Here is a 102,529-nt window from a genome sequence, read left to right as displayed (position 1 = left end):
CCCACAGTAGATCTGTGTACGCCGAGCATTGTGGGAGCGAGCTTGCTCGCGATGGGGCCAGGACAGGCACTGCAGAAACTCAGCTGTCCTGCAAAAACATCTCCCGGCTCAACCCATGCCGCTGCATCTTTTCATTGAAGGTCCGGCGCGGCAGTTGCAGTTCTTCGAGCACCGCTTTCACATCGCCCTTGTGCCGGGTCAGTGCGGCACGCAGGCATTGCGCTTCGAACGCTTCCTGCTGCGCCGCCAGTGACTGGCCGGGCTCGATGCCCAATGGCTCCGGCTCACCCAACCCCAATACCTGACGCTCGGCGACGTTCGCCAGTTCGCGCACATTGCCCGGCCAGTCGTGGCTCAGCAGGTGACTCAACTGTGCGCCGCTCAACGGTGGAAATTTACGTCCCAGCCGTTCGGCGGCGTTTTGGGCAAAGGATTCGAACAGCAAGGGTATGTCTTCCCGGCGTTCGCGCAAGGGTGGCAGGCGTAGTTCTGCGACGTTCAAACGATAGGCCAGGTCTTCGCGAAAACGTCCGGCCCGCGCTTCGTCGAGCAGGTCCGGTTTGGTCGCGGCGATGATGCGCAGATCCACGCGGATGCTCTGGTTCGAACCCAGTCGTTCAAGCTTTTGCTCTTGCAACACCCGCAGCAATTTCACTTGTTGGGCCAGGGGCATGCTTTCGATYTCRTCGAGAAACAGCGTGCCGCCGTCGGCGTACTCCAGTTTGCCAATGCGCTTGCCGGACGCTCCGGTGAACGCGCCGCTCTCGTGGCCGAACAGCTCGGCCTCGAACAATTGCTCGGGGATGGCCGCGCAGTTGAGTGCGACAAAGGGCTTGTCGGCCCGCGGTCCGAAGTCGTGCAGGCAGCGGGCGACCAGTTCCTTGCCGCTGCCGGTTTCACCGCGGATCAATACGTTGACCGGCAGCGCCGCCAGATCGAGAACCTGCCGACGCAGGTTTTGCAGGCCACGGGACACGCCGAGCAACGTGGCATCCAGCTTGGCACGGTTGTCCGCCTGTTCGTGCAGCGCGCGGTTTTCCAGCACCAGCCGGCGCTTGTCGAGGGCGCGGCGCAGGCTGCCGAGCAGGGTTTCCGGGCTGAAGGGCTTTTCGAGGAAATCGTAGGCACCGTCGCGCATGGCCTCGACGGCCATCGGCACATCGCCGTGGCCGGTCAACAGGATCACCGGCAAATCGGCATCCCGGCGTTGCACCTCGGCCAGCAGTTCCAGGCCGGTCATGCCGGGCATGCGCACATCGCTGAGAATCACCCCGGCAAAATGCCTGGGCAATTGCGCCAGGCATTCATCGGCGCGGCTGAACAGCTGCACCTCGAAACCCGACAGGCTCAACCATTGCTCGACGGCACTGCGGATGCTGCTTTCGTCGTCGACCACGATCACTGAGTTCAGCATGCTTCATGCACCTCCAGGTCGATGGGCAAGGTCAGGGTAAACACGGCACCTTTGTCATGATTGCCGGCACTCAGGCGCCCGCCGGATTCGTGAACGATGGCAAACGATACGGCCAAACCGATCCCCAGGCCTTCGCCCACCGGTTTGGTGGTGAAGAACGGATCGAAGACCTTGGACAGGTTCTCTTCGGCGATACCGCCACCATTGTCGATCACGCTCAGGCGCCACAATTGCTCGTCGGCTTCGAGGCGGATTTCCAGGCGTTTGCAGGGTTTGTCCTGCATCGCATCGAGGGCGTTGCGCAGCAGATTGATCAGCACCTGCTCCAGGCGAATCGCATCGCCACGCACCCAGGCCGGGCGGGTCAGGTGCAGCACAGTGCTGACCTGTTCGTCGCGCAGCCGGGTGTCGAGCAGTTGCAGCGACTGGTCCACCACCGCCGCCAGGTCCAGGCGTTCGCGCAAACCGCTGGGGCTTTTGCGGGCGAAGGTTTTCAGGTGGCCGGTGAGGGCGGCCATGCGCGTGAGCATTTCATCCACCGGTTTGAGCGCCTTGTAGGCGTCGTCGACGCGGCCGTGGTCGAGTAGCAGGCGCAAGGTTGCCAACTGCATGCGCTGGGCGGTGAGTGGCTGGTTGATTTCATGGGCGAGGGCGGCGGACATCTGCCCCAGCGCCGCGAGTTTGGCCGATTGCACCAGGCCTTCCTGGGCGGTGCGCAGGTCGCGGGTGCGTTCTTCTACCAGTCGTTCGAGTTCTTCGCGACTGCGCTGGCGCATTTTCGCCAGGCGCCAGCGCTGGTTGAGAAACAGCAACAGGAACACCAGGGTCAGCCACAACCCGGCCGCGGCAAGCGCGGCGTTGCGGCTGTCTTCGAAGGCGACCTGCGGGCGACGCAGCAGGTGCAGGGTCCAGCCCTCGGTGCTCAGCGGCAGGGATTCCCACAAGTAATCGGCCTTGCCGTCCGGGCCATCGACCCGAGTCAGGTCACTGTTATCGTCGAAGCGCCGCAACGACTCAAACGTCAGTGGGGTCAGGGGCTGCTTGTCGTATTGGCGGGTGGTCTTGAGTTCGGCATGATCGCTGTCGCTCAGCGGCTTGAGCAGGCGATAGCGCCAGCCTGGCTGATTGGCGATGAAAATGATCCCGCGTGCGTCGCTGACCAGCAGCGTGTCGCTGCCCTGACGCCACTCCCGCTCCAGTTCGGGAAACTCCAGTTTCACCACCATGGCGCCGAGGAACTGGCCGCCATCATCGCTGACCGCGCTGGAGAGGAAGTAACCGGGAATCCCGCTGGTCACGCCCACGGCATAAAAGCGTCCGGTGCCTTGGGTGCGGGTCTGGTTGAAATAAGGGCGGAAACCGTAGTTGTGACCGACATAGCTGCTGGGCAAACGCCAGTTGCTCGCCGCGATGGCGAGGCCGCTGCGGTCGAGCAATTCCAGGGTCGAGGATTCGGCGGCGCCATTGATCTTTTCCAGTTTGCGGTTCAACGCATCCTGCTGCTCTGGGCTCACCGCCCCCTTGAGCGCCGAGCGCAGTTCCGGGTCCAGCGCCAGCACGGCGGGCAGGGCGCGGTAACGTTCGATCAGGGTATGCAGGGACGTGGCGTACAGCGCCAATTGCTGATTGGCACGGGCCGCGTCTTCGACCATTGACTGGCGCACGGCGTGGCGCATGGCCAGCGTGGCGACGATGGCGGCGCCGGCGATGATCAATAGGGTGTAGAGCGCCAGGCGCAGGGATCTGGAGGTCGGGAGCATGCAATGAACAACAGGCGAAAATGGGGGAAAGCACCATAGCATGTGAACGGTGATCCACACTCACCGAAACGCCTGCGCCAATGTTTCCCCCTTGGCTCAAATCACCAGCGTGTTCTTTCGCCGCTGCACGGGTGGCGGATCAAACAAGTCGTTCTCATCGAACGCAATGGTGTACCAGGTGCGATAGCGTTGTTCCCGGCGCAACGGTTTTTGTTCCGGCGGATTGCCCTGCAACATTTTTTTCGCCAGCACGGTGTGTGTCGGCCGGCCGGCGGCGTCGTAGAACTGCTGGTCGTGGTAACCCGATTCGCGGATCGAAGCGTCATTGATGTAGCGGTAGGCGCTGGCGAAGTAGGGGCGATAGATCCGCACGGTTTCGCCTTTGTTGTTGTACTCGACCCGTTCGCTGACCCGCCAGCGTCGGGCCGCCTGTTCTTCCCTGGGCCGGCCGTTTTCGTCGGGTTCCAGTTCGCCTTTGTCGTTCACTACCCAGGCCAGGCCCGGTTCGACCTCTTGCTTGGTTTGCAGGGAGCGTCCGAAGCCGTCCCAGCAGGCGATGACCGCGCGGATTTGCAGCTCCGGGTCGCCGGGGTAGCGGTCGGCCTGCAGGGTGACGACATGCACCGGTTCGCGATGAGCGTCGTCGAGGTATTGCTGGAGTTGCCGCTCGTTCGCCGAAGGATTCTGCAAGCCTTCGAGGTGCACGCGAGCCCGGCTGCAAAGGTGGCAGTCGGGCAATACAAAACCTTCGGCCTGGGCCCAGGTCAACCAGGGCGCGGGCGCTGCCGGTGGCACTTTACCCATCCAGCTGAAGGGCGCAGAGAACGTGGCCGTGGCGTAATTGCCGATGGCTTTGTTCTTGTCGGCGATAGCGCCGGCCGGGGTGCGGTCTTCCGGTGGCTGGTAACCGCTGAGCGGATCGAAACCGACCTCGACGCCCAGTTCCGTGCCATGGAAGCTGGTCACCAGCACTTCGCCGAAGGCGTTGTAGCGGGCTTCCCAGGTGTTTTGATTGGGGTCGATGATGCCTGCGGGCAGGAACGATCGGTAGTCGATATCGAGGATGCTTGTAGTGCAGCCATCCGGCAGGGTGACGGCGGTGCTCAGGCACCAGTACTCGTCATACGCTACGCAAGTGATGCCATGGCTCTTGGTTTGCTGGAATTGTTCGACGTTAAAGAACCCTGCCAAACCGTGGTAAGTAGGGAAGCTTTTGCGTACGGACCACAGGTAGTTCCTGGCATCGGTCGGGTCTTCGGGTTCACCCTGCACAGCGTCTGGCAAGAACAGATCCATGATGTGGTAACCGACTTCTGGCGATTCGAGTTTCTCCTTGAGGTTGAACGGCATGTCGCCATTTTCGTCCTTGAGCTTGTCGTAGGCGCTCAGGGCGGTGGCGTCCAGTTCGGCGGTTTCCAGGTAGTCGGGCAGGGCGGTGAAGATCAGGTTATCCGGCTCCAGTAATTTGCCTGTGGCCGGATCCTGATAGCGTTGCAGCGACAAACCGGTCAGCACCGCCTTGGCTGCCCAGGCTCCTTCGTCATCGGCCCGGTCAAGGAAGTTTTCGTGGTTGATGTCGACTGGTTTGAGTTCATCCTTTTCCAGGACCAGCGCATTGGCGCGCTGACGATAGGGCAGGCCCAGACGCCAGCCGTCAGGGGCTTCCAAATACCGATACTCGGCTTTGGCCTCGGTCAGATACCAACATTGTTGTGCTGCGTCGTGGGCGTCCAGCCACCATTTGTTTTCGTAGTCTTCATCGCTCTCATCGCCGGGCTGATCGACGCGCAAGGGTGGGCTGTCCTTGTCTGTTTTGCGCCGGGCGTAGTGCACGACAAAACCGTGGGTCAGGCTGCCGAATTTGTCCCACGCCAGATTGAGGGTGTGCTGCACCAAGGGATCGTCAGCCAGCTGCGGTTCGTATTGGTAGGCAATGCTTTCCAGTGCCAGTGACTGCAACACGGCATAGGGGTGATTCTTGCCTTTGGGGCRCAATTGGCGAATGAGAAAGCGGTTCTCCTGCACGGTATAGGGCACGGCCGTTTCGGGATCRTCGTCGGCGGCAAACACCTCCGCGCGCAACACTGAACCGCTGAGGGTGCGGGCCATCTCACGGGCGAGGTCTTCATCAGGACTGATCACGCGTCCCGCTGCGTCGCTGAGGTGATACTCGTGCAGCAGCGTCGTGCGCAGCGGCTCTGCGTTCGTGTCACCGTCGTAGTAACCGTCGTCGCGCATGTCGATGGCGCGGCCGGTATGGAACCAGGTTTTACTCAGAATCGGCGCAGTGAAACCCGGGTTGGAACGCTCCACGGCCGAAGCCTCGGTATCGGTTTGCAACAGCAGGCCGAAACCCCGGAACTCACGTTCGAAACTGTCGTAAAAACCCCGGCGATAGCTGAAGCCCTGGGTCAGTCGATTGCCGGTGATTTCATCGAGCTGGGTCTGCTGGCTCACCAGGTGCATGGCGAACGGCAGATGAGACACCGGGGCTTTGCCGGCGGCGATCAGCTCGGCTTTTTCGTCCAGCCATTCCTGGGCCGAGCTGCGGTAACTCACTCCCGTCACGGCCCCCATGTTGTTGTGGCTGGCATTCACCAGATACGGCTTGGCGCTGACAAAATCGTAGCGCCAGTGTCGGGGTTCCATGTGTGGCACGGTCAGGATCAGGCTGGAACATCCCAGCCCCTGCAGGTCGGCGATGCTCACCTGGCAGAAGCGGTCGTAACGCACGCCTTGCGGCCATGGCATTTTCACATAGTCCTCTTCGAAGCCTTCGCCGCCATGATTCATGTAGATCCGGAAACCGTCCGACTCCAGGTAGATCAGGTCAACCGCGCCCGAGCCGTCCAGGTCCGCCAGCCGCACGCGCGACGAATCGAACTCGGCATATTTGAAATTCAGCTCGCAAAGGACGAAACCTTTGCCGAATTTTCCATGGCCCAGATTCGGCCAGCATTTGACTTCGTTGTGGCGGATGCGGATCAAATGTTGTGTCGCGCTGCCCAGTGGATCGCTGAAAGCCACCAGTTCGGTCTGGGTACTGCTCAACAGGGGAAGCGAGTCGTCGTCATGAGGGACGTTGTTCCCATGGCTGAACCCGACTGCACGACGGCTTGAATACAGCCGCACGCTACGCGGGCCGATCAAGGCCAGATCGGTCAGACCGTCACCCACCAGATCCGCCAACTGCGCCATGGGATGAAAAAACTCCGTGGGGAACGCAGCATAGGCCACGAAGTTCGACCAGGTTCGGTCGGGATTGAGGGTGAAGAACCCGGACAGGCCGGGGCGGGCGATTACCCAGTCGAGCTTGCCGTCGCCGGTCAGGTCGCTGAGGGACTGGCGAATCGGTTTGCTGCTGTCGGCAACGGGAATGCCGGGCAAGCGCTCCCAGTCGCCATAACTTACGTCGTTGCCACCACTGTCGGCGCGCCACGGTTCGCGGTAATACCAGGCCTTGTCGCTGCTGAACAGTACGCCGGGCATGCCCTCGCCATACAAGTCCACCAGTTGATAACGCTGACCGTCATTGAGCCCCGGCATCTCGGGGAACTCGCTATAACCCTCGCGCGTGGGATCAAGTTCAAACGGGTTGTAGAAAAACTCCATGGGCGGGCGACTTTCCATCTGGCCCTGATTGTCATATGCCTGGATGTGCGCGGCAGTCAGATGGTTGTAACCCAGCGGACTCTCGCGGTGCTCAAGCAGCAGGCGCTGGACCAGCACCGGGTCTTTACCCAGTTCTTCGGTGAATTGATGGAACATCAGGACCTGACGGCACAGGCGCCGGGAACCCAATTCAAACCCGTAGGCGTAATTCCAGAAAGGATCCTTGCGCGGTGCCCCCCACTCGCCGCGCTCTATGCCGGGGAGGTCGTAAATCGGTACTTGCGTCAGGTCGGCACTGCGTTCGCCGTAATCGAATAGCAGGTGGAAATGCCAGGCCACGTCTTTCCAGCCATCGACTTTCCATGCATACAGGTTGGCGTTGGCCTGGGCATTTCCGTACAAGACCCGACGCAGGTAACGCTGGCTGCGGTAGTCGCGGAACTGCGGAGCAGCCGGCTCCTCGACTTCCGCCTGGTACAGGTACACCACATGTTCACCGCGCAGGTTCAGGCTTTCATCGATCAGCCACACACCAACATGGGTTTTGTCTTGTGGATCGGCCCGGCGTGATGCCTCGGTTTTTCCGTAGCAATGCAGGCTGCCATCGGCGCCGTGGATCAGCCAGAAGCCGGCCGGGTTGTCAGCATCGTCATCTTTGGTCCAGTGTTCGATCAGATCGAAAGCGCCTTCGACCCGGGGCCAGTAGCGCACGACATGGTGCATGCCAATCTGAACGCCGTTGTACCCGGACACCGTTTTGGAGATCAGTTTGCCGTCGTCACTTTTCTCGGGCATCCACACGTCGCCGCCRGGGCCGACCACCTGATCGTTGCCGTCGTACTTCGGCACGCCCTTGGTAGTGCGCAGCGTGATCGCGTTGGTGGTCAGCCGCCAGCCGATGCCGAATGGACTGTTGCCGACATCGCTGCTGTAACCCAGACCCAGGGTCGGAACCAGATCGCGGTTGGGTGCCTTGCTGATCGGCAGCGGCAACTCCAGCGACGCGGCACCGCTGGTACCCACCGCGCCCCAGCCCTTGCCGATGCTCTGGATGGCGCCGCCGCCTTTGGGGAGGGCGGGGGCGTTGATGTCGAGGGTGCCCTGCTGTTCAGTCGCCATGGAAGTGTCCGCCGTGACAGAGAATGCATCGAGTGCCTTCAAGCTATCAGCGAGGCTGGCGGCTGTAACCTGTCAGATCTGACAGGTCAACCCGGTATTTTTAGAACAAACGGTTCGCTTGTCTCGGTCTTTGATTACTTTTTTTCATGCGTAAAAAAACCGGTCTGCCGTTGCCGACAGACCGGTTCTTACTGTGCGATGTCAGTGCTTACTGCACTTCCACCGCCAGGCTTTCACTGATCTTTTGCTGCCAGATGGCAGGACCTGTGATGTGTACCGATTCGCCCTTGCTGTCGACCGCAACGGTCACAGGCATGTCTTTCACGTCGAACTCGTAGATCGCTTCCATGCCCAGTTCGGCGAAAGCGACAACGCGGGACTTCTTGATCGCTTGCGCCACCAGGTAAGCCGCGCCGCCGACTGCCATCAGATAAACGGCCTTGTGGTCCTTGATCGCTTCGATCGCAGTAGGGCCGCGCTCGGACTTGCCGATCATGCCCAGCAAACCGGTCTGCTCGAGGATCTGACGGGTGAACTTGTCCATCCGCGTCGCGGTGGTAGGACCGGCCGGGCCAACCACTTCGTCACCGACCGGATCGACCGGGCCGACGTAGTAGATGAAGCGACCCTTGAGGTCCACCGGCAGGGTTTCACCCTTGTTCAGCATCTCGACCATGCGCTTGTGCGCAGCGTCGCGACCGGTGAGCATCTTGCCGTTGAGCAGGACGGTTTCGCCCGGCTTCCAGCTCTGCACTTCTTCCGGGGTCAGGGTATCGAGATTGACACGACGGGCCGACGGGCCGGCTTCCCAGACGATTTCCGGGTAGGCGTCCAAAGGTGGCGCTTCCTGGGCAACCGGGCCGGAACCGTCGAGCACAAAGTGCGTGTGACGGGTGGCGGCGCAGTTCGGGATCATGCACACCGGCAGCGAAGCGGCGTGGGTCGGGTAGTCCATGATCTTCACGTCGAGCACGGTGGTCAGGCCGCCGAGGCCCTGGGCACCGATGCCCAGCTGGTTGACCTTCTCGAACAGCTCCAGGCGCATTTCTTCAATGCGGTTCTGCGGGCCACGGGCTTTCAGCTCGTGAATGTCGATGGATTCCATCAACACTTCCTTGGCCATGACCGCGGCTTTCTCGGCGGTGCCGCCGATGCCGATGCCGAGCATGCCCGGTGGGCACCAGCCGGCGCCCATTTCCGGGACGGTTTTCAGCACCCAGTCGACGATCGAGTCGGACGGGTTGAGCATGGCCATCTTCGACTTGTTCTCGGAACCGCCGCCCTTGGCCGCCACGTCCACTTCCACGGTGTTACCCGGAACGATGGAGTAGTGGATGACGGCCGGGGTGTTGTCCTTGGTGTTCTTGCGAGCGCCCGCCGGGTCGGCGAGGATCGAAGCACGCAGGACGTTTTCCGGCAAGTTGTAGGCGCGACGTACGCCCTCGTTGATCATGTCGTCCAGGCTCATGGTGGCGCCATCCCAGCGCACGTCCATGCCGACACGCACGAACACGGTAACGATACCTAGATTTTTTACTTAAGAACAACAACAAAAGATCGCAGCCTGCGGCAGCTCCTACAGGGGAATCGGGTCAACCTGAAAATTGGATGGTCATTTATCGGTCACACCACTAAAGTGACATTCGGTCTGTAGAGTAGGACGCTCTGTCAGTCTCCTTTCATTCGGTGAATCAACGATTGACCCATAACGCCATCCAGCGCCTGTTGCTCAAACGTTTCGCCCTCGCGGCCGGCACCTATGCCCTGGCATTGCTGTTGCTGTGGCTGGCGTTTTTTACCGGTCACTACGATGCGCCGCTTTCCAGTGTCATCATCGGCAGCACGCTGGTGGTGATCAGCCAGGCCTCCCTGTTCGCGGTGTTTTACAGCGGCTACAACCTGCGTTTCGCCGACCCCAGCCTGACCGAGGCGCAAGTGTTGCTGGGGCTGGGGTGGCAAACCTGGCTGATCGCTCATCTGGACGAAGCCCGGGGTGCGTTTCTGGTGTTTTACGTGCTGATCCTGCTGTTCGGCCTGTTCCATCTGTCACGCCGGTCTTTAGTACGGTGCGCGCTGCTGGTGTTTATCAGTTTCAGTGCGATCACGCTGTGGGAGGGCTACCACTTCCAGCTGCCTGACCCGGCCATGGCGGTGCTCCAGGTCTGTGTGCTGTTCATCGTGCTGGTGTGGCTGGTGCTGTATGCCCGCTATGTCCAGGCCTCGCGACAACGCATGCGCCAGCGGCGTTTTGCCTTGCAGGCGCATCAGGACACGTTGCGCGGGATGATGCGCCAGCTCGAAGACCTGGTGGCCACCGACGAGCTCACGGGTCTGTTCAATCGTCGGCATTTCCTGCACCTGGCTTCGCGCGAATTGAACGCCATGGACGCGGGTGTCGTGCATGGCCTGGCGCTGATCGACCTTGACCATTTCAAGCGCATCAACGACCTGCACGGCCATGCCGCCGGCGATCAGGTGCTGCAAGCCTTTGCCGGCGTTGCCTCCGCGTGTCTGCGCGACGGTGATGTTCTGGCCCGCTACGGCGGCGAAGAGTTCGTGGTACTGCTGCCCGATTGCGATGCCGACAGTTTGACTTCGTGCTGCGAACGGCTGCGCATCGCGTTCACCGATGTCGAGCTGATCGGTCTGAATGTGCGCAACCTCAGCCTGTCCGCCGGCATGACCCTGCTGGAGCGGGGCGACGATCTCGATGACGCCTTGCAACAAGCCGATCAGGCGCTCTATCGCGCCAAGCGTGACGGCCGCAACCGATGCGCGGCGGCGTGGGAGAACGTCGATGCCTGAGCTGCGGGTCGGCGAGCGCAATTGGTCGGTGGCGGCGGGCAGCAATCTGCTCGACGCGCTGAACCAGAACGGCGTGCCAGTGCCTTACAGTTGCCGCGCCGGCAGTTGTCATGCGTGCCTGGTGCAGTGTGTACGGGGCCTGCCGAGCGACAGCCGCCCCGATGCCCTGAGTGCACAACAGCGTGAACAGGGTTGGCGCCTGGCATGCCAGTGCCAGGTGGTCGAGGACTTGCAGGTGCACGCCTTCGACCCGCAACTCGATGGCCATCCGGCAGAGGTCGCGGCGGTAGATTGGCTGAGCGCCACGGTGCTGCGATTGCGGGTAATCCCCCAGCGACCGTTGCGCTATGGCGCTGGCCAGCACCTGGTGTTGTGGGCGGGTAGCGTGGCGCGGCCATATTCCCTCGCCAGCCTGCCGCAAGAAGACCGCTTTCTGGAGTTCCATCTCGATTGTCGCAAGCCCGGGGAATTCAGCGATGCCGCCAGGCAATTGCGCATCGGCGATCCGATCCGCCTCGGTGAGCTGCGCGGCGGTGCCTTGCATTACGATCCGGACTGGCACGCCCGGCCGTTGTGGTTGATGGCGGCCGGTACCGGGTTGGGGCCATTGTTTGGTGTATTGCGCGAAGCGCTGCGGCAGGATCACCAAGGCGCCATCCGCGTCATTCACCTGGCCCATGATGCCGATGAGCACTACCTGGCCAGCCCCCTGCAAGCCATGGCCGCCAGTCGTCCGAACCTGAGTGTCGAACTGTGGACCCCGGCCGAGTTGCCGGCGGCTTTGGCGCAACTGCGGCTTGTTTCGCGGCAAACCCTGGCCTTACTCTGCGGAGCCCCCGACAGTGTCGACGCCTTTGCCCGGCGCCTGTATCTGGCGGGATTGCCGCGCAATCAACTGCTGGCCGATGTGTTCCTGCCCCGTGGTTGAGCGCTGACTTTTCAGACGCGAGACCTGCCATGACCGATGCCATCCAAGTTGAACGCGAACGCGGCCTGTTGACCCTGCGCCTGAATCGCCCGGACAAGAAAAATGCCCTGACCCGCGCCATGTACAGCCACTTGGCCGATGCGCTGAAACAGGCCGACAGCGACCCCGGGATCAATGCCGTGCTGATCACCGGCTCTGCCGAATGCTTTACGGCCGGCAACGACATCGCCGATTTCATTCAGCAACCACCGAGCGGCCTCGACAGCCCGGTATTCCATTTCATGCTCAACTTGCTCGAATGCCGCAAACCGGTGATCGCCGCCGTGGCGGGGGCGGCGGTGRGGATCGGCACGACGATGCTGCTGCATTGCGATCTCGTCTATATTAGCCGTGATGCGCGATTGCGCATGCCCTTCGTCAATCTCGGGCTCTGCCCGGAGTTCGGTTCCAGCCTGCTCTTGCCTCGATTGCTCGGGCATGCAAAAGCGGCGGAATTGTTGCTTCTCGGCGAAGGTTTCAGCGGTGAACAAGCCGCCGAGTGGGGTATTGCGACCGAGGCGTTGGGCAGTGGCAAAGCGGCGCTGGCCAAGGCGTGGGAGATGGCGCTGCGTTACGAGTCGCTGCCACCGGAGGCGGTGCGCATCAGCAAGCAATTGATGAAGGCCCCGGACCGGAAGCTGCTGCGCAAAGTGATCGAAGAAGAGGGCGCGTTGTTCACCCAACGACTGCGCTCGCCGGAGGCGATTGCGGCGTTGTCGGGTTTTATCAACAGGTAGACAAAAGGCAACGGCTCAGTAGGTTGCGCGTTGCCTTCCGAAAATATCAGTACTCTTCAGGCGCCGTTTAAAAGCCGGGTAACGATGACCGCTCTGCCATAAAAGCCATCATGGTCATTTCCTACCGCCAGTATTTTTCCGTCGGATTGCATACTCATTCCGTGAGCGAGGGGGCGGTAGCCGCGAATGTCGGGAATAATCCAGCCTTTGCCTTTCCCAAAGGTTGTGTCGCGGCGACCATTAGCCAGGTACCGCGCGGTGACAAAATTCAAAGTTCGAGCGCCATCGATGTATCTTCCCGAGGCAATAATTTTTCCATCTTTGAACCCCATGCCCAAAAACATGACAGTATCAGAACTGTCAAACTTCTCCTCTACATGAGCGCCTTGATTAAACGTCCTGTCGATCTGGCCCCCGGATGTATAAGCCGCCAGCAAGCCACGACGGTCGGAGAAACCAAAACCCGCGGCGACAGTCCGCCCATCAGGCAGTACTGCAAGGGAAGTAAATTGAAAACTTGGCCCTTCCAAAACCTTGTATCCGGCTTCCGCAAAGGTTTTGTCAAAACCTCCATCAGTATTGATGCGAGCCAGTAGGGCGCCAGAGCCGGCCCATCCGCATACTGTGATTTTTCCATCCTGCACGACGATGTCATTAAACGAGCTGCGCACATTGAGTACTTCAGACAGGGACACGTAACCTGTTCCGTTAAACGACAGCTCTGGCTTACCGTCGTTATCAAAACACATCACCCGTGCGATAAGCCCTGTTGCTGGTTCAAACGCTGCGGAAATAACATAAATCTTGCCGTCTGCCACATGGACGCTGCGGCTTGACGAGGTGTTACCGAACTGCATGACTTCTGAGCTCAACGACTGATCAGAATCGATTTCAGAAGATGGGTTGATAAGCAAGATGCCGTCGTTACCGAAGCTATCGTCCAACTCCCCTTTATCGGTCAAGCGAACCAGGTAACTCGCCTGCGTCGACGCGCCGTCTCCCGCAACGTGGCGACCTACCGTTACAAGAATTTTGCCTTCTGCGCCACTGCCCAGATAGACGATTTGAAAGGGCGTTGTGCCTAAGCCGTCGCTGCCAGGGCGTGGGAGCCTGACGTGTTTGGTGCCAGCTAGGCCGAAACCATGATCAAGCGTGCCATCGCTCAAAACCCGAGTAAGGGAAAAATGCTCAGCTAGCACTGTGTCCTGTGACCAGCTGCTTCCCGCAATATAGATTTTGCCGTTGGGTGCTTCAGAAACAAGCTGGCCGTTAGTGATCATGAAATCGGCGTATTTCAGCACCAGTATTCCGTCTTTTAATGGCCCAAAATTCGGGTCGAGTTCACCGGGGTCGAGCTGCGATGCAGTCATTTTTCTCATCCTTTAATAAATAGATTATTTAACTTCAGCGAGTTTAATAAACGACGACAGCATTCAATTGCGGCTATCGATCATCCATATTCGCCAAGCTCAATCGTATTTAGCGAGACGTGCAGAATGCTGCCTACTGTCACATCTGATAGGTGAGGGCTTAGTAAAAGTTTAATTGCCTGTTTTCATTACAAAAAAAGCCCCGCCATTCACATGGCGGGGCTTTTGTTTTTCAGCAAGCGCTCACTCAGACCATCGGATCGCCAACGTGCAGGATCTTCATGCCGTTGGTGCCGCCGGTGGTGTGGTAGCTGTCGCCCTTGGTCAGGATGACCCAGTCGCCTTTCTGTACTACGCCGCGCTTGACCAGTTCGTCGATCGCCTTCTGGCTGACTTCGTTCGGCGCCAGCGAAGCCGGGTCGAACGGGATGGTGTAGACGCCACGGAACATCGCCGCGCGAGCCTGGGCTTCGCGGTGTGGGGTGAACGCGTAGATCGGCACCGAGGAACGGATGCGCGACATGATCAGCGGGGTGTAGCCACTTTCGGTCAGGGCGATGATCGCTTTCACGCCCGGGAAGTGGTTGGCGGTGTACATGGTCGCCAGTGCGATGCTTTCGTCGCAGCGTTCGAACTCTTTGCCGATGCGGTGGCTGGAGGTCTTGCTGGTCGGGTGCTTTTCGGCACCGATGCAGATGCGCGCCATGGCCTGAACGGCTTCCAGCGGGTACAGGCCAGCGGCGCTTTCGGCCGAGAGCATCACGGCGTCGGTGTAGTCGAGCACGGCGTTGGCTACGTCGGAAACTTCAGCGCGGGTCGGCATCGGGTTCTGGATCATCGACTCCATCATCTGGGTCGCGACGATCACCGCCTTGTTGTGGCGGCGTGCGTGCAGAATGATCTTCTTCTGGATGCCCACCAGCTCGGCGTCGCCGATTTCCACGCCCAGGTCACCACGGGCAACCATCACCGCGTCGGATGCCTTGATCAGGCCGTCGAGGGTTTCGTCGTCGGCCACGGCTTCGGCACGTTCGATCTTCGCCACCAGCCAGGCGGTGCCGCCGGCTTCGTCGCGCAGTTGACGGGCATATTCCATGTCGGCGGCGTCACGCGGGAAGGATACCGCGAGGTAGTCGACTTCCATTTCCGCAGCGAGCTTGATGTCAGCCTTGTCTTTTTCAGTCAGGGCCGGAGCGGTCAGGCCGCCACCGCGACGGTTGATGCCTTTGTGGTCGGACAGCGGGCCGCCGATGGTCACTGTGCAGTGCAGTTCGGTGGCCGTGGCAGTATCGACGCGCATCACCACGCGGCCGTCGTCGAGCAGCAGCTCGTCGCCCACGCCGCAGTCCTTGACCAGGTCCGGGTAGTCGATGCCGACCACTTGCTGGTTGCCTTCGGTCAGAGGATGGCTGGTGGAGAAGGTGAATTGATCACCGATCTTCAGCTCGATCTTCTTGTTGGCGAACTTGGCGATACGGATTTTCGGGCCTTGCAGGTCACCCAGCAGGGCGACGAAGCGGCCGTGCTTGGCGGCGAGGTCACGCACCAGCTTCGCGCGAGCCTTGTGCTCGTCGGGGGTGCCGTGGGAGAAGTTCAGGCGGGCGACGTCCAGGCCAGCCAGAATCAGCTGTTCGAGAACTTCCGGCGAGTTACTGGCCGGGCCAAGGGTAGCGACGATTTTGGTACGACGGACGGACATGCAATGACTCCTGAGTTCAAGCGCTGAGTGAGGCTACTACGCTCCGATGTTGTAGTCATTGTTCGTTTGCACTACTTATTTCTTTCTTTATTGAACCCTGCAACTTTGCGTCCGGTAGCCTGAAGATTTCCGACGATGGGCCGATACAGGGCACAAGACAGGAGATCCCCCATGCGATTCGTGCTCATTGCCGCCCTAGCCCTCAGCGTCACGGGCTGCACCCGTTGGTCGATGAACCATCATTTGAACAATGCCTACAGCGCCTATGACCGGGGCAATTGCGAGCAGGTGATGCTCGAGCTGTCCAAGGTCGAACGCGACAGCCGCGCGCGGCCTTACGTGTGGCCGGAAGTGTCAATGATGCGCGGTCAGTGCCTGGAGCGGCAGAAGATGTATATCGATGCGGTTCAGACCTATCAGTTCATCATGGCGTCTTATCCACAGAGCGAGTACGCCTACCGCGCCCATGCCCGCATTGAAACCCTGCAGAGCCTGGGCCACTATCCGACGCGCAGTGCGGCGGCGGTGCGTCCGACGCAGTTCTGATCACACTTGTCATCTATAGCTGGCCGGCCGGCGGTGGTGAGCTATAGTCGAATAAACCGGTTTAGAGCCTGGTTTCTAAATCGACGTAACACCTGTGATCGGCAGGAGTAAGCGGCAGCAGTTCATGGACTGTCGCACCGGGATCGGGGAGAGCGCGCCCATTGCCTGGCTTTTATTTGATAAGGGCAGGCAGGCCCGTTCCGAAGCATTAGTGCGGCCCTGCTTAAGGGTCTTGCTGGGCGAATTGCGCATGTTCACTGACCGCCGGATCGAGCGGCATCAACTGCCGTATTTTTTGAGAGTGTTCAACAGCGTCACCGACAAACCGATTGGCTTTCTGGGCAACGTCTCCGAAGACGGGCTGATGCTCATCAGCCAATTGCCGATGATGATCGGCGCGGACTTCGAATTGCGCCTGAAAATCCCCGCCAGCGACGGCATCTTGCAGATCATCGATGTGCAGGCGTGTTGTCTGTGGTGCCACGAAGACGCCACCCCCCACCATTACGACGCCGGGTTCAGCCTGCAACGGGCACCGCCGGAGTATGGGCAGTTGGTGGAGGCGTTGAAGCAGTATTTCAGTTTTCTGCCGTTGCCTGCCTCTGCATGAACGCACGGCTTTTTCTGTAGGAGCACAGCTTGTTGGCGATAGCGGTTTCGCACCTGCCATCGCCGACAAGACGTGCTCCTACAGGTCGGTGTTGCCAGCAATCTAGTGCCCGCAGGGACACTACCTCGGGCTGATCGTTTGTTAGTTATCCAGCGACTTCTCAGCCAGCAAATGAGCGCAAGTGATCAATTGCACCTACTAACAACCGTTCATCTGGACTGTCAGAATTTACAGTAGTCATGTAGAGGGCTTTCGATTTACTAATGATCGGAGTCTGTTGAAACTTCTAAAGCGGGAGATCGAAATGATAGAAGAGCAACCAAACAACGTTAAACCCTTGGCCAACGTCAATCCTCCAGACATCCTCAGTCCGGTTGTAGACTCATTTTATCGTTCACCCGTAAGAGCCAGCTTTAGGGGGACGGGTGGGCAGACCTCACCAGTTTTTTTTGAAAGCAACTTTTTCCCGAGTGGGGGGAGGGAAGAGGGACGGTTAGTAGGCAACAGTTTTACATACGACCAACCACTTAATCCGGGGCCCCATAAGTATGACTGCCGACTGTCCGGTGCCGCTGGACATGATTCCGACTATACGTTCATTGATTGGTTTTATGTACTGACCCCCCCTGAGTAAATGTTCTGATCTTCTCCTTCAGCAAGTATTTCAAACGCATTTACCGTTCGTCTGACTTGTCACAAGTGACAGGTGTAATGTTCCCATGGTTTCGCGTAAAAAAACCGCAAGCAATCGCTCTTCCGCTTTCAGGAGTATTTAGAGCGCACACCCTGGCCTGCTGGAGATTCATGATGAGCAAGGACTACTTTAACCCACCCCTCAAGCAACTTTTCGAGTTGGCACCAGGCACCCTCGACCACTCTATCCAGGTCAACTACGAGAGCTTTATCAACGAGGGCGGCACGGTTTTCGAGATGTTGAAAATGGGACGTCAGGGTGTGGTTGATGCGTTCGGACTGCACAGCCGGCAAGCACAAGTGCTGTTGGACAAAGCCATGAGTCTGGCGGTGTACACCGCTCGCGAATTTCGCGAGCAACGCCTGGTAAGGCCGGGACCTGCCAATCCACTGCATCGAACCGGTATCCGGGCGTTGGTGAAAACCCCCACCTTCGATGACTTGTTCGACCCTGACTGGGAAAATGCCAGCCCCTCACATAGCCCGGATTCGAGCATTTCCCCGGCGGCGTATTTTCTGCGGTTGGTGTTGCTGGCCCGGGATCTCGAGGCTCGCGCCAAGGGCGGTGCAGGGCTGATCACTTTCGAAACCCGGCGCCCGGATCTCATTCAGCTCGTCATTGATACAACCAGCATGTTTCAGATCAAACCAACGGTCACCTTGGTCAATGAAGTGCTGGAAAGCATCATCAGAACGTATCTGGCGACTGTATTGCAGCAAGATCAAGTCGTCGATGACACCTTGCTGGAAACACGTTTTCCGCATCGCTCGATGCCTTTCGAGTGGTATGCAGAACAATACAAGCTGGTATTGGCAGAAAACGAACTATCGTTGGGTGAAGTGGTGCGGTCCATCGATCTGAGCGCTCCCTACTTCAAACAGCCAGGCGCTCGCGGTGATCTTTCGGATATTGCACTTCATCAGTCTTGCAATATCGGGCCGCAAGGGCAGCGATTGTTGACCGAGAGTTTTGTTGCGCCCACCCAGGCGCAAAAATTCTACAAAGACAACTTTGGTACCTCTGAAGCGAACTTGCTGGATTCGGTGCACTTCTGCGCCCAGACCTCGATTGATGCGAACACATTGACCTCGTTGTTATCCATTGAAGAATACGCGCCGACACGCTCCGCGAATGTGGACACAGTGATAGTGCCGCGGGCGTCACCCAAGACCTTTGGTTCGGTCTTCATCAACTATGGTGACGCTGAAGCAATGGATCTGTCCGCTCCGGTCAGGGGAGGGACGCGAAAGTTTATCAATCACAGCCTCAACCGCTTTGACCGGATAAACCGCATGTTGCGTCTGAGCCGCTGGCTGAATCTGCCCCCAGACCAGTGTGATCGGCTGGTCATGGCCGCGTTCAATGCTGAGTCTCGGGGTGAAATCCTTGGTTCCGAAACCCGAAAGCGTGAGTTGGCAGCCAAGCCGTTCAGGATTAGCAACAATACTCTTCGAGCCATCGGCCTCTTCCAGGAGTTTCGTCTGCGGTTCGGGTGTACCGCAGAGCAATTTGGCGCACTGATTGATGAAATTTCCCCTTATGGGCGCGGTGAGGAACTTTCACAGTTCGACCGGATTTTCAACGTTCTGGCGTTGTTCGACACACCTTTGAAACTGGACGACGGCTTTTTCGCCATCGAACCGCAAACTCGCGCTGACAAGCGCACCGTCGATCAGATTTGCAGCAGCCTGGGCATCAACCAGGAGACCTGGCGCTATCTCGCACGCTTCGTAGCCAAGAGCTACAACCTGAGGGACGAACTGCAACGCAGCCTGCCCATACTTTCTTCCTTTTATCGCCTGGTATTGCTGGCGTCTTTTTTGCGCATCAGTTCAATAGAGCTGGCGGCATTGCTGGAAACCTTAAGTGAGAGGGGGGCAAGTGAGGTGCTCGAACGAGTACTCGGCGAGGCTCGTCTGGTGGTAACCGGCACCAGCGGTATCGGTGATGTACTGAGTGTGATGCATGCGGTGCAATCGTGCGTGCAATGGGCACAGGAAAATAACGTGAGCGTGCCTTGGCTGGTGCAGCATGTGGCCCCTGTCATTGCCCCCCCCATGGCAACCGAAGCGGACATTGTTTTGCTGCAAGAGATTCACACCCGATTGCAGCCGGTGCGGCTTACCGAGGAGGCGCTTCAAGCGGCGGGCGTGCCACAAAGTAACGACATGGATGCGCAAGGTTGGCTGTCGCTGCTTGATCAGTTGGTAGATCGCGATGGCCTGGTGTGGAACCTTCCCAACGACGAGAACGATTACGATCGGGCCGTTGCGGAGATTCAGGCGGCGGTGATGTTGGCAGATGTTCCGCAAGCCGATGTCGATCGGGTGCGCACGGTCATTCTGGCGCTGGTGCTGCAGGCCAGGGATGCCCAATGCGCAGTGGTCCAGGAAAGTTTGTCGGTGTATTTGAGCCTGTCGCAGGACCTGATACTGCCACTGCTCAAATGGGTCAACACGGGCGGCGTCTACCTGTTGCTGATGGAGACCACTCGGGCCCTGGGCGCGGTCACTTCAGGCGCCGAGAAGGTCAATGTCGGTGATGATGTGCTGAACCTGCTGGCGCACCTGATACGGCGAGCCGAAGTCGTTRCAAAACTTTCGTTGAGCTCGGCGATGCTGGTGGCTTTGACCGCTCGACAGAACTGGATGTGGTTCGGTCTGAGGAATCCAGACGAACTTACCCTTAACACGTTGTATCAACTGACGCTTTTTCAGCGAGCTGTTACACACGCCGGGCAGCCTGCCGAAAAACTCTTGCATTACATGGAACTGGTCAATGGGCTTCCGGCCGTCCTGACGCCGGAGGATATGCGGCTGATTCGTGATTCAGCGGCAACCCAGCTGGCTGATGTCCTGAAGTGGGGTGTCAGAGAGGTGCTCGAGTGCATTCTCTATCTGGTCCCATCGATGCCGATCGTCCGTGATCTGACAACCCTGGACACGCTGCTGCGCATTCGTGAGCTTGCGACCCGCAGTGGGCTGGATGCAAAGGCCATTATTCGATTGGGGGCACTCACGCCCGAAAGCGACAAGCATGCCTGGCGCAACGCAGCAGAACACGTGCTGGAATGTTTGTCCGAGTCAGCGGTTCAAGGGCAATCTCAGGAAGTCGGTGAGATGGGACAAAGCGTGACGTACGAAATCAGGTGCATCAACGACACCCTGATTGCCAATGTGGCCAATCAAGTCGCGTTGATCGAACTCACGTTGCGTGATCTCACCAACCAGGTTTTGCGCAACATTACGGTGTCCTGGAGTTGTGATCGTCCGGGGTTGCTGGAGGAAACGTCCACTACCGATCATGAAGGCCGTGCGGTGATTCGCTTCAAACCGGAAAAGGGGCCGTGGATGGGGGCGGTGCAAGTCAAAGGCACCTACGGCCTGGCTCAAGTGGTTTATGCACCGAAAATCATTGTCGATTGTGACGAACTCTCCCTGGGCTTTTCTCTGGATAGCACACCGGATCCCGAGCTCGACGATACCTTTTTGGCTGGCGGCAGTGCTTTCTTTTCGGTGTATGTCGGTCTTGCAGACCGTTACAACAATCCTGGTGTTGGACGAGCGGTAGCGTTTGCCGGGCGGGGTGTCGTCGCGGATCCTCTGTTAGCGATCACTGACGAAGCAGGTATCGCCAGAACCAGGGTCAGAAGCATTGAACCTGTGAGTGAAGCGAGCCTGGTCGCCAGTTATAGCACCAAGGATTCGTTGGTCATCAACAACATCACCTTTGTCGACAACCCTGCTATCAAACTTCTTGAGGTGGTGTCGATGGCTGTTGTCGGGGAGCCGCTGGTGCTTCGTTGTCATGTGGTGGGGCTAGGCAAGCAACCGTCGCCGGGTGTGGAGGTCGAGTTGTATTCCGATGCCGGACAAGAGCCGATCGGCACGGTTACCACTACGCAAGACGGTATCGCGGAATTTACCGTGCAGGGTATTGAAGCAGGAAAACACACTTACATCGCCAAGGTAACAATGGACGAGCAGCGACTTGAAGTCGACGTGGTCAGCGCAGCGGTGATCCACGGAGAGTCAGCAGAGTATCTCTATCCGGTGGCGGGTGCGGGTACTCCGACCTTGTTGTGGGTAACGGTCAGGGAGGAGGCACATAACCAGGCCAGGCTGATTGCCAACTGTCCGATCTGGTGGAGTGTCACAGGCCCGAATGGCACACCATCAACACCGGTCAACTTTCCAACCGACGCCTCGGGGCGTTCGACCTATCCCTTCGAGGCCGATGCGGCAGGCGACTATGTGGTGACCGCCATTCGCAAGGCTACTGAGGACAAGCGCACCTTCACTCTTCAAGTGGTGCCGGCCATTGACTGGACGTTCACGTTGACCGACACGACGACGCGAACTGTTGTCAGTCACGCGACCGCCAAAGAGCCGCTGGCGTTTATCAGAGGTCGAACCTACAGGCTCGATATCGAGTTGCCGGGCTCGGTCGATCTGAAAGACGCCCGTGCGATGCTGGCCTGGAGCAGTGAGTTCTCGGCGAAAGGGCTGGGAATGATGTTCGACCCGCCAACCGGTGCCTACGTGGTAATCGGCGAAGACAAAATCCTCAGCTGGAACATCGACTGCAGGGATCTTCGTAACGGTAGCTTTGATCTGACTTTTTATTGTAATCGGCTCAATCAGCGACTGGTGTTGCCTGGTCGCCTGGATGCACCACCACCGGTTCTGGTGTATCCCGTCAATGGCGATAAGGTGGAGGTTCAACCGCTGCTCAACGGTAGGGGCAGCCCATCGGCCCAGATTTATGTATTCGAAGGTCGGGAGGGGTCGCTGCTGGCCAGGACCAGCGTGGGCAATGATGGTAAGTGGTCCGTGAGGACTACCGAGCCGCTGTCGACAGGGCCGCATGTGTTTTCGGTCAAGCAGCGACACATCGACACAACTGAGGCGTGGGCACCGGATGTGCGCGTGAATGTTGATGGCCGCTTTGTTGAAAAGGTAAAAATTATCAGTCCGCTCTCGAAAAGCACCGTCAAGGTCGGGACCTGGATCGAGGGGGTGGGCATGCCAGGTGTTGAGGTGCGCATTGTCAAAGCGGGATCGGAAATCACTATTTATGCCCAGGGAATGGTCGGTGCAGAGGGTCGCTGGCGAGTTCAGTTCAAATCAAACTTCGGACCAGGCACTTACTCGTGTGGCACAGCATTTTATGTTGAAGGCGAAAGAGTGTCCGATTGGGTGCTGCCGGCCTATGAGTTGACGTTTATTGCCAGAGGCTAAAAGTGTTAACGGGTGCTAAAAAAGGAACAGTTGTCATCAGGTGATGCCGGCGGTATCGCCGCTTTGAAGTTTTCTTTTTGAATATTCAGCTGTGTCTCTATTGCTGGCACTGCCGGGCGCATGCTGCATTCTAGGAGCGTAAAAAGTGAATAACTCCATCATTGGCACATTGGAAGAAAGTCGCTGCATGGCCTTGGCAGATTTTTATCTTGGGCAAGTTGCACCGAATCAGGATGTCACTAAACCGCTCAATCTGACATCCCTCGATGACTTGTATCACTACTTGTTAWTGGACAGTCAGGTWGGCCAGGAACTSGAAACKTCKCGGCTGGCTGAAGCCATTGCKTGCCTYCAACAATACATAGGCGCTGTGTACAGCGGTCTGGAACCCGGCCACACAGAAGAGTTTAGTAACGACGAATTGGTAGCGTGGCATCAACGCTATTGCAATATCAGTGACTGGGCCGGTTATCAGATGCTTCTCGATTATCCGGAAAACTGGATAAACCCGACATTGCGTCTGCGCAAATCCGATTCGTTCAAGGAGTTGGAGAACAACCTCGGGCAAGCCAGTCTCAGCGATGCAGCCGTGCAGATGGCCCTGTTCGAGCATTTGAAGGGTTTCGAAGAAGTGTGCAATCTCGATCTGATATCGGCGTATATCGACAGTATCGACAGTGCGGGAATTGCGAAGGGACAAAACTTCAAAAATGCCGATTACTACTTTATTGGCCGGCAAAGGGTGCAGCCATTTGGCTATTTCTGGCGCAAGGCCCATGTCGAATTAAACACCGCAAGCAAATTCCTCGACCCCGCAGCCTGGACCGAGTGGAAGCCCATCGGCATTCCCGCCTCGGCAACCGTGTTGGCGATGCGGCCGGTATTTTTTGCCGGGCGCTTCATGGTGGTTCAGGTCGAGGGCGAGAAAGCGCCGGACCGCAAGGATAAGGACAACGAAGGCAACGAGGTTATCGTGCAAGGTACGTGGCAGGTTGAGGTCAAACTCTCTTACCTTGCCGTGAACGGAGTATGGTCGACACCCGTGAGTCTTGGGAAAAAGGAATTTGCCAAGGCGTCCGAGGCATCTTCTCGTTTGGTAGCCGTGACCTATACCGGTACCAGAAAAGACGTAGATGATCTTTTGGCCGTGTGTTTTACCACAACAGACTTGTCTTCCGGGCAGATGGCCGCCGCCGAGGATGAGAAAGAGCACGGATGGATCTTTGCGGCAAGAAATGCATTGTTTGAACCAAAAGTTCCAAATATTGCAAGCCTGAAAGTATTGGCCAATCAGCGTTTCTCCAATCAGTCTGGTTTGCAACATAAACTGTTGCTCAGCGAAGCGGCAGTACTGACGCAGGCGCTTGTGCCAGCTCCAAGTGTTGCAGCCGTTGGAGATACCCGAAATGGGATACTGAGCAAATTTATCTCAACGAATATCAACTTCAGCAGCCGACAAACCATGGTTGATGGCGTATTGGCAACAACTAACGTATTGCAGGTGCAAGGTGTTTGTGATCTCACCCGGCCAGAGTTCGATTTGAAAGACATTGTCATTGTCGTGAAAGATGATGTGGGATCGTTTGTTACGTATTTCGAAATCTCCAGGGTTGGCACCAAAGGCATTAAGTTGACCTGTTTCCGTCATTCATTAACTGGATTTGATTTTTCTTTATGTCTTGATGATTTGAATGGCAAACCCGTCGTGATAGAGACTTTCAAAGCAGCTGAGTTTAGTATGGCTGGCTTATTATTGGTATCTGTTCGCAAGAATGTCATGCTGACACCTCAACAACTGGCAACGTTGTCGCTACTTCAGCCCAGTCACATCAGAGGTGGTGCCGGATTTTCAGTCTTGATTGGTGGTGTCTACAAATCGTTAACCAATAGCCAAAACAAGCTTTCGGTGTTTAAAAAGCCCGAGATCGTTGAGATGGCTTTGAAAGTTATGGATGGCGCAACGGTTGTTCCGGGCCATTGGGAAGAAACCAGCGAGTTGAAGGGCTGGTTTCAAACGCCCTGGATTGAATATCGCTGGACGGGCAACGCTGTTGGCAAAAAGCTGAGTGTTGTATGGGGCGAGAGTGCTGACGGTCGTTATGGCCGTGACCGCTATGACATCGAGATCAAACAAGTACCCAATGCCAGCAATGTACCGCTGATCAGCAAGCAGGTCACAGGTGCTCAATTTCTTGATGTTCGGCCATTGGGTATCACCGCTCTGCCATGGATACGGCTCAACTCGCTGTTCGGACCGGAGCTGGTGGCCAAGGCAGCGATTTCTATCGACGAAGTATTGTCCCGGGCGACCCAAGACACCCTCGAGCCTTCACCAACGGGTGTCAATGCGCCAAAAATACCCATCGATTTCAACAGCGCCCACGGCACCTTTTACTGGGAGCTGTTCTTCCATCTGCCGTTCCTCGTCGCCCATCGTCTATGCGAGGAGCGCAACTACCATGAGTCGCAGCGATGGTATCAATACATATTCAACCCGCATATCCGGACGCCACGCCCGGGAGAAACGGACCCCAGCGAGCGCTATTGGCTGTGCCGCCCGTTGCTGGAGCAAGGCGATATCGGCTTTGAAGCCAAGGGGCTGGTGGACCCTGACGCCATTGCCTTTTCGAAGCGGATTCACTATCGCAAAGCTATTTTCATGGGTTATGTGCGCTGCATCATTGCCCATGCCGATGCGCTTTATCGGCGGTTGACCCGCGACAGCCTGGTGGCGGCGAAACTGCAATACGTGCGCGCCTTGTCGCTGATGGGCCCGGCACCCACAGCAAAAGCCATGAGCCACTGGAAGCCACAGTCGGCATTCGACATTCTCAAGCCCAACGCCGAAAAAACCGGTGTCTCGTCACTGGAGTCATTCGCACGATCACTTGAGGTCGACGTCGCGAATCTGCCGGCGCGAGTGGAGGGAACGCCAGATTTCGAGATGTTGGGACTGGAGGATGTCCTTCGCCCCTTCACCAACGATCAACTGCTGGAGACCTGGAAGTACATCGATGAGTGCCTGTGGAACATGCGGCATAACCTGACCATCGATGGCAAACCGATGATGCTGGCGCTGTATGCCCCACCGACCAATCCACTGGATTTGCTGCGGGCCCAGGCGGGTGGTTCTTCGGGGGCAATGCGCAATGCGGGGGGGTGGAAGAACATTCCGCATTATCGTTTCCGTACCTTGCTATCCACAGCGCAAAACGCGGTGCAAACCCTTATCGGGTTTGGTCGGGAGGTGCGTCAGTTGATGGAACTGCGTGATCGTGGACAGCTTGAGGAACTGCAGCAGAGCCATGTCATTGCATTGGGGGCGCATGCCAAAACCATTCAGGAGGAAACCATCAAGCAATTGGAGGCCTCACTGGAAGGATTGGAGCAGAGCCAGGCCATGATTCAAGAGCGGGCTGATCACTATAAGCAGCTCAATGGTCACTGGTTGCTCGCGCCGGAAATTGCAGGGGATGTCGCCGCACTGACCGGCAAGATATTGGGGGCAGCAGCCATTATTCCTCATGCTGTCGGGAGTGTTATCAATGCAGCTATCAAGGAGCAAGCGCTCGCTGGACCAGTAGGTCCGTTTCCCGCGGGATTGGTAGGTATAGAGGGAGGTGAGCGTGGGGAACCCCTCAAAGCAGTAGGCACGGGACTGACGATCGGTGGYGCATTACTGTATGCGGCGGGTGAAGCTTCGCAACGCGCTGCTTTTTACCATCGCCGAGGCGAGGAGTGGAGCTTTGCCGAAGCCCAGGCCAACAGCGAATTGCTGGTCCTCAAGGAACAGCTCACCGCCCAACAGCACACCCTCAATGCCGCCAGAGCCAGCCTGGCGCAAACACAAAAAGCCAATGAACAGGCCCAGGACATTTACTCGTTCTACAAAACCCGGGCCACCAACGTTGAACTCTACCGCTGGTTGCTCAGCCAGATGGCCACGCTGTACTTCCAGGCCTATGACGCCGTGGTGGGGTTGTGTTTGAGCGCCGAAGCCAGTTGGCAGTACGAGATGGGCGACTTCGACACGCAGGTCATTCGACCCAATGCGTGGATGGATCACCGCCATGGCCTGAGCGCAGGCGAATCGATGCTGCTTGACCTGCTGCGTCTGGAGCGCATGTTCCTTGAACGTAACGAGCGTCGGCTGGAACTGACCAAGACGATTTCCCTGCGTCAGCTGTTCGAAAAAGGGACTCCGACAAAAAACTGGGCGTCGGTAATAACCGATATCAAGAAAGGCAAACTCGATTTCGAGTTTTCCCAGCGGTTGTTCGACAGTGACTACCCCGGCCATTACTGCCGACAGATAACCACCGTCGCACTGTCTCTTCCGGTGGTGCTCGGCCCTTACCAGGATGTTCGCGCAATCCTGACGCAGACCGGCAGTACCACGGTGTACAAAGCCGATGTTGACTCGCTTGAATACTTGTATGGCGACAAGGGCCAAATACCTCCCGCTGGTATTTTGCTCAATTTGCGTAGCAACCAGCAGGTGGGCATCAGCCACGGCCTGGATGATTCCGGTGTTTTCCAGTTGATATTTGGTGATGAACGCTACCTTCCGTTTGAAGGCACTGGCGCGGTTTCGCGTTGGCGTCTTGAGTTGCCACGATCCACAACGTCGGAACAGGAAAAGCTGATCGACAGCCTGACGGACATCATTGTGCAAGTGCGTTATCTCGCCAAAGTCGGTGGTACGGCTTACACCGAGGCGGTTCTGGATAAATTGGATGATTGATGGTGGAGCGCCCCTGAAAATTATTGGGGGCGCATGTTGGCAGGAACCCGAGTCGCGTTAGGTGGACTTGGGGAAGATTGATCAATCGAGGTGAATGCATCATGAGCGACGACGAAATCAGAGGCCGAAATTTTATCTTGCACGGACGATTTTCCTCGGGTTGGAATACCCCGTGGAAACATAATGGGACGGGCGCAGCCAGGACATTTGCCGATCCTGATTATGGTAACTATTTGATGATGAACGGCAGGGCGATCGTTGCTCAGGTATTCGACACCGCCGTGTTTACCGACGCGCAGATGGAGGGGGCGACGTATCGAATAGCCTTTCAGTATGAAAACCTTGGGGAAGGTGGAAACTCCAAAACCCTTATAAAAACCGGCACTGGCAAGCAAATCCCTATTGATCTAAGTGGAAAACCTCCCAGCAAGCCGCTGGCCGACTGGAACCCCTTTGAGTCTTTTGCGATCAACGACGTAGTGGCAGCGGATAAAACTATCGATGTGGAGTTGCATGGATCCGACTTGGGGGGATCGCAAGGGCTGCGTATAACTGATGTCGACGTGCAGTTGCATCTCGTGCCTCTCCAGCTGGAACGCATTCAGCTCGACGACAAGGTGTATGAGGGACAAACCTTGGTAGCTGTGTAACGTAAAGCAGGGGAGGACCGAGCCATTGTTTGTCAGTGCAAAGCCTCAGCAAAACAGTGGATACGCTTTCATATCGTGCCTGCTTTTTTCCAGCTCAAGTATCGCGTGACCAATGTTGGCCCTAACCTGTCTGGTCGCGCATCCACTACCGAAACTCCATGAGCACTCAACCGCTCATGGAGTTCGGCTCTCGCATTCAACCAGTCCACCGTCCCGCAATAGCTCAACGCTTCGGACCAGGTTTGTACCGGCGCCTCTCGCAGACTGTCGAGTACCCCTTCTTTCAGGCTTGCCACCAGAACCCGATGTTGCTTGTTCAGCCGGTTAACGGCCGTGATGAGTTCTTCATCATCTTCATCCCGCAGATTAGTCATTAGCACCACCAACGCTCGACGCTTTTGCCGGGCCAGTAATTGGCTTGTAGCGGCTTGATAATCGGCGCTGCGTTGTGTGCTGTTCAGGTTGTAGACCCTGTTGAGCAAGACGTTTAGTTGGTTGATGCCTTTCACCGGAGCGAGATAACAGGGCTGATCGCTGGCGAAGGTACTCAGCCCCACCGCATCGCCCTGACGCAATGCCACGTAGCTCAGCAACAGACAGGCATTGAGCGCGTGATCGAAATGCGCCAGTTCGCCGTCCTGGCTGCGCATGCGTCTACCGCAATCGAGCATGAAGATAATCTGCTGGTCGCGCTCATCCTGATACTCACGGGCAATCGGCATGCGCTGACGGGCAGTGGCTTTCCAGTCGATCTGGCGCAGGCTGTCGCCCTCGCGAAATTCGCGCAATTGATGGAATTCCAGGCCCAGACCCCGTCGTTGTTTCTGACGTACGCCGAGCTGGCTGAGCCAGTTGTCCACCGCCAGCAGTTGGCCACCGTAGAGGCGGGCGAAGTCGGGGTAGACGCGGGTGTGGTCGGTCACGCTGAGCAGACGTTTGCCGGACCACAGGTCCAATGGGCTTGGCAGGTTGATTTCGCAGCGTTCGAAGCTGAAGTGACCGCGCTTGAGCGGGCGCAGGCGATAGCCAACCTCGCTGTGCTGGCCGGGCTGAAGTTCGACCGACAGGGGAAGGTTTTCGAAGCTCAGGCCGTTGGGCACATGGTCGAAGATCTGAATGTTCAGGGGGTGGGGGAAGTCATGCACGACTTCCAGTCGCACTTCACTCCAGCGACCGAGCGCCAGGCTGCCGGGCATTTGTCGTCGTACACGGGGGGAGGGCAGGCGTTGGAGGCGGATGGCGTCGAGTATTGCCAGTGCCAGCAGCGCCAGCAGCAATCCCCAGTTGATCGACAACAGGCTTGAAGGAACGGCGACGTCCAGCGCCCGCAATGCACCGAGCACGATGCCGATGACCAGCAGCAGTGCCAGCCAGATCAACAGCAGGCGCGAGGGTTTCATGGTGTAACACCGTGCAGCCAGATCAAAAGATCGCAGCCTTCGGCAGCGCCTACAGGTGCACACCTTCGACGTAGGMGCTGCCGAAGGCTGCGATCTTTTATCCGGACCACGACGTTCAAACCCGTGGCGCCGGTACTTGGTCGAGCAGTTGCCGCAGCACGTGATCTACATCCAGCCCTTCGATATCCAGCTCCGGCGCGATGCGTACGCGATGGCGCAGCACCGCCAGCGCGCAGCCCTTTATGTCATCCGGAATCACGAACTCGCCACCGCGCAACAAGGCGCGCGCCCTAGCACATCGCACCAGTGCAATGGACGCCCGAGGCCCGGCGCCGAGGATCAGGCCGGGCCAGTTGCGGGTGGAGCGGGCCAGGCGCACGGCGTAATCGAGCACCTGATCGTCCAGCGGCAGGTCGCTGGCGATGCGTTGCAGGGCCAGTACATCCTTGGCCTGCAACAACGTGCGCATCGGTTGGACATCGAGCATGTCGGCCCGGGTCGAGCGGCTGACCTGACGGACCATGTTCAACTCTTGTCCGGCGTCGGGGTAATCCATGCGCACCTTGAGCATGAAGCGATCCAGTTCGGCCTCCGGCAACGGGTAAGTGCCTTCCTGTTCGATAGGGTTTTGCGTGGCAAGCACCATGAACGGTTGCGCGATGGGCAGAGCACGACCTTCGAGGGTGACTTGCCGCTCCTGCATGGCTTCGAGCAGCGCTGCCTGGGTTTTCGCCGGGGCGCGGTTGATCTCGTCGGCCAGTAGCAGGTTGGTGAACAACGGGCCCTTGCGCAGTTTGAATTGCTCGGTCTGCAAGTCATACACGGCATGCCCGGTGACGTCGCTGGGCATCAGGTCCGGGGTGAACTGGATGCGCGCAAACTCACCGCCGAAGCAGCGGGCGAGGGCGCGCACCAACAGGGTCTTGCCCAAGCCCGGTACGCCTTCGAGCAGCACATGGCCGCCGGCGATCAGCGCCGTCAGGACGTCGTCGATCACGCTGTCCTGGCCGATCAAGGCTTTTTGCAACTCATGGCGTACGGCCTGGGCCAGGTGGCTGGCACGCTGACGTTGTTGAGTGGCATGACTCGCTGCGTCGGGCTCGATCGGTTGACTCATAGGGCGTTCCTCAAGGATTGCAGATGGGCGACCTGACGGCTGAATTCAACGCTGGTAAGTCGTTGCTTCGGTCGCGGGCTCATGGCCTGGCTGATAGCGCGTGTGGGTTGGCCGGTCAGGCGCGCGAGCACTAGCCATTGTTCGGCAACGGCGAGTTGTTCAAAGCCGGGATGGCGACGCCGCATGCGCCGCAGGATGTCTTGCTGCAAGGCTTGCAGCAGGCCGGCCTGACCGTTGCGACGCAACAGGAAGTCGGCACTGGCGCGCAGGTGCTCCTGCAGTTGCCGGCGTGCTTTCGGCGCCGGTTCCAGCAATGGCCCCTGACGCACACCGAAGTGCCAGAAACCCAGACCGATCAAAGCGAACAACGCGACCAGCGCCTGGGGAAAATAACGCAGCAGCAAGGTCGGCAGGCTGTCGTGATCGGTATTGAAGATCAGCGTCACGCGGGTGTCGGCGGTCAGGTACCAGAGCAGCCAGGCATTGTCGTACTGGTCGATGGCCGGGGTTTTCCACAAGTCGGCATCGGTGACCACGATGATCGAGCCGAGACCGTAACCGAGCTGCATCATGTGTGTGGCCCCGGCGCTGTTGGCCCAGGCCTGGGCGAGGTTTTTCGGGTCTTCGAGATGGAACGCGGTATCGAAACCTGCATAGGCCGGGGCGTCTTCGTTTTCCAGATAGAGCTTGGTCAGTTCCGGGTACGGATCTGCGCCGACATTGGGTGGCGCTGCCTTGAGGTCCTTACTCAGGGACTGGTGCAGTTGCACCCGATCGAGCAGCAGATCATTGCTATGACCGCGTTTTTCATCCCACAGCGCTTCGGCGACGAACAGAAGCCGCCCGCCGGCCCGGGTCCAGTTCAGCACCTGGTCGATCTGTCGTGGGGTCATGTTGTAGCGCTCTGCGAGCAACAGCAGGCTGTGTTGATGCGGGTCGAGGCTGGGCAGGATGTCGAGGCCATTGGCGTGGTCGACGCTCAGGCCTTGCTTGCGCAGGAACAGCTCCGCCGCCAGATATGGGTTGGCCCTGGCTTCGGGGGCGGGACCGTGGTCGATGTCGGTCTGGTAGGGGGTTGCCTTGAGGTACAGATAAACACTCAGCGCTGCCAGCAACACGGCGATCAACACCCCGGTTATCGACCCCCAGCGCCGATTCAACGGACAACCTGCGAGCCGAACAGAACGCGCCAGCCGTTACACAGTTCCTGCTGCACCTGAGCGGGCGGCAGGCGATGACCGTAGGCCATGTTTTGCCAGTGCCCGGTCAGGTTTTTGCTATAGGCCAGCAAGGCCGGTTGCTGTAATAGTTCGATACGCTGAAGCACTTGGCCTTCAGTGTCGGCGGACTTGAGCGCGATGTTGAAGTCGTGCAACAGACGGCTGAGCAGGGCACGATAAAGCAAACCAAGCGCTTCACGTGGATGAGTCTGCCAAAGACTTTCGGCGTGGGCGGCGATGTCGGCGGGCAGGGATTCGGGCTTGAGGTCCATGCCGAATGCCTGCTGCGGTAATAGCCCCGTGGCTTTGTTGACGGGGATCGGTCGGAGGCTGACGAACGCCTGCAACCAGTCGCGATAGCGCCAGATCAACAGGCCGACGGCACCCATGACGATGCCCCACAGCACGATTTCAATCAGGGTCGCCAATGCCCCGAAGCGTTGCCCCTCGAACAGCTTCAACAGCGCCTTCAACCATTGCAGTGTCTTGCCATCGTCCGCGGCTTCAGCACTCGGTTGCTCTTCGCCAAAGCGGTAGCGCGTCACCGTTTCCCGGTTCTTGAAGGGCGGCTGCTCGAGGATCGACTTGATGCTGTCCCTGGAGGCCTGGCTGGTCAGGGGCTGGTCCAGTAGGCGCGGGCTGTCGGGTGAGATGGCCGGATCGGCGGCCCATAGGCTGTGGGTGGTCGACATCTGCAAAATCACGGCGATCAACAGGACAGCGCCTGCACTGACGAGGCGTTGGCGCATTCGGCGGAACACCAGTTCGATATCCCAGGCCTCCAGCACGGTGCGCCGGTTCAGGTACAGACTGAAACCGCAGGCGACATAGATCGGTTCCCAGACCACCAGCACCAGTGCATAAAAGGCGTTGGTCAGGTGTTCCAGCCAGAGCCAGTCGTGGGTGGCTGCCGAGATCAGCGACTGCCAGCTCCAGTCGAGCGCGACCTGCTGTGGCAGGAGCAGATAGAACAGCACCATCAAGCCGATCCACAACGCGCCTTCCAGGTGCGCGCCGATGATCGTCAGCCAGCGTGCGGTGCCGGCGTCCCGCTGCAACAGCACCTGTAGACGCTGCTGCCGTTGCTGGCCGTTGAGCCCTTCGAGTTGCACCACCGGCATCACGAAACTGCGGGGYAAACTCAGGCGTCGCCAGGTCAGGCTGGCCAGCAATTGCGGTTTGAGCAGGCGTGGCCATTGGCGCAGGGCCTGCTTGAGCGTGGGCGTTTCACCGAACATGGCTTGGGACAGGATGTATAAGGGCAGGCGTTCGAACGCCGGCTTCAGCCACCAGAAAATGAACACGGCGAGAGAGGGCGAATCCCAGAATCCCCAACTGAGCAGCACGAAAATGGGCAAGGTGACCATGGCCCAACTGGTCATCAACAGGCGTCGGTGGCGCTGGCTCTGGAGCACGCCGAGGTCCAAGGCTTCCCAGGTCGAGCGCGGGCGAATCACCACAGTGGCGTCACTCAGGCGCATGGCGGCGACGTCCGGCAAACACGAGATAAACCACTACCAGCAACCAGAGCGCCGCGCCAACCAGGTACTTGGTCTGGTGTGAAGGGGCGCTCATTGACGACCAATAGGCTTCGATAAACGCTGCGATCAACAGAAACAGCATGACTCCGCAGACCAGCAGCACACTCTTGCGCGCCGCCAATCGCAAGGCCTCGGCGCGTGGCAGGCGCCCCGGGGCGACCAACGCCCAGCCCAGCTTCAGGCCGGCGGCACCGGCCAGGGCAATGGCGCTGAGTTCGAATGCTCCATGGCCGATCACGAATGACCAGAAGGTTTGCCCGTAGCCGACATAGGTCAGGTGCCCGGCCACCGCACCGATCATCAGGCCGTTGAAAATCAGGAAAAACACGCTGCCCAGGCCGAACAGCAAACCGCTGGTGAAGGTCTGAAAGGCAATGCCGATGTTGTGCATGATGTAGTAGCCGAACATCGCCCAGTCCTCACTGGCGGCTCGTTCCGCCGTGCGCCCGAGGTGACCGGCAACGGGGTCGTACATGCTTTGCATCTCGCTGACCTGCTCGGCGGGGATCAGGTTGTAGACCAGGTCCGGGTACAGGTACACCAGCAGCGCGAAACCGGCCAGGCTGGTAAAGAACATCAGGTTGGCGGCGAGGACGAAACGCCACTGTTCGCGCACCAGTCGCGGAAAGTCGGCCAGGATGAATGCCAGCACGTTGGCGCCCAAACGGCTGCGATGACGGTAAAGCTGTTGGTGTCCGCGCAGCACTTGTTGCTGCAGGGAGTCGATCAGGAAACTGCTGTAGCCACGCTCCCGGGCCAGTGCCAAGTGGTGGCAGAGGCGTCGGTAGTCCTTCGGGAAGCTGCCGGCGTCGGTGGCTTTCCTGTCGTGCTCCAATTGCTCGAGCAGGTGAGTGAACTGTTCCCATTCGGCCTTGTGCCGGCTTTCAAAAAGGCTTTGCTTCATGTCGGCCCCAAAAAGCCGCGGGCGATACCGTTGAGTTCGGTCACCGCCTGCGGGGGCTGGACTTGCAATGGTTGGGCGAGGATCGCGGCCAGTTCATTGACCCGCGCTTCGGAGAGTTCGCCCTGGCGCTCGGCAAACCCGATGATGGCCCTTTGCTCGGTGAGTGTCAGGACAAAGGCCGGGCGGCGGGGTTGGGCTTCGGGGAGTTCGGGGCGGGCGTGCGTTTGTTCGCGGTAGATCACCAGGGTCCCGGCGGCGATATCGCCGAGACGCTTGAAGTGGGGATGTTGCAGGCAACTGATGGCCCCGAGGAAGTAACCGAAGGGCAGCAGGTCGACAACGCGCAACAGGTTTCGCAGCAGCGACGCGGACCAGCCAACCGGGGTGCCATCGTCGTGCACCACCTGCAGCCCCATCCATTGCTTGCCCGGCGAGCGGCCGTGGTTCAGTACCTCGAACAGCACCATGTACCACCAGCTCACCACGAACAGCAGGATCGACCCGATCCCGGCACCCAGTTTGCCCAGCATCGCCAGTGCAATGAACAGCAAGCCCAGGACCAGGCCGCGCAAACCAAGATCGATGGAGAAGGCCAGCGCACGGACCATCAACCCGGCCGGGCGCAGTGGCAGGTCGACGCCCTCCGGCGTTTCGACCTGGTACCGCGTATCCAGCGGCGGTGACAGCGGCACATTCCCTGGCAGTGCTGTGGTCTCGAACATGGGCAACCTGATGATGTGGCCTGGATCGGGATTCTGTGTCTATCCGATGCTAGCAGCCTATGCGGGGGGAAACGACATAACTATGTATTGCATGCTGAGTCGCGCAAGGTGCTTGAATGACAAGACTACTGGCCGGGGAAGGAGGTGAACGCCTAGACTTTGCCGATCTTCAGTTCAGGAATCGCCCGTGACCTCCATCTTCTGGTACGACTACGAAACCACTGGCATCAATCCCCGTTGCGACCGTCCGTTGCAAATGGCCGGCCTGCGCACCGACTTCGATCTCAATGAAATCGACGCGCCGGTCAATCTTTACTGTCAGCCCAGTGACGACATCCTGCCGCATCCGGCCGCCTGCACCATCACCGGAATCACCCCCGGGCAACTGCAGGCGCAAGGCTTGAGCGAAGCCGATTTCATGACCCGGGTGCATGCGCAGCTGGCCGCGCCCGGCACCTGTGGCGCGGGGTATAACACCTTGCGTTTCGACGACGAGATGACCCGCTACAGCCTGTACCGAAACTTTTTCGACCCCTATGCGCGGGAGTGGCAGGGCGGCAACAGCCGCTGGGACCTGATCGATGTGGTGCGCGCCGCTTATGCCTTGCGCCCCGATGGCATGGTCTGGCCGACCGATGACGAGGGGCGGGTCACGCTCAAGCTTGAACGCCTGACCGCTGCCAACGGCATCGACCATGGCAATGCCCACGAAGCGCTGTCGGACGTTCGCGCGACGATCGCCCTGGCGCGCCTGATACGGGAAAAACAGCCAAAGTTGTACGACTGGCTGTTTCAACTGCGCAGCAAGCAAAAAGTCATGGACCAGATACGCCTGCTGCAACCGCTGGTGCATGTTTCCGGGCGATTTTCGGCCGCGCGCAGCTATGTGGGTGTGGTGTTGCCACTGGCCTGGCACCCGCGCAACAAGAACGCCCTGATTGTCTGTGACCTGCACCTCGATCCCCAGGGCCTGCTCGATCTGGATGCCGAAAGCTTGCGTCAGCGCTTGTATACCCGCCGTGACGAGCTGGCCGAAGGTGAGTTGCCGGTGCCGTTGAAGCTGATTCACATCAACAAGTGCCCGGTGGTGGCACCGTTGTCGGTACTTCGCCAGGAAGATCAGCAGCGTCTGGGGCTGGATATGGCGCTGTATCAGCAGCGGGTGTTGCAGCTCAATGACGCCCGGAAAGTTTGGCTGGATAAAGTCCTGGCGATCTATGCTCGCGAAGATTTTTCCCAGAGCCAGGATCCGGAGCAACAGTTATATGATGGATTTATCGGTGATCGGGATCGGCGATTGTGTGAGCAAGTCAGAACCGTTGACCCGATGCAATTGGCACAAGAGCAGTGGCCTTTCGATGACGAACGTTTGCCTGAATTGCTGTTTCGATATCGCGCACGTAACTTTTCCGACACGTTGAATTCCGAGGAGCAAGAACGCTGGCGAATATTCTGTCAGAAACGTTTGTCAGAACCCGAGTGGGGGGCGCCAAATACCCTTGAAAGTTTTGTAGAAGCCGCGGCCCAATTGAGCGTTAGTGCCACTCCGTTTCAGCAGGGGGTGCTCAGTGAGTGGCAGGATTATGTCCAGGGATTGCGTCAGCGTTTGCGTCTTTGAAATCGAACATGCCAGGGCTTAAAACACCGGGCATAAAAAACGCCAGCATTTGCTGGCGTTATTTTTTGTCACGGATCCGTCTGCGACAAGCGCTGAAGCTTAGCCCAGCAGGGTAGCCCAGCCTTCCACCACGTCACCGCCCCACTTGGCTTTCCACTCTTTCAGAGTCTTGTGGTTGCCACCTTTGGTTTCGATGACTTCACCGTTGTGCGGGTTTTTGTATTGTTTAACTTTGCGAGCACGCTTGGTGCCGGTAGTTTTCACTGCACCGCCGCGTGGTGCCTTGGTTTTGGATTCTGGATCCAACAGCGCGATGATGTCGCGCAGGGATTTCGAGTATTCACCCATCAGGGTGCGCAGTTTGCCTTCGARTTCCAGCTCGGTTTGCAGTTTGTCGTCTTGGGACAGGTTCTTCAAACGGGCTTGCAGCTCTTTGATAGCTTCTTCGGTGGCGCGATATTCGTTGATCAAGGACATGTGGACTACCTTATGTTGTGCGCTGGATGGCAGGTGACAGTGCGGCAATAATAGTCACGGTGTTTCATCAAGTAAACATTTAAGCCAACTTTATTTAATTTAATTGCTGTGTCTTTGGCGCACATCTGTAATGCGTTTATTAGTGTGGTCCAGGTCTGCCGGATATACATAATTTAACAAATGACCCGCACCGCTAGAGCATCCGGGCGAACCGGCATCTGCGCTATCCATCCTGCCACACCGACCTTCCGGCGGGGCGAAACGTCAACAATACTGCAGTTTTGCTGCGCAATCGCTAGAATGGCGGCCTTTGCGAAGTTCTGGAGTTTCCCCCTCATGCGCACTTTTCGTCTGGTGATTTCTTGCCCGGACCGTGTTGGCATCGTTGCCAAAGTCAGTAACTTTCTGGCATCACACAACGGCTGGATCACTGAAGCGAGCCATCACTCGGACAATCTCAGTGGCTGGTTCTTCATGCGTCACGAAATCCGTGCCGACTCCCTGCCATTTGGTATCGAAGCGTTTCGTGAAGCCTTTGCCCCGATCGCCGAAGAGTTCTCGATGGACTGGCGCATCACCGATACCGAGCAAAAGAAACGCGTGGTCCTGATGGCCAGCCGCGAGTCGCACTGCCTGGCCGATTTGCTGCACCGCTGGCACAGCGATGAACTGGACTGCGAAATTTCCTGCGTGATTTCCAACCATGATGACTTGCGCAGCATGGTGGAGTGGCACGGTATCCCGTACTACCACGTCCCGGTCAATCCGCAGGACAAGCAGCCGGCCTTCGCCGAGGTTTCGCGCCTGGTCAAACAGCACGATGCCGAAGTGGTGGTGCTTGCCCGTTACATGCAAATCCTGCCGCCGGAGTTGTGCGGCGAATACGCGCACAAGGTCATCAACATTCACCACAGCTTCCTGCCGTCGTTCGTCGGTGCCAAACCGTATCACCAGGCCTCCCTGCGTGGCGTGAAGCTGATCGGCGCGACCTGCCACTATGTGACCGAAGAGCTGGATGCCGGCCCGATCATCGAGCAGGACGTGGTGCGCGTCAGCCACAGCGACAGCATCGAAGACATGGTGCGTTTCGGCCGCGATGTCGAGAAGATGGTGCTGGCCCGTGGCCTGCGTTATCACCTGGAAGACCGGGTGCTGGTGCACGGCAACAAAACCGTCGTCTTCTGACAGGCCTGCGGCACAGTTGAAATTCGAAGGGTCTGGGCGTTCAATCGCTTCAGGCCCTTCGCCGTTTCTGCACCGAGGACATGACCATGGCCGATCCACTGGACAAAGCCACATCCAAGGCTCCCGCCACGCTGGGCGAGGGTTGCCTGAGCCGCTACGACCCGGATGACATGGGGCCTGAAACGGGTACGGAGTTTCCTGATGCCGCGCAGTTGTGGGAGCAGTTGCAGCAAGAGCCCGAGGACAAATCTAAGCCTGCCTGAGTTTCATCAATTTCATCAGCAGCGGCCGGCCCAGCATCAGCAAAAACACCGGCCCACCGACCAGCAAATAGAAGTAGTACGTCACCGCCCGCCAAATCAGAATCGCGGCCGCCGCCGTGGACTTCCCGACCATGGGGGCCAGCAACGCCGCCGATGTCAACTCCGCCGCCCCGGCTCCGCCCGGCAGAAGGCTGAATTGCCCGGCGCTGAGTGCCAGCATCTGGATCAGAAAAGTCCAGGCCCACTGCAAATCCGCGCCGAGCCCGCGCAACGCCAGGTACAGCACGCTGTAGCGCAGGAGCCAATGCACGCAGGTCAGGGCGAATACCTTGATCAAGGTCTGCACGGGCAATTTCAGCGTGTCGGTAAACGCCGCCAAAAACTGCAGGAGCTTGCGCGCCCAGCGCATTCGCGTGGCCGCTTTGACATTGACTCGGGCGAGCCATCGGCCGCTCAGGCGAATCAATAAACGGTGATACCGGGCCACCATGACGCAACTGATCAGACCGCCGAACAGCGAAACGGCGCTGACCATCAGCATCCATTCCATGCGCTGGCTCAGGTGTTGGAACAGGGCGTAAATCAGAATCCCGCTCAGGGCACAAAGGAAAAACAACAAGTCGCTCAACTGGTCCATGGCAAACACCGCAGTGCCCTTGGCCGGACGTACGCCGTAACGTGCCAGCAAAGCCATGATCGTCAGAGGCCCGCCGCTGCCGCCGGGTGTGGCGCAATAGGCAAATTCGGCGGCAATCACCACACCGAGGCTCCTGAGCCGGCTGACCTTGTCGCATTGATCCCCCAGCAACAGGCGTAGACGCAGGGTGTTCACGCCCCAGCACAGCAGGATCATGCCGAACATGATCAGCAACCACGGTAGCGGAAAACCGGTCAGCCGGGACCAGGTTTCGCTGCCGCCCAACAGTAATGGAATGAGCACTGCCGCGAGCAGGCCAACGAGCAACAGCAGTCCGCGACTCATGCGATGCACCCCAGTTGGTCGTTCTGCAGCGCCAGCCACTGGGCCTTGGTCATCGGAACACGTCCGTTGTCGAGCAGGCGCTCGAGGGTTTGTAGCCAATATCGGCGCGAGAGCTCATGGCGCATGTCCACCGGGTGCAGGCCCAGGCGAATCACCGGGGCCTGCTGCCAGCGTTGTTCACGGCAGTCGCTGACGAGCTTCGATAGGCCCCGGCGCCAGGCACTGCGCGCACTCCAGACCAGCCCTGGCGCCTCGAATGCGGTGAAATCCGGCAGCCGGTACAAGTGCTGCGAGTCGCTGGTGTAACTCAACGGCAATTGGCGCAATGCCTGGCGAGTGCCTTGGCTCATCAGCCAGGCAGGGGCGACGAACCCCTCCAGCGGCCAGTCATGGCGGTGGAACATCTCGATGCCCGAACGCAGGCGGGCGAGGGCGGCTTCCTGCGACAAACGGTAAAACTCGCCTTCGTAGGTGTACACCCGACGCATGAACCAGTCTCGGGGATTGCTGGCCATCGGCCCGTCGTCGCAGTGGAAGTAGCCATGCAGCGCCAGTTCGTCGCCGCGGGCGAGCCTGGTACTGAGCTGGCGGCGAAATTGCGGATGGGCGTCCAGGTTGTTGTGTTTGTGGAAGTCCGGGACCACCAGCCAGGTGATCGGCACGCCACCCAAGGCGTCGACAGCTTTGACGAACGGCTGATAATCGGCCCAGGTTGGCGGTGCCACGTCGTGCAGTACCAGCAGTAAAGCGGGACTGTTCATGGACTCAACCATTGGCTGTCAGCGGCCATTGGCTGCCAAGCACGGCGTGGTAGTGGCGCAACAAGCTGTTGACCACCGTATCCCAGGCGTAATGCCGTTCGACATGCAATCGCGCCTGTTTGCCCAGCGTTGTGTTGCCCGACCCGAGCAGTTCTCGAACGGCGGTGGCCATCGCGGCGGGATTGTTCGGCGCGCAGAGCCGGCCGCAGTCCTCGGTGACGATTTCCTTGAAGGCCCCGGCCGCCACGGCCACCACCGGAATACCGCTGGCCATGGCCTCCAGAATTACCAGACCGAAGGTTTCCTGATCGCCGGCGTGCAACAGTGCATCGGCACTGGCCATCAGGCGGGCAACTTGTACGGCCGGGCAGAACTCGTCGATCACCGTCACGTTGGACGGCACGGCCGTGGGCATCGACGAGCCAACCAGCAGCAGGTGATAGCGTCGGCCCAGGCGTTTCATGCAGTCGAGCAGCACCGGCAGGTTTTTTTCCTTGGCGCCGCGCCCGGCGAAGATCAGCAACCGGGTGTTTTCGTCCAGGCCCAACTCGGCCCGCAGCCCGGGGTCTCTGGCATCGGGATTGAAGGTTTGCAGGTCGACGCCGAGCGGTTGCACAAACACATTCTTGACTCCAAGCCCGGTGAGCTTGTCGGCCATGACCTGACTGGGCGCCAGTACGCGGTCAAAGTTGCCGTAGAGCTTGCTGACATAGGCCTCGACGTTGTTGGTCACCCAATGGCCCATGCGGTTGCTGACCAGCAGGGGCAGGTCCGAGTGATAAAAGCCGATGACCGGCACATCGAGTTGGCGCCGCGCATCCAGCGCCGCCCAGGCCGTGAGATAAGGATCGCCGACTTCGATCAGGTCAGGCTGCAAATCCTGCAAGACATTGCGCCAGGGCGCGAGGCGCAGAGGGAAGCGATAGCCCTTGCCGAAGGGCAGGGCAGGGGCCGGAACGGTGTAAATACCATCCTGTTCGCTAAAAGAAGATCCGGGAATCAACAAACTGTGGCGAATGCCCGGTTTGATGCCCAAACGACGGTGCTTCGCATCCAGATAAGTGCGTACGCCACCGCTGGCAGGGGCGTAGAACATGGTGATGTCAGCGATATGCACGATGAACGATCCTCCAGTCCCGGTACTCCCTTGGTTGACCTATATGAAGGATAGATGTTCGGTTGGGGTTGTGCGGGTGGGGGCAGTGAGGGTTGAGACGAGGCGTTCGCTGCGGTGCGGCGATCCGACAAGCCAGCTCCTACAGGCTTCACGCTAAACCCTGTAGGAGCTGGCTTGCCAGCGAAGAGGCCAGTCCAGACGTTAGATACGGAAACTGCCTACCAACTGCTTCAACCGCGCCGCCTGCTGCTCAAGGTCCGAGCACGCGCGCAATGTAGATTGCAGGTTTTCCACGCCTTCCTGATTCAGCGTGTTGATCTCGGTGATGTCGACGTTGATCGACTCCACCACGGCGGTCTGTTCCTCGGTCGCGGTAGCCACCGACTGGTTCATGCCGTCGATTTCACCGATACGCAGCGTCACGCTGTTCAGGCGTTCGCCCGCGAGGTTGGCGATTTCCACGCTGTCCTGGCTGTGGCGCTGACTGTCRCTCATGGTGCTGACCGATTCCCGGGCGCCGACCTGCAGCTCCTCGATCATGGTTTGCACCTGTTGTGCCGATTCCTGCGTGCGATGTGCCAGGTTGCGCACTTCGTCCGCCACCACGGCAAAACCACGACCGGCTTCACCGGCACGGGCGGCTTCAATCGCGGCGTTGAGCGCCAGCAAGTTGGTCTGTTGGGAAATGCTGGTGATCACTTCGAGAATCTGCCCGATGTTCACCGTTTTGCTGTTCAGCGATTCGATGTTGGAGCTCGATGCGCTGAGCATGCTCGACAGTTGATTCATCGCCACGATGCTGCGGTCCACCACGTGTTGACCATCTTCGGCCAGGCTGCGGGCATCGCTGGCCTGGCTCGACGCCTGGGCGGCGTTGCGGGCAATTTCCTGGGCGGCGGCGCCGAGCTGGTTGATGGCGGCTGCGACGCTGCTGGTGCGCGAGGCTTGCTGGTCGGAGTTGAACATCGACGAGTTGGAAGCCGCGACCACGCGCAACGCCACTTCGTTGACTTGCCCGGTGGCCGAGGACACTTCGCGGATCGAGCCGTGAATGCGTTCGACGAAGCGGTTGAACGCAGTGCCGAGGGTGCCGAATTCGTCATTGTTCTGGATGGTCAGGCGCTTGGTCAGGTCGCCTTCGCCGTCGGCGATATCAGCCATGGCGCGGGTCATGAGGTGCAATGGCTGAATCAGAATGCGGATCAACATGCCCAGCAGGGCGATGATGATGGCCACGGCAATGACGGTCGCAACGACCGCCGAGGTGCGGAACTTGCTGAGCATCGAGTAGGCTTTTTCCTTGTCGACCGAAACACCGATGTACCAGTTGACCGATGACAAGCCTTTGATCGGGGTGAAGGTCACGATGCGGGTTTTGCCATCGACCTGGATTTCGCTCATTGCGCTGCTGATGGCCGGCGTGTCTTGCGGGTAGACATCCTTGAGCATCTTCATCGCCAGCGCTTTGTCGGGATGTACCAGGATCTTGCCGTCGGAACTGACCAGGAAGGCATACCCCATGCCGTCGAAGTCCAGCGTGCCAAGGCTGTCGGCGATCACCTGCAAACTCAGGTCGCCACCGACCACGCCGATGTTCTGGCCGTCCTTGATGACGCTGTCGACAATGGAAATCACCAGCTGGCCGGAAGCCAGATCTATATAAGGCTCGGTTAATGCCGAACCGCTGCTGCCTTGCGCGCTCTTGTACCAAGGGCGTGCACGCGGGTCATAGCCATCGGGCATCTTGCTGTCGGGGCGAATGATGAAAGAGCCATCCTTGTTGCCGAGGTAGGCGCCCATGAAGGTCGAGGTCACGGCTTTTTGTACCAGCAGCCTGGAAACGTTGTCCGCATCGGGGTTGAGCGCGACAGTTTGTGACAGGTTTTCAATCAGCAGGCTGCGCCCGTTCAACCAGGTCTGGATATTGTTGGCGGTCACTCCGCCCATTTCCTGCAGATAGTTGTTGAGGTTTTCGCGGATGGCGTTGCGCTGCAAATAGTCGTTGTACAGCGTGAACGAGGCGAAGGCGGCAATCACAATGAGGGCGGCGGCAAGCAGGATTTTATGGCTGAAACGCAGATTTTTGTTCATGGCTTGGGGTTCCGCTAAGGTCTTAATGTCCAGCGCGTGCTTTTATGAAGGGGCGCACAACGGGCAAGGTTGAAAGCAAGTGAATTTTCCGACTCTCCTTAGGGAAATTTCTGACCAGATCGTGTCTGACTGCTTTGTCAGTTATCTCTATCGGCCGTGTAGGACCAAAGATTAATCATGGGTGACCAAATGCCTGACTCTCTACAACTCGTTATCGGCGCCGATCTCAAAGGGCAGTCGATTGCCCAGGCCATGCGCCTGGCGAACCGCCACGGTTTGATCGCGGGCGCGACCGGCACTGGCAAAACCGTCACTTTGCAACGATTGGCCGAAGCCTTCAGCGATGCCGGCGTGGCGGTGTTCGCTGCTGACATCAAGGGTGACCTGTGCGGCCTCGGCGCCGCCGGCAATCCCCAGGGCAAGATCGCCGAGCGGATTGCCGGGATGCCCTGGCTCAACCACAAGCCTCAGGCTTATCCGGTGACGTTGTGGGACGTACACGGTCAGTCCGGTCATCCTTTGCGCACAACCTTGAGTGAAATGGGGCCGCTACTGCTAGGCAGCCTGCTGGAACTGACCGACAGTCAGCAGTCGGCGCTGTACGCCGCGTTCAAGGTGGCGGACCGCGAAGGCCTGTTGTTGCTCGATCTCAAGGATCTGAAGGCGCTGCTCAATCACCTGCGGGACAACCCCCAGTTGCTGGGTGACGATGCGGCATTGATGACCACCGGCTCCAGTCAAGCATTGCTGCGGCGTCTGGCGACCCTGGAGCAACAGGGCGCCGAAGCCCTGTTCGGCGAGCCGGCGCTGCAACTCGAAGACATCCTCCAGCCCACTGCGGACGGTCGTGGGCGCATTCATTTGCTGGATGCCAGCCGTCTGGTGCATGAAGCGCCGAAAGTCTACGCGACGTTCCTGCTGTGGCTGCTGGCCGAGCTGTTCGAGCAGTTGCCGGAGCGTGGCGATGCCGACAAACCGTTGCTGGCGCTGTTTTTCGACGAGGCTCACTTGTTGTTCAACGGTACGCCCCAGGCGTTGCGCGATCGTCTGGAGCAGGTGGTGCGGCTGATTCGTTCGAAAGGCGTGGGCGTGTATTTCGTCACCCAGTCGCCGGGTGACCTGCCGGATGATGTGCTGGCGCAGTTGGGCTTGCGCATCCAGCACGGTCTGCGTGCGTTCACCGCCAAGGAGCAGAAGTCCCTGCGTGCGGTGGCCGAAGGTTTCCGGCCGAATCCGGCGTTCGATACGTTGTCGGTGCTGACCGAGCTCGGGATCGGCGAGGCGCTGGTCGGYACCTTGCAGGAAAAAGGCACGCCGGAGATGGTCCAGCGGGTGCTGGTAGCGCCGCCGCAATCGCGGATCGGGCCTTTGACCGACGCCGAGCGCACGGCGCTGATTGCCGGTTCGCCGTTGCAGGGGCGTTATGACAAGCCGATTGACCGTGAATCGGCCTATGAGGTGCTGATGGGGCGCAAGGGGTTGGCACCTGAACCCGAAGCGGAGCAGGGCAAACAGGATCCGAGCTTCACCGAGCAGGCCGGAGAGTTTCTTGGAACCGCAGCGGGTCAGGCCTTGAAATCAGCGATGCGACAGGCGGCGAATCAGCTTGGGCGACAGTTGGTGCGCGGCTTGATGGGCTCGTTGCTGGGCAGCAAAAAACGCCGCTGAAAGCAAAAGATCGCAGCCTTCGGCAGCTCCTACATTTAAATTTGCGAGCAACCCGTAGGAGCTGCCGAAGGCTCGGGCCGCGTTCGGACGATCCTTTGATCCTTCTTCTAGCCCTTTACTTTGGCGTGCGCTGCCAACCGCTCCAGTGCCGCCCGCAAATTCGGGTCGCTGATGCCATCGGCCGTGGCCTGGATGGTCGCTGCCGCGTCGTTGGACAAATCCATGGTATGCCCGGCCGCACCTTGCTGAACGGTCGGCGGTTGAACTTTGAACAGGATCCGGGTCAGATTGGCAAACTCGTCGAACAGTTGCAGTTGCCGTTGCAGGCGCTTCTGCTGGTAGCGCAGGCGGGTTGCCCAATGACCGTCGGTGACAATCAGCAACAAACTGCCTTCGCGCCAGGAGGCCACGTGGCAATGCTCGCGAGCGGCGGGTTGCAATTGGCTTTCGAGTAAACGCTGCAGATGACCCAGGCGTTGAGCGTGGCCGAGAATGGCTTTCAGCGGCTTGGCTTCGCGTAGTAGAACGGCAGGTACTTTGGCCGTAAGTGGGCGAAACGCCATGATCAGACACCTGAAGTAACAGAGGCGCCATGGTAGCAGAAAGCACCGGATGCACCCGCCCATTGCTTTTGTGGGTGCTTTGCCCATTAAATCAACAACTAACTTCTGCCTTGAACGGCTTGAAGTTGAGCAAAACGCCCTTATTTTAAGTGAGCCCCGTCAAAGCGCTGTGCCAGCATCGTGGAATATCGCCACTTTCCTCTCCATCGTTTCCGGGTAGAATGCTCGTTCGCATGCGGCCATGAGGGCTGCACGGGCGACTCACGGGGCCGCCCTCCATCCCTTTAGTGTGGAAGATCCTGCCGATATGTTTGCGCCTTTGTTAAAGAAACTTTTTGGAAGCAAGAATGAGCGTGAAGTCAAACGCATGCTCAAGACGGTGCAACTCGTCAATGCCTTCGAAGAGCGAATGGTGGCCCTTTCGGACGATCAATTGCGTGCCAAGACCAGCGAGTTCAAGGCCCGCCTCGCCAAAGGGGAAACCCTCGACCAACTGCTGCCAGAAGCCTTTGCGGTCGCCCGCGAAGCCGGCAAGCGTGTCATGGGCATGCGCCACTTCGATGTCCAGCTGATCGGCGGCATGACCTTGCATGAAGGCATGATCGCGGAAATGCGTACCGGTGAAGGCAAGACCCTGGTGGCAACACTGGGCGTTTACCTCAACGCGCTGTCCGGCAACGGCGTGCACGTTGTGACGGTGAACGACTACCTGGCCCGCCGTGACGCCAACTGGATGCGCCCGCTGTATGAATTCCTCGGCCTGACGGTCGGCGTGGTCACGCCGTTCCAGCCGCCGGAAGAGAAGCGTGCTGCCTACGCCGCCGACATCACCTACGGCACCAACAACGAATTCGGTTTCGATTACCTGCGCGACAACATGGCGTTCAGCATGGAAGAAAAATTCCAGCGCGAACTCAATTTTGCCGTGATCGACGAAGTCGACTCCATCCTCATCGACGAAGCCCGTACGCCGCTGATCATCTCCGGTCAGGCCGAGGACAGCTCCAAGCTGTACATCGAGGTCAACAAGCTGATCCCGACGCTTGAGTTGCACATCGAAGAAGTGGAAGGCGAAGTCACCAAGGCCGGCCACTACACCGTTGACGAGAAGACCCGCCAGGTCGAACTCAACGAAGCCGGTCACCAGTTCGTCGAAGAAACGCTGACCCGCATCGGCCTGCTGGCTGAAGGCGAGAGCCTGTACTCGGCGCATAACCTGAGCCTGCTGACTCACGTTTACGCCGGCCTGCGCGCGCACAAGCTGTTCCATCGCAACGTCGAATACATCGTGCAGGACGGTCAGGTCGTACTGGTCGACGAGCACACCGGCCGTACCATGCCGGGCCGCCGCTTGTCCGAAGGCCTGCACCAGGCCATCGAAGCCAAGGAAAACCTGAACATCCAGGCCGAAAGCCAGACGCTGGCGTCGACCACCTTCCAGAACTACTTCCGTCTGTACAACAAGCTGTCCGGCATGACCGGTACGGCCGACACCGAAGCATTCGAGTTCCACCAGATCTATGGCCTGCAGGTCATGGTGATTCCACCGAACAAGCCGCTGGCCCGTAAAGACTACAACGACCTGGTGTTCCTGACCGCCGACGAGAAATACGCGGCAATCGTGGCCGACATCAAGGAAAGCATGGCCGCGGGCCGTCCGGTTCTGGTCGGTACCGCCACCATCGAAACCTCCGAGCACATGTCCAGCCTGCTCGTGAAGGAAGGCATCGAACACAAGGTCCTGAACGCCAAGTTCCACGAAAAGGAAGCCGAGATCATTGCCCAGGCCGGTCGCCCGGGCGCACTGACCATCGCCACCAACATGGCCGGTCGTGGTACCGACATCCTCTTGGGCGGTAACTGGGAAGTGGAAGTGGCTTCCCTGGAAAACCCGACCCCTGAGCAGATTGCCCAGATCAAGGCCGACTGGCAGAAGCGTCACCAGCAAGTGCTCGAATCGGGCGGTTTGCAGGTGATTGCGTCCGAGCGTCACGAATCGCGCCGTATCGATAACCAGCTGCGTGGTCGTGCCGGTCGCCAGGGCGACGCCGGTTCCAGCCGCTTCTACCTGTCGCTGGAAGACAGCCTGATGCGCATCTTCGCCTCTGACCGGGTGAAGAACTTCATGAAGGCCCTGGGCATGCAGCCTGGCGAAGCGATCGAGCACCGCATGGTGACCAACGCCATCGAAAAGGCTCAGCGCAAGGTTGAAGGTCGTAACTTCGACATTCGTAAACAACTGCTCGAGTTCGACGACGTCAACAACGAACAGCGTAAAGTGATCTATCACATGCGTAACACGTTGCTGGCTGCCGACAACATCGGTGAGACCATCGCTGACTTCCGTCAGGACGTGCTCGACGCCACCGTCAGCGCACACATTCCTCCGCAATCGCTGCCTGAGCAGTGGGACGTGGCGGGCCTGGAAGCGGCGCTGCAGAGCGATTTCGGTGTGACGCTGCCGATCCAGCAATGGCTCGACGAAGACGATCACCTATACGAAGAAACCCTGCGCGAGAAGCTGATGCAGGAACTCATCGCGGCGTACAACGAGAAAGAAGACCAGGCGGGCGCCGAAGCGCTGCGCACCTTCGAGAAGCAAATCGTTCTGCGCGTACTGGACGACCTGTGGAAAGACCACCTGTCGACCATGGATCACCTGCGTCACGGCATCCACTTGCGTGGTTATGCCCAGAAGAACCCGAAGCAGGAATACAAGCGCGAGTCGTTCACCCTGTTCTCCGAGTTGCTGGATTCGATCAAGCGCGATTCGATCCGTGTGTTGTCCCACGTTCAGGTTCGTCGCGAAGATCCGATCGAGGAAGAGCAGCGCCTGCGCCAGGAAGCCGAGGCATTGGCCGCTCGCATGCAGTTCCTGCATGAAGAGGCTCCAGGCCTTGAGCAACCGGAAGTGTTGGGCGAAGAGGTCGATGTTGCCCTCGCTGCCGCGCCGGTTCGCAACGAGCAGAAGCTGGGTCGCAACGAGCTGTGCTACTGCGGTTCGGGCAAGAAGTTCAAGCATTGCCACGGGCAGATCCAGTAAAACCCGTTTCAATCGCTGAAATACCCGCGCCGCGACCGGCTTCTGCCGTCGCGGCGTTTTACCATTTCGAACCACCGTTTTTCCTGAAACGGTGCTGACATCATTTATAAAGGAGCGCATTCATGGCTGTTGGTCTTGGTCCTTTGCCAACGTTGCACCCGGTTGCCGGTTTTGAACTCGGTATCGCCTCGGCCGGCATCAAGCGCCCGGGGCGCAAGGATGTTGTGGTCATGCGCTGTGTTGAAGGTTCCACCGTGGCCGGTGTGTTCACCTTGAACGCCTTTTGCGCCGCGCCGGTGATCCTGGCCAAACAACGCGTACAAGGCCCTGTGCGCTACCTGCTGACCAACACCGGCAATGCCAATGCCGGCACCGGCGAACCTGGTCTGGCCGCCGCCGAACGCACCTGCGCCAGGTTGGCGGAACTGACCGGTGTCGATGCCAGCCAGGTGCTGCCGTACTCCACCGGTGTGATCGGCGAGCCGTTGCCGGTCGAGAAAATCGAAGGTGCGCTGCAAGCTGCCCTCGATGATCTGTCGATCCACAACTGGGAAGCTGCCGCCACCGGCATCATGACCACCGACACCCTGCCCAAAGGTGCCAGCCGTCAGTTCCAGCATGACGGTGTGACCATCACCGTTACCGGCATCAGTAAAGGCGCCGGCATGATTCGCCCGAACATGGCGACCATGCTCGGCTACATCGCCACTGACGCCAAGGTTTCCCGCGATGTGTTGCAAAACCTGATGCTCGATGGCGCCAACAAGTCGTTCAACCGCATCACCATCGATGGTGATACCTCGACCAACGACTGCTGCATGCTGATTGCCACCGGTCAGGCCGCGCTGCCGGAAATCACCCGCGCCGAAGGCGAGTTGTTCATCAAGTTGAAGCAGGCGGTGTTCGAAGTGTGCATGGACGTGGCCCAGGCCATCGTTCGCGATGGTGAAGGCGCGACCAAGTTCGTGACCGTTGAAGTCAATGGCGGCGGCAATCACCAGGAGTGCCTGGACGTTGGCTACACCGTGGCCCACTCGCCACTGATCAAGACTGCATTGTTTGCGTCCGACCCGAACTGGGGCCGTATCCTGGCCGCTGTCGGCCGTGCCGGTGTGCCAAACCTGGACGTGAGCAAGATCGATGTATTCCTTGGCGACGTGTGCATTGCCAGCCGTGGCGCGCGCGCGGCGACCTACACCGAAGCCCAGGGCGCGGCGGTGATGCAGCAGGAAGAAATCACTATCCGCATCGAGCTGGGTCGCGGCGATTGCAGCGAAACCATCTGGACCACCGACCTGTCCCACGAATACKTGAAGATCAACGCCGAGTACCGCACGTAATAGCGCATGTCCTGTAGGAGCCAGCTTGCYRGCGAAGGCGTCATTTGCCGCGATGGATTTATCGAGGCTGATCCCGCCTTCGCTGGCAAGCTGGCTCCTACAGAGTTGTGATCTTTCTTGCTTGAGGATGCTTGAACATGAGCCTGCACCTGATCATCGGCGACAAACTGCTTTCTTCCTGGTCCCTGCGAGGCGCCTTGGCCCTCGACCTGACCGGCGCTACCTACACCGAAGAACTGATCAAGCTGAACCAGCCGGACACCCGCGAGCGTCTGCTCAAGCATTCGCCGACTGGCAAGGTCCCGCTGCTGAAAACCGAACACGGCACCATCGCCGACTCCCTGGCGATTGCCGAATACCTGGCAGAACAGTTCCCGTCCGCAGGCCTCTGGCCGAAAGACGTTGCCGCCCGCGCCCAGGCGCGCTCGGCGTGTGCGCAGATGCACAGCGGGTTCTTCGCCATGCGCGGCAATATGCCGTTTGACCTGAGTCATGACGCCCCTTTGTCGCCGGTTCCGGCTGACGTTCAGGTCGACATCGAACGCATGTCGGCGCTGTGGGCCGAATGCCGTGCCGCCGCGACCGAAACCGGGCCGTACCTGTTTGGTCATATCAGTCTGGCTGACGTGTTCTTTGCACCGATCGCCGTGCGCCTGCGCACCTATCAGGTGAAGCTGTCTGCCATTGACGAGGCCTACGTCGAAACTCTCTACCAATGGCCGGCGTTCAAGGCGTGGCAGAAGACCGGACTGGAGGAGCTGCAAAAGTGAAACGAGTCCATGTCGCCGCCGCCGTCATCCGCGATGGCAGTGGCCAAATCCTCATCGCCCGTCGTGCCGACTCACAGCACCAGGGCGGCCTGTGGGAGTTTCCAGGCGGCAAGGTCGAGGCCGACGAGTCGGTCGAAACCGCACTGGCCCGCGAACTCCATGAAGAGCTGGGCATCGTGATCGGCGCGGCGCGCCCGCTGATCAAGGTCCGCCACGATTACCCGGACAAGCAGGTGTTGCTGGATGTCTGGGAAGTCTCGGCGTTCACCGGCGAGCCCCACGGCGCCGAAGGCCAGCCACTGGCCTGGGTGGCGCCGCGTGATCTGTCGAGCTACGAGTTTCCGGCGGCCAATCAGCCGATCGTCGCGGCTGCCCGATTGCCATCGCAGTACCTGATTACCCCGGAAGATCTGGAAACCCCGGCGCTGCTGCGTGGTATTCAGAAGGCCATTGCCGGCGGCATCAAGCTGATCCAGTTGCGCGCACCGAACGGTTACGATCCGAAATATCGCGACCTGGCTGTCGATGCGGTGGGCCTGTGTGCCGGCAAGGCTCAGTTGATGATCAAAGGGCCGTTCGAATGGCTGGGCGACTTCCCGTCCGCGGGTTGGCACATTACCTCGGCGCAGCTGCGCAAATACGCAGCGGCTGGCCGACCGCTACCGGCGTCGCGCTGGCTGGCGGCCTCGTGCCATAACGCTGAAGAGCTGGCGCTGGCCGAACAGATGGGGGTGGACTTTGTGACCCTGTCGCCGGTTCAACCTACCCTGACTCATCCTGGCGCCGAACCGTTGGGTTGGGAGCAGGCATCGAGCCTGATCGACGGATTCAGCAAGCCGGTGTTCCTGCTCGGAGGTGTTGGCCCGGCTGAGGTCGAGAAAGCCTGGGCTGCGGGTGCGCAGGGGGTGGCGGGGATTCGGGCGTTTTGGCCTGAGAGTTGATTCTCTAGCGAACCTACTGGCCTCATCGCGAGCAAGCTCGCTCCCACAGTGGATTTGTGGCGCTCACAAAACTTGTGGGAGCGAGCTTGCTCGCGATGAGGACCTTGCAGGCGCCGGCTAAACCTCAGGCTTCGCCGCCGGCTGCCAAAGAATCTCGGCAATTCCCTGACGCTTGGCAATCAGCCGCGCCGCCACAAACAACAGATCCGACAACCGATTGATGTACGCCAGGCCAACCCCGGCCAATGGCTCAATCGCATTCAATTGCTGACACCGCCGCTCGGCACTGCGGGCAAGGCTGCGGCAGACATGAGCCTGGGCAATCAGCGCCGAACCGCCGGGCAAGATGAAATTTTCCAGCGGTCCCAACTCTTCATTCCACACATCGATCGCGGCTTCCAGGCGTTCGATTTCCGCTGCATTCAACGCCTGATACACCGGCATCGCCAGTTCGCCACCGAGGTCGAACAATCGGTGCTGGCAAGGCGCCAAAACATCGATCACTTCCTGAAAGCCTGCAAAGGTGTGCGTTTGCGCCGCCAATCCGGCCAGCAATACGCCCACCTGACTGTTCAGCGTATCGACTTCGCCAATGGCCTCGATCCGCGGGTGATCCTTGGGTACGCGACGGCCATCGCCCAGCCCGGTCTCGCCTTTGTCGCCAGTGCGGGTGTAAATCTTCGACAAACGAAAGCCCATGGTTACCTCGATAGCAGATTGAGTTGTTGCGAGACAGGTGGTGTGCTCGCCAGGGGCAGGCGCAAGGTGAAGCACGTGCCTTGGCCCAGGGTCGATTGCACTTCCATCTGCCCCTTGTGGTTGTTGGTGATGATGAAGTACGACACCGACAGCCCAAGTCCGGTGCCCTGGCCGATCTCCTTGGTGGTGAAGAACGGTTCGAAGGTCCGTTTGCGCACGCTTTCGCTCATGCCGATGCCATTGTCCTCGACCTGAATTTCCGCCCACGGCGGATTCAGCCTGGTGCGCAGAATGATCCGTCCCGGCTCGCTGCCGTCTTCACGCTGGTGAATGGCTTGCGCGGCGTTTTTCAACAGGTTGAGCAGCACTTGCTCCAGTTCGTTGGCGGTGCCGGGGACCGGGCCCAGCGCCGGATCGAACTGGCGAATGATGGCYTGGCCCTTGAAATCGAAGCCGATCGCCAGGTCGAAGTCGTTACTGGCGATCTCCACCGCTTGGTCGATCAGGGCGGGCAGATCGCACGGAGCCATCTGGCGGGTGCTGCGACGGCTGAAGCTGAGCATGTGGGTGACGATTTTGGCGGCCCGGGCACCGGCCTGCTGGATGCCGTCGAGCAACTGCGGCACTTCGCGGTTTTGCAGATACTGATTGACCGTCGTCAGTTCGATGCCGGCCTGTTCGGCCACTTCAAGGTTCTTCGGCAGATCGGGGGACAGGCGTCGGCGAATGTTTTGCACGTTGTGCAGGATTGCACCCAGCGGGTTGTTGATTTCGTGGGCCATGCCGGCGGCAAGGCCACCAACAGAAAGCATTTTCTCCGACTGTACCATCATCTCTTCCAGGGACAGGCGCTGGGTGATGTCGTCGATCCGGATCACTACGCCACGCCCGGCGCCGCCCATCAATGGATAAAAGGTCAGGGCATAGTGGCGGGGCTCGTCATCCTTGAGCCAGGTGACACGTTCGATTTTGGCCACCGTATGCTGCTCGACCGTTTGCTTGAGTTGTGGCAAGAACGGCTTGAGCGGTTCGAAGGCGAGGAAGATGGGCTGGTTCAGGGCTTCGTCGAGGCGCGTACCGGAAAGTGCGCTGGCTTCCTGGTTCCACTGCGTCACGTAAAGCTGTTCATCGAGGGCGATCAGTGCCGACGGCATGGAGTCGATGATGCTGTTGAGGTAGTTCTGGAAGCCGGTGAGCTTTTTCTCGATCTTGCTGCGCACCTGGACTTCAAGCTCCAGTTTGCGGTTGGTGTGCCGGGTTTCTTCCGCCAGACCCTGGGCCTGGTCGTAGGCTGCCTGGGAGTCGTCCCGGGCCCGCTTGAGTTGCTGCTCCCGGGCCTCGATTCGCGAAAGCATGGTGTTGAACGCCTCGGCGAGGCTGCCGATTTCATCGTRGTTTCCTCGCGAAGCACGCAGTGCGTAGTTTTCTTCACGGGTTACCTGCCGGGACAACTCTTCGAGTTGGTGGATCGGCCGGGTAATCAGGCGCTTGATCTGGCGGGCAATGATCAGCCACAGCAGCACGCTGAAGATCAGAATGCCCAGGCTGGCCGTCAGGGTCCCGGTGTAGAACGCCACGGGCAGTTCGCTCGTGGCCACCAACAGCAGGTGCCCTGGTGCAGTGCCGGGGCGGGGCAGGGTGATGACTTGATTGGTGCGAAACTCGGTGGCCTGCCAGTCTTCGATATGCCGGAAACGCTTCGGCAGTTCCAGGTTGTCGCCATGCTGCAATTGCGCCAATTGCTCGCCCTTTGCGTCATACAGGACTGCCGCGCGCAACGGCGAATAGCTGTTGAGTTCGTTTAGCAGGCGCTCGGCGCTTTGTGGTGACTCCAGGGCTTCGGAGGCCAGGCTCGGGTTGGATATCAGCCGGCCGATGGTCTGCAGGGCCTGGGGTGCCATGCTTTCCTGGGAGATGTAGTACGCGGCGCTGATAAAGGTCAGGTTGGCAACCAGCAGGACGGTGACCATCAGTACCAGCAGGGCGGCTAGCAGTTTCTGGCCGACGGGCAGGTTTTCAAGGCGCTGGCGCAATGGCATCGGATTCATCGCTGAAAAGGAACAAGTGGCCAGCGTAGCCGCTGCTCAGTCACTGGGCAATCCAAGGCTTTGCAGGCGAGCGATCAACCTTGACTCAAGCTGATTGAGGTGAGGCAGGTTCAATTGATGACGCCCGGCCACTTTGCAGGCGTAGCCCAACAGGTAGCTGATTTCTGTGCGGYGCTGGTTTGTGACGTCCTGATGCATCGAGGAGTAGTTGTCTGCGGTGGCGTGAATCACCCGTTCGACTTCCTGCTGCAGGTTTTCGGCCGCTGCCGGCTGACCACAACGCTCAAGCAACTCCACCAGTTCGCCGCACAGAGTAGCGACTTCGCAGTGATGTTGCTGCAAACCGCCGTTGCGGCAATCGTGCAGCACCGTCAGCGGATTGATCGCACAGTTAAGGGCGAGTTTGCGCCATAACCTGGTCAGGATTTCGGTGCTCCACTCGTGGGGGATGCCGGCAGCGCTCAGGTCATCGAGCCAGATCGGCGCCACCGGATGGCTCGCATCCCCCAGCCAGGTGAAGCCATGCCCGGCAAACACCACGCGCCAATCGCCATCGCGGAAGGCGCCTTCGGTGCTCGATGCATAGATGCAGCGTGCCTGAGGCACCTGTGCCGCCACCGCGTCCTGACTGCCCAGGCCATTTTGCAGCAGGATCAGTTCGGCACCTGGGGCCAGACGTGGCGCCAGTCGGGCCACCGCGCTTTCGGTATCGTAGGCCTTGCACGCCACCAGCAGGCGGTTGATCGGTTGGGTGCTGTCGGCTGTCTCGGCGGGCACGGCATAGTGTTGCGCCTCGCCGTGTTCCACCAGTGTCAATCCACCGACCGCCTCATAGGCCTGCAGCCTCGCGGTGTCCCGCAGGATCAGCCTCACCGGCACTCCAGTCCGTGCCAGACGTGTCGCCCATAAAGTGCCGAGGCTGCCGGCGCCCAGAACATGCCAGGTGGTAGACATCAGCTTTTTGCTCTGTTTAAGGCGTGCATCGGCAGCTCACAGTGAATGATGGGAAAGACCCGTTATAATCAGCGCGGATTTTAACCGCAAGCCAGGCGTGCTCCATCAGTGCGCCTTTAAATTTGGAGAGATTACATGCCGTCGTTCGACGTGGTATCCGAACTGGACAAACACGAAGTCACCAACGCGGTCGAGAACGCCGTCAAGGAACTCGATCGTCGTTATGACCTGAAAGGCAAAGGCAGCTTCGAGTTCAAGGAAAAAGACCTGACCGTCAACCTGACCGCGGAAGCGGATTTCCAGCTCGAAGCGATGATTGAGATCCTCAAGCTGGCGCTGGTCAAGCGCAAAATCGACGTGCAGTGCCTTGAAGTCAAGGACGCGTTCGCGTCGGGCAAGCTGATGAAACAGGAAGCCGTCCTCAAGGAAGGTATCGACAAGGAACTGGCGAAGAAAATCGTCGCTCACGTCAAAGATGCCAAGCTCAAGGTCCAGGCTGCCATTCAGGGCGAGCAGGTTCGTATTACCGGCAAGAAGCGTGACGACCTGCAAGAAGCCATTGCGGTGCTACGGGCCAAGGAATTCGGTATGCCACTGCAGTTCAACAACTTCCGCGACTGACCCTTGAAAGCGGGAACCTCTTGGCGTTTGCGACGTCGGAGGCCCAAGCAACGGCAGAAACGATTGAGCCCGTCGCGGCTCGATCTTTCTGCCGCTTTTTTTACGCATGCCGGGTAGCCGGAAACAGGAGAGAGTAGATGGACTTAAATGCCGAGKTAGACAATCTGGTCAAGGTATCCCAAACCTGGATCCCGATGATCATGGAATACGGCAGCCGTGTACTGCTGGCGGTCATCACCCTGGCCATCGGCTGGTGGCTGATCAACAAGGTCACGAAAAAGCTCGGCGGCCTGATTGCATTGCGTAATGCCGACCTGGCGCTGCAAGGCTTTATCAGCAGCTTGGCAAACATCATCCTCAAGATCCTGCTGATCGTCAGCGTGGCCTCGATGATCGGCGTGGAAACCACTTCGTTTGTCGCGGCGATTGGTGCGGCAGGCCTGGCCATTGGCTTGGCCTTGCAGGGCAGCTTGGCGAACTTCGCCGGCGGCGTGCTGATTCTGTTGTTCCGCCCGTTTCGTATCGGTGACTGGATCGAGGCTCAGGGTGTCGCCGGTACTGTCGACAGCATCCAGATTTTCCATACCGTACTGCGCACCGGTGACAACAAAACTATCATCGTGCCCAACGGTAATCTGTCGAACGGCATTATCACCAACACCAATCGTCAGCCGACCCGCAAAGTGGTGTTTGATGTAGGCGTCGATTACGAAGCGGACTTGCAGAAAGCCCGAGAAGTGTTGCTGGAACTGGCCAAGGATCCGCGTGTATTGATTGACCCGGCACCTCAGGCAGTCATTTCGACATTGGGTGACAGTTCTATCACTGTCTCCCTGCGTGTCTGGGTGAAGACGGCGGATTATTGGGATGTGATGTTCATGTTCAACGAACTGTCCCGTGATCGTCTGAGAGAGGCCGGCATCGATATTCCATTTCCACAGCGGGTTATTCGCGTGGTTCAGGAGTCGGCGGTGCAGTAAGAGGTGTGCGGTTAGTGCCTGACTTCTTGGTCAGGCATGTACTGCAGAGTCTGTTTGGTTAAATGTTGTACAGCAAACAACGAAAAAGGCCCATCGAAGATGGGCCTTTTTTTGATTACCGCGAACTAACTTTCTGCGATTACAGAATGTTGAGCGGGTAGTCGGTGATCAGGCGGAACTCAGAGATATCGCCTTCGCCTTCGTCAGCATTGGCGGTGTGCCATGCTTGACGGATGCGGAACGACAGATCTTTGGCTGGGCCGGATTGAACGACGTACTTGGCTTCCACGTTGGTTTCGTGGTGTTTGCCGTCTGCACCGTACAGACCGGTGTAGGTGCTGTTCGATGGAGTGTTGGTACCATCGATGTTCCAACCATTCACGTAACGGACCATGAAGCTCAGGCCAGGTACGCCGTACTCGGCCATTTTCAGGTCGTAACGGGCTTGTACCGACTTCTCGCCAGGGGCGTTGAAGTCAGAGTACTGAATGGAGTTGGCGAGGAAGATCGAGTCGCCACCACGGTTGTTGTCACCCACACCGATGTAGTCGAACGGGGTATCGCCGTTGACCTTCTGGAACGCCAGGGTCAGGGTGTGTGCTTTCAGGAACGAGTAAGCAGCGGCCAGGGAGTAGGCGGTGTTGCTGATGTCGCCTGCTTTAGCGTTACCGGTATCCTTGGTGTTGTAGATGTTACCGTCGAAGTTGATCGAGTTATCGCCGCCCAGTGCGAGGGTGTAGTTCGCGTTGGCGTAGTACTGGTTCCAGACGTCKTCGAGCTTGGCACCGTAGAGCGATACGCTCAGGTCCGGGGTAATGCCGTACTTGCCACCGAAGTAGTCGATGGAGTTGGCTGTCACGCCAGCGTAAGTAGCGAACAGTTCGCCGTCACGAGCGTTGCGGTCCTGGCTGGTTGCCGAGTAGAAGTGACCGGCTTCGAGGTCGAGGTCTTTAACTTCGCTGCTCTGCAGCTGGATACCGCTGGCAGTCTGGTGAAGGATACGGGAACCGCCTACAGCGAACACCGGAGAGGTGCTTGGCTGCATGTCGCCGATTTTCAGCTCGGTCTTGGAGATGCGGAACTTGGCGGCAGCGCCGGCTTTGCCCTGGCTGTTGTTGACTTCGCCATCAGAGTCCACGGACATGTTGCCGGAACCTGCATATTTGTCGGAACCGTCCAGCTTAATGGCCAGTTGGCCCCAAGCTTCAACGCCAACACCGATCAGACCTTGGGTGTAGCCCGAGCTGTACATGCCCTGAATGCCCTGGGTCCAGTCTTTGTCATCGACTGCGCCGTTTTTCTTGTTACGGTTGTAGTAGTAGTTGCGAACCAGCAAGTCGAGTTTGCTGTCTTCAACGAAACCTTTGGCTTCGGCCTGGTCGCTTACGAAAGGTGCGGCTACTGCCAACTGAGTACTGGCTGCTGCTGCAACTGCCAGTGCGATCATGCTCCACTTCATCACGCGCATCGTGATTTGCTCCTTTGGTTTTAGAAGAGTACTGCCGTCCCACCTGATTTATTATCTGGGCGGCTCTTTCTTTTTGTGTCGGCGCAAACTTATATCACGCCGACAATGTTGGCGATACTTGCGTATCTAACCTTTCGCCTTCTTTACGACCCTGTCGCAAACAGCGTGGTAGATGTCGCAAATTTTCCGCTCCGACGCAACAGGGCTGACAGCTTTTATGCTGTTTTCTGAGTCTTGGCGCCGGTAAAAAGAGTCCTGGTGAAACGTTTGAATCTCCATCGGGCTACCTTGCCACTGTTTTTTTTGCCTGAGGGCCTCCGCTTCCAGCGGGTGTCACATCAGGCGATGTTGGGTATGAATGCAACAAGCGTGCACAAATTCGAATTTTGTTGCAGCTTTTTTCAAAATGATTGTCTGGCGCTGTAAAAACCTCATGAAACCGGGGGGGCAAGCGCGTTTAGTTTGGGCTTGACGCCTTGCCTGGCATCATGTTGCACCCTTCTGGTCGACTGCCTTACAAACAAAAATGTTACCGGTTCACCCCGCCAGTGAGTAGAAGGCGGATGTCGAAGCACTCAGCGTAGACCCACTGTGCGGTTTTGGTGCAAAAAATTTTTTAACCTTGTAATGAATTCATTCCTGTTGACCGCTTGTCTGGCGCGAACTCTTCGTTGCTAATCAGTCATTTCGGCGTTTTTTGCCGGCTGATCGGTTCTGTAGTGGTGCGCAGCAGCGAAAAATGTCTCATTCGGGGGCGGGGTGTCAGCTTTTCGCAGGCGCTCGTGACCTCTGTGCCAGGTTCGTCGTGAAGCATGCGCCGTTCGCAGGTATGCTGCCGTCCGGTCGTTTGGCGCGCCGTCCCGTCAGGATGGGCGCTAAKCTGAAAAATGATGGCCCGGCGGGAGTACGCGCAGTGTTCGCTTTAGATCCACGACTTCAACAAGACACGTTACCGATTGGGGACTTTCCACTCTGCCGGTTGCTGCTGTCCAATGATTCGAACTATCCCTGGTTCATCCTGGTGCCTCGTCGTGAGGCTATCAGTGAGATATTTCAGTTGGATGTCGCAGACCAGCAGCAGCTTTGGCAGGAGACGACGGCGCTGTCGCAAGCGCTCAAGGACTCGTTCAATGCGGACAAATTGAATGTTGCGGCGCTGGGTAATGTCGTCAGTCAGTTGCACATGCATGTGATTGTGCGCAAGCGCGAAGATGCCGCCTGGCCAGCGCCGGTTTGGGGTAAACATCCGGCAAAATCCTACAGTTCGGAGCAAATCGCCGCCATTCGCGAACGTTTGCGCCTGATATTGACCGATGATTTTACGTTTCTGGAGGGCTGAACCATGATCCTGGAAGAACGCGTTACCGATCTCGAAAGCCGTCTGGCCTTTCAGGATGACACCATCCAGGCATTGAATGATGTACTGGTCGCGCAGCAGCGGGTGGTCGAGCGTCTGCAACTGCAAATGGCTGCGCTGCTCAAGCGGCAGGAGGAAATGGTCGGCCAGTTCGAGTCGTTCGAGGAGGAAGCGCCGCCGCCGCACTATTAAGCAACACGCAGGCATAAAAAAACCGCGGACAGCTCGGCTGTGCGCGGTTTTTTTCGCCTTGAATCAGCGACGTGGCAGTGCGGCGATCACATCTTCGGCTTGCAGGCCCTTGTCACGATTCATGACAGAGAACTCCACGCGCTGGCCTTCTACGAGGACGCGGTGACCTTCACCRCGAATGGCCCGAAAGTGGACGAAGATATCGTCGCCGGAGTCGCGGGAAATGAAACCGAAGCCTTYGGACGTGTTGAACCATTTGACGGTGCCGGTATCGCGGTTGCTCATGTCGTAGCTTGGCGAGGCGGCGGCCGGTGACGATTTGTAGAAGCTGATACCCAGATGCAGGGCAACAGCGATCAGGGCTGCGACCAGGCTGAACAAGACGGCAGGTTGACCGGCGATGACAGGCATCGGTGCGATCAGCGTCAGGGTTTGCAGGACCACACTCAGAACCAGCAGGGCGCTGACCAGGTTTTGCAGTTGGTGGCGTGGACCTTTGTTCCAGTAAGGGATGACAGGTGCAAGCGTGAGGTTGAGCAGGCCGAAAAAGGCCAGGTACAGCGCGTCAGGTTGTTGCAGGTAAGGTAAGGCTTCGGATTGCAGGCTAGGGATGAAGGACAGCAGCAAGGCCGCTGCGCCTATCAACAGATGGACGATTTTCAACATTTTAATTAACTCACGTTAAGACAGCTCACAAGGAAGAGCTGATGGCGCACGGTTCGCTTCAAGATAATAAAGAGGCGTTGGACACGTGCCCGGTATCAGCCTATGCGCCATACCCGGAAAAATAGGCACTGGCGACACGCTGTCTATTTAACAGCAAAGCCGCAGGCTACTCAAATCAGGGCGTCCGGCGGCTCGTTTGAGGCAATTTGCCGTGGGTTGGTCGAAGTTCAAAGGCTGTGATGCGACGGCAGGCTTGCTAGAGAGGTTGGGCGCCTGTTGGATGAAGCTCGTCACCTTTAGGGAGGGGGGTAATCGGTCGATGCAGCCGATTGGCTAAATCTTTCAGTGGGTGTTTCTTAGTGTTCGCGCTCTTCTTTCCTACATCATTCAATCCTGTGTTTCTGAAGGGGGCGTCACTTCACTGCGTGGGAAATTGTCCGGAGTAGGGCGTTTTCCAGGATCTGCCAAGAGTTGTTGGCTTGTCCTACGTCGAAGGTCGGGAAGTCGTCTGGCTATACCTCTGCACCTGCGTTTTTATATGTCGACAGACAGTTGTTCTTAACGAAACCAGGATGGCAAAGGAGTGTCAGCGTTATGGTTTATGAACGGCAAGAAGAGGGGCGATACGGTTCGCACAGGGATGTAAGGGTCGATCCGTTTGTTCGCGAGTTCGATATGGGGTTGGCCCAGCCCTTGTCCCGCTCCGTACGATTGAATGGCTTCGCAACCTGTTTACGGCTTGAACAGGTTTATTGGGATATTTTGGGGGCGATGGCCCGGGCCAATGGTTGCTCGGTCAGTAGTCTGTTATCTCATGTGGATCGCGAAGTTCACTTGCGTCACGGCGGGGTAAGGAACTTCAGTGGATTGGTGCGGGTTGTCTGCGTCGTGCACAGCCTCAAGGAAGGGAGGGGCGTCGTCACGCCCTAGCCTGGGCGACGAAAGCTGCAGAGTGTCGGTCTGTGCAGTCTTACGGCTGCACAGGCCGCATTTAATGGATATAATCCCGCTCTTTGCCGCAAAACCCTGCGTGTGCGGTAGCAATCTGATCGCCGAGACAACTCCATGCCGATGTACGATTATCAATGTGCTTCCTGTGGTCATCAGTTGGAAGCCATTCAAAAGATCAGCGATGCACCGCTGGTCGACTGCCCTGCCTGTCAGGCGCCAGAGCTTAAAAAGTTGCTGTCCATGCCGGGCTTCCGCCTCAGCGGCACGGGTTGGTACGAAACCGATTTCAAGACCGGTTCCAAGAAGAACCTGGCCGGCGGCGACAAAGCTGACTAAGGTCTGGAACCTGAGTTGAACGACACGCGTGCTCTTGCATCACCCGGCGACTTTTTTAAAGGCGGGGCTGCTGTAGGATCTCCACCGAATTTCGAATTACGAGAAGTGAAACCACGACCATGATGCGCAGCCATTATTGCGGCCAACTGAACGAAAGCCTGGACGGCCAGAAAATTACCCTTTGCGGATGGGTCCATCGTCGCCGTGACCACGGTGGGGTGATTTTCCTCGATATCCGTGATCGTGATGGTCTGGCCCAGGTCGTGTTCGATCCGGACCGCGCTGAAACCTTCGCCGCAGCCGATCGCGTGCGCAGCGAGTACGTCGTGAAGATCACCGGCAAGGTTCGCCTGCGTCCGGCCGGTGCGACCAACGCCAACATGGCGTCAGGCATGATCGAAGTGCTGGGCTACGAGCTGGAAGTGCTGAACGAATCGGAAACGCCGCCGTTCCCGTTGAACGAGTTCTCCGACGTCGGCGAAGAAACCCGCCTGCGCTATCGCTTCCTCGACCTGCGTCGCCCGGAAATGGCCGAGAAGCTGCGCCTGCGTTCGCGCATGACCACCAGCATCCGTCGCTTCCTGGACGAGAACGGCTTCCTTGACGTGGAAACGCCGATCCTGACCCGCGCCACCCCTGAAGGTGCGCGTGACTACCTGGTACCGAGCCGCACGCACGCCGGTTCGTTCTTCGCCTTGCCGCAATCGCCGCAGCTGTTCAAGCAACTGCTGATGGTGGCCGGCTTCGATCGTTACTACCAGATCGCCAAGTGCTTCCGTGACGAAGACCTGCGGGCCGACCGTCAGCCGGAATTCACCCAGATCGACATCGAGACCAGCTTCCTCGATGAAAAAGAGATCATGGGCCTGACCGAGCAAATGATCCGCAACCTGTTCAAGGAAGTGCTGGATCTGGAATTCGGCGATTTCCCGCACATGACCTTCGAAGAAGCCATGCGCCGCTACGGTTCCGACAAGCCAGACCTGCGTAACCCGCTGGAACTGGTGGACGTGGCCGATCAGCTCAAGGAAGTCGACTTCAAGGTGTTCAGCGGCCCGGCCAACGACCCGAAATGCCGAATCGCCGCCTTGCGCGTACCTGGCGGGGCAAGCATGCCGCGCAAGCAGATCGACGATTACACCAAGTTTGTCGGTATCTACGGTGCCAAGGGCCTGGCGTACATCAAGGTCAACGAGCGCGCTGCCGGTGTTGACGGTCTGCAATCGCCGATCGTGAAAAACATCCCTGAGGCCAACCTCAACGTGATCCTCGATCGCGTCGGTGCGGTCGACGGCGATATCGTGTTCTTCGGCGCCGACAAGGCGAAGATCGTCAGCGAAGCCCTGGGCGCACTGCGGATCAAGCTGGGCCACGACCTGGACCTGCTGACCTGCAAGTGGGCGCCAATGTGGGTCGTCGACTTCCCGATGTTCGAAGAAAACGACGACGGCAGCTTCACCGCCTTGCACCACCCGTTCACCGCACCGAAGTGCACCCCGCAAGAGCTGGAAGCCAACCCGGCTGGCGCTCTGTCCCGTGCCTACGACATGGTATTGAATGGTACCGAGCTGGGTGGCGGTTCGATCCGTATCCACCGTAAAGAGATGCAGCAGTCGGTGTTCCGTCTGCTGGGCATCAACGAAGCGGAACAGGAAGAGAAATTCGGCTTCCTGCTCGATGCCCTGAAATACGGTGCACCGCCGCACGGTGGTCTGGCCTTCGGCCTGGACCGTCTGGTGATGCTGATGACCGGCGCCCAGTCGATCCGTGAAGTGATCGCCTTCCCGAAAACCCAGAGCGCGGCAGACGTCATGACTCAGGCACCGGGCCAGGTGGATGCCAAGGCATTGCGCGAACTGCACATTCGTCTGCGCGAAACGCCTAAGGCCGAGTAAGGCTGACCTGAAGGGCGCATCTGTGGATGCGCCCTTTCTTTATAGATAGAGCTGTTCAAGATTTTTGTTTGCCGGCCGGCGCAATACAGCGCAGCGGGCAATGTTTCAAAGAGAATTCGGAGCGAGTTATGGCAGGTCATTCCAAGTGGGCGAACATCAAGCACCGCAAAGAACGTCAGGATGCCAAAAAAGGCAAGATTTTCACCAAGTGGATTCGTGAGCTGACTGTCGCGGCCCGCCAGGGCGGCGGTGATCCAGGTTCCAACCCGCGTCTGCGCCTGGCGTTGGACAAGGCCCTTGGCGCGAACATGAGTCGCGACATCATCGATCGGGCAGTCGCCCGTGGTGCCGGTGCCGCCGATACCGACGACATGGTCGAGCTGACCTACGAAGGTTACGGCCCGGGCGGCGTGGCGGTGATGGTCGAATGCATGACCGACAACCGTAATCGCACCGCAGCCGCTGTTCGCCATGCGTTCAGCAAGTGCGGTGGTAACCTGGGGACTGACGGTTCGGTGGCCTATCTGTTCGAACGCAAGGGGCAGATCTCCTTCGCGGCTGGCGTTGACGAAGACGCACTGATGGAAGCGGCCATGGAAGCTGACGCTGATGACGTGGTGACCAACGAAGACGGTTCGATCGACGTTTTCACCTCGTTTGCCGGGTTCTATTCCGTGCGTAACGCACTGGAAGCGGCGGGTTTCAAAGGTGACGACGCGGAAATCGTCATGTTGCCGACCACCAGCGCCGAACTCGATCTGGAAGGCGCCGAGAAAGTCCTCAAGCTGATCGACATGCTCGAGGACCTGGATGACGTGCAAAACGTCTATTCCAACGCGGATATCCCGGAGTCGGTGGCTGCACAGCTCGGTTGATTTGCCTTTTGTAGGAGCGAGCTCGCTCCGGGCGGCGCTCCGACGAAAAACCTGAGAGCGGCGTTCATTCAAGTCAGCCGCGTTATCGTTGACGTCCATCGCGAGCAAGCTCGCTCCTACATTCAAAGCCTGCAGGCGTTATGACTTTAATTCTTGGTATCGACCCCGGTTCGCGCATCACCGGTTATGGTGTGGTTCGCGATACCGGCCGTGGCTGCGAGTATGTGGCTTCCGGCTGCATTCGTACCGGTGCCGGCGAGCTGCATGAGCGACTGCAGATTGTTTATCGCGGGGTGCGGGAGATCATTCAGACTTACCATCCGGTGACCATGGGGATCGAAAAGGTGTTCATGGCCCGTAACGCCGATTCCGCCCTGAAACTGGGGCAGGCCCGTGGCGCCGCGATCGTGGCAGGTGCCGAGGAAAGCCTGGAAATTGCCGAATACACCGCAACCCAGGTCAAGCAGGCGGTCGTAGGCACCGGCGCGGCCAATAAGGAGCAGGTGCAGATGATGGTCATGCACATGCTCAAGCTGACCAGTAAACCGCAGATCGATGCTTCGGACGCCCTGGCCATCGCCATCTGCCATGCTCATACCCGCTCCAGCCTGTTGCCCCATGGTCTGGGCGCAGCACGCAGTCGTGGCGGGCGCCTGCGTCTCTGATAGCATCAGCAATCATTTTTATGGAGTGGGGTGTTTCGCCTGGGTTGTCGGCGGCATTCCCTCGCTCTATCAGTCGCTGGCCCAGAGCTGGCCAACGCTCAAGGATTTGTAACGTGATTGGACGTTTGCGCGGCACCCTGGCTGAGAAGCAGCCTCCGCATCTGATTCTGGATGTAAATGGCCTGGGCTATGAACTTGAAGTGCCCATGACGACCCTTTACCGCTTGCCGTCGGTCGGTGAACCGCTGACCTTGCACACCCATTTGGTCGTGCGCGAAGACGCACAGTTGCTCTATGGTTTTGTCGGCAAGCGTGAGCGCGACTTTTTTCGCGAGTTGATCCGCCTCAATGGTGTCGGGCCGAAACTGGCGCTGGCCTTGATGTCGAGCCTGGAGGTCGACGAACTGGTTCGTTGCGTACAGTCCCAGGACACGTCGGCGCTGACCAAGGTCCCGGGCGTCGGCAAGAAAACCGCCGAACGCTTGCTGGTGGAACTCAAGGATCGCTTCAAGGCCTGGGAAACCGTACCGGCCATGTTCGCCCTGGTGCCGAACCAGCCGGATGGACCGGCCCCGGTGAACACTGCAGAGACTGACGCCGTCAGCGCCTTGATTTCCCTCGGCTACAAGCCCCAGGAAGCGAGCAAGGCGGTGTCTGCGATCAAGGAGAAAGATTTGAGCAGTGAAGACATGATCCGCCGCGCCTTGAAGGGAATGATCTAAGTGATTGAAGCTGATCGTCTGATCGCTGCCACGCACAGCCCGCGTGAGCGCGAAGAAGTCCAGGACCGTGCCATTCGCCCGGTCAGCCTGGCCGAATACATTGGCCAGCCGACCGTTCGCGAGCAGATGGAGTTGTTCATTCAGGCTGCTCGCGGTCGTAACGAATCCCTGGATCACACGCTGATCTTCGGGCCGCCCGGCCTGGGCAAGACCACCCTCGCCAACATCATCGCCCAGGAAATGGGCGTGTCGATCAAGAGCACCTCGGGGCCGGTGCTGGAGCGACCTGGTGACCTGGCGGCGCTGTTGACCAACCTTGAGCCTCACGATGTGCTGTTCATCGATGAAATCCATCGCCTGTCGCCTATCGTTGAAGAGGTGCTGTACCCGGCCATGGAGGATTTCCAGCTCGACATCATGATCGGCGAAGGCCCGGCCGCGCGTTCGATCAAGCTGGATCTGCCGCCGTTCACCCTGGTCGGCGCAACGACGCGGGCGGGGATGCTGACCAACCCGTTGCGAGACCGTTTCGGGATCGTCCAGCGCCTGGAGTTCTACAACAACGCCGACCTGTCGACAATTGTCAGTCGCTCGGCAAGCATCCTTGGTTTGCCGCTGGACCCGGAAGGTGCTTTCGAAATCGCCCGCCGTGCCCGTGGCACTCCACGAATCGCTAACCGTTTGTTGCGCCGGGTGCGCGATTTCGCCGAGGTTCGCGCCAAAGGCCACATCACCAAGCCGATTGCCGACCTGGCGCTGAACCTGCTGGATGTCGACGAGCGTGGCTTCGACCATCAGGACCGGCGTCTGTTGTTGACCATGATCGAGAAGTTCGACGGCGGGCCAGTCGGGGTCGACAGCCTGGCTGCCGCCATCAGCGAAGAACGTCACACCATTGAAGATGTGCTGGAGCCCTATCTGATCCAGCAGGGCTACATCATGCGCACGCCACGGGGGCGAGTGGTGACGCGGCATGCCTACCTGCATTTCGGTTTAAACATTCCGTCACGATTGGGCGAAATGCCCGTGGTAGACGAGTTTCTCGATGCCGCTGACGATTAATTAACATTGCGTGCTGATTTTTTCGGGCAATGTAGGGTCCCAGGACCGTACTTTCACGTGAAAGCCGCAGAACAATGAAAAACAGTTGCCATGCCGGATTGGCAACCTGAGGAGTAAGCACTAGAGTATGCGCGCGCAAAACGGGCTTGAGCCTTTCGCACATCGTTGTCGCGTTTATTACGAGGACACCGATGCGGGGGGCATCGTGTATTACGTTAATTACCTCAAGTTTATGGAACGGGCTCGAACCGAGCGGCTACGAGATCTGGGCTTTGCCCAATCGCAGCTTGCCGGGGAGGACCTGTTGTTCGTCGTGCATTCCAGCGAAGCGCGCTACCACGCGCCGGCGCGACTGGATGACGAACTGCTGGTAAGCGCTGAAGTAATCGAATTGAACCGTGCCAGCCTGCGCTTCAAGCAACAGGTCAGGCGGGCAACGGATAATGCACTGCTCTGCGAAGGGCAGTTTCTGGTGGCCTGTGTGCGCACTGAAAGTTTGAAACCCCGGGCCATTCCCGAAGCTCTACGAGCGGCCTTTGCCGACGTGAGCGGCGCGGGTACACACTCAAAGCAGGAGATAAAGCGTGGAAGCTAACGTCGTCGACCATTCCTCCATGTGGAGCTTGGTCAGCAATGCCAGTATCGTGGTGCAACTGGTAATGCTGATCCTGGTAGCCGCATCGGTGACCTCATGGATCATGATCTTTCAGCGCAGCAACCTGCTGCGCGCCGGTCGACGTGCCCTGGAGAGCTTCGAAGAGCGCTTCTGGTCAGGTATCGACCTGTCCAAGCTGTACCGTCAGGCCGGCAGCAATCCGGACCCTGATTCGGGCGTCGAGCAAATCTTCCGGGCCGGTTTCAAGGAATTCTCCCGTCTGCGCCAGCAGTCAGGCGTTGACCCGGAAGCGGTCATGGAAGGCGTGGCGCGTGCCATGCGCGTTGCCATTTCCCGCGAAGAAGAAAAGCTCGAGCAGAGCCTGCCCTTCCTGGCCACCGTTGGTTCCGTCAGCCCGTACATCGGTCTGTTCGGTACGGTCTGGGGCATCATGAACTCCTTCCGCGGTCTGGCGACCGCCCAACAAGCGACCCTGGCCACTGTGGCCCCGGGTATCGCCGAAGCACTGATCGCCACCGCGATCGGTCTGTTCGCCGCCATTCCAGCCGTTATCGCTTACAACCGTTTTGCTGCTCGCAGTGAAACCCTGCTGGGCCGCTACTACACCTTCGCCGACGAGTTCCAGGCGATCCTGCACCGCAAAGTGCACACCAGCGAAGAATAAGCAGGTAATTTCCAATGGCTTTAATCGCTCGAGCTCGCAAAAAGCGCAAGCCGGTCGCCGAGATGAACGTGGTGCCTTACATCGACGTGATGTTGGTGCTGCTGGTGATCTTCATGGTGACCGCGCCGATGCTCAATCAGGGCGTGAAAGTTGATCTGCCCAAGGTTTCCAGCGAAGCCTTGCCGCAGGACAACAACACCCAGGTCCTGACCATTTCCATCAAATCCGACAAGACCTACTACTGGAACCTTGGCAGCGAAGTCGACACCGAAAAGCAGCAGGATCGGGCCATGACCCTGCCGCAGATGACTGACGCGGTGACCAAGATCATTCGCGTCGGCAACGAAGGCGGCAAGCGTACCCAGGTCTTCATCCGCGGCGACAAGAGTGTCGATTACGGCTCCGTCATGGGGGCCATGGGCGGGTTGCAGAAGGCCGGGGTCGGTAATGTTGGCTTGATTACCGAGGCGCCCTGATGCAGCAACAGCGAGAGCCGTCCGCCTCGGAAAGCTACTTCTGGCCTAGTGTCTGGGCGATTGGCTTGCACGTGCTGGTGTTCGGCATGCTGTTCGTCAGCTTTGCCTTTACCCCGGAACTGCCGCCGGCCAAGCCGATTGTCCAGGCGACCTTGTACCAGCTGAAATCGAAAAGTCGGGCGACCACCCAGACCAATCAGAAGATTGCCGGTGAGGCGCAGAAATCTGCTGCGCGTCAGACCGAAGTCGAGCAGATGGAACAGAAAAAGGTCGAGCAGGAAGCGGTGAAGGCTGCGGAACAAAAGAAAGAAGAGGCGGCTCAAAAGGCCGAAGAAGCCAAGAAGGCCGACGAGGCGAAGAAAGCGGACGAGGCGAAAAAGGCTGATGAAGCCAAAAAAGCCGACGATGCGAAGAAAACCGCGGAAGCCAAGAAGGCAGAAGAGAAACAATTGGCTGATATAGCCAAGAAGAAAGCTGAAGAAGAAGCCAAGAAAGCTGCAGAAGAAGAGGCCAAGAAAGCGGCAGCTGAAGAAGCCAAGAAAAAGATCGTCGAAGACGCGAAGAAGAAAGCCGCGGAAGACGCCAAGAAGAAAGCTGAAGCTGAAGAGGCGAAGAAGAAAGTCGCCGAGGAAGCGAAGAAGAAAGCTACTGCCGATGCTGCGAAGAAGAAATCGCAGGACGCGGCACGTAAATCCGCCGAAGACAAAAAGGCCCAGGCCCTGGCAGATTTGCTTTCCGACACGCCGCAGCGTCAGCAGGCGTTGGCCGATGAGCAGGGCGACGAAGTCGCCGGCAGTTTCGATGACCTGATTCGTGCGCGTGCAGCGGAAGGCTGGGCTCGTCCACCTTCGGCACGCAAAGGCATGACGGTCGTATTGCAAATCGGCATGTTGCCGGACGGTACGGTGACTTCGGTCAGCGTGTCCAAGTCCAGTGGCGACGGTCCGTTTGACGCCTCGGCTGTTGCAGCGGTGAAGAATATTGGACGTTTGACAGAAATGCAGGGAATGAAGCCGAGTGATTTCGCTCCGTATCGTTCATTCAAGATGACATTCACACCTGAGGATCTAGCCTTGTGAGAAACCTTCTTCGAGGAATGCTGGTCGTTATCTGCTGCATGGCAGGGATGGCGATGGCAGATGAGAAAAACATTCTGGTTACCAGTGGCAGCGATCGGGCGACCCCGATCGCCGTAGTACCGTTCGGCTTCCAGGGCGGTAGCGTGCTGCCGGACGACATGGCGGAAATCATCGGTAACGACCTGCGCAACTCGGGTTACTACTCGCCGCTTCCAAAGCAGAACATGATCAGCCAGCCGAGCCAGGCCAGCGAAATCATCTTCCGTGACTTCAAGGCGCTGGGTGCCCAGTACGTCATGGTCGGCAGCATTGTGCCGGCGGGCGGTCGCCTGCAGGTGCAATACGCACTGTTCAACGTCGCCACGGAGCAGCAAGTGCTGACCGGCAGCGTGTCGGGCGGCGTCGATCAGTTACGCGACATGGCGCACTACATCTCTGACCAGTCGTTCGAAAAACTCACGGGTATCAAGGGTGCCTTCTCGACTCGCCTGCTGTACGTAACGGCCGAGCGTTTCTCCGAGAACAACACTCGCTACACCCTGCAACGTTCGGACTACGACGGTGCCCGCGCCGTAACCCTGCTGCAATCGCGCGAGCCGATCCTGTCGCCGCGTTTCGCACCGGATGGCAAGCGCATCGCCTATGTCTCCTTCGAGCAGAAGCGTCCACGCATCTTCATGCAGAACATCGACACCGGTCGCCGTGAGCAGATCACCAACTTCGAAGGCCTGAACGGCGCGCCAGCCTGGTCGCCGGACGGCAATCGCCTGGCGTTCGTGCTGTCCAAAGACGGCAACCCGGACATCTATGTGATGAACCTGGGTTCGCGTCAGATCAGCCGCGTTACCAACGGTCCTGGCATCAACACCGAACCGTTCTGGGGCAAGGATGGCTCGACCATCTACTTCACGTCCGACCGTGGCGGCAAGCCGCAGATCTACAAGACCAGTGCCGGTGGTGGCRGTGCCGAACGCGTGACTTTCGTCGGTAACTACAACGCCAACCCTAAACTGTCGGCTGATGAAAAGACGCTTGTCATGATTCACCGTCAGGATGGCTTCACCAATTTCAAGGTGGCGGCCCAGGATTTGCAGCGCGGTAGTGTAAAAATCCTCACTGATAGCACTCTGGACGAGTCGCCTACTGTCGCGCCCAACGGCACCATGGTAATCTACGCCACCCGCCAGCAGGGCCGGGGAGTCTTGATGCTCGTGTCCATCAATGGACGCGTAAGGCTCCCGCTTCCTACCGCACAAGGCGAAGTCAGAGAACCTTCCTGGTCCCCTTACCTGAACTGACGCGGCGCTATACGTTGTACTTAACACACTGGGGTTCATTAGGAGTTTCACGATGGAAATGCTGAAGTTTGGTAAATTTGCTGCGCTGGCACTGGCCATGGCTGTAGCTGTAGGTTGCTCGTCCAAAGGCGGCGACAATGCCGGTGAAGGCGCGGTAGATCCAAACGCTGGTTACGGCGCAAACACTGGTGCAGTTGACGGCTCCCTGAGCGAAGAAGCTGCACTGCGCGCTATCACCACTTTCTACTTCGAATACGACAGTTCGGACCTGAAGCCAGAAGCCATGCGCGCTCTGGACGTTCACGCCAAAGACCTGAAAGCAAACGGCGCTCGCGTTGTTCTGGAAGGCAACACCGACGAACGTGGTACTCGTGAGTACAACATGGCTCTGGGCGAGCGTCGTGCGAAAGCCGTTCAGCGCTACCTGGTACTGCAAGGCGTTTCCCCAGCTCAGCTGGAACTGGTTTCCTACGGCGAAGAGCGTCCAGTTGCTACCGGCAACGACGAGCAGTCCTGGGCTCAAAACCGTCGCGTCGAACTGCGTAAGTAATTCGTCATGCGAACGTGCCGTCGTGCTGTAACTGTTTTGGCTCTCAGCCTCGCACCGTTTGCGGTGTGGGCTGCGGTTCCTGTGGTCGAGGACAACTCCGGCTATAACAATAGCGGGAACAGTTATCCGCCTGCGGGTTACGGTACGAACGGCGCCTATGCCGGGGGAGGGGTTTCGGCCCCTGTCTCGGCACAGGGCGAGCTGTTCAACCAACTGCAATCAATGCAGCAACAGATCGAGCGCCAGCAAGGTGCGATTGAAGTTCTGCAAAATGATGTAGCGCGCATGAAGCAGGAAAACCTGGAGCGATACCAGGATCTTGATCGGCGCATAGGAACCGGCGTTGCACCAGCCGCGAATCCTCAGAATTCTTCCACCGGTGGTGATTTGAATGCCCCCGGTGCAGCCGCAGGTGCGGCAGCTGGCGCAGCCGCCGCTCAAGCACCTGCCGCAGGTGGCGAGCCGGCAGATCCGGCGAAGGAAAAGCTCTATTACGATGCTGCCTTCGACCTGATCAAGGCCAAGGATTTCGACAAGGCCAGCCAGGCTTTCGCCGCATTCCTGCGCAAATACCCGAACAGCCAGTATGCGGGCAATGCCCAGTACTGGTTGGGCGAAGTGAACCTGGCCAAGGGCGATCTGCAAGGTGCAGGTCAGGCATTTGCCAAGGTTTCGCAGCTGTATCCCAAGCACGCCAAAGTGCCGGACTCGCTGTACAAGCTCGCTGATGTAGAGCGTCGCCTGGGTCATACCGACCGGGTCAAGGGCATTTTGCAGCAGGTGGTTTCCCAATATCCGGGTACTTCCGCTGCTCAATTGGCCCAGCGCGATCTGCAAAAAATGTAAGCCTGCTTGACCCGCTTCAAAGAAACCCGCGCTTGTCGCGGGTTTTTTCGTTAGAATTCACACCCTTTTTCTGAAACACGCTTTTTGGGATCTGCGCATTGCCGGGGTTCCTTGAAGTGCCTGACGGAGGCGGACAGCCTGTTTAGCTGTTACGCCCGTGGCGACTATGCAAGACACATTGAGAATCACCGAAGTTTTCTACTCGTTGCAGGGTGAGACTCGGACTGCCGGGCTGCCCACTGTTTTTGTGCGCCTGACCGGTTGTCCGTTGCGTTGCCAATACTGCGACAGCGCCTACGCGTTCACCGGTGGGACCATCCGCACCCTCGACGATATCCTCGAGCAGGTCGCCGGTTTTCGTCCGCGATACGTCTGTGTCACGGGCGGCGAGCCGCTGGCGCAACCCAACGCCATTCCCTTGCTCAAGCGCCTGTGTGACGCCGGTTACGAAGTGTCACTGGAAACCAGTGGCTCTATCGATATCTCGGCAGTAGATTCCCGGGTCAGTCGCGTTGTCGATCTGAAAACCCCGGGTTCGAAGGAAGCACACCGCAATCGCTACGAAAACATTGAGCTGCTCACGCCCAACGATCAGGTGAAGTTTGTCATCTGCTCGCGGGAGGACTATGACTGGTCCGTTTCCAAGCTGATCCAGTACGGTCTTAACCTGCGTGCCGGCGAAGTCCTGTTCTCGCCAAGTCACCATGATCTCAATGCCCGGGACCTGGCGGACTGGGTGGTGGCGGACAATCTGCCAGTGCGTTTGCAATTGCAGCTGCATAAATATCTATGGAATGACGAGCCGGGGCGCTGAAATGACTGAACAACTGAACACTGCTGAAAAACGTGCGGTCATCCTGCTGTCCGGTGGCCTGGACTCGGCGACCGTCGTGGCCATGGCGCGCGCCGAAGGCTACAGCTGCTACACCATGAGCTTTGACTACGGTCAGCGCTCTCACGCCGAACTGCACGCCGCCGAGCGTGTGGCGCGGGACCTGGGTGTGGTCGAGCACAAGGTGATCGGTCTGAACCTGAACGGCATGGGCGGCTCGGCGCTGACCGACAGCAGCATCGATATTCCGGAAGAGTTGGGTGAGGGCATTCCGGTGACTTACGTGCCTGCGCGTAACACGGTGTTCCTGTCCCTGGCCCTGGGCTGGGCTGAAGTACTCGGCGCACGTGACATCTTCATCGGTGTCAATGCGGTGGATTACTCCGGTTACCCGGACTGCCGTCCCGAGTTCATCGAATCGTTCGAGCGCATGGCCAACCTGGCAACCAAGGCCGGCGTGGAAGGCAATGGCTTCCGCATCCAGGCACCGCTGCAAAACCTCAGCAAGGCGCAGATCGTCCAGGCCGGCGTTAAGCTTGGCGTGGATTATGGTCTGACCGTTTCCTGCTATCAGGCCGACGATAACGGTCGTGCCTGCGGCAAGTGCGACAGCTGCCGACTGCGTGCAGAAGGCTTTGCGGCGGCCGGAATCAGCGATCCAACCCCTTATTTTTGATTTATTTCAAAATAGGTGTTGAATAGTCCTTAAAAATCAGTATTATACGCGCCACCACACAGCGGGTCGTTAGCTCAGTTGGTAGAGCAGTTGGCTTTTAACCAATTGGTCGTAGGTTCGAATCCCACACGACCCACCATTTTTGGCGGTTTAGAAAATCCGGAAGGCCCACGCAAGTGAGGATTTCCGGGTTTTTTTTTGCCCGCGATTCAAGTCAGCCTCGCTGCGGGCTGCTGCGCATGACGCAGGTCAGAATCATCTTTTGCATCCGTCGGATATTCTGTAGCCTTGCGCAGCTTCAACGCTGTCCGTGCCTGATGAATACTCACTTTCCCGGCGGTACCCTGTAGGGTCCGGAGCCGGGTGTATACTCGACTTTCGCGCGAATGCGCCTGCAGGTCTTGCGAACATGACGCAAATTTCCGAACGCCTTCTGGTTCAAGCCCACCTCGACGCCAAGCAGCCCAAGCCGCTGACCGCCGATGAAGAGGCTTATTACCGTGCCGCCATCGCTGCCGAGCTCAAGGCTCAGGACGCGGTGCTGGTGGCCCACTTCTATTGTGACCCTGTCATTCAGGCGCTGGCCGAAGAGACGGGCGGCTGTGTCTCCGACTCGCTGGAGATGGCCCGTTTCGGCAACGCCCATCCGGCCAAGACCGTGGTCGTCGCCGGCGTGAAGTTCATGGGTGAGACCGCCAAGATCCTCAACCCCGAAAAACGCGTGCTGATGCCGACGCTCGAAGCGACCTGTTCGCTCGACCTGGGTTGCCCGGTGGACGAATTTTCCGCGTTCTGCGATCAACACCCGGAACGCACGGTGGTGGTGTACGCCAACACTTCGGCTGCGGTAAAGGCCCGAGCGGATTGGGTGGTGACCTCAAGCTGTGCGCTGGAAATCGTCGAAAGCCTGATGGACAACGGCGAGACCATCATCTGGGGCCCGGACAAGCACCTGGGGACCTACATCCAGCGCCAGACCGGTGCTGACATGCTGCTGTGGGACGGTGCCTGCATCGTTCACGAAGAGTTCAAGTCCAAGCAGCTTGAAGACATGAAGGCGCTGTACCCGGATGCTGCGATCCTGGTGCACCCGGAGTCGCCGACATCGGTGATTGAACTGGCCGATGCCGTGGGCTCCACCAGTCAGTTGATCGCGGCGGCACAGAGCCTGCCGAACAAGACGCTGATCGTGGCGACCGACCGCGGCATCTTCTACAAGATGCAGCAGCTGTGCCCGGACAAGGTCTTTATCGAAGCCCCGACGGCAGGTAACGGCGCGGCGTGCCGCAGTTGTGCGCATTGCCCGTGGATGGCCATGAACACCCTTGAGCGCACGCTCAAGGCGTTGAAGGAAGGGGCGAACGAAATCTTTGTCGACCCGGCGCTGATCCCTCAGGCGATCCGCCCGCTCAAGCGCATGCTCGATTTCACCCAGGCGGCGCGGATGAAGCTGGCCGGTAACGCTTAAAAGCCAGAAAGCAAAAGATCGCAGCCTTCGGCAGCTCCTACAGGTGTAAATGAAACCCTGTAGGAGCTGCCGAAGGCTGCGATCTTTTTTGTGGGCGTTACTTGGTCTTCTTCGGAATCCGCACCAGTTCGGTATTGGAATACATGTCATGCCAGCTGCGTTTCTGTTTGTCGAACAACGACCAGAAGAATCCCAGACCAACACACAGCACCGAAGCAAGCGACACGACAAAGCGCAGCAACGCCTGCCACAGGCTGATGGATGAGCCATCGGCGTTCTGCACGCGGATGCACCAGACCTGCATGCCCAGCGTCTGACCGGACCAGGTCCAGAATTTGGCGAAGAAGCCGAACAGTACGAACAACAGCACCGTCGAGAGCAGGGGATCGCCGTCCAGCGCACCCGCTTCGGTCAGGGTGCGCATCCTTTCTTCGCCGATGATCGCCATCTGGATCATCTTGTAGATGCCGCTGGTGACGATCAGCAGGGCGGTACACAGCAGGAAATCATAGAACATGGCTGCCAGGCGACGACCCAGGCCAGCGGCAGGAAAGTCGCCCTGGGGAGTAAGCAGGTGTTTCGACATGGCAGGCTCTCGGCGAAAAAAGAAGCCATTTTACGGATTTACGTGCACAAAAAAGCCCCTGATGTCAGCATCAGGGGCTTTTTCGTTACAGAAGATTAACCTTCCGCTTGTACTTCGTCAGCCTGCATGCCTTTCTGGCCCTGCACGGCGATGAAAGTCACTTTCTGGCCTTCTTTCAGGCTCTTGAAGCCGTTGCCCTGGATGGCGCGGAAATGCACGAACAGATCCGGACCGCTTTCAGGAGTGATAAAACCAAAACCTTTCTCGTCGTTAAACCACTTGACGGTACCGCTCTGACGTTGGGACATTTCTTATTTCCTTTGACGCAAAAAATTAATGACAGCCTCCTTCTTGTGAAAGAGTACTGGGGCTGGTTGCAGGAGAGTAAGAAGACGTCGAACGGGATGTAGCTAACTTGTAGGCTACTGCCCAGGTCACGATTCCAAGCGACCCATGCAAACACAGTGAACAAACTCTACGCCAACTACGGGAGAAAAAACAAGCCCTGTGAAGGCCCCGTATTTCCTCAGGTTGATGGCAAAGTAAGTCCACTAGCGGGGGCTTATTCCCTGGTCTTGTTCAGTTGTTTTCGATCGTTATAAGCAAAGTTCATAATCGAAGCTTATAGCCAAACGATGCACTGTTATATGGCGGTTGCGTTACACATTAGTGCACCGTTAACGCAACCGCGTTACTTATAGGAACATTCAATCAGCCGCGATAGTAGCGTTGTGGAACAAATGGCATTTTGCTTACAAGCAAAGGCACCTTTTTCCCACGAACGATCGCCCAAACCGGTGTGTCCAGTGCGATATAAGCGCTGTCGACATAACCCATGGCCAGCGGCCCGCCCAGGGTTGGCCCGAAACCGCCGCTGCAGACGCTACCGATGATGTCGCCGGCTTCGTTGACGATCTCGGCGCCTTCACGCACGGGTGTACGTTCCTGTGGTAACAAACCTACACGTTTGCGGTTCACGCCTGCCTGTTGCTGGGCGAATACGGTTTCGGCGCCAGGGAAGCCACCGGCCCGTGCGCCATCAGTGCGACGTGGCTTGGAGATCGCCCACAGCAGGCTTGCCTCGATTGGGGTGGTGTCGGTGTTCATGTCGTGGCCGTACAGGCACAAACCCGCTTCCAGGCGCAGGGAGTCGCGGGCGCCAAGGCCGATGGCGGCCACTTCAGCTTCAGCCAGCAGTGCGCGAGCCAGGGCTTCGGCGTTCGCGGCGGGTACGGAAATTTCGAAACCGTCTTCACCGGTGTAACCCGAACGGCTGACAAAGCAGTCCACGCCCAGCAGCTTCGCGCGGGCGAACTGCATGAAGGTCATCTTCGCAACTGTAGGTGCCAGGCGTGCCAGCACGGTCACTGCAGCCGGGCCTTGCAGGGCGAGCAGGGCGCGCTCTTCGAACAGCGGCTCGATCGTGCACTGGTCGCCAATGTGCTTGCGCAGGTGGGCCAGGTCCTGGTCCTTGCAGGCGGCGTTGACCACCAGGAACAGTTCGTCGTTGCCCAGGTTGGCGACCATCAGGTCGTCGAGAATGCCGCCGGTCGCATTGGTGAACATCGCGTAGCGCTGCATGCCCACCGGCAGGTCGATGATGTCCACCGGCACCAGGGTTTCCAAGGCCTTGGCGGCATTGGCGCCGGTCAGGCGGATCTGGCCCATGTGCGAGACATCGAACAGCCCGGCCTGGTCGCGGGTGTGCTGGTGTTCTTTCATCACGCCCAGCGGGTACTGGACGGGCATGTCGTAGCCGGCGAACGGCACCATGCGCGCGCCGAGTTCGATGTGCAGTGCGTGCAACGGGGTTTTCAACAGTTGTTCGGTGGACATATTCAGCTCCTGAAGAAGGGTGCAGATGAGCGCGCATCAGCACTCGATAATGTTGACCGCCAAACCGCCACGGGCGGTTTCCTTGTATTTGCTTTTCATGTCGGCGCCGGTCTGGCGCATGGTGCGAATGACCTTGTCGAGGGAAACGAAGTGTTGCCCGTCGCCGCGCAGGGCCATGCGCACGGCATTGATGGCCTTGACCGAGCCCATGGCGTTGCGCTCGATGCAAGGCACTTGCACCAGCCCGCCAATCGGGTCGCAGGTCAGTCCGAGGTTGTGTTCCATGCCGATTTCCGCGGCGTTCTCCACTTGTTGCACAGTGCCGCCAAGCACTTCGCACAAGGCACCGGCGGCCATCGAGCAGGCAACGCCGACTTCGCCCTGGCAGCCGACTTCGGCGCCGGAGATGGAGGCGTTTTCCTTGTACAGAATGCCGATGGCTGCGGCGGTCAGCAGGAATCGCACCACGCCGTCGTCATTGGAGCCCGGGATAAAGCGTATGTAGTAGTGCAACACCGCTGGAATGATCCCGGCCGCGCCGTTGGTGGGKGCGGTGACCACGCGCCCGCCATTGGCGTTTTCTTCATTGACCGCCAGGGCGTACAGGTTGACCCAGTCGAGCACGGACAGCGGGTCGCGCAACGACGATTCCGGGTTCTTGCACAACTGCCGATGCAGCGCGGCGGCCCGGCGCTTGACCTTCAGCCCGCCGGGCAGGATGCCTTCATTACGGCATCCGGCGGCGACACAGTCCTGCATCACTTGCCAGATGTTCAGCAGGCCGGCGCGGGTTTCCGCTTCCGGGCGCCAGGCGCTTTCGTTGGTCAGCATCACCTGGCTGATCGACAGCCCGTATTTGACGCAATGACCGAGAAGATCCTTGGCACTTTTGAACGGAAAGGTCAGGGGGGTGGCGTCTTCGACGATGCGATCGGCGCCGGCGGCGTCCTCATCGACCACAAAACCGCCGCCGACCGAGTAGTACTCGCGGCTGCGGACTTGCAGGCCCGCTGCGTCGAAGGCGCGGAAAATCATGCCGTTGGGGTGATACGCCAACGGTTTGCGAATCATCGCCAGGTGTTCTTTCTCGTTGAACGCAATGCTGTGTTCGCCGAGCAGGTTCAAGCGTCCGTTGCTGCGGATTTCTTGCAGGCGCGCGGCGACGGTTTCCGTATCCACGGTGTCCGGGTGTTCACCTTCCAGGCCCAGCAACACAGCCTTGTCACTGCCGTGGCCTTTGCCGGTGGCGCCGAGCGAGCCGTACAGCTCGACCTTGACGCAGGTGGTGGCCGTCAGCAGCCCTTCACGGCGCAGGCCTTCGACGAAACGCGCAGCGGCGCGCATCGGACCGACGGTGTGGGAGCTGGAGGGGCCGATGCCAATCTTGAACAGGTCGAACACGCTTAACGACATGGTGGTTCTCCGGTTTCTTGTTATAGGCGTATCACGGGAGATGCTGTGCGTAGGAGCAGCCTGCGGCAGCTCCTACAGGAGATTTGCGGTGTTCTTGAGTGGGGCGGATGATTGCGCCCCACTCATTGGTTTAAGCGTAGCTTTCGATCGACGGGCAGGCGCAGACCAGGTTGCGGTCGCCGAACACGTTGTCGACGCGACCGACCGGCGGCCAGTACTTGCCTTCGATCAACGACGCAACCGGGTACACCGCCTGCTCACGGCTGTACGGGTGAGACCACTCGCCGACCAGTTCCTTGGCGGTGTGCGGCGCGTTTTTCAGCGGGTTGTCGTCCTTGTCCAGGGTGCCGTTTTCCACTGCGCGGATTTCTTCGCGGATGCGGATCATGGCGTCGCAGAAGCGGTCCAGTTCTTCCTTGGATTCGCTTTCGGTCGGCTCGATCATCAGCGTGCCGGCTACCGGGAACGACATGGTCGGCGCGTGGAAACCGAAGTCGATCAGGCGCTTGGCGACGTCATCGACGCTGATGCCGCTACTGTCTTTCAGTGGGCGCAGGTCGAGGATGCACTCATGCGCCACCAGACCGTTGCTGCCGGTGTACAGAACCGGGTAGTGCTCTTCGAGGCGACGGGAGATGTAGTTGGCATTGAGGATCGCCAGCTGCGAAGCACGCTTGAGGCCCGCGCCACCCATCATACGAATGTACATCCAGGTGATCGGCAGAATGCTCGCGCTGCCGAACGGTGCCGCGCAAACGGCGCCTTCCTTGCGCTCCATCTGTGCGTGGCCCGGCAGGAATGGCGCCAGGTGCGATTTCACACCGATCGGGCCGACGCCCGGGCCGCCACCGCCGTGGGGGATGCAGAAGGTCTTGTGCAGGTTCAGGTGCGAAACGTCGCCGCCGAACTTGCCCGGGGCGCAGAGGCCGACCATGGCATTCATGTTGGCGCCGTCGATGTACACCTGGCCGCCGTTGTCATGAATGATGCCGCAGATTTCGAGGATGCCTTCTTCGAACACACCGTGGGTCGACGGGTAGGTGATCATGAGCGCAGCGAGGTGTTCGCGGTGCTCGATGGCCTTGGCGCGCAGGTCTTCGATGTCGACGTTGCCGCGGGCATCGCAGGCGGTGACGACCACGCGCATGCCGGCCATTTGTGCGGTGGCCGGGTTGGTACCGTGGGCCGACGACGGGATCAGGCAGATGTCGCGACGGTCTTCGCCACGACTCTGGTGGTAGGCACGGATCGCCAGCAGACCTGCGTATTCACCCTGGGAGCCGGCGTTCGGTTGCAGCGAAACCGAGTCATAACCGGTGGCGGCGCAGAGCATCGCTTCCAGCTCGTCGGTCAATTGCTGGTAGCCGGCGCTTTGCTCGGCCGGGGCGAACGGGTGCAGGGCACCGAACTCGGCCCAGGTCACCGGGATCATTTCGCTGGTGGCGTTGAGTTTCATGGTGCACGAACCCAGCGGGATCATGGTGCGGTCCAGCGCTAGGTCCTTGTCCGCCAGTTTGCGCAGGTAACGCATCAGCTCGGTTTCCGAGTGATAGCGGTTGAACACCGGGTGGCTGAGGATCGGCGACTGACGTACCAGCGTGGCCGGGATGGCGCTCTGCACCGAGGCGGCGAGGGCGGCGAAGTCCGGCAGGGCCTTGCCGTCGGACAGCAGGCTCCACAGGGTTTCAACGTCGGCCTGAGTGGTGGTTTCGTCCAGGGACAGGCCCAGGCGCTCACCATCGACCACGCGCAGGTTGATGCGCTGGGCGTGCGCCTTGTCGTGCAGGGCGGCGGTTTGCGCGCCGGTCTTCACGGTCAGGGTGTCGAAGAAGCTCGCTTGCTCGACGCTCAGGCCCAATGCGCTCAAGCCTTTGGCCAGGATCGCAGTCAGGTGATGCACGCGATTGGCGATTTGCGTCAGGCCTTTTGGACCGTGGTACACGGCGTACATGCTGGCGATGTTGGCCAGCAGCACTTGCGCGGTGCAGATGTTGCTGGTGGCTTTCTCGCGACGGATGTGTTGCTCGCGGGTCTGCATGGCCAGGCGCAGGGCCGGGTTGCCGAAACGGTCTACGGAAACACCGACCAGGCGGCCCGGCATGTCACGCTTGAACGCGTCCTTGGTGGAGAAGTACGCCGCGTGCGGGCCACCGAAGCCCAGCGGCACGCCGAAGCGCTGTGCGCTGCCGATGGCCACGTCGGCGCCGAATTCGCCCGGCGCGGTCAGCACGGTGAGGGCCAGCAGGTCGGCAGCCACGGCAACGAGGGCATTGGCGGCGTGGAAGCGTTCGGTCAGCTCGCGGTAATCGAACACGTCACCGTTGCTCGCCGGGTATTGCAGCAGTGCGCCGAAGAACGGCGTCACGTCAGTCAGTTCGCGCTCGTCGCCAACCACCACGTCGATGCCCAGGGGCTCGGCACGGGTGCGCAGTACGTCGAGGGTCTGCGGGTGGCAATGCACGGAGGCGAAGAAGGCGTGGCTGCCCTTGTTCTTGCTCAGGCGTTTGCAGAAGGTCATGGCTTCGGCAGCGGCGGTGGCTTCGTCCAGCAGCGAGGCATTGGCGATCGGCAGGCCGGTGAGGTCGCTGATCAGGGTCTGGAAGTTCAGCAGCGCTTCGAGACGGCCTTGGGAGATTTCTGGCTGGTACGGGGTGTAGGCGGTGTACCAGGCCGGGTTTTCGAGCAGGTTGCGCAGGATCGGCGACGGCGTGTGGGTGCCGTAGTAGCCCTGGCCGATGAAGGTCTTGAACAGCTGGTTTTTAGTCGCGATGGACTTGATCAAGGCCAGGGCATCGGCTTCGCTCAAACCGTCTTCCAGGCCGAGGACGCTGGTGCCCTTGATGCTGTCGGGAATCACGCTGGCGCTCAGGGCTTCCAGGGAGTCGAAGCCGAGGCTGTTGAGCATGGCTTGCTCGTCACCGGCGCGCGGGCCGATGTGACGGGCGATGAATTCGTTGGCGGTGGTCAAATTTATTTGAGTCATGTCGGTGCTCCTCAGGCTTCGGCTTGGGCTTTGATCAGGCGGTCGTAGGCGTCCTGATCCAGCAGTTGGCCGACAGCGGTGGCGTCGCTTGGTTTAAAGCGGAAGAACCAGCCTTCGCCCAGCGGATCTTCGTTGACCAGTTCAGGGCTGCTGTCGAGCGCCGGGTTCACTTCCAGCACTTCGCCGTCCAGCGGCATGTACACGCCGCTGGCAGCCTTTACCGATTCCACGGTGGCGGCTTCGGCGCCTTTGTCGTAGGACTGCAGCTCAGGCAGTTGAACGAAAACCACGTCGCCCAGGGCGTTCTGTGCGAAAGCGGTGATGCCGACTGTGACGCTGCCGTCAGCTTCGGTGCGCAGCCATTCGTGATCTTCAGTAAAACGCAACTCGCTCATGGAAACTCCTAAGGGGCCAGACTCGTCTGGTGGGCGCGATTGAATGCTTGGGCGATGCCCGGGTTATGGGGGAGTACATAGCAAGAACACGGCCAACGTTGTTTTTATTGTTATTTATCAATGATTTAGGTGGTTTTGACAAAGGCTGAAATTCAATCGTTGTAGCGAAATCGATACGGCATATGTCTAGGATGAAAGCCGAGGTGGATCAAAGCCTTGCACAGCCGTGACCGGAGAGGGGTGTAGCGATATCGTTCCGCTGTAGCGCTTTCAGTACAGATGGAGGTCGTTTTTGGCGCGGTTTCATGCTGGACACAAAACCTGTGGGAGCGAGCTTGCTCGCGATAGCGGTGGGTCAGTCACCATCAATGTTGAAGTTCTGACGCCATCGTCGGAACGCCGCCCGGAGCAAGCTCGCTCCCACAGGGATCTGCGGTGGATTGGACATTGAGGCCTCAGGCCTTGCCGGGAATGCCGTACTTGCGCAACCGATGGGCGATCGCCGTGTGGGAGGTTTGCAGGCGGGTCGCCAGTTGCCGGGTCGAGGGATAGCTGATGTAGAGTTTTTCCAGCAGGGTTTTCTCGAACTCGTCCATGGCCTGTTCCAGGCTGTCGACGTCATGGTCGCTCTGGCGCGCTACCGAGGTGCCGGCGATGTCGAGGTCGCCAATGTCCACCAGGCTGCTTTCGCAAATCGCCGCGGCGCGGAAGATCACGTTCTGCAATTGCCGCACGTTGCCCGGCCAGCGGTTGCCCAGCAGCGCCGGATAAGTGCCTGGCGCCAGGCGACAGATCGGGCGCTGGATCTGCGCGCAGGCCTGCTGCATGAAATAGCGGGCCAGCAGCAGGATGTCCTGGCCGCGCTCGCGCAGGGGTGGCACTTCAACGTTGAGGACGTTGAGGCGATAGAACAGGTCTTCGCGGAACAGGCCTTCGCTGACCATTTTTTCCAGGTCGCGGTGGGTCGCGCTGAGGATCCGTACGTTGACCTTGACCTCACGGTCACCGCCGACCCGGCGAAAACTGCCGTCGTTGAGGAAACGCAGCAATTTGGCCTGCAAGTACGGCGACATCTCGCCGATTTCATCGAGAAACACCGTGCCCTGGTTGGCCAGTTCCATCAGTCCTGGCTTACCGCCTCGCTGCGCGCCGGTGAAAGCGCCGGGGGCGTAGCCGAACAGTTCGCTTTCGGCGAGGTTCTCTGGCAATGCCGCGCAATTCAACGCCAGAAACGGTGAACTGTGCCGGGCGCTGATGGCGTGGCAGGCCCGGGCCACCAGTTCCTTGCCGGTGCCGGTTTCGCCCTGGATCAGCAGCGGTGCATCGAGGGCCGCCACCCGCTGGGCGCGCGCCTTGAGGGTGCGGATCACCGGGGACTCGCCGAGCAGTGCGTCGAAACCTTCGGCGTGGTCATGGTGCAGCGCGGAAAGGCGTTCGCCGATGCGGTTCGGTTGATACAGGGTCAGCAGGGCGCCGGCGTCGGTGATCGGTGTGGCGTCGAGCAATAAGGTCTGGCCGTTGACGGTGATTTCCCGCAGCGGCAGGCGAAAGCCGTGTTCGAGCAGGGCGTCGAGCAAGGCCGGGTCGGCAAACAGCTCGGCCACGCTTTCACCGTCCGGTTCGCGGCCGTACAGGGCGATCAGGGCCGGGTTGGCCAGCAGCACCTTGCCGTCGCTGTCCAGTGCCAGCACCGGGTCGGTCATGGCTGCGAGCAACGCGTCGAGCTGTAAGTGACGACGCTGGCCGGGCAGGATGTCGACCACCGTCACCGCTTGTACGCCACGCACGCTGAACAGGGCATCGCGCAGTTCCTCGAGCACTTGCGCGCTCAGGGTCGGGGCGTCGATATAAACATTGGGCGGGACCATTTCCACCGCATCCAGGTTCAGATTGCGCCCGCCGAGCAGGGCCAGGACTTCCTGGGTGATACCGACGCGGTCGATGAAGCTGACGTGGATACGCATGGGGCGGTCTTGGGTTCTGCAGTGCGGAGGGTGGCAAGTATGCCTTGGGGCGGGCTAATGGTGAAATGTGCCGCCGATATTCAGGACGACATTATCCCCTGTGGGAGCGAGCTTGCTCGCGATGGCAGTGTGTCAGTCAACATCAATGTTGGATGACAGGCCGCTATCGCGAGCAAGCTCGCTCCCACAGTGATCGGTGGTGTTCACAGAATCCGGGGTTATTCCAGGTGCTCGGGTTTGACCGGGTCGCCCGATTTCATGTTCAGCTGCACCCGCACATCTTCGAACATGGCGTCGTAATGTTTGTGCACCGAACCGATGTTGCTATGGGTTTTCGGGACACCGTACTTCTCGGCAATCTTGGTGACGTTGCTGGCGAAGTTGTAGGCCATGTCCTTGGGCAGGAAGAACGACTCGCTCATGTCTTTGTTCTGAATGCTGCCGTGCATTTTGAACAGCATCCCTTTGCCTTCCTTGGGATCCTGGCTGACTTCATAGTCGAGGTAGATGTTGTAGCTGACGTCGTCCTTGTTCAGCGCGTGTCGCTCGATGTGCAGGTGACCCGGCTCGAACGTTGCCATTGTTGACTCTCCTTCAAAAGGTCTTGAATCAGGGCAGGCCTCAGGCCGGCCCCRCAGTTTTGTTTACTGATAGCTGATGCCCGGTGTCGCCGTGCCGATGCGTGTGCCGGCCTTGCCCTGGACGATCGCTTCGATGTCCGCGAGCGAGCCGATCACCGCCACTTTTCCAGTATGGCGCGCGAATTCGCAGGCTGCCTGCACCTTCGGTCCCATGGAACCAGCGGCGAAGCCGAGTTTTTCCATTTCGTCGGGGTGGGCCTGGGCGATGGCTTTCTGCGTGGGTTTGCCAAAATCGATGAAGGCGGCGTTGACGTCGGTGGCGATCACCAGCAGATCGGCTTCCAGCTGTTCGGCCAGCAGCGCCGAGCACAGGTCTTTGTCGATGACCGCTTCGACGCCTTCGAGTTTGCCGGGCGAGGTATACATGGTCGGAATGCCGCCGCCGCCGGCGCAGATCACGATGCTGCTTTTTTCCAGCAGCCATTTGATCGGACGGATTTCGAAGATGCGTTTCGGTTTCGGGCTGGCAACCACGCGGCGATATTTGTCGCCGTCCGGGGCAATGGCCCAGCCTTTTTCGGCGGCGAGTTTTTCCGCATCGGCCTTGCTGTAGACCGGGCCGATGGGCTTGGTGGGGTTCTTGAAGGCCGGGTCATTGGCATCGACTTCGACCTGGGTCAGCAAGGTCGCAAAGGGCACTTCGAAGTCCAGCAGGTTGCCCAGTTCCTGTTCGATGATGTAGCCGATCATGCCTTCGGTTTCGGCACCGAGCACGTCCAGCGGGTAAGGGGTGACGGAGGTGTAGGCCGCCGCTTGCAATGACAGCAGGCCGACTTGCGGGCCATTGCCGTGGGCGATGACCAGTTGGTTGCCGGGATGGATCTTGGCGATCTGTTCGGTGGCGATCCGGATGTTGACGCGCTGGTTGTCAGCGGTCATCGGTTCGCCGCGGCGGAGCAGGGCATTACCGCCAAGAGCTACGACGATGCGCATGGTGCAGTCCTTCTAGTAAAAAGGTTGCAGGCACTCTGTCTCCCGGTGGGAACCCGATCAATGTGGGAGCGAGCTTGCTCGCGATGACTCTTTCACATTCAACACATTTGTTGACTGTTACTCCGCTATCGCGAGCAAGCTCGCTCCCACAGGGGGGTATGTTCCGTCAGTGGGAGCCGAGTCAGCCGTTAGAGATCCGCCAGCGTCGACACCAGAATCGCCTTGATGGTATGCATGCGGTTTTCCGCTTGCTCGAAGGCGATGCAGGCCGGCGACTCGAACACGTCATCGGTCACTTCGATGCCGTTCTTCAGGTGCGGGTACTGTTCGGCAATCTGCTTGCCGATCTTGGTATCACTGTTGTGGAACGCCGGCAGGCAGTGCATGAACTTGGTGCGCGGATTGCCGGTGGCTTTCATCAGTTCGGCGTTGACCTGATACGGCAGCAGTTGCTGGATGCGCTCGGCCCAGGCTTCGACCGGCTCGCCCATCGACACCCACACATCGGTATGGATGAAGTCCACGCCCTTGACGGCGGCTTTCGGGTCTTCGGTGAGGGTGATGCGCGCGCCGCTTTCTTCTGCGTATTGCTTGCAGCGAGCCACCAGGTCGTCCGCCGGCCACAGGGCTTTCGGCGCGCAGATGCGCACGTCCATGCCGAGCTTGGCGCCGATCAGCAGCAGCGAGTTGCCCATGTTGTTACGCGCATCGCCGAGATAGGCGTAGCTGATCTCGTGGATCGGCTTGTCGGCGTGTTCGCGCATGGTCAGCACGTCGGCGATCATTTGCGTTGGGTGGTATTCGTCGGTCAGGCCGTTGAACACCGGCACACCGGCGAACTTGGCCAGTTCCTCAACGATTTCCTGCTTGAAGCCACGGTACTCGATGGCATCGTACATGCGCCCGAGCACACGGGCGGTGTCCTTCATGCTTTCCTTGTGGCCGATCTGCGAAGAGTTCGGGTCGATGTAGGTGACGTTGGCGCCCTGGTCATAGGCTGCAACTTCGAACGCACAGCGGGTGCGGGTCGAGGTCTTTTCGAAGATCAGCGCGATGTTGTTGCCCTTGAGATGCTGCTGTTCGGTGCCGGTGTACTTGGCACGCTTGAGGTCGCGGGACAGGTCGAGCAGGTAGCGCAATTCGCGAGGGGTGTGGTGTTCCAGGCTCAGCAGATTGCGGTTATGGATATTGAACGCCATTTTGGATCTCCTAAGGTGAACAGGTTAGTAGTCAATCGGATCGCGGATGATCGGGCAGGTCATGCAATGGCCGCCGCCCCGTCCCCGGCCGAGTTCGCCGGCGCTGATGGTGATGACCTCCACACCGGCCTTGCGCAGCAGGGTGTTGGTGTAGGTGTTGCGGTCATAGCCGATGACCACGCCCGGTTCCACGGCCACTACGTTGTTGCCGTCGTCCCATTGCTCGCGTTCGGCGGCGAAGCTGTTGCCGCCGGTTTCCACCACGCGCAAAGCTTTGAGGTTCAGGGCCTGGGCCACGGTATCGAGGAAGTTGGTTTCTTCGCGACGGATGTCGATGCCACCGGCCTTGCTTTCATCGGGGCGCAGGGTGAAGGCGACAATCTGGTTCACCACTTCCGGGAAGATCGTGACGAGGTCGCGATCGCAGAAGCTGAACACGGTGTCCAGGTGCATCGCCGCGCGGGATTTCGGCAGGCCGGCGACGATCACTTTCTCGACGGCCTTGTTTTTGAACAAGTTCACCGCCAGTTGCGCAATGGCTTGGCGCGACGAGCGTTCGCCCATACCGATCAACACCACGCCGTTGCCGATCGGCATCACATCACCGCCCTCAAGGGTGGCGTTGCCATGGTCTTTGTCCGGGTCGCCGTACCAGATCTGGAAGTCGGCGTTGGTGAACGCGGGGTGGAATTTGTAGATGGCGGTGGTCAGCAGGGTTTCCTGACGGCGCGCCGGCCAGTACATCGGGTTGAGGGTGACGCCACCGTAGATCCAGCAGGTGGTATCGCGGGTGAACTGGGTGTTGGGCAGCGGCGGCAGGATGAAGCTGGAGTTGCCGAGGAAGTCGCGGAACATCTCGATGGCCTTGCCACCGAAACTGGTCGGCAGATCATCGCCCGATACGCCGCCGATCAGGAACTCGGCGATCTTGCGCGGCTCCAGGCTGCGCAGCCACGAGGCGGTTTCGTTGATCAGGCCCAGACCCACCGAGTTGGCGGTGATCTTGCGTTCCAGAATCCAGTCCAGGGCTTCGGGGATGGCGACGATGTCGGTCAGCAGGTTGTGCATTTCCAGCACATCGATGTTGCGTTCGCGCATCTTGGTGACGAAGTCGAAGTGGTCGCGCTTGGCCTGGGCCACCCACAGCACATCATCGAACAGCAGTTCATCGCAGTTGTTCGGGGTCAGCCGCTGATGGGCAAGTCCTGGGGAGCAAACCATGACTTTGCGCAGTTTGCCGGCTTCGGAATGGACGCCGTACTTAACTTTTTCCGTGGTCATTACAGTGATCCTCCAGATGACAAAACAGGGTAGTGCTTCTAGAAACAGGAGCTAAAGGGTCAGGAAACCGTCGTAGAGACCGTAGGCCGCCACCACGGCACCGACGACCACCGCAGCGAAAACCAGCTTCTCGACGTTGGTGAAAACCGGTTTGTTGATTTCCAGCTTGGCCTTGGCGAACAGGATCACGCCGGGGGCGTAGAGCAGGGCAGACAGCAGCAGGTATTTGATGCCGCCGGCGTACAGCAGCCAGATCGCGTAGACCAGGGCCACGGCGCCGATGATGAGATCCTTCTGCCGTTCGCCCGCCGCGCCTTCGTAGCTTTCGCCACGCACCGCCAACAGCAACGCGTAGGCCGCCGACCACAGGTACGGCACCAGGATCATCGAGGTGGCGAGGTAGATCAGCGACAGGTAAGTGCTGGCGGAGAACAGCGTGATGATCAGGAAAATCTGCACCATGGCGTTGGTCAGCCACAGGGCGTTGACCGGTACATGGTTGGCGTTTTCCTTGCGCAAAAACGCCGGCATGGTGTGGTCCCTGGCGGCGGCGAACATGATCTCCGCGCACAGCAGCACCCACGACAGCAACGCCCCCAGCAACGAGATGATCAAACCGACGCTGATCAGCACCGCACCCCAGTGACCGACCACGTGTTCCAGCACGGCGGCCATTGAGGGGTTCTGCAGTTTGGCCAGTTCCGGCTGGGTCATGATCCCCAGCGACAGCACGTTGACCAGCACTAAAAACAGCAGCACGGTGACGAAGCCGATCACAGTGGCCTTACCCACATCGCTGCGCTTTTCCGCCCGGGCCGAAAAGATGCTCGCGCCTTCGATGCCGATGAACACCCACACGGTGACCAGCATCATTTTGCGTACCTGGTCCATCACGCTGCCCAGGTCCGGGTTCTTCAGGCCCCAGATGTCGGCGGTGAAGATGTCCAGTTTGAAGGCGAACAATGCAATCAACATGAACAGCAGCAGCGGCACGATCTTGGCGACGGTGGTCACCAGGTTGATGAACGCTGCTTCCTTTATTCCTCGCAGTACGAGGAAATGTACGGCCCAGAGCAGCACCGAGGCGCCGATCACGGCGGCAGGGGTATTCCCCTCCCCAAATAGCGGAAAGAAGTAGCCGAGCGTGCTGAACAGCAAGACGAAGTAGCCAACGTTGCCCAGCCAGGCACTGATCCAGTACCCCCAAGCGGACGAGAAGCCCATGTAGTCGCCGAAACCGGCCTTGGCGTAGGCGTAAACCCCGCCATCAAGGTCGGGTTTGCGGTTGGCCAGGGTCTGGAACACAAACGCCAGGGTGAGCATGCCGACGGCGGTGATCGCCCAACCAATCAGAATGGCGCCGACATCGGCACTGGCGGCCATGTTTTGTGGCAAGGAAAAGATCCCCCCACCAATCATCGAACCCACGACTAACGCAACCAGCGCGCCGAGTTTCAGTTTTCCGGGAGCTTCAGACATTGCATGACTCCAATGCAGGAGAAGAGAGGCAACAGACTAATTCCGTTGACTGCTCAATCAGCTGACTTAGATCACTAAATGAGAGCGTTCCCAGTTTGTTGGCGGAGTGCCATCATTTACAATGTTGCTGCCTGTAATGCCTGTTCTAGAGGCTTTTGCAGATTATTCAAGAACTTTTTAGCATTTGTTTCGAATTATGACGCTAGTTGGTTTTTCAAAATCTGCAAATTTTATTCATGCATTTTTTGTACTGAATTGATGTATTAAAAAGACGTATAAAACAAATGATTATATCGGTGTAAAAATAGCCATTTTGTGCAAGTAAAAAAGAAGCTTGTTGGCGTTATCCAATAAACGTTATTACTCTTCATCAGTTTAGTTGCCGCCCGTTATGTGACGACTTCGCGGCAGTTGCCGCCCCCAAAAATGGAGATGCAACGATGTCGCAATCACCGAACAAGCTTCGCCTGAGCGCGTTGATCGCGTTGGTGGTGGGTTCGATGATTGCTGGCATCGCTCTGGGTTATGCGGGGCTGGCGGCCTATGGCGTGTACAGCGGCTTGTTGAGTCTGTGAAGCTGTTGCTGGCGTACCAGCCACCCTATGACTGGCCGGCGCTGCTCGGGTTTTTGTCGGCGCGGGCGATTGTCGGGTTGGAAACGGTGGTCGACGGTGTGTATTCGCGCAGCATCGGTTTGAACGGTGCTTGCGGTATGTTCTCGATCCAGCCTGGCACCTTGGATGCCCTTGAGTTGACCCTGGATTTTCCTGATCCGGGCGCCGTCCCTGCAATCGTCGCAAGCGTGCGGCGGATGTTTGATCTGGACGCCGACCTGTCCACGATTCACCGGCACCTGGCAGTTGATCCGCTGCTGGCGCGGCTGATTGCCGAGCACCCCGGGCTGCGTGTGCCGGGGGCGTGGGATGGCCTGGAGTTGGCGATCCGCGCGGTACTGGGGCAGCAGATCACGGTGGTGGCGGCGATCAAATTGGCGGGGAAACTGGTGGCGCAGTACGGCACGCCATTCCATTCACGGTTGCCGGGGTTGACCCATGTGTTTCCCGAGGCCAGCGTTTTGGCAGGCGCAGATCTGGCCGCGTTGGGCATGCCGAAAAGCCGAGGCCGGACGTTGTCGGGGGTGGCCCAGGCATTACTCGATGATCCACGGTTGTTCGAGCCCGGTCGGGAGGGAGGCGTAGCGCGGTTATTGGCCTTGCATGGGATTGGCGACTGGACGGCGCAATACATTGCGTTGCGACAGTTGCGGGAGATGGATGGATTTCCCAATGGCGACGTGGGGTTGATCAATGCATTGGCGGCGCTGGAGGGTGGGCCGGTGACGGCGCGGCAGCTTTTGGCGCGAGCCGAAAGCTGGCAGCCTTATCGAGGGTATGCGGCGCAGGTGCTGTGGACTTCGTTGAGTCGGGCGGACTGATCGGGAGCGAGTTTAGTGTTGTCTCCACTGGCGCCATCGCGAGCAGGCTCGCTCCTACATTTGATCGCGGTCGTCCGGGAGAACCCGCTCACCTGTGGGAGCGAGCCTGCTCGCGATAGCTATCTAAAAGTCACCACCACTGTGCGGGATGTGAACCCAATTCCGTGGCCGGAAGCGTCCATTGCAACGGCGTCGCTGTGATCTTCAAAGGAGCGTGCAACCGGTGCGCCGGCCCCCAAGGTGTCTGCTCCACCATCAACCCCAGATCCTGCTCATTTTCCGTATGTAACGCTTCACTCGTCCCTGGCCCATGCTCGATCAACAACTTCGCCGTACGCGCCAACGACAACCGGGCCGATCCCCCCATCCCGCGGCTCAAGCGCTCTGCCAACAACCTGATCGCACTGGCCGCCATCAAATACCCGGTGGCGTGATCGAGGGCCTGGACCGGCAACGGTGTCGGCTTGTCCGCCTGTTTCCAGCGCATGCCCGCTTCGGCAATGCCGCTGCTCATCTGCACCAGGCTGTCGAAGCCCCTTCGGTTTTGCCAGGGGCCGATCCAGCCATAGGCGTTGAGGCAAACATCGATCAGGCCTGGGTTCAGTTGCCGGCGCTCATTCATGCCCAGGCCAAGTCGCTCCAGTGCATCGGCGCGATAACCGTGGAGCAGAATGTCGGCATCCTTGAGCAGGCATTCGAATATGCCGCGGTCGGACCTGTCATTCAGATCAAGACGCGCGCAGCGTTTTCCCAATGTGACTTCCGGCACCACCCCCGGCTCGTTCCAGGTCGGCGGATCGATGCGCAAGACATCAGCGCCCAGGCCGGCCAGAAAGCGGCTGGCGATGGGGCCTGCCAGCACCCGGGTCAAATCCAGCACCTTGATGCCAGACAGTGGCCGGGCCACTGAGCCCGCCCACGGTTTGTCGCTCTGGCCAGGGTGGCTGGTGAAATGAATMAAGGGTTCGGCATTTACCGCCTGGCCTTGAGGATGGGTCTGCCATTGATCCCAGGTGCGCATTTCGGCGGCACAGCCACCGGCATCGACTACCGCCTGCTCCAGCTCGCTTTTCGCCCATCGAGCCACTTTACCGGCCATCGCTGCGCGGTCGGTACAGGCACCGAGCACGCGTTCGGCAGCGGCGCGGTGGTGGGGTGCGTTGGTGTGCAGGCGAATCCAGCCATCGCGGGTGGCGTAGTCACCGGCCACCGCATCCCACAGCGGCGGAACGCTCCAGCCGATCGGGCGAATCGAGGTTGAGAACCAGAAGGACGCCAAACGCCGGTCAACTTCAAGATCGGGCAGGCGTCCGGTTTGTTGGTGCAGCAGTTCGCTGACGACCTGGCCGGCGGCAGCGATGCTGGCGCAGGCCAGATCCGTGACGGCAAACGCCGAGGGCAGGGCGCCGCTGGACGTGAATGGAATCGGATAGTGAGGCAAACCGAGTGCAGCTTGAATGGACGTGAGCAGATCAGTCATCGAAGGGCCCTCCGGAACGAGAGCCAGATCTTAGTCCAAAACATGGCTGGATCATGTGAAACCTTGTGGGAGCGAGCTTGCTCGCGATAGCGGTCTTTCAATCAACATTGATGTTGAATGTAATTCCGTCATCGCGAGCAAGCTCGCTCCCACAGGGGGATCTTCGGTCGGTGCTTTAAACGCGAAACTGATCCATCAACTTCATCTGCTGGGTGGTCAGGGCGTTGAGCTGGCTGCTGATCTGTGCCGATTCGGTGGCCTGGCCGGTCAGGGTTTCGGTGACGGTGCGGATCGCCGAGACGTTGCGGTTGACCTCTTCGGCCACGGCGCTTTGCTGCTCGGCGGCGCTGGCGATTTGCAGGTTCATGTCGCTGATCACGGTGACCGCGTCACTGATCTTGCTCAAGGCCTGGACCGCCTGCTGAATCTGCCCGGCGTTGCTGTGGGCCTGGGTCTGGCTTGAATGCATGGTCGCGACCACGCCGCGGGTGCCGGACTGGATGCGTTCGATCACCAGGCGAATTTCTTCCACCGAATCCTGGGTGCGCTTGGCCAGGTTGCGCACTTCATCGGCCACCACCGCAAAGCCGCGACCGCTCTCGCCGGCACGGGCGGCTTCAATCGCCGCGTTGAGCGCCAGCAGGTTGGTTTGTTCGGCGATGCTGCGAATCACCTCCAGCACCGAACCGATCTGCTCGCTGTTGACCGCGAGGGCTTCGACTTCGGTCACGGCCTTGCTGACCTCTTCGGCCAGTTGATTGATATCGCGGGTGCTGCGCTCGATGATCGACATGCCGTCGCGGGCCGATTGGTCGGCACCCTTGGCAGCGTTGGCCGCGTTCGAGGCGCTGTTGGCGACATCGTGGGCGGTGGCGCTCATCTCGTTGGACGCGGTGGCGACCTGGTCGATTTCGCGGAATTGCACCTGCATGCCTTCGCTGGTCTGGCGGGCGATTTCTGAAGACTGGTCGGCGGTGCCACGGGCATCGGTGATGCTTTGCTTGATCTGCGCGATGGTCGGTTGCAGCTTGTCGAGGAAGCGGTTGAACCAGCTCACCAGTTCGCCCAGTTCGTCCTGCTTGCTGTAGTGCAGGCGCTGGGTCAGGTCGCCGTCGCCACTGGCAATCGCCTTGAGCATTTGTGCCACGCTGTTGATCGGCCGGGTCACGCCCRACGCGGTGAGCCACATCAGCAACAGCCCGAGCAGGCCGGCGATCACCGCCACCGACAGCGCCTTGATCGTGCCGCTTTGCTGGGCATCGTCGAGCACGGCCTGCAGCTTCACCGAGTCGGCCAGCAGCACTTGCCTGGGCAGGTCGATGACCACGGCCCAGGCCTTGGCATCGGCAATCGGACTCACCGGGTACACCGCGCGGATCAGGTCACCTTGCTGGAGAATCTTCGGCGCGCCAGTAGCGAGCAATTGCAGGATGTCCTTGCCATCCGCGCCCAGGGTGTCGCCGATGTTCTTGCCGACTTTACCGGCATCGACACTGTAGGCAGCCAGCACGCCAGTGCCGGAGACGATCAGCATGTGTCCGGCGCTGTTGAACAGCACGCGCTGGGAATCAACCGCCGCCGCTTGCAGGGCATCAAGGGCGATGTCGATACCGACCACGCCGATGGACTTGCCATCCACCAGCAGCGGTACGGAGATGGTGGTCATCAACACTTCCTTGCCGCCGACAGTATCGGCGTAGGGGTCGAGCAGGCAGGTGCGCTGGCTGTCCCGCGGGCAGGTGTACCAGACGTTGTACGGCGTGCCACTGAGGTTCAGGGTGGTTTTGGTCATGTCCTCTTCGACCATGATCGTGTTCAGCGGCTCACCCCCGGCGCGGCTCCAGTAGGTGGCGAAACGGCCGTTCTCGTTAGACTGGCGGGCGGCGTCGTTGGCGAACTCGCTGTCCTTGCCGTCCAGGCCGTTGGGTTCGAACGCCAGCCAGATGCCCAGCACTTTGCCGTTGCGCTCAAAGGCGGTTTTCAGGCTCTGGTTCAACTCTTCACGCAGGGCGCCGGGCGCAAGCTCGCGCTTGGCGGCCAGGGTGCGCATGTCCTTGATCTGGTCCGCGAGGGCGGTCACCACCGTCAGGGTTTCACCGAAGGTCTTCTGCACCCGCACCGCTTGCTCGGCGGCTTTGGCCTGAAGCAGGTCCTGCACACTGGCGGTAAGCATTCTGCTGCTGGAATCGTTGACCAGGTCATCGTTCTGATTGGTCTGGTAAATGTTCATGCCCACTATCAAGGCGACTACACCCAGCAGGCACAGACCGGACAGCAGGACGATTTTCAGGCGAATGGACAGTGAGTCGAACATGAGGCGAACTCGCGAATGGATGAAGTGTTGGCTGTGGGCCGTTGCGGCTCACTCGCTAAATCCATTTAGCGCCGATCAATGCACATCGGCGTGGCGCTGAGGTTACATGAGGGGTAACTCGACGAACGGTAGTGGTTGAACGTTTGCGCAGAAAAATGTGCCGAAAATGGGGGTAAAAATAGGAAAAAGCGCGGAGTCATTTCAGGGCAGTGGCGCCGAAAATGAAATTCACGAAATACATATGTACCGCTTCTCATTCAGGGCAGACCGCTTAAATGCGCAGGCCACCTCGGTGGAACGCTTGCGGAAGTTTTCGCTTCTGGCATCTGACAAAAAATAATGAGAAGGACTTCATGTGTATGACTTGTTTTAAAGGGATCGGGCTTCGCTCGGTGTTGTTGTTTTGGGGGATGTTATTGGCGGCAGGTGCGGCACCTGCGATGTCTTTTCTGAGCTCGGCAGCTGTTTCGGGTATCGCCTCTCAAATTCCCTCGGCGGCAACGGTATTGCCGGACAAACTGAACACCCTCAAGGAAAGTCTGGCTGACGAAACGGATGTGAAGCAATACAGCTTCATGGCGGTGCGGGGACAGGATGTGTGGATCCATGCGAGTGGGACGAAAGGCGGGCCATTGACGCTGGAATACAATCGAAATGGCACATGGGCCGTAATCCCTTGGGGTGTACCCTTTACGGTGTCTGGCTTACAGCCGAATGAGGAAGTTCAGGTTCGTATCTCGAAGAAGCCGTCCGCCCCGTTCGTGGCAGGTGATATCTACAAGCTCGAGTTTGGTTCAGCGCCTTACTACGCCGACAGTCGTGTCCAGGGCGATACCGGTGATCTGCGGCACTACTGGGCGACCACACAGGCCTACAGAGTCTTGAATTGGTCGGTCCGATTGAGGGATTCGACCGGGCAACCGCTCGAAGGTGCTACCGCTACCTTGATATTGAACAAGGGGGCGGGGGCGGATGATGAAAGGTTCGATCTTATAACGGACAGCACTGGTAGCGCTGTGCAAGCCCTTGAGTTGGGCAGGTGTTATGGCCAGTTGAAGTCTGATCCTTTCTGGACCAGCAGTGGCAAGTATCGCTATAAGTGGGAAGTTGAATACAACCTGGGGTATTGGTTGATCCAGGTTCAACGCAAAGAGGATTCGGGGGTGGGAGGTTACAACGTGCGGAACGTTTCATTTGCTCAGATATGCTATCAAAATATGTTGCGTAACTAGGCCTGTTATATTCCCGGTAACGCGGTAGTGCACACCCGCGTTACCGGGCTTTATCAAACGATCAGGCTTCGATGTGTAGCCCCTGCCTTTTTTCAAACGGATATTTTTCAGCGTTTTTATGCAATTGATCCAGCCAGGAGTCTGAATTTCTCAGGTCAAGCGCACCTTTGTTCAGCAATAATCCATAGTCAATCATCTTATGGAAGTTGCGCAGGTCAAGATTCACCTTGCCTTCGAACTGTGGTTTATCCATTTGGACCAGTTCGATTACGAGCTTGGCATGCTTGAGTGTCAGGGTTTGCAAACCTTTGGTCTCGTTCAACAGGGTATTCAATATCTCCTCATCCCTGGCAGTCAGTGTGTCGGGGGGCGAAGTGACTTTCAACTGACCGTCTTCGGCCACGGTGAAGCCCATTACTTTATTGGCCAAGCCAGACCATTTGCTTTGCAGGTCTTTTTTGAAATCGGAGTAAATCCCTTCCATTTTTTTTAGCGTCAAACTTGCGTAGAATTCATGATGCCTAATCATTGAATGTCTGTAGCTTTTTATCCGAGGGGGGAGGTCAGTGAACTCGTTATGTGGTTCGAGCGCATTCAAAAATTCATCCACCTCATTCAGTTTTTCGCTGCTGAGATTTCTAGCTTCACTTTGAGGAGCTCGGAGTTTCTCGATGGTCAACCTTAACCTGTCATTCATTACCGGAATGTCAACTTTCTCAGGCTGGGCTTTTTCCGTGTTCGCTTTCAATGTTTGCGGATACGGAACTTGAAAAGATGCAGCGGCACTTACATTCATGTCAGCTTCTCGTTGTGGGGTTTCATGGTGCTTAACGGCCAAACCCGGTCATGGATGACCTGATAAACACGTAGGAGAAATCCGAGCAGGAAGTAGGTACTTTCAAGTGTGCCGTTGTCGGCTGTTACAGGGCGGCTTGAGGAGACTTCAGGTGATTGCGGCAGTGATTCCGGTCGTGACCAGATCCACAGATTGCCCAGCCAGGCACTCAGGCGCGGCGAACTGCGGGCCGCAGCACATTTACGCGCGACCCTGCAAATAGGTCGCGTAATCGGGAATCCGATGGGTATGCGCCTGATCCATCAACGGGCTGCTGAGCAGGTAGTCGGCGCTGCATTCGTTGCAAGCCACCGGGATGTTCCACACCGCTGCGACCCGCAGCAATGCCTTGATATCCGGGTCGTGGGGCTGGGGTTCGAACGGGTCCCAGAAAAACACCAGCATGTCGACCCGCTGCTCGGCGATTTGCGCGCCGAGTTGTTGGTCGCCGCCCAGTGGCCCGCTGATCATGCTTTGTACCGGCAGGTCGAGGCGTTGTTGCAACAACAAACCCGTGGTGCCGGTGGCGACCAGATCATGCTGGGCCAGTCTGTCTTTTTGCCGTTCGGCCCAGTCCAGCAAGAACACCTTGCAGTGGTCATGGGCAACCAGGGCGATACGCTTGCGCGCCGCCAGGGTCTTTTGTGTAAAGCTGATGCCGATCATGGGGGGCTCCAAGGCATGAACACGATGCTGTGCATTGCACGTATCTGTAGGAGCTGCCTCCGGCAGCTCCTACAGTCGTAAGCTTCGCTTACTCGGCGTTGCACAGCGCCAGGCAGTTATCGAGCATGCGGTTGGAGAAGCCCCACTCGTTGTCATACCACGCCAATACCTTGAGCAGCTTGCCGCTGGCCTTGGTGTGGTTGGCGTCGAAGATCGACGACAGCGGGTTGTGGTTGAAGTCGCTGGAGACCAGCGGCAGGGTGTTGTACCCAAGGATCTTCGAGTGCTGGCTGGCTTCTTTCATCAGCGCATTGACCTCATCGGCCGACGCTTCGCGCTTGAGCTGCACCGTCAGGTCCACCAGCGAAACATTGATCACCGGTACGCGCACCGACATGCCGGTCAATTTGCCCGACAGTTCCGGCAGCACCAGGCCCACCGCTTCGGCAGCACCGGTCTTGCTCGGGATCATGTTCTGGGTGGCCGAACGGGCGCGGTACGGATCGACGTGATAGACGTCGGTCAGGTGCTGATCGTTGGTGTAGGCGTGGATGGTGGTCATCAGACCGCTTTCGATACCCAATTCGCGATGCAACACCTGGGCCACCGGGGCCAGGCAGTTGGTGGTGCACGATGCGTTGGAAATGATCTGGTGCGATTGGCGCAGAATGTCGTGGTTCACCCCGTAAACCACGGTAGCGTCGGCGCCTTTGGCCGGGGCCGAGATGATCACTTTGCGCGCGCCGGCTGTAATATGCGCGGCGGCTTTGGCCCGGTCGGTGAACAGACCGGTGCATTCGAACACCACATCAATTTTTTCCGCGGCCCAAGGCAGCTCGGCCGGGTTGCGGATGGCGCTGACCGAAATGCGGTCGCCGTTGACCGTCAGGCTCTCCAGATCGTGCTGGACATCGGCATCGAACGTGCCGTGAACGGTGTCGTACTTGAGCAGATGAGCATTGATCGCGCTGTCGCCCAGATCGTTGATGGCGACGATCTGCAGATCCTGACGGTAGCCCTGGGTATAGAGTGCACGCAGGACATTACGGCCGATGCGGCCAAAACCATTGATTGCGATTCGAAGAGTCATATTGCGGCGCTACCGTCGTTTTGTTGTTGGAATTACAAGATTATTCGTAAAAAAATAGAAAACAAGCCTTTTTGATGGCAATATTTTGTTCGATCTACAACGAGTGACCTGAATCAACTGGTCCGAATGGTCAAACAAACCGTCTGTCATCCCATCGACACCGGCCTTTGATCAACATAGACAATCAGGTCGCCACATCCGTTAGCCTGGAGTTCTACACATGCATCCCCGCGTCCTTGAGGTCACTGAACGGCTTATCGCCCGCAGCCGCGCCACGCGTGAGGCCTACCTTGCATTGATCCGCGGTGCGGCCAGCGACGGTCCGATGCGCGGCAAGCTGCAATGCGCCAACTTCGCCCACGGCGTGGCCGGTTGCGGCAGCGATGACAAGCACAGCCTGCGGATGATGAACTCCGCCAACATCGCGATAGTTTCGTCATATAACGACATGCTCTCGGCGCACCAGCCGTACGAAGTCTTCCCCGAACTGATCAAGAAAGCCCTGCGCGAGATCGGCTCCGTCGGCCAGTTCGCCGGTGGCACCCCGGCGATGTGCGATGGCGTGACCCAGGGCGAACCGGGCATGGAACTGAGCCTGCCGAGCCGCGAAGTGATCGCGTTGTCCACGGCCGTGGCGCTGTCCCACAACATGTTCGACGGCGCGCTGCTGCTCGGCATCTGCGACAAGATCGTGCCGGGCCTGATGATGGGCGCGCTGCGCTTCGGCCATCTGCCGATGATCTTCGTACCGGGCGGGCCGATGGTCTCGGGCATTTCCAACAAGCAAAAAGCCGACGTGCGCCAGAAGTACGCCGAAGGCAAGGCGACCCGCGAGGAGCTGCTGGAATCGGAAATGAAGTCCTACCACAGCCCTGGCACTTGCACCTTCTACGGCACCGCCAACACCAACCAGTTGTTGATGGAAGTCATGGGCCTGCACCTGCCGGGCGCGTCCTTCGTCAACCCGAATACGCCATTGCGCGACGCCTTGACCCGCGAAGCGGCGCATCAGGTCACGCGTTTGACCAAGCAGAACGGTGACTACATCCCGATTGGTGAAATCGTCGACGAGCGTTCGCTGGTCAACTCGATTGTTGCGCTGCACGCCACCGGCGGCTCGACCAATCACACCTTGCACATGCCGGCCATCGCCATGGCGGCGGGCATTCAGCTGACCTGGCAGGACATGGCCGACCTCTCCGAAGTCGTGCCGACCCTGAGCCACGTCTACCCGAACGGCAAAGCCGACATCAACCACTTCCAGGCGGCGGGCGGCATGTCGTTCCTGATCCGCGAACTGCTGGAAGCCGGATTGCTCCACGAAAACGTCAACACCGTGATGGGCCACGGCCTGAGCCGCTACACCCAGGAACCGTTCCTCGACAATGGCCAGCTGGTGTGGCGCGAAGGCGTGACCGACAGCCTCGATGAAAGCATCCTGCGCCCGGTCGCCCGCGCGTTCTCGGCAGAGGGTGGCCTGCGGGTGATGGAAGGCAACCTCGGTCGTGGCGTGATGAAAGTCTCCGCCGTGGCCGTGGAAAACCAGGTCGTCGAAGCGCCAGCCATGGTGTTCCAGGATCAGCAGGACCTGGCCGATGCCTTCAAGGCCGGTTTGCTGGAGAAGGATTTTGTCGCAGTGATGCGCTTCCAGGGCCCGCGCTCCAACGGCATGCCGGAACTGCACAAGATGACGCCGTTCCTCGGTGTGTTGCAGGATCGCGGCTTCAAGGTGGCACTGGTGACTGACGGGCGCATGTCCGGCGCATCAGGGAAAATCCCGGCGGCCATCCACGTCAGCCCCGAAGCTTATGTCGGCGGCGCTTTGGCGCGGGTGCAAGAGGGCGATATCATCCGCGTCGATGGCGTCAAAGGCACCCTGGAGCTTAAGGTGGACGCCGAAGAATTTGCAGCGCGCACGCCGGCCAAAGGTCTGTTGGGCAACAACATCGGCACCGGTCGCGAGCTGTTCGGTTTCATGCGCATGGCCTTCAGCTCGGCGGAGCAGGGCGCCAGCGCCTTCACTTCTGCCCTGGAGACGCTTAATTGAAACTGGCTTTGGTCGGTGACATCGGTGGGACCAACGCACGTTTCGCGTTGTGGAAAAACCAGCAACTGGAATCGGTCCAAGTGCTGGCGACAGCAGATTTCCCCAGCCCCGAAGAGGCAATCAGCCTCTACCTTAGTGGCCTGGGGCTGGCGCCGGGGGCGATCGGTTCGGTGTGCCTGTCGGTGGCCGGTCCCGTGAGTGGCGATGAATTCAAATTCACCAACAATCACTGGCGCCTGAGCCGCAAGGGCTTTTGCCAGACCTTGCAGGTCGAGCAACTGTTGCTGGTCAACGACTTCTCGGCCATGGCCCTGGGTATGACCCGTTTGCAGCCCGGCGAATTCCGCGTGGTCTGCGAAGGTACGCCGGAGCCGTTGCGCCCGGCGGTGGTGATTGGCCCGGGCACAGGCCTGGGTGTCGGCACCTTGCTCGATCTTGGCGAAGGGCGTTTTGCCGCGTTGCCCGGCGAAGGCGGTCACGTCGATTTGCCGCTGAGCAGTCCACGGGAAACCCAACTCTGGCAGCACATCTTCAACGAAATCGGCCATGTCAGCGCCGAAACAGCCTTGAGTGGCGGTGGCTTGCCCCGCGTCTACCGGGCGATCTGCGCGGTGGACGGGCACACGCCGGTGCTCGACACGCCGGAAGCCATCACCGCTGCCGGGCTGGCGGGCGACCCGATTGCCGTGGAAGTGCTTGAGCAGTTCTGCTGCTGGCTCGGTCGCGTGGCCGGCAACAACGTGCTGACCACCGGCGGGCGTGGTGGCGTGTACATCGTGGGTGGGGTGATTCCGCGGTTTGCCGACTTCTTCCTCGAAAGCGGTTTCGCCCGCTGCTTCGCCGACAAGGGTTGCATGAGCGATTACTTCAAGGGGATTCCGGTGTGGCTGGTGACGGCGCCGTATTCGGGATTGATGGGTGCGGGTGTGGCGCTGGAACAATCCAGCTCCGACTGAAATGCAATCCACTGTGGGAGCGAGCTTGCTCGCGATGGCGGAGTGTCAGTCAACAAAGATGTTGAATGTAATGACGCC

General features: G+C 59.0%; 81 protein-coding genes, 1 tRNA gene and 3 pseudogenes. 43 read left to right on the top strand and 42 right to left on the bottom strand.

The window, feature by feature from the left end:
* Positions 1-79 precede the first annotated feature (79 nt).
* From AC1DVH_RS03010 to AC1DVH_RS02995, 4 genes and pseudogenes are all read right to left on the bottom strand, one after another.
* Entirely contained in the window at positions 80-1,414 is a 1,335-nt protein-coding gene (locus tag AC1DVH_RS03010; RefSeq protein WP_223460049.1) for a sigma-54-dependent transcriptional regulator, read from the bottom strand.
* Entirely contained in the window at positions 1,408-3,174 is a 1,767-nt protein-coding gene (locus AC1DVH_RS03005) for a sensor histidine kinase (RefSeq protein ID WP_477752563.1), read from the bottom strand. Before AC1DVH_RS03005 ends, AC1DVH_RS03010 begins: the two co-directional genes overlap by 7 nt.
* Positions 3,175-3,270: 96 nt before the next feature.
* Positions 3,271-7,905 (bottom strand): SpvB/TcaC N-terminal domain-containing protein, encoded by a 4,635-nt coding sequence (locus AC1DVH_RS03000; RefSeq protein WP_477752562.1) that lies wholly within the window; start codon positions 7,903-7,905, stop codon positions 3,271-3,273.
* 208 nt (positions 7,906-8,113) lie between these two features.
* Positions 8,114-9,439 (bottom strand): annotated as a pseudogene (locus AC1DVH_RS02995) (fumarate hydratase); the annotation flags it as partial.
* Positions 9,440-9,603: 164 nt separating this feature from the next.
* Between AC1DVH_RS02995 and AC1DVH_RS02990 the strand changes: the two are divergent.
* The 3 genes from AC1DVH_RS02990 to AC1DVH_RS02980 are packed head-to-tail and all read left to right on the top strand — an operon-like array spanning position 9,604 to position 12,414.
* The gene (locus AC1DVH_RS02990) at positions 9,604-10,710 is read left to right on the top strand and encodes a GGDEF domain-containing protein (RefSeq protein ID WP_477752561.1); all 1,107 of its coding nucleotides are present in this window, start codon (positions 9,604-9,606) and stop codon (positions 10,708-10,710) included.
* Positions 10,703-11,638 (top strand): iron-sulfur-binding ferredoxin reductase, encoded by a 936-nt coding sequence (locus tag AC1DVH_RS02985; RefSeq protein ID WP_477752560.1) that lies wholly within the window; start codon positions 10,703-10,705, stop codon positions 11,636-11,638. The genes AC1DVH_RS02990 and AC1DVH_RS02985 overlap by 8 nt, the downstream gene beginning before the upstream one ends.
* A gap of 29 nt (positions 11,639-11,667) precedes the next feature.
* Positions 11,668-12,414: an enoyl-CoA hydratase-related protein gene (locus AC1DVH_RS02980; RefSeq protein ID WP_477752559.1), complete on the top strand. Its 747-nt coding sequence runs from the start codon at positions 11,668-11,670 to the stop codon at positions 12,412-12,414.
* A 56-nt stretch (positions 12,415-12,470) separates the two neighbouring features.
* On the opposite strand, the gene AC1DVH_RS02975 is transcribed toward AC1DVH_RS02980, so the two are convergent.
* Together AC1DVH_RS02975 and pyk are read right to left on the bottom strand one after the other, a co-directional pair.
* Entirely contained in the window at positions 12,471-13,784 is a 1,314-nt protein-coding gene (locus tag AC1DVH_RS02975) for a hypothetical protein (protein ID WP_477752558.1), read from the bottom strand.
* Between the two features lie 247 nt (positions 13,785-14,031).
* Positions 14,032-15,483, bottom strand: a complete 1,452-nt coding sequence (gene pyk, locus AC1DVH_RS02970; RefSeq protein WP_108215066.1) for a pyruvate kinase — start codon at positions 15,481-15,483, stop codon at positions 14,032-14,034.
* A gap of 171 nt (positions 15,484-15,654) precedes the next feature.
* On the opposite strand from pyk, the gene AC1DVH_RS02965 reads away from it, so the two are divergent.
* From AC1DVH_RS02965 to AC1DVH_RS02945, 5 genes are all read left to right on the top strand, one after another.
* A complete protein-coding gene (locus AC1DVH_RS02965; RefSeq protein WP_477752557.1) occupies positions 15,655-16,029 on the top strand; it encodes a tetratricopeptide repeat protein in 375 nt (124 codons plus the stop codon).
* Positions 16,030-16,279: 250 nt separating this feature from the next.
* On the top strand, positions 16,280-16,639 hold the full coding sequence (locus tag AC1DVH_RS02960; RefSeq protein WP_477752556.1) for a PilZ domain-containing protein: 360 nt from the start codon (positions 16,280-16,282) through the stop codon (positions 16,637-16,639).
* A gap of 807 nt (positions 16,640-17,446) precedes the next feature.
* Positions 17,447-22,573, top strand: coding sequence for a Tc toxin subunit A (locus AC1DVH_RS02955; protein ID WP_477752555.1), 5,127 nt, complete (start codon positions 17,447-17,449; stop codon positions 22,571-22,573).
* A 145-nt stretch (positions 22,574-22,718) separates the two neighbouring features.
* On the top strand, positions 22,719-27,317 hold the full coding sequence (locus tag AC1DVH_RS02950; protein WP_477752554.1) for a Tc toxin subunit A-related protein: 4,599 nt from the start codon (positions 22,719-22,721) through the stop codon (positions 27,315-27,317).
* 101 nt (positions 27,318-27,418) lie between these two features.
* The gene (locus tag AC1DVH_RS02945) at positions 27,419-27,967 is read left to right on the top strand and encodes a hypothetical protein (protein ID WP_477752553.1); all 549 of its coding nucleotides are present in this window, start codon (positions 27,419-27,421) and stop codon (positions 27,965-27,967) included.
* Positions 27,968-28,035: 68 nt separating this feature from the next.
* On the opposite strand, the gene AC1DVH_RS02940 is transcribed toward AC1DVH_RS02945, so the two are convergent.
* The 6 genes from AC1DVH_RS02940 to AC1DVH_RS02915 form a co-directional block, all read right to left on the bottom strand.
* Positions 28,036-29,367, bottom strand: a complete 1,332-nt coding sequence (locus AC1DVH_RS02940; RefSeq protein WP_477752552.1) for a DUF58 domain-containing protein — start codon at positions 29,365-29,367, stop codon at positions 28,036-28,038.
* A gap of 115 nt (positions 29,368-29,482) precedes the next feature.
* Positions 29,483-30,484, bottom strand: coding sequence for an AAA family ATPase (locus AC1DVH_RS02935; protein WP_477752551.1), 1,002 nt, complete (start codon positions 30,482-30,484; stop codon positions 29,483-29,485).
* Positions 30,481-31,644: a DUF4350 domain-containing protein gene (locus AC1DVH_RS02930; protein ID WP_477752550.1), complete on the bottom strand. Its 1,164-nt coding sequence runs from the start codon at positions 31,642-31,644 to the stop codon at positions 30,481-30,483. Before AC1DVH_RS02930 ends, AC1DVH_RS02935 begins: the two co-directional genes overlap by 4 nt.
* Complete coding sequence (locus AC1DVH_RS02925) at positions 31,641-33,185, bottom strand: DUF4129 domain-containing protein (protein ID WP_477752549.1); 1,545 nt, start codon at positions 33,183-33,185, stop codon at positions 31,641-31,643. The genes AC1DVH_RS02930 and AC1DVH_RS02925 overlap by 4 nt, the downstream gene beginning before the upstream one ends.
* Positions 33,172-34,149, bottom strand: coding sequence for a stage II sporulation protein M (locus AC1DVH_RS02920; RefSeq protein WP_477752548.1), 978 nt, complete (start codon positions 34,147-34,149; stop codon positions 33,172-33,174). The genes AC1DVH_RS02925 and AC1DVH_RS02920 overlap by 14 nt, the downstream gene beginning before the upstream one ends.
* Positions 34,146-34,871, bottom strand: a complete 726-nt coding sequence (locus AC1DVH_RS02915) for an RDD family protein (RefSeq protein ID WP_477752547.1) — start codon at positions 34,869-34,871, stop codon at positions 34,146-34,148. Before AC1DVH_RS02915 ends, AC1DVH_RS02920 begins: the two co-directional genes overlap by 4 nt.
* Positions 34,872-35,058: 187 nt before the next feature.
* Here AC1DVH_RS02915 and sbcB point away from each other — a divergent pair, with 187 nt between their 5' ends.
* The gene (gene sbcB / locus AC1DVH_RS02910; protein WP_477752546.1) at positions 35,059-36,489 is read left to right on the top strand and encodes an exodeoxyribonuclease I; all 1,431 of its coding nucleotides are present in this window, start codon (positions 35,059-35,061) and stop codon (positions 36,487-36,489) included.
* Positions 36,490-36,588: 99 nt separating this feature from the next.
* Here the strand turns inward: sbcB and mvaT are convergent, their stop codons facing one another.
* Positions 36,589-36,966 (bottom strand): histone-like nucleoid-structuring protein MvaT, encoded by a 378-nt coding sequence (gene mvaT, locus AC1DVH_RS02905; protein WP_477752545.1) that lies wholly within the window; start codon positions 36,964-36,966, stop codon positions 36,589-36,591.
* Positions 36,967-37,302: 336 nt separating this feature from the next.
* Between mvaT and purU the strand changes: the two genes are divergently transcribed.
* Both purU and AC1DVH_RS02895 read left to right on the top strand, forming a co-directional pair.
* A complete protein-coding gene (gene purU / locus AC1DVH_RS02900; RefSeq protein WP_347908668.1) occupies positions 37,303-38,151 on the top strand; it encodes a formyltetrahydrofolate deformylase in 849 nt (282 codons plus the stop codon).
* 86 nt (positions 38,152-38,237) lie between these two features.
* Positions 38,238-38,414: a hypothetical protein gene (locus tag AC1DVH_RS02895; RefSeq protein ID WP_477752544.1), complete on the top strand. Its 177-nt coding sequence runs from the start codon at positions 38,238-38,240 to the stop codon at positions 38,412-38,414.
* Here the strand turns inward: AC1DVH_RS02895 and AC1DVH_RS02890 are convergent.
* From AC1DVH_RS02890 to AC1DVH_RS02870, 5 genes and pseudogenes are all read right to left on the bottom strand, one after another.
* A complete protein-coding gene (locus AC1DVH_RS02890; RefSeq protein ID WP_477752543.1) occupies positions 38,401-39,396 on the bottom strand; it encodes a lysylphosphatidylglycerol synthase transmembrane domain-containing protein in 996 nt (331 codons plus the stop codon). The two genes, AC1DVH_RS02895 and AC1DVH_RS02890, sit on opposite strands and share 14 nt — an antisense overlap.
* Complete coding sequence (locus tag AC1DVH_RS02885) at positions 39,393-40,169, bottom strand: DUF2334 domain-containing protein (RefSeq protein WP_477752542.1); 777 nt, start codon at positions 40,167-40,169, stop codon at positions 39,393-39,395. The genes AC1DVH_RS02890 and AC1DVH_RS02885 overlap by 4 nt, the downstream gene beginning before the upstream one ends.
* A complete protein-coding gene (locus tag AC1DVH_RS02880; RefSeq protein WP_477752541.1) occupies positions 40,162-41,274 on the bottom strand; it encodes a glycosyltransferase family 4 protein in 1,113 nt (370 codons plus the stop codon). The genes AC1DVH_RS02885 and AC1DVH_RS02880 overlap by 8 nt, the downstream gene beginning before the upstream one ends.
* 201 nt (positions 41,275-41,475) lie before the next feature.
* Positions 41,476-42,240 (bottom strand): methyl-accepting chemotaxis protein, encoded by a 765-nt coding sequence (locus AC1DVH_RS02875; protein WP_477752566.1) that lies wholly within the window; start codon positions 42,238-42,240, stop codon positions 41,476-41,478.
* A gap of 93 nt (positions 42,241-42,333) precedes the next feature.
* Positions 42,334-43,365, bottom strand: a pseudogene (locus tag AC1DVH_RS02870) (HAMP domain-containing protein); the annotation flags it as partial.
* Positions 43,366-43,554: 189 nt separating this feature from the next.
* Here AC1DVH_RS02870 and AC1DVH_RS02865 point away from each other — a divergent pair.
* Complete coding sequence (locus AC1DVH_RS02865; RefSeq protein WP_477752540.1) at positions 43,555-45,033, top strand: helicase HerA-like domain-containing protein; 1,479 nt, start codon at positions 43,555-43,557, stop codon at positions 45,031-45,033.
* A 107-nt stretch (positions 45,034-45,140) separates the two neighbouring features.
* Here AC1DVH_RS02865 and AC1DVH_RS02860 read toward each other — a convergent pair whose 3' ends face one another.
* Positions 45,141-45,596 (bottom strand): DUF721 domain-containing protein, encoded by a 456-nt coding sequence (locus AC1DVH_RS02860; protein WP_477752539.1) that lies wholly within the window; start codon positions 45,594-45,596, stop codon positions 45,141-45,143.
* Positions 45,597-45,903: 307 nt separating this feature from the next.
* Here AC1DVH_RS02860 and secA point away from each other — a divergent pair, with 307 nt between their 5' ends.
* The 4 genes from secA (at position 45,904) to AC1DVH_RS02840 (ending at position 51,690) form a co-directional block, all read left to right on the top strand.
* Complete coding sequence (secA, locus tag AC1DVH_RS02855; RefSeq protein WP_477752538.1) at positions 45,904-48,639, top strand: preprotein translocase subunit SecA; 2,736 nt, start codon at positions 45,904-45,906, stop codon at positions 48,637-48,639.
* A gap of 122 nt (positions 48,640-48,761) precedes the next feature.
* Positions 48,762-49,979 carry a bifunctional glutamate N-acetyltransferase/amino-acid acetyltransferase ArgJ gene (gene argJ, locus AC1DVH_RS02850; RefSeq protein WP_477752537.1) on the top strand — a complete coding sequence of 406 codons (1,218 nt, stop codon included), beginning with the start codon at positions 48,762-48,764 and terminating at the stop codon, positions 49,977-49,979.
* Between the two features lie 137 nt (positions 49,980-50,116).
* On the top strand, positions 50,117-50,749 hold the full coding sequence (locus AC1DVH_RS02845; protein ID WP_477752536.1) for a glutathione S-transferase family protein: 633 nt from the start codon (positions 50,117-50,119) through the stop codon (positions 50,747-50,749).
* Entirely contained in the window at positions 50,746-51,690 is a 945-nt protein-coding gene (locus AC1DVH_RS02840) for a Nudix family hydrolase (RefSeq protein ID WP_477752535.1), read from the top strand. The genes AC1DVH_RS02845 and AC1DVH_RS02840 overlap by 4 nt, the downstream gene beginning before the upstream one ends.
* Positions 51,691-51,807: 117 nt before the next feature.
* Here AC1DVH_RS02840 and AC1DVH_RS02835 read toward each other — a convergent pair whose 3' ends face one another.
* From AC1DVH_RS02835 to AC1DVH_RS02825, 3 genes are read right to left on the bottom strand one after another with little or no spacing between them, the layout of a single operon-like run.
* Positions 51,808-52,389, bottom strand: coding sequence for a cob(I)yrinic acid a,c-diamide adenosyltransferase (locus AC1DVH_RS02835; protein WP_477752534.1), 582 nt, complete (start codon positions 52,387-52,389; stop codon positions 51,808-51,810).
* A 2-nt stretch (positions 52,390-52,391) separates the two neighbouring features.
* On the bottom strand, positions 52,392-54,428 hold the full coding sequence (locus tag AC1DVH_RS02830; RefSeq protein ID WP_477752533.1) for a sensor histidine kinase: 2,037 nt from the start codon (positions 54,426-54,428) through the stop codon (positions 52,392-52,394).
* 45 nt (positions 54,429-54,473) lie between these two features.
* Positions 54,474-55,391, bottom strand: coding sequence for a putative 2-dehydropantoate 2-reductase (locus AC1DVH_RS02825; RefSeq protein ID WP_477752532.1), 918 nt, complete (start codon positions 55,389-55,391; stop codon positions 54,474-54,476).
* A 135-nt stretch (positions 55,392-55,526) separates the two neighbouring features.
* Between AC1DVH_RS02825 and AC1DVH_RS02820 the strand changes: the two genes are divergently transcribed.
* Together AC1DVH_RS02820 and AC1DVH_RS02815 are read left to right on the top strand one after the other, a co-directional pair.
* A complete protein-coding gene (locus tag AC1DVH_RS02820; RefSeq protein ID WP_007977344.1) occupies positions 55,527-56,012 on the top strand; it encodes a YajQ family cyclic di-GMP-binding protein in 486 nt (161 codons plus the stop codon).
* A 137-nt stretch (positions 56,013-56,149) separates the two neighbouring features.
* On the top strand, positions 56,150-56,992 hold the full coding sequence (locus AC1DVH_RS02815) for a mechanosensitive ion channel family protein (protein ID WP_477752531.1): 843 nt from the start codon (positions 56,150-56,152) through the stop codon (positions 56,990-56,992).
* Between the two features lie 139 nt (positions 56,993-57,131).
* Here AC1DVH_RS02815 and AC1DVH_RS02810 read toward each other — a convergent pair whose 3' ends face one another.
* Positions 57,132-58,460, bottom strand: coding sequence for an OprD family porin (locus AC1DVH_RS02810; RefSeq protein WP_477752530.1), 1,329 nt, complete (start codon positions 58,458-58,460; stop codon positions 57,132-57,134).
* A 913-nt stretch (positions 58,461-59,373) separates the two neighbouring features.
* Here AC1DVH_RS02810 and AC1DVH_RS02805 point away from each other — a divergent pair.
* Both AC1DVH_RS02805 and AC1DVH_RS02800 read left to right on the top strand, forming a co-directional pair.
* Positions 59,374-59,799, top strand: coding sequence for an HIT family protein (locus AC1DVH_RS02805; RefSeq protein WP_477752529.1), 426 nt, complete (start codon positions 59,374-59,376; stop codon positions 59,797-59,799).
* Between the two features lie 3 nt (positions 59,800-59,802).
* On the top strand, positions 59,803-60,009 hold the full coding sequence (locus AC1DVH_RS02800; RefSeq protein WP_477752528.1) for a SlyX family protein: 207 nt from the start codon (positions 59,803-59,805) through the stop codon (positions 60,007-60,009).
* 63 nt (positions 60,010-60,072) lie between these two features.
* Here the strand turns inward: AC1DVH_RS02800 and AC1DVH_RS02795 are convergent, their stop codons facing one another.
* Positions 60,073-60,675 carry a cold-shock protein gene (locus AC1DVH_RS02795; protein WP_477752527.1) on the bottom strand — a complete coding sequence of 201 codons (603 nt, stop codon included), beginning with the start codon at positions 60,673-60,675 and terminating at the stop codon, positions 60,073-60,075.
* A 594-nt stretch (positions 60,676-61,269) separates the two neighbouring features.
* Here AC1DVH_RS02795 and AC1DVH_RS02790 point away from each other — a divergent pair.
* The 18 genes from AC1DVH_RS02790 (at position 61,270) to nadA (ending at position 75,686) form a co-directional block, all read left to right on the top strand.
* Entirely contained in the window at positions 61,270-61,605 is a 336-nt protein-coding gene (locus AC1DVH_RS02790; protein WP_477752526.1) for a ribbon-helix-helix domain-containing protein, read from the top strand.
* A gap of 135 nt (positions 61,606-61,740) precedes the next feature.
* On the top strand, positions 61,741-61,962 hold the full coding sequence (locus AC1DVH_RS02785) for an FmdB family zinc ribbon protein (protein ID WP_032829812.1): 222 nt from the start codon (positions 61,741-61,743) through the stop codon (positions 61,960-61,962).
* A 119-nt stretch (positions 61,963-62,081) separates the two neighbouring features.
* On the top strand, positions 62,082-63,857 hold the full coding sequence (aspS, locus tag AC1DVH_RS02780; RefSeq protein WP_477752525.1) for an aspartate--tRNA ligase: 1,776 nt from the start codon (positions 62,082-62,084) through the stop codon (positions 63,855-63,857).
* Between the two features lie 128 nt (positions 63,858-63,985).
* On the top strand, positions 63,986-64,732 hold the full coding sequence (locus tag AC1DVH_RS02775) for a YebC/PmpR family DNA-binding transcriptional regulator (RefSeq protein WP_046042206.1): 747 nt from the start codon (positions 63,986-63,988) through the stop codon (positions 64,730-64,732).
* Between the two features lie 140 nt (positions 64,733-64,872).
* On the top strand, positions 64,873-65,397 hold the full coding sequence (gene ruvC / locus AC1DVH_RS02770; RefSeq protein WP_008015799.1) for a crossover junction endodeoxyribonuclease RuvC: 525 nt from the start codon (positions 64,873-64,875) through the stop codon (positions 65,395-65,397).
* A 113-nt stretch (positions 65,398-65,510) separates the two neighbouring features.
* Positions 65,511-66,119 (top strand): Holliday junction branch migration protein RuvA, encoded by a 609-nt coding sequence (gene ruvA, locus AC1DVH_RS02765; RefSeq protein ID WP_008052450.1) that lies wholly within the window; start codon positions 65,511-65,513, stop codon positions 66,117-66,119.
* Positions 66,120-67,181 carry a Holliday junction branch migration DNA helicase RuvB gene (ruvB, locus tag AC1DVH_RS02760; RefSeq protein ID WP_008015800.1) on the top strand — a complete coding sequence of 354 codons (1,062 nt, stop codon included), beginning with the start codon at positions 66,120-66,122 and terminating at the stop codon, positions 67,179-67,181.
* A 127-nt stretch (positions 67,182-67,308) separates the two neighbouring features.
* Positions 67,309-67,776, top strand: a complete 468-nt coding sequence (gene ybgC, locus AC1DVH_RS02755) for a tol-pal system-associated acyl-CoA thioesterase (RefSeq protein ID WP_057713518.1) — start codon at positions 67,309-67,311, stop codon at positions 67,774-67,776.
* Positions 67,766-68,461, top strand: coding sequence for a protein TolQ (gene tolQ, locus AC1DVH_RS02750; RefSeq protein ID WP_007897030.1), 696 nt, complete (start codon positions 67,766-67,768; stop codon positions 68,459-68,461). Before ybgC ends, tolQ begins: the two co-directional genes overlap by 11 nt.
* Positions 68,462-68,484: 23 nt before the next feature.
* On the top strand, positions 68,485-68,937 hold the full coding sequence (gene tolR / locus AC1DVH_RS02745) for a protein TolR (RefSeq protein WP_162135951.1): 453 nt from the start codon (positions 68,485-68,487) through the stop codon (positions 68,935-68,937).
* Positions 68,937-70,016, top strand: coding sequence for a cell envelope integrity protein TolA (gene tolA, locus AC1DVH_RS02740; RefSeq protein ID WP_046042213.1), 1,080 nt, complete (start codon positions 68,937-68,939; stop codon positions 70,014-70,016). The genes tolR and tolA overlap by 1 nt, the downstream gene beginning before the upstream one ends.
* Positions 70,017-70,033: 17 nt before the next feature.
* Positions 70,034-71,314 (top strand): Tol-Pal system beta propeller repeat protein TolB, encoded by a 1,281-nt coding sequence (gene tolB / locus AC1DVH_RS02735; protein WP_477752565.1) that lies wholly within the window; start codon positions 70,034-70,036, stop codon positions 71,312-71,314.
* Between the two features lie 52 nt (positions 71,315-71,366).
* Entirely contained in the window at positions 71,367-71,864 is a 498-nt protein-coding gene (gene pal / locus AC1DVH_RS02730) for a peptidoglycan-associated lipoprotein Pal (RefSeq protein ID WP_003178634.1), read from the top strand.
* Positions 71,865-71,870: 6 nt separating this feature from the next.
* Positions 71,871-72,710: a tol-pal system protein YbgF gene (gene ybgF, locus AC1DVH_RS02725; RefSeq protein WP_477752524.1), complete on the top strand. Its 840-nt coding sequence runs from the start codon at positions 71,871-71,873 to the stop codon at positions 72,708-72,710.
* Positions 72,711-72,876: 166 nt separating this feature from the next.
* Entirely contained in the window at positions 72,877-73,524 is a 648-nt protein-coding gene (queE, locus tag AC1DVH_RS02720) for a 7-carboxy-7-deazaguanine synthase QueE (RefSeq protein ID WP_150754451.1), read from the top strand.
* A 1-nt stretch (position 73,525) separates the two neighbouring features.
* A complete protein-coding gene (queC, locus tag AC1DVH_RS02715; protein ID WP_007982287.1) occupies positions 73,526-74,218 on the top strand; it encodes a 7-cyano-7-deazaguanine synthase QueC in 693 nt (230 codons plus the stop codon).
* Positions 74,219-74,281: 63 nt separating this feature from the next.
* Positions 74,282-74,357: transfer RNA gene (locus AC1DVH_RS02710), tRNA-Lys, on the top strand.
* Between the two features lie 270 nt (positions 74,358-74,627).
* Positions 74,628-75,686, top strand: coding sequence for a quinolinate synthase NadA (gene nadA / locus AC1DVH_RS02705; protein ID WP_007995624.1), 1,059 nt, complete (start codon positions 74,628-74,630; stop codon positions 75,684-75,686).
* Between the two features lie 97 nt (positions 75,687-75,783).
* On the opposite strand, the gene AC1DVH_RS02700 is transcribed toward nadA, so the two are convergent.
* From AC1DVH_RS02700 to arcD, 12 genes are all read right to left on the bottom strand, one after another.
* A complete protein-coding gene (locus AC1DVH_RS02700; RefSeq protein WP_477752523.1) occupies positions 75,784-76,272 on the bottom strand; it encodes an RDD family protein in 489 nt (162 codons plus the stop codon).
* Positions 76,273-76,367: 95 nt separating this feature from the next.
* A complete protein-coding gene (locus AC1DVH_RS02695; protein WP_007931076.1) occupies positions 76,368-76,580 on the bottom strand; it encodes a cold-shock protein in 213 nt (70 codons plus the stop codon).
* Between the two features lie 403 nt (positions 76,581-76,983).
* On the bottom strand, positions 76,984-78,108 hold the full coding sequence (gene gcvT, locus AC1DVH_RS02690; RefSeq protein ID WP_477752522.1) for a glycine cleavage system aminomethyltransferase GcvT: 1,125 nt from the start codon (positions 78,106-78,108) through the stop codon (positions 76,984-76,986).
* 36 nt (positions 78,109-78,144) lie between these two features.
* A complete protein-coding gene (locus AC1DVH_RS02685) occupies positions 78,145-79,521 on the bottom strand; it encodes an L-serine ammonia-lyase (RefSeq protein ID WP_477752521.1) in 1,377 nt (458 codons plus the stop codon).
* Between the two features lie 130 nt (positions 79,522-79,651).
* On the bottom strand, positions 79,652-82,504 hold the full coding sequence (gene gcvP / locus AC1DVH_RS02680; protein WP_477752520.1) for an aminomethyl-transferring glycine dehydrogenase: 2,853 nt from the start codon (positions 82,502-82,504) through the stop codon (positions 79,652-79,654).
* Between the two features lie 11 nt (positions 82,505-82,515).
* Entirely contained in the window at positions 82,516-82,899 is a 384-nt protein-coding gene (gene gcvH / locus AC1DVH_RS02675) for a glycine cleavage system protein GcvH (RefSeq protein ID WP_007982298.1), read from the bottom strand.
* A 455-nt stretch (positions 82,900-83,354) separates the two neighbouring features.
* Positions 83,355-84,863, bottom strand: a complete 1,509-nt coding sequence (locus AC1DVH_RS02670) for a sigma-54-dependent transcriptional regulator (RefSeq protein WP_477752519.1) — start codon at positions 84,861-84,863, stop codon at positions 83,355-83,357.
* Positions 84,864-85,081: 218 nt separating this feature from the next.
* Entirely contained in the window at positions 85,082-85,444 is a 363-nt protein-coding gene (locus AC1DVH_RS02665) for a DUF5064 family protein (protein ID WP_477752518.1), read from the bottom strand.
* A gap of 63 nt (positions 85,445-85,507) precedes the next feature.
* The gene (gene arcC / locus AC1DVH_RS02660; RefSeq protein WP_477752517.1) at positions 85,508-86,437 is read right to left on the bottom strand and encodes a carbamate kinase; all 930 of its coding nucleotides are present in this window, start codon (positions 86,435-86,437) and stop codon (positions 85,508-85,510) included.
* A 188-nt stretch (positions 86,438-86,625) separates the two neighbouring features.
* Positions 86,626-87,636 (bottom strand): ornithine carbamoyltransferase, encoded by a 1,011-nt coding sequence (locus tag AC1DVH_RS02655; RefSeq protein ID WP_046042231.1) that lies wholly within the window; start codon positions 87,634-87,636, stop codon positions 86,626-86,628.
* Positions 87,637-87,660: 24 nt separating this feature from the next.
* Positions 87,661-88,917, bottom strand: a complete 1,257-nt coding sequence (gene arcA, locus AC1DVH_RS02650; RefSeq protein ID WP_477752516.1) for an arginine deiminase — start codon at positions 88,915-88,917, stop codon at positions 87,661-87,663.
* A gap of 51 nt (positions 88,918-88,968) precedes the next feature.
* The gene (gene arcD / locus AC1DVH_RS02645) at positions 88,969-90,396 is read right to left on the bottom strand and encodes an arginine-ornithine antiporter (RefSeq protein ID WP_477752515.1); all 1,428 of its coding nucleotides are present in this window, start codon (positions 90,394-90,396) and stop codon (positions 88,969-88,971) included.
* A 440-nt stretch (positions 90,397-90,836) separates the two neighbouring features.
* Here arcD and AC1DVH_RS02640 point away from each other — a divergent pair, with 440 nt between their 5' ends.
* Positions 90,837-90,971 carry a hypothetical protein gene (locus AC1DVH_RS02640; protein ID WP_477752567.1) on the top strand — a complete coding sequence of 45 codons (135 nt, stop codon included), beginning with the start codon at positions 90,837-90,839 and terminating at the stop codon, positions 90,969-90,971.
* Positions 90,968-91,831 carry a DNA-3-methyladenine glycosylase family protein gene (locus tag AC1DVH_RS02635; RefSeq protein ID WP_477752514.1) on the top strand — a complete coding sequence of 288 codons (864 nt, stop codon included), beginning with the start codon at positions 90,968-90,970 and terminating at the stop codon, positions 91,829-91,831. The genes AC1DVH_RS02640 and AC1DVH_RS02635 overlap by 4 nt, the downstream gene beginning before the upstream one ends.
* 130 nt (positions 91,832-91,961) lie before the next feature.
* Here the strand turns inward: AC1DVH_RS02635 and AC1DVH_RS02630 are convergent, their stop codons facing one another.
* From AC1DVH_RS02630 to AC1DVH_RS02620, 3 genes and pseudogenes are all read right to left on the bottom strand, one after another.
* Positions 91,962-93,311, bottom strand: a complete 1,350-nt coding sequence (locus tag AC1DVH_RS02630; protein WP_477752513.1) for a CoA transferase — start codon at positions 93,309-93,311, stop codon at positions 91,962-91,964.
* 175 nt (positions 93,312-93,486) lie between these two features.
* Positions 93,487-94,242, bottom strand: coding sequence for a methyl-accepting chemotaxis protein (locus AC1DVH_RS02625; RefSeq protein ID WP_477752564.1), 756 nt, complete (start codon positions 94,240-94,242; stop codon positions 93,487-93,489).
* 102 nt (positions 94,243-94,344) lie between these two features.
* Positions 94,345-95,361, bottom strand: a pseudogene (locus AC1DVH_RS02620) (methyl-accepting chemotaxis protein); the annotation flags it as partial.
* 623 nt (positions 95,362-95,984) lie between these two features.
* Between AC1DVH_RS02620 and AC1DVH_RS02615 the strand changes: the two are divergent.
* Positions 95,985-96,857, top strand: coding sequence for a hypothetical protein (locus AC1DVH_RS02615; RefSeq protein ID WP_477752512.1), 873 nt, complete (start codon positions 95,985-95,987; stop codon positions 96,855-96,857).
* A gap of 61 nt (positions 96,858-96,918) precedes the next feature.
* Here the strand turns inward: AC1DVH_RS02615 and AC1DVH_RS02610 are convergent, their stop codons facing one another.
* From AC1DVH_RS02610 to gap, 3 genes are all read right to left on the bottom strand, one after another.
* Positions 96,919-97,653: a hypothetical protein gene (locus tag AC1DVH_RS02610; protein WP_477752511.1), complete on the bottom strand. Its 735-nt coding sequence runs from the start codon at positions 97,651-97,653 to the stop codon at positions 96,919-96,921.
* A 240-nt stretch (positions 97,654-97,893) separates the two neighbouring features.
* Positions 97,894-98,358, bottom strand: coding sequence for a methylglyoxal synthase (locus AC1DVH_RS02605; protein ID WP_218427125.1), 465 nt, complete (start codon positions 98,356-98,358; stop codon positions 97,894-97,896).
* A gap of 88 nt (positions 98,359-98,446) precedes the next feature.
* Positions 98,447-99,448, bottom strand: coding sequence for a type I glyceraldehyde-3-phosphate dehydrogenase (gene gap / locus AC1DVH_RS02600; RefSeq protein WP_477752510.1), 1,002 nt, complete (start codon positions 99,446-99,448; stop codon positions 98,447-98,449).
* Between the two features lie 220 nt (positions 99,449-99,668).
* On the opposite strand from gap, the gene edd reads away from it, so the two are divergent.
* Positions 99,669-101,495 carry a phosphogluconate dehydratase gene (gene edd / locus AC1DVH_RS02595; RefSeq protein WP_223445794.1) on the top strand — a complete coding sequence of 609 codons (1,827 nt, stop codon included), beginning with the start codon at positions 99,669-99,671 and terminating at the stop codon, positions 101,493-101,495.
* Complete coding sequence (locus AC1DVH_RS02590; protein WP_477752509.1) at positions 101,492-102,451, top strand: glucokinase; 960 nt, start codon at positions 101,492-101,494, stop codon at positions 102,449-102,451. Before edd ends, AC1DVH_RS02590 begins: the two co-directional genes overlap by 4 nt.
* The last annotated feature ends 78 nt before the right edge of the window (positions 102,452-102,529 follow it).

It is taken from the genome of Pseudomonas sp. P4_C3, assembly GCF_056402075.1.
Note: the sequence above shows the minus strand (reverse complement) of the source record. Positions and strands in the feature narration are given on the sequence as shown.

Coding starts and splice junctions, on each gene's coding strand:
- AC1DVH_RS03005 (WP_477752563.1), bottom strand. CDS start 3,174: ATGCTCCCGACCTCCAGATCCCTGCGCCTGGCGCTCTACACCCTATTG.
- AC1DVH_RS02985 (WP_477752560.1), top strand. CDS start 10,703: ATGCCTGAGCTGCGGGTCGGCGAGCGCAATTGGTCGGTGGCGGCGGGC.
- AC1DVH_RS02975 (WP_477752558.1), bottom strand. CDS start 13,784: ATGACTGCATCGCAGCTCGACCCCGGTGAACTCGACCCGAATTTTGGG.
- pyk (WP_108215066.1), bottom strand. CDS start 15,483: ATGTCCGTCCGTCGTACCAAAATCGTCGCTACCCTTGGCCCGGCCAGT.
- AC1DVH_RS02965 (WP_477752557.1), top strand. CDS start 15,655: ATGCGATTCGTGCTCATTGCCGCCCTAGCCCTCAGCGTCACGGGCTGC.
- AC1DVH_RS02960 (WP_477752556.1), top strand. CDS start 16,280: ATGTTCACTGACCGCCGGATCGAGCGGCATCAACTGCCGTATTTTTTG.
- AC1DVH_RS02945 (WP_477752553.1), top strand. CDS start 27,419: ATGAGCGACGACGAAATCAGAGGCCGAAATTTTATCTTGCACGGACGA.
- AC1DVH_RS02940 (WP_477752552.1), bottom strand. CDS start 29,367: ATGAAACCCTCGCGCCTGCTGTTGATCTGGCTGGCACTGCTGCTGGTC.
- AC1DVH_RS02935 (WP_477752551.1), bottom strand. CDS start 30,484: ATGAGTCAACCGATCGAGCCCGACGCAGCGAGTCATGCCACTCAACAA.
- AC1DVH_RS02920 (WP_477752548.1), bottom strand. CDS start 34,149: ATGAAGCAAAGCCTTTTTGAAAGCCGGCACAAGGCCGAATGGGAACAG.
- AC1DVH_RS02915 (WP_477752547.1), bottom strand. CDS start 34,871: ATGTTCGAGACCACAGCACTGCCAGGGAATGTGCCGCTGTCACCGCCG.
- purU (WP_347908668.1), top strand. CDS start 37,303: ATGCGCACTTTTCGTCTGGTGATTTCTTGCCCGGACCGTGTTGGCATC.
- AC1DVH_RS02895 (WP_477752544.1), top strand. CDS start 38,238: ATGGCCGATCCACTGGACAAAGCCACATCCAAGGCTCCCGCCACGCTG.
- AC1DVH_RS02890 (WP_477752543.1), bottom strand. CDS start 39,396: ATGAGTCGCGGACTGCTGTTGCTCGTTGGCCTGCTCGCGGCAGTGCTC.
- AC1DVH_RS02885 (WP_477752542.1), bottom strand. CDS start 40,169: ATGGTTGAGTCCATGAACAGTCCCGCTTTACTGCTGGTACTGCACGAC.
- AC1DVH_RS02860 (WP_477752539.1), bottom strand. CDS start 45,596: ATGGCGTTTCGCCCACTTACGGCCAAAGTACCTGCCGTTCTACTACGC.
- secA (WP_477752538.1), top strand. CDS start 45,904: ATGTTTGCGCCTTTGTTAAAGAAACTTTTTGGAAGCAAGAATGAGCGT.
- AC1DVH_RS02845 (WP_477752536.1), top strand. CDS start 50,117: ATGAGCCTGCACCTGATCATCGGCGACAAACTGCTTTCTTCCTGGTCC.
- AC1DVH_RS02835 (WP_477752534.1), bottom strand. CDS start 52,389: ATGGGCTTTCGTTTGTCGAAGATTTACACCCGCACTGGCGACAAAGGC.
- AC1DVH_RS02820 (WP_007977344.1), top strand. CDS start 55,527: ATGCCGTCGTTCGACGTGGTATCCGAACTGGACAAACACGAAGTCACC.
- AC1DVH_RS02800 (WP_477752528.1), top strand. CDS start 59,803: ATGATCCTGGAAGAACGCGTTACCGATCTCGAAAGCCGTCTGGCCTTT.
- AC1DVH_RS02790 (WP_477752526.1), top strand. CDS start 61,270: ATGGTTTATGAACGGCAAGAAGAGGGGCGATACGGTTCGCACAGGGAT.
- AC1DVH_RS02785 (WP_032829812.1), top strand. CDS start 61,741: ATGCCGATGTACGATTATCAATGTGCTTCCTGTGGTCATCAGTTGGAA.
- aspS (WP_477752525.1), top strand. CDS start 62,082: ATGATGCGCAGCCATTATTGCGGCCAACTGAACGAAAGCCTGGACGGC.
- AC1DVH_RS02775 (WP_046042206.1), top strand. CDS start 63,986: ATGGCAGGTCATTCCAAGTGGGCGAACATCAAGCACCGCAAAGAACGT.
- ruvC (WP_008015799.1), top strand. CDS start 64,873: ATGACTTTAATTCTTGGTATCGACCCCGGTTCGCGCATCACCGGTTAT.
- ybgC (WP_057713518.1), top strand. CDS start 67,309: ATGCGCGCGCAAAACGGGCTTGAGCCTTTCGCACATCGTTGTCGCGTT.
- tolA (WP_046042213.1), top strand. CDS start 68,937: ATGCAGCAACAGCGAGAGCCGTCCGCCTCGGAAAGCTACTTCTGGCCT.
- pal (WP_003178634.1), top strand. CDS start 71,367: ATGGAAATGCTGAAGTTTGGTAAATTTGCTGCGCTGGCACTGGCCATG.
- ybgF (WP_477752524.1), top strand. CDS start 71,871: ATGCGAACGTGCCGTCGTGCTGTAACTGTTTTGGCTCTCAGCCTCGCA.
- queE (WP_150754451.1), top strand. CDS start 72,877: ATGCAAGACACATTGAGAATCACCGAAGTTTTCTACTCGTTGCAGGGT.
- queC (WP_007982287.1), top strand. CDS start 73,526: ATGACTGAACAACTGAACACTGCTGAAAAACGTGCGGTCATCCTGCTG.
- nadA (WP_007995624.1), top strand. CDS start 74,628: ATGACGCAAATTTCCGAACGCCTTCTGGTTCAAGCCCACCTCGACGCC.
- AC1DVH_RS02700 (WP_477752523.1), bottom strand. CDS start 76,272: ATGTCGAAACACCTGCTTACTCCCCAGGGCGACTTTCCTGCCGCTGGC.
- AC1DVH_RS02695 (WP_007931076.1), bottom strand. CDS start 76,580: ATGTCCCAACGTCAGAGCGGTACCGTCAAGTGGTTTAACGACGAGAAA.
- gcvT (WP_477752522.1), bottom strand. CDS start 78,108: ATGTCCACCGAACAACTGTTGAAAACCCCGTTGCACGCACTGCACATC.
- gcvP (WP_477752520.1), bottom strand. CDS start 82,504: ATGACTCAAATAAATTTGACCACCGCCAACGAATTCATCGCCCGTCAC.
- gcvH (WP_007982298.1), bottom strand. CDS start 82,899: ATGAGCGAGTTGCGTTTTACTGAAGATCACGAATGGCTGCGCACCGAA.
- AC1DVH_RS02670 (WP_477752519.1), bottom strand. CDS start 84,863: ATGCGTATCCACGTCAGCTTCATCGACCGCGTCGGTATCACCCAGGAA.
- AC1DVH_RS02665 (WP_477752518.1), bottom strand. CDS start 85,444: ATGGCAACGTTCGAGCCGGGTCACCTGCACATCGAGCGACACGCGCTG.
- arcC (WP_477752517.1), bottom strand. CDS start 86,437: ATGCGCATCGTCGTAGCTCTTGGCGGTAATGCCCTGCTCCGCCGCGGC.
- AC1DVH_RS02655 (WP_046042231.1), bottom strand. CDS start 87,636: ATGGCGTTCAATATCCATAACCGCAATCTGCTGAGCCTGGAACACCAC.
- arcA (WP_477752516.1), bottom strand. CDS start 88,917: ATGACCACGGAAAAAGTTAAGTACGGCGTCCATTCCGAAGCCGGCAAA.
- arcD (WP_477752515.1), bottom strand. CDS start 90,396: ATGTCTGAAGCTCCCGGAAAACTGAAACTCGGCGCGCTGGTTGCGTTA.
- AC1DVH_RS02640 (WP_477752567.1), top strand. CDS start 90,837: ATGTCGCAATCACCGAACAAGCTTCGCCTGAGCGCGTTGATCGCGTTG.
- AC1DVH_RS02625 (WP_477752564.1), bottom strand. CDS start 94,242: ATGCAGGTGCAATTCCGCGAAATCGACCAGGTCGCCACCGCGTCCAAC.
- AC1DVH_RS02615 (WP_477752512.1), top strand. CDS start 95,985: ATGACTTGTTTTAAAGGGATCGGGCTTCGCTCGGTGTTGTTGTTTTGG.
- AC1DVH_RS02610 (WP_477752511.1), bottom strand. CDS start 97,653: ATGAATGTAAGTGCCGCTGCATCTTTTCAAGTTCCGTATCCGCAAACA.
- AC1DVH_RS02605 (WP_218427125.1), bottom strand. CDS start 98,358: ATGATCGGCATCAGCTTTACACAAAAGACCCTGGCGGCGCGCAAGCGT.
- gap (WP_477752510.1), bottom strand. CDS start 99,448: ATGACTCTTCGAATCGCAATCAATGGTTTTGGCCGCATCGGCCGTAAT.
- edd (WP_223445794.1), top strand. CDS start 99,669: ATGCATCCCCGCGTCCTTGAGGTCACTGAACGGCTTATCGCCCGCAGC.